Source organism: Nonomuraea sp. KM90 (genome assembly GCF_052246675.1).
Taxonomy (GTDB): domain Bacteria; phylum Actinomycetota; class Actinomycetes; order Streptosporangiales; family Streptosporangiaceae; genus Nonomuraea.
The window spans coordinates 1-112,374 of the sequence record NZ_JBQQCB010000020.1 but is presented as its reverse complement, the minus strand read 5'-3'; the positions used below and the strand labels follow the sequence as shown (position 1 = coordinate 112,374).

Genomic DNA, 112,374 nt, shown 5'->3' with positions numbered 1-112,374 from the left:
GTCACCGCCCCCACCACCGCTTCCGCGTCCGCCCCCTCGGGACGGCCGCCGAACGCGGCGAGCTGGGCGGCGAGTTCGCGGCCGCGGGCCTGTTCGAAGATCACCAAAGCGCCGAGGGAGAGGACCTGAGCAGTGAGTGTCACATATACGGCAGAGGCGGCTCTGTTAGGCGATGCCTGGGTGTAGCGCACGTTGTTCTCCCCCCGGGCCATGCGCTGAGGTTCTGATTCACTTGTATCCCGGGAGCCCCGCTGTTAATCAGCTCACCACGCCGGATTCCCACGCCCAAGCTGCGATTCCAACCCGATTACGGACACCGAGCTTGGCGAAGATGCTGCCGAGATGTGTCTTCACGGTGGAAAGCGACACGAACAGCTCCGCGGCCACCTCCTGGTTCGTCCGCCCCCTGGCCACCAGCCGTACGACGTCCAGCTCGCGATCGGTCAGCGGCTCGTTCACCGGGAGCATCGTCCGGCGGGGCTGGGCCAGGTGTTGCAGCAGCCGCACGGTCACCGACGGCGACACCAGCGCGTCACCCGCCGCGGCCGCCCGGACCGCCTCGATCAGCAGCGTGGGCCCGCTGTCCTTGAGCAGGAAGCCGGTGGCGCCGGAGCGCAGGGCTCCGTAGACGTACTCGTCCAGGTCGAACGTGGTGACGATGACCACCCGCAGCGGGTTCTCCACGCCGGGGCCCGCCAGCGCGCGGGTCACCTCCAGCCCGTCGAGCTTGGGCATCCTGATGTCGAGCAGGCACACGTCCGGCCGCAGCCGCCTGGCCTCCGCCACGGCCTCCGCCCCGTCCGCGACCGCGGCCACGACCTCCATGTCCGGTTGGGCATCCAAAATCATCTGGAAGCCGGTGCGTACCAGTTGCTGGTCGTCAGCGATGAGAACCCGAATAGTCACACCCCAACTCTAAGGATCAGCCGTTCGGCCGAGGCGGTTATGGACGCACGGCCGATCCTCCCGCCACCCCGCTCCCGGCAGGCTGGACGCCATGAACGACGTGCTTGTTGGACGGGCCCTGGCCAAGCGGTTCGGGCAGACGGTCGCCCTCGGCGGCGTGGACATCGCGATACGGGCCGGTGAAGCCGTGGCGATCATGGGGCCGAGCGGTTCCGGCAAGTCGACCCTGCTCCACTGCCTGGCCGGGATCATGAAGCCAGACGGGGGCGAGGTGCACCTGCTCGGGCAGCGCATCGACGCCATGGGCGAGCGGCAGCGCAGCGCGCTTCGGCGCACCCGCTTCGGCTTCGTCTTCCAGTTCGGCCAGCTCCTGCCGGAGCTGCCCGCGGAGGAGAACGTGGCGCTCCCGCTCATGCTGGGCGGGGTGCCGAGGGCCCAGGCGGTACGCCAGGCGCGCGAGTGGTTCGCGCCCCTCGGCCTGCACTCCATGGAGACCAGGCGGCCGGGCGAGCTGTCCGGCGGCCAGGCGCAGCGGGTGGCCATCGCCAGGGCGCTGGTGAGCAAGCCGGCCGTGGTCTTCGCCGACGAGCCCACGGGCGCGCTCGACCAGCAGACCGGGCAGGAGACGATGCGGCTGCTGGTGGAGGCGACCAAGCACAACGGCGCCTGCCTGATCGTCGTCACCCACGACCCGAACGTGGCCGCCTGGTGCGACCGCATGGTCGAGGTCCGCGACGGCCGGATCCTGGCGGGCGCGAGCGGGGTGCGCGCGTGAACCTCGACCTCACCTGGCGCCTGCTCAAGGGCGGCGGCCGCAGGGGGATGCTCGGCACCTGGCTCACGCTGGGGGCCGTCGCGGTGGCCACGGCGCTGCTGCTGTTCGCGGTGGCCGCGAACTCCGCCTTCCAGGCCAGGGCCGAGCGCGGCGCCTGGCGCAACCCGGTCCCGGTCTCCTCCGGCGCGGTCGCCGTCGAGGCGTCCCGCTACGACTTCGTCCGCGACCAGGCGATCACCGTCATCGACCTGGCCGCGCTCGGCAAGGCCCCCGCCCCGCCGCCCGGCCTGCCCCGCTTCCCGGCGCCGGGCGAGGTGTGGCTGTCGCCGGCCCTGGCCGAGCTGGCCAGGGAGCTGCCCGCGGCCGAGCTCGCCGACCGCTATCCCGATCCCGAGGGCGTGCTCGGCGACGAGGCGCTCGTCCACCCCGGCGAGCTGGTCGCGGTCGTCGGTCACGAGCCCGGCGCCCCGGCGATGACCGCCGCCCGCAGCGACGACTGGATCGTCGCCAAGCCGCCCGCCAAGGTCGCGAGCCTGGCCGGGAAGCCGAGTGAGGACGCCGAGGCGTACCGGATGCTCTCGCTCATCGCCAGCGTGCTCATGGTGGTGCCGCTGCTGGTCTTCGGGGGCGCGGCGGCCCGGCTCACGGTGGCCCGGCGCGACCAGCGGCTGGCCGCGCTGCGGCTGGTCGGGGCGACGCCCGGCCAGGTCGTGACCATGACCGTGACCGAGGCGGTGATCGTCGCGCTGGCCGGCGCGCTCACGGGTGCCGTCGCCTTCGCCCTGGCCGTGCCGCTGCTGGCCGGGATCAGGATGCAGGGCGGGCCGTGGTTCGTCTCGGACCTGTTCCCGGACCCGCTGATCCTGGCCGCCGTGCTGGTCGCGGTGCCGCTGCTGGTGGGGCTGTCGGCGGTGGCCGGGCTGCGGCGGGTCGTGGTGAGCCCGCTCGGCGTGGCCAAGCGGGAGACGCCGCCCGCCATGCGGTTCGTACGGGTGCTCGCCCTGCTGGCGGTGCTGGCCGCGTTCCCGCTGCTGACCAGGGGCACCAGCGTGGCGATCGTCGCGGTGGCGCTCGCTCTCGCGTTCCTGTGCGTCAACCTGGCCGGCCCGTGGGTGGTCGGCATGATCGGCCGGATCACGGCCGGCAGCGCGCGCGGCCCCGCCCGGCTGCTCGCCGGCCGCCGGCTCGTGGACGACCCCCGCTCGGCCTGGCGGACGGTGAGCGGTGTGGCGCTGACCGGCTTCGTGGCGGGCTTCCTGGGCCTGCTCAGCCCGGCGGCGTTCGACGACCAGGCGGCCGGGCCGCCCCAGCTCCGCGTCACCGCGCCCGCCGGGCAGGCGGCGGAGCTGACCGGCCGGGCCCGCGAGCGGCTGCGCGAGGCGGGGGTGACGGCCACCGTGCGGCCCGTCAAGAACGTCGTCGTCGCGTCCCTGGGCAGCGCCGCCGACGCGGCCACGCTGGACCGGGCCCGCACCGCGCTCTCCGGGCTCGTCCCCGGCCGCACGCCCACCACGGAGACCGACGACCAGCGCTTCGGCACCCAGATCCTCGCCGACGTCCGCGTGGGCACCATCGTGGTGCTGTCGGTGTCGTTCCTGGTGGCCATCGCCAGCTCGGGGATCACCGCCATGTCGTCGGTGCTGGACCGGCGGCAGGCGTACGGGCTGCTGCGGCTGGCCGGCACGCCGCTGGAGGTGCTCGACCGGGCCCGCCGGGCCGAGACGCTCATCCCGCTGACGGTGATGGGCGGCGGGGCGATCCTGGTCGGGGCGTTCTGCGCGATGCCGTTCATGATCGGCGGCATCAACGTGATCGGCGTGACGACCCTGGTGGGCTGCGTCGTCGTGGGCTTCGCCGGCGTGATCGGAGCGGGCGCGCTGAGCCGCCCGCTCCTGCGCTCGGTCACCGCCGACCCGGCCCCGCGCCCGGACTAGCCACCCGGTACGAGCCGGGCGCCCGGCCCGCGCCCGGCGTCGCCTCTGCGATCAGCCGTCGAGCACGAGGTCGCGGACGAGCTTCAGCGTCGGCTCGTCCCGCGGCCCCATGACCAGCAGGCTCGTGACCGGGCTGCGGTGCCACAGGTCGAGGCGCTCCTTGATCCGGCCGGGCGGGCCGACGAGCGAGATGCCGTCGGCCAGCTCGTCCGGGATCGCCCGGAACGCCTCGTCCTTGCGCCCCGCCAGGTAGAGCGACTGGATGTGCTCGGCGGCCTCGGCATAGCCCATCCGGCCGATGATGTCGGCGTGGAAGTTGCGCTGCTTGGCGCCCATGCCGCCGATGTACAGCGTGAGCATCATCTTCACGCCGTCCAGCGCGGCCCGGACGTTGTCGGAGATCATCACCATCACCATGGCGGCCACGTCGAAGCCTGGAGCGGCCCCCGACAGCGCCTCGCCGTACATCTCCTCGATCTTCTCGGGGAAGGCGAACAGCGGCAGCCACCCCTGCCCGATCTCCGCCGCGAGGGCGACGTTCTTGGGGCCCTCCGCCCCGAGGTAGACGGGGATGTCCGGCCTGAGCGGATGGGTGATGAGCTTGAGCGGTTTGCCCAGCCCGCCGGCCAGGGGCAGCGGGTAGTGCGGGCCGTCGCTGGTCACCGGCTCCTCGCGGCGCCACACCTTGCGCATGATCTCGACGTACTCGCGCGTCCTGGCCAGCGGGCGGGCGAACGGCTGGCCGTACCAGCCCTCCACGACCTGCGGCCCGGAGGCGCCCACGCCGAGCAGCAGCCGGCCGCCGGTGAGGTGGTCGAGCGTCATGGCGGTCATCGCCGTCGTGACCGGGGGCCGGGCCGAGATCTGGGCGATCGAGGTGCCCAGCTTGATGCGGGTCGTACGCGCGCCGTACCAGGCGAGCGGCGTGAAGACGTCGCTGCCGTACGCCTCGGCGGTCCACACCGAGTCGTAGCCGAGCCGTTCGGCCGCCAGCACCGACTCCGTCGCGTCGTCGGCGTTGCGCTGCCAGTAGCCGAGGTTCAGGCCGAGCTTCATAGGACACCTCCGGAATTAAGTTCTATTACGGTCGAGCTCGATCCTGGTGTCAATGGGATCTTCCGGGGAAGTCAGACTCTGTGCTCAAAGTGCTCTGTCGACTCGCCTGCCTGCTGCTTCTCCTGCCGGCGGCCGAGCCCACGATCGCCGAGGGCGACTCACGGCCGAACATCGTCCTCGTGCTGGCCGACGATCTCGAGAGCGGCACCCTGCCGAATTTCCCGAACATCACCCAGCACCTCGTCGGCCAGGGCACCTCGTTCGACCGCTTCTTCGTGACGAACTCCTGGTGCTGCCCGTCGAGGGCGTCGATCCTGCGCTCCCAGCACGTGCACAGCCACGGCGTGCTCACCAACACCCCGCCCGAGGGCGGCTTCGACCGCTTCCACACCCAGGATCTGGAACGTTCCACGATCGGCACCTGGATGCAGCAGGCCGGCTACCGGACGGCGCTGATGGGCAAATACCTCAACCACTATCCGGGAGCCTCGGCCCAGGAGTCGTTCGTGCCGCCCGGCTGGAACGAGTGGAACGTGCCGGTCCGCGCGCTCTACCAGGAGTACGGCTACCGCCTCAACGAGAACGGCAGCCTGTACGACTACGGCTGGTCCGAGCAGGACTACCTGTCCGACGTGCTGGCCCGCAAGGCCCACGACTTCATCACCGGATCGCAGGAGCCGTTCTTCCTCTACCTGGCCCCGACCGGCCCGCACAACCCGGCCAACCCCGCCCTCCGGCACCTCGACGCCTTCCCGACGGCCACGGCGCCGCGCACGCCCTCGTTCAACCAGGAGGACGTCAGCGACGAGCCGCTCTGGCTGCGCACCAGGCCCAGGATCCCGGAGCCGGCCATCGCCGGGATCGACGAGCGCTACCGCACCCGGCTGCGATCCATGCTCGGCGTGGACGACCTCGTCGGCTCGGTGGTCCGGGCCCTGCAGGAGTCGGGCAAGCTCGACAACACCTACATCTTCTTCACCTCCGACAACGGCTTCCACCTCGGGACCCACCGCCTCAAGCAGGGCAAGACCACCCCGTTCGAGGAGGCCATCAAGGTCCCGCTCGTCGTCCGCGGCCCCGGCGTCAAGGTCGGCGCGGCGGTCACGCAGATGGGCGCCACGATCGACCTGGCACCGACGTTCGCGGAGCTGGGCGGGGCCACGGCGGCTCCGTTCGCGGAGGGCCGCTCGCTGGTGCCGCTGCTGAAGGGGACCCCGCCGGGGGACTGGCGAAAACAGGTGCTGATCGAGTTCAGCCGGCCGGCCGACCCGTCGTCGGCGGCTCAGACGCCCGTGCCCGCCTATCAGGCGTTGCGGACCGATCAGTACACGTATGTGCGCTACGAGACGGGGGAGCGGCAGCTCTACGATCTGCACGCTGATCCGTACCAGCTGCGGAACCTGGCCGAGTACGCCGATCCGGCGCTGGTGGGGCGGTTGGACCAGCGGTTGACGGGGATGGCGGGGTGTTCGGGGGCCACGTGCCGGGAGGCGGACCGGCGGGAGTGAGCCGCTGACGGATCAGCGGAACAGCGACGGGTACGCGTGCGCCAGGTGCTCCGAGACGGCCTGGGCGGCCTCGTCGGCAGCGCCCCGCTCGATGGCCTCCAGGATGCGTACGTGGTCCGCGCGCAGGACCGACGTGTCCCCCAGCCGTTGCACCGCTTCGACCGAGTACCTCCGCATCGAGTCGCGGAGCGAGCGCATGATGGCGGCGATGAGCCGGTTGCCCGACGCGTCCGCGATCGCGCAGTGGAAGGCCGTGTCGTGCTCCACGAACTCCTCGGCCGTCTTCGCCCCGTCCATCCCGTCCAGGGCGGCGGCCAGCGCGGAGGTGTCGGCCCCGGTGGCGGCCGCCTGCGCGGCGGCCCACTGCTCGATCATGTGCCGGGCGTCGATGACCTCGCGCATCTCCAGGCTGGCCAGGCCGAGGTGCAGCCGGAGCAGGTCGGTCAGGGCGGAGTCCGGGCGCGAGGTGAGCACGGCTCCGGCGTCCGGACCCCGGCCCACCTGCGAGGAGACCACGCCCAGCGTCTCCAGCACGCGCATCGCCTCGCGCACCGACGAGCGGCTGACGCCGAGCTGCTCGGCGAGCTGCCGTTCGGCGGGCAGCCGGTCGCCGACGGTGAGGCCGTCCTCGGTGATGCGCCGCTCGATCTGGGCAAGAACGTCCTCGAACGTCCGCGTTCGCTTGACGGGGCGCCAGCCGGTGCCGTCCAACGAAGCCTCCTGGTGCCGGGATGGATGGTGGCCGGAAGTGGTGTGGTTCGGTATGGTCTGACCATACTGTGGTCGGACCATACCTTGGAAGGAGAGTCGTGCGAGTCGCCCTGTTCATCACGTGTGTGAACGACACGCTCTTCCCCGGCACCGGCAAGGCCGTCGTGTCGCTCCTGCGCAGGCTCGGCTGCGACGTGGACTTCCCCGCCGCCCAGACGTGCTGCGGGCAGATGCACGTCAACACCGGTTACCGGGAGGAGGGCGTGCGGCTGGCCCGGCACTTCACCGAGGTGTTCGCCGGATACGACGCGGTCGTCGCGCCGTCGGGCTCGTGCGCGGCCATGGTGCGCGAGCAGTACCCGAAGCTGGCCAGGCCGGGCAGCAGGGGAGCGGTGGCGATCGCGGAGGTCGTCCCGAAGGTGTATGAGCTGTCCGAGTTCCTGATCGACGTCCTGAAGACCGATGACGTCGGCGCATATTTCCCGCACCGGGTGACATATCACCCGACGTGCCACTCGCTCCGCGGCCTCCACCTGGGCGACCGGCCCACCAGGCTGCTGCGGAACGTACGTGGCCTGGAGCTGGTGCCGCTGCCGGGATCCGAGGAGTGCTGCGGCTTCGGCGGCACCTTCGCGGTCAAGAACCCGGCCGTCTCCGCCGCGATGGGCGCCGACAAGACCCGCAACGTCCTGGGCACGGGCGCCGAGGTGCTCTGCGCGGCGGACAACTCCTGCCTGATGCACATCGGCGGCACCCTGAGCCGCCAGCAGACCGGCGTCAGGACCATGCACCTGGCCGAGATCCTCGCGTCCACGGAGGAGGCCCAATGAGCTCGACGTTCCTCGGCATGCCGGGAAGTTTCCCGGAGAACGCCAAAGAGGCCGTACAGAACTCCCAGCTCCGCTTCAACCTCCGCAAGGCCACCCACACCATCCGCGGCAAGCGGGCGAGCGTCGTCGGCGAGCTGCCCGACTGGCAGGAGCTCCGCGCGGCCGGCAAGGCGATCAAGGACCACACCCTCCGCAACCTCGACCGCTACCTGCTCCAGCTCGAGGCGGCGGTGACCCGGGCGGGCGGCACCGTGCACTGGGCCAGGGACGCCGCCGAGGCCAACCGCATCGTGACGGACCTGGTCAAGGCCACCGGCGAGACCGAGGTGGTCAAGGTCAAGTCGATGGCCACCCAGGAGATCGAGCTCAACCAGGCGCTGGCCGCGGCGGGCATCACCGCGTACGAGACGGACCTGGCCGAGCTGATCGTCCAGCTCGGCGACGACTTCCCGAGCCACATCCTGGTCCCGGCCATCCATCGCAACAGGTCGGAGATCCGGGAGATCTTCCTCGACAAGATGCCCGGCGTGTCGCCCGACCTCACCGACGACCCGCCGGCCCTGGCCGAGGCGGCCCGCCTCCACCTGCGGGAACGCTTCCTCAGGAGCAAGGTCGCGATCTCCGGCGCCAACTTCATGGTGGCCGAGACCGGCACGCTGGTGGTGCTGGAGTCGGAGGGCAACGGCCGCATGTGCCTGACCCTCCCGGAGACCCTGATCAGCGTCGTCGGGATCGAGAAACTGCTGCCGTCCTGGCGGGATCTGGAGGTGTTCCTCCAGCTCCTTCCGCGAAGCTCCACGGGCGAGCGGATGAATCCGTACACGAGCATGTGGACGGGCGCGGTCGAGGGCCAGGAGTTCCACCTCGTGCTGCTCGACAACGGCCGCACCGACGTGCTCGCCGACGAGGTGGGCCGCCAGGCGCTGCGCTGCATCCGCTGCTCGGCCTGCCTGAACGTGTGCCCCGTGTACGAGCGCGCGGGCGGCCACGCGTACGGCTCGGTCTATCCCGGCCCGATCGGCGCGATCCTCACCCCGCAGCTCAGGGGCATGTCCTCCGAACTGGACGCCTCGCTGCCGTTCGCCTCCAGCCTCTGCGGCGCCTGCTACGAGGCCTGCCCGGTGGCCATCGACATCCCCGAGGTCCTGGTGGACCTGCGGGCCAAGGCCCCGCACGCGGCGGCCGAGCGGGCCGGCATGAAGGTCGCCGGCTGGATATTCAACGACCACCGCCGGCTGGCCAAGGCGCAGCGCGCGGCCGGCCGGCTGCGCAAGCTCGTCCCCAAGCGCATGCCCGGCCCGCTGTCGGCGTGGACCGACACCAGGGACATTCCTGAAATTCCGGAAGAATCCTTCAGAGACTGGTGGGAGCGGAATGAGCGCGCGTGAGGAGATCCTCGCCCGGATCGGCAAGGCCGTCGCCGGCGTGGAAGACGTGGAGATCCCCCGGCACTACCGCACCGAGCGGCCGGGCGAGGCCCTGGTCGAGCTGTTCGCCGAGCGGGTGGACGACTACCGGGCGATCGTGCACGTCATCCCGGCGGCAGAGGTGCCGGGCAAGATCGACGAATGCCTCGGCGAGCGCCGCATGATCGTCCCCGACGGCTTCGACCGGGCCGGCGGGTGGAGCGACGTCAGGACGGCCGACGGCGTGGTCACGAACTGCGCCGTGGCCATCGCGGAGACCGGCACCATCGTCCTCGACCACGGCCCCGGCCAGGGCACGAGGGCGCAGACGCTGGTCCCCGACTACCACCTGTGCGTGGTGCGGGCCGACCAGATCGTGGCCGGCGTCCCGGAGGCCGTCGCCCGGCTCGACCCGGCCCGCCCGCTCACCTGGATCAGCGGCCCGTCGGCCACCAGCGACATCGAGCTGAACCGGGTCGAGGGCGTGCACGGCCCCCGGACCCTCGAAGTGATCATCAGTACCTGAGCACGGCCGCCACGTCCGGCACCGCGTCGGTGAACCACAGCTCGGCGTCCGTCATCGCGGCCGCCCTGGCCAGCGCGGAGTCCGAGCGCTCCTGGATCGGCTCCTCCACCCCCCAGCGGTGCAGCTCACCCTGGTCGGTGGCCAACTGCGTGCCGCCCTCGCCGATCCAGACCGGCTTCGGCAGCTCGCCGGGCACGAGCACCGCGTGCACCCGGCCCTCGCGCAGGGCCTGCGAGACCCGGGCCATCCCGGTCGGGCCCGACGACTCCTGGTGCCGTTCGAGCAGCTCGGCGCGCCGGCGGTCGAGCCAGTCGTCGAGGGCCCGCTCCACGTCCACCTCGAACTGGCCGTGGTCCTCGCGGCTGCCGTGCTCGACCATCGTCACCCGGTCGGCGGCCTTGGTGCCGAGGTGGTGCAGCAGGTACGAGCGCGACTTCGGCTCGCCCGCCACCAGGACCAGCTCCGCCCCGATGCGGCGTACCTGCTCGTCGATCTCGTGGGCCACGGCGACCGCGTTCTTCTCCCACGCCTCGTCCACGGCCCGCTCGTACCGCTTCTGCGACCAGCCGCCCTGCGCGGTCTTCTGCAGCGGCCACGAGGCGGCCTCGACGGTGGCCTTGCGCGGCGACCCGCCTCCGAACACGGTGACCTCGGCCCCCGCGTGGTCCACGATGACCCGGATGTGCGGCACGTTCTCGCCGCGCTGCATCAGCATGGGGGTGACGTGCGGCAGCGAGGTCCAGACGGCCAGCTCGGACGGCGCCCGCGCGAGCGACTCGGCCAGCACCACGTCACCGTGCGTGGCGAACAGCGCCCGCCCGGCCGCGGCCCGCAGGGCCTCCTCCTGGAGGGCGTCCAGGGTCGCCTTGTCGGCGTGGTGGTCGAGCTGGTCGCGTACGCCGCGCCAGTGGCTCTCCCGCTCGGGCCCGGTGAGCGCGCCCAGGTAGACGGACGCGTACGGGCCGCGCCGCTCGTACAGGGGCCGGATGAAGTCGAGCCGCACCGGTCACCACCTCCGCTTTTCCACGCCGATGCCGAGTGCCTTGGCGATGTCGGCCATGTTCACGAAACTGCGGTCGGGGAGGGCCTCGACCATGTCGATCACCGGGTCCGGGGCACCGTGGCGGTGGGCGCGTTCCAGCAGCTGGCGCTTGTCCGCCGGCCAGTGGGTGTCGCTCAGCCACTTGGCCAGGTCGCTGCGGACGTCGACGTCGCGCTGCGTCATGCCTTCGGGGACGCCGGGGGCGTGACCGGGCGGGTACGACTGCCGCGGCTCCTCACCGGCCGCCGGCATGGCCTCGGGCTCCTTCCACTCCTCGGCGTGCGTCGAGCCGCCACCGCGCATCATGCCCTCGGTCTCGTGCTTCTGCTCGTCGTCCAGGCGGGGCCCGTGCTTGTCGCTCCCACGTTCCATAGTTCCCTCACTCCTCTCAGTGCGCCCCTACCCCCGCTTTCGTGGGCAAACATCGCGGGTGTGTAGCCTGCCGAGCGTGTTCGATCCTGACGTGAGCATCGCCACGGCACGGCTTACGCTGCGGCCATTCGGCCTCAAGGACGCGCGCAGAGTCAGCTCCATCGTGGGGTCCGGCGTCCAGTTCCTGCCGCCGGGCGCCCCGGCCAGGCGCTCGGGCGTGCACCGGTGGCTCATGCACGACGTGCACGAGCTGCGTCGCTCCGGTCAGGGGGTCCACCTGGCCATGGCCGACGCCGACGGGCTCATCGTGGGCGCCATCAGCCTGTTCAAGACGTCGTGGACCGCCGGCACCGCCGAGGTCGGCTACGGCGTGCATCCCCTCTACCGGGGCCGCGGGTTCGCCACCGAGGCGGTACGCGGGCTGACCCACTGGGCATTCAAGACGGTGGGGCTGCGCAGGATCGACCTGACGGCCAACCTGGACAACCTCGCCTCGCTCCGCGTGGCCTGCAAAGCGGGCTTCACCTGGGAAGGCGTGCTCCGGGACGCGGTCCTGGACGGCGACGGCACGCACGACCTCGTCATCTTCGGCCTGCTGCGCCACGACAGCGGCACGCGCACCGCCGCCCTGCCCAGGACGGAGCTGCCACCGAGCGGCTGCTCCTCCGGCCGCAGGGGCCCCAGGACGTCCGGCACCTGACGGACACCGCCGCGGACCCGCTGTCGCAGGCGTACACGGGCGTGCCCCGTGACTACACCGAGGAGCACGCGCGGGCGTACATCGCCCACGCGGAGCGCCTGCGGATGAGGGGTCTGGGCGCCGTCTGGACGGCCGAGGAGCTCGGCACCGGCCGCTACGTGGCGAACGTGGACCTGCAGCACCTCGACTGGGACAACCGGACCGCCGAGGTCGGCTACATGGCCGCCCCCTGGGCCCGGGGCCGGGGGTTCACCGGCGAGGCCGTGCGGGCGCTCGCGCGCTGGCTGTTCGAGCAGCACGGATTCAGCCGGCTCCAGCTGCGCGCCGTCGTGGCCAACACCGCGTCGCAGCGGGTGGCGGAGAAGGCCGGGTTCGTCCGCGAGGGCGTCGCCCGCGCCTCGCTCGGCGGCGCGGACATGGTCATCTACAGCCTCATCCCGTCCGACCTGGCCTGAGGGCACACCGGACTGACCCCCGCACCCTTTGTGAATCTCCTCCGCAGCCGTCACCCTTGAGGTGAGGACGGTGAGGCGCATGATCACGGTTGTCGGCTGGGACGGGTCCGAGCTCTCGGCCAGGGCGGTGGACAAGCTGCACGAGGCCAGGCTCGTCGTGGGGCCGGACGCCATTCTCGGGCAGCTCAGGCTCACCGCGGCGACCGCGGCCGACGGGTCGCTGCTGGAGACCCTCGACGACCACCTCGAACATGGCGAGGGGCCCGCGGTCGTGGTCGCGGAGGGCGATCCCGGATTCTTCGGCGTCGTACGCACGTTGCGGGCACACGGCCTCAAGCCGGACGTCCTGCCCGCCATCTCCCTCGTCAGCCGCGCCTTCGCCTGCGCCGGCCTCAACTGGGAGGACGCCCTGGTCGTCGCCCCGTCCGGCCCCGGCCAGCTCAACCGGGCCGTGAACGCCTGCCGCGCCCATCCCAAGGTGGCGCTGCTCGTCGCTCCCGGCGTCGGCCCCGGCGAGATCGCCAGGGAGCTGGCGCCCACCACGCCGCGCGCGCTGATCGTGTGCGAGGACCTCGGCGGCCCCGACGAGCGGGTCACGCACAGCCGCATGGGCGAGGCCACCACCAGGCCGTGGAAGGACCCCGACGTGGTCCTCGTCATCGACCCGCTGCACCAGGCCAAGGAGCCGAGCTGGGTGGCCGGCGCCGGGCCGGGGCCCGCCGAGTGGGCGCTGCCGTTCGAGGGCGGGCTCCCGCCGGAGGTCAGGGCGTACGTGCTGGCCAAGCTGGGGCCCCGGCTCGGCGACCTGGTCTGGGACGTCGGCGCGGGCGTCGGCCAGATCGCCGTCGAGTGCGCTCGCCACGGAGCGGCCGTCATGGCCGTCGAGCGGGACGAGCAGCGGTGCGCCCAACTGCGCTCCAACGTGCTCGAACACGGCGTGAAAGTGGCTCTGACCAGGGGACAGGCGCCCCCGGCGCTCGAGCCGCTGCCCGACCCCGACGCCGTCTACGTGGGCGGCGGCGGCCTCGACGTGGTGGTGGCCTGCGCCGCCCGGCGCCCGCGCGTGCTCGTGTGCGCGCTGAGCAAGGTCGAGCAGGTCACCGCCGTGCTGGACCGGTTGCGCGAGCAGGGCTACCGTGGCGAGGGCACTCAGATCCTGGCCTCGAAGCTGACCCTCAACCCCGACGGTTCCCACCGCCTGACCGCCTCTGACCCCGTTTTCGTGGTGCATGCGACACCTGCGCACACAGCGTGACCTGTTCCCTACCGGTGCGCATCGGTTATCCTCGCGTGACTTTGTCTAGCGCACCGGAGAATCCCTCACAATGAAGCCGCCGCTCCTGCTGATCGGGCAGGGCTCACAGGACGACGCCTACGCCGCGGAGTTCGGCAGGTTCGTACACCGCCTGCGCTGTCGACTCGACCAGACCGGAGCGGACGTGTCGGGGGGCTATCTGGAGCGGGCCACGCCCCGGCTGAGCGATTCCGTCGCCTCCCTGGTCGCCAGGGGTCACCACCGGCTCGTGGCGCTGCCGCTGAGCCTCAGCCGGGTGGGCGAGGAGTTCCCCGCCGCGATGGCGCTGGAGCAGCAGCGGCACCCCACGCTGATGTACGACTACGGCCGCCCCCTCGGCCCCGACCCCCGCGTGCTGGCGCTGCTGGCCGAGCGGCTCAACGAGGCCGCCGCCGAGATCTCCAAGCCGCGCGCGCTGGAGCTGGTGGGGGCCAGGCCCCGGCTGCGCGCCGTGGACGCGATCCCGTCCGACGACCTCCTCACGCACGTCGAGCCGGGGGAGACCGCGGTCGTCCTGGTCGGCGAGGGCTCCACGGACGCGACCGCGAACGCCGAGATCCACCGCGTCTCCCGGCTGTTCTGGGAGACGCACGCCTACGACTTCATGACCGTCGAGACCGCGTTCGTGTCGGTCACCCCGCCCGGGGTGCCCGGCGGGCTCGAGCGCTGCCGCCGCCTGGGGGCCAAGCGGGTGATCGTGGTGCCGTACCTGCTGTTCGCGGGCGGCATGCTCGAGCGCGTGTGGGCCCAGGCGCTGGCGTACGGGGCGGGACACCCCGACCTCGACATCCGCTGCGCCGAGGTGATCGGCGACTGCGAGATCCTGGCCGACGTCGTGATCGACCGATACGAGGAAGCGCTCCAACTCGTTCCCTAAGTGGAGGTTCGTAGTGCTCGCTGAGACACTCGCCGCGATCCGCCCGGCAGACGCGCCGGCGCTCGCCGAGGCCCGCGCCCATCAGGACCGCCTCACCAAGCCCCGCGGTTCGCTCGGCGCGCTCGAGGAGATCGCGATACGCCTCGCCGGGGCGGCCGGCACCAGCCCGCCTCCCATGCCGGCGCCGGCTGCCCTGGCCATCTTCGCCGCCGATCACGGTGTGCACGCCCGCGGTGTCAGCCCGTGGCCGCAGGAGGTCACGGTCCAGATGGTCGCCAACTTTCTCGCGGGCGGTGCGGTGGCCAACGCCTTCGCCGCTCAGGCCGGCGCGTCGGTGACCGTGGTGGACGTCGGCGTCGCCGCCGACCTGCCCGACGCGCCCGCCCTGGTCAAGCACAAGATCGCGTACGGCACCGCCGACCTGTCCAAGGGCCCGGCCATGACCGTCGACCAGGCCGTCAGGGCCCTGGAGGCCGGCATCGTCGTGGCCAGGGACCTGGTGGCCAAGGGCGCGCGCTGCCTGATCACCGGCGACATGGGCATCGCCAACACCACCGCCTCCGCCGCGCTGATCTCCGTCTTCACCGGCAAGGACCCGGCCGAGGTGACCGGCAGGGGCACGGGGATCGACGACGAGACGTACGAGCTCAAGGTCGGCATCGTCCGCGAGGCCCTGCGCGCGAACGCGCTGTCGGACGCCTCGACGTCGCCCAGCGAGGCGCTGCGGGCCCTGGCCGCCGTCGGCGGGTTCGAGCACGCGGCCCTGGCGGGCTTCATCCTGGCCGGCGCCGCGGCGCGGGTGCCCGTGATCCTGGACGGCGTCATCGCCGGCGCCGCCGCCCTCGTGGCCGCCGCGCTCGATCCGGCCGTCACCGACCACTGCGTGGCGGGCCACCGCTCCGCCGAGCCCGGCCACGCCGCCGCGCTCGCCCACCTCGGGCTGCGCCCGCTGGTGGACCTGGAGCTGCGGCTCGGCGAGGGGACGGGCGGGCTGCTGGCGCACCCGATGGTGTGCGCGGCCGTACGCGTGATGCACGACGTGGCCACGTTCGATTCGGCGGGAGTGACCGAAAAGCCCGTGTGATGATGGAGACACTGGAGGTGCTCAGTGTCTCGATATGGACCGATGTACGGCCCTGACATCACGTTTCTCGGCGTCGACCGATGCGACGTCAACGACCCGGCGAGCTACGAGGGCGCCGACGTGGTGATCATCGGCGCCCCGTTCGACGGCGGCACCTCGAACCGGCCGGGCGCCAGGTTCGGCCCGATGGCGCTGCGGCAGGCCTGCTACCTGCCGCACGACGGCTCCCGGCCCAGCCTGGCGCTGCGCGTGGACGCCCTGCGGGACCTGCGGGTGCTGGACGCCGGTGACGTGGAGTGCTATTCGGGCGACGTCGAGGGGGCGCTGGCGGCGATCGAGGAGGCGGTGCACCGGGTGGCCGCCTCGGGGGCGATCCCGCTGGTCCTCGGGGGCGACCACACGGTGGCGCTGCCGGACGCGCGGGGCACGGCCAGGGCGTACGCGGCGGGGCGTACGTCGATGATCCACTTCGACGCGCACGCCGACACCGGGGACATCGCCTTCGGCCACCTGTACGGCCACGGCCAGCCCATGCGGCGGCTCATCGAGTCCGGGGCCATCCGCGGCGACAGGTTCCTGCAGATCGGGCTGCGCGGCTACTGGCCGGAGCCCGAGACGCTCGGCTGGATGGCTTCGCAGAAGATGCGTTCATATGAGATGACCGAAATTGTGGCTCGCGGGCTTGACGAATGCCTGACGGAGTCGTTCCGGATCGCGCTCGACGAGTGCGACCAGATCTTCCTGTCGGTGGACATCGACGTCTGCGATCCCGGCCACGCGCCCGGCACCGGCACGCCCGAGCCGGGCGGGCTCACGGCCAGGCAGCTCCTCGATGCGGTTCGCCGGATCTGCTATGAAATGCCGGTGGCCGGAATGGAGGTGGTCGAGGTGGCGCCGCCGTACGATCACGCCGACATCACGGCCTACCTCGGGAACCGGGTTATCCTTGAAGCCTTGTCAGCGATGGCCAGACGCCGTAAGGACGATGAGGGCGGGCCTCGCTGGGATCCCCGGCAACCTCTTCTCGACGGTCGTTAACCCGTGCGCAGCAAATGACACATGCGGAGCCGGTAGGTTTAGCTGCTAAACACAACCTTCGCGAACGGGAGATTCCCCCCATGGGTCCCTACCTCCTCGGCCTGCGGCTTTCCGGCCGCCGGGTCCTCGTCGTGGGTGGCGGCCGTGTCGCCCAGCGGCGCGTTCCCGCGCTGCTAGAGGCCGGTGCGGAGGTCACCGTCGTGTCGCCGTCCGTCACGCCGGCCCTCGACGACCTGATCGCCGCGGGCAGGGTCACGTGGCACGCCCGGCCCTACGAGGTCGGCGACTGCGACGGGGCCTGGCTCGTGCAGGCGTGCACCGATGAGAGATCCGTCAACACGGCGGTCGCCGCCGAGGCGGAGGCCAAGCGCGTGTGGTGCGTGCGGGCCGACGACAAGGACGCCTCCGCCGCCTGGACACCCGCCACGGGGCGGGTCGACGAGATCAGCGTGGCCGTCACCGCGGGCGGCGACCCGCGCAGGGCCGCCGGCATCCGTGACGCGATCGTCGAGGCGCTGCGCGACGGCACGGTCGACGCCCGGCGCAACCGCACCAAGCCGGTCGGCGTGGCGCTCGTCGGCGGTGGCCCCGGCGATCCCGGCCTGATCACCGTGCGCGGGCGGCAACTCCTCGCCCAGGCCGACGTGGTGGTCGCCGACCGCCTCGCGCCCCGGGCGCTGCTCGACGAGCTGGCCCCCGACGTCGAGCTGATCGACGCCGCCAAGGTGCCCTACGGCCGGTCGCTGTCCCAGGAGACGATCAACGAGCTGCTCGTGGACCGCGCCAGGCAGGGCAAGTTCGTGGTCCGGCTCAAGGGCGGCGACTCGTTCGTGTTCGGGCGCGGCGGCGAGGAGATGATCGCCTGTGCCCAGGCTGGCATCCCGGTGCTGATCGTCCCCGGCATCACCAGCGCCGTCGCGGTGCCCGCCGCCGCCGGGGTGCCGGTGACGCATCGCGGGGTGAGCCAGGAATTTCACGTCATCTCCGTGCACGTGGCACCCGACGACCCCAAGTCCACCGTCGACTGGCCCGGCCTGGCGCGTTCCCAGGGCACGCTGGTGCTGATGATGGCCGTCGAGCGGCTGGCGAAGGTCGCCGAGGCCCTGCTTCGCGACGGACGTTCGCCGGAGACTCCCGTAATGGTGGTACAGGACGGTACCCTTCCGACCCAGCGGGCGGTAATCGCTTCGCTTTCCACCGTGGCCGACCGCGTGTCCGCGGCTGGGATACGGCCGCCGGCGATCGTCATCGTCGGCGACGTCGTGAGGGTCGGCCAGGAGGTCGAGATGGTTCGAGCGGAGCGCTTGCCGTGAACACGGCCATGGATGACGGGCGGCACGAGTCACCCGGGGAGCAGACGTTGAGCTTCCGCCCGGTGACGGATGATGACCTCGACGAGGTCCGGGACGACGACGCCCTGGACGGCGAGGGGACGGCGCGCGACAAACGCGCCGACCCCGGCACGCCCGACGGGCCCGACCACCCGGCCCCCCACGACCCCCGCCCCGACCAGGCCGCCCGCGACGCACCGGCCGAATCGCCCGGCCGCGACCCGCGCGCCGGGTCAGCCGGGCGCGATGCCCCGGGCGGTCCGGCCGGTCGCGATGCCCGGGACGGATCGGCCGGGCGTGATGCCCGGGACGCTTCGGCCGGGCGTGATGCCCGGGACGCTTCGGCCGGGCGTGATGCCCGGGACGCTTCGGCCGGGCGGGATGCCCGGGCCGAGGCTGCCGACCGTGAGGCCGATGAGGGCTCTGCCGGTCAGTGGTTCCGTGGCGAGCCCGCCGTCCGCGGGGCTCGTGAGGAGCCCCCTGCTCGACGGCCCTCGCTCTTCGAAAAGCCTGCCGCGCTGCGGCGGCCCCCGGCGGCCGACGGCCCCTCGGGGCACCGGCCACCGCCGGGCTTCGACCACCAGCCGGCCCCTGAGGGGCGGCCTGGCGCTCAGGGAAGGCCCGGAACTCAGGGACGGCCGGACGCTCAGGGACGGCCTGGCGCTGAGGGGCAGCCGGACGCTCAGGGAAGGCCCGGAGCTCAGGGACGGCCGGATGCCCAGGGACGGTCGGAGGCTGAGAGGCGGCCGCGTTCTGGGGTGTGGCCCGGTCCTGAAGGACGGCCAGGCGATGACGGGCGGCCAGGCGCTGGGGAGCGGCCGGGTGCTGGGGCGTGGCCGAGTTTCGAGGAGCCGGAGCCGTCATCCCCATCCTCGGAGCGCCCCTCGCTCTTTGTGCGGCCCGCCGCGCTCGGCGGTCCCGGCGCCCGTACGACCCTACCCGCCTCGGACGATGCGCCCCCGGCCCCGGACACCGCGAGGTCCTGGGACAGGCACGAGCCCCGCGACGAGCAGCCACCGGCCACGGACGTGCCATCCGCCGAGGCCCAGCCGCCTGTGACCGACGAGGAGCCGCCTGCTGCCGTCGAGCCCGCATCCGACGCCGACCCGTATACGCCGGTCTCCGAGGCAGACTCCCAGGTCGAGCCGGCTTCGTCAGACGTCGCCGAGGCCACCGTGGGAGCGGAAGTCGCGGCGGAAACGGAAGGCGCGGAGCCGGACGAGCGTGCGGACAGTGCTCATCCCGCTGACGGCGCAGACCTTGCGGGCCGCGCCGAACCGGCGGACAGCGACGAGCCCGCCGAGGGCACCGACCCCGCACTAGCCGCAGACCATCGCCTTCCGGACGCCGAGGACACTGCGGACACCGAGGATGACGGTGAACCGGCGGACGATGCCGGCGAGGGCGAGGGCGAAAGTGAGGGCGACACCGGCGCTTCCGCCGGCACCACCACCTCAGACGACCCCAAGACCACCCCGGGCAAGGGCGAGGTGCTGGAGGAGTTGCCCGCCGAGGCCGCCGAGGCGCTGATGTCGGCGCTCGACGCCCTCCGCGAGAGCATCGCCGACCTGCGCTTCGGCCTGGACCTGCCCGGCTCCGAAGAGGCCAAGCAGGCACAGGCCGAACTGCTGGCCCAGCTGGAGGACTACGTCCTGCCCCGGGTGCGGACCAGCGCCGCCCCCGCCCTCATCGTGATCGCGGGCTCAACGGGTGCCGGCAAGTCCACCCTGGTCAACAGCCTGGCGGAGAAGAACGTCTCCCGCACCGGCGTACGCCGTCCGACCACCGGCACCCCGGTCCTGGCCTGCCACCCCGAGGACCGGAAATGGTTCGCCGAGGGCGAGCTGCTCCGCGGCCTCGAGCGGCTGGACAAGCCCGAACCGGAGGCCGGGATGCGCAGCCTGGTCATCGTCGCGACCGAGAAGCTGCCCCAGGGCGTGGCGCTGCTCGACACCCCCGACATCGACTCGGTGGTCGAGGAGCACCACGACGTCGCCCACCGCATGCTCGACGCCGCCGACCTGTGGGTCTTCGTGACCACGGCGGCCCGCTACGCCGACGCCCCCGCCTGGAACCTGCTGCGCCTGGCCAAGGAGCGCGGCGCCCGCCTGGCGATCGTCCTGTCACGGGTGCAGGAGAAGTCCGCGGACGTGGTGCTCAAGCACTTCGTACGCATGCTCACCGAATACGGGCTGGGCGACATCGACAGGTTCGTCATCCACGAGTCGAAGGTGGCCGACGGCAGGCTGCCCGACAACGAGGTGACCGACCTGCGGCTCTGGCTGGCCGAGCTGTCGGTGGACGAGGAGCGGCGGGCCCAGGCCGTACGCGAGACGCTCAACGGCGTGCTCAACAGCTTCCGCACCCGCGTACCCGCGCTGGCCAAGCACCTGGAGGCGCAGGTCGCGTTCAGGGCGGAGCTGCGCAGCGACGTCGAGGCGGCCTTCCGGGGCGCCCTCGTCGAGATCGACAAGACCTCGAAGAACGGCTCGCTGCTGCGTGGTGAGGTGCTCGCCCGCTGGCAGGACTTCGCGGGTTCCGGCGACCTCATGCGCTCGCTGCAGGTGCGCAAGCGCAGCCGGGCGGCCAAGCAGGCGCCGGAGCGCGTGCTGGCGTTCAAGGCGGCGATCCGCACCGGGCTCGAATCGGTGATCGTCGCCGCCGCCAACCGTGCCTCGGAGGAAGTGGTCGCGCGCTGGCGGCACCGTTCGGAGCTGGGGGCCAAGCTCGGGGAGAACCTCGACAGGCCGTCCGACAATCTCGTACGCCACACCGGCCGTACCATCGCGTCCTGGCAGGAGCATCTCAGCGAGCTCGTACGCACGGAGGGCGTGGCCAAGCGGTCGGTGTCGAAGCTGGTCTCGTTCGATCCGGACTCGCTCGCCCTGATCTTCATGGTCGCCATGTTCAGCGGTGGCAACGGCGAAGGCGTGCCGCACCGGCTGGTCAACGCCCTGCTCGGTGCGGAGTCGCTGCGCGGCATCGGCGCCAAGGCGCTCAGTGATCTGCGGGCCAGGATCGGCGTGCTGTTCGACGAGGAGGCCATGCGTTACGTGCAAGCGCTCGACTCCGCGGGCATTCCCGACGACTCCGTCGCGACCCGGCTCTATCAGGCAACGTACAACCTCGAGGTCGCTCGATGACCACCATGACCACCAGACCGGGGCTCGCTCCGCGATTGGCCGCGCTCACCAAGGTGGTGGAGCTGGGCCCGGGGCGGCTGGACAAGAAGCTGCTCAACGAGGCCAACGGACTGCTGCTGCGGGCCGGGGACCGGCTGAAGCTGTCGTCGGAACACACCGTCGTCGCCCTCGCGGGCGGGACAGGCAGCGGCAAGTCGTCGCTGTTCAACGCGATCTCCGGGCTGGAGCTGTCGCCCACCGGCGTACGCAGGCCGACCACCGCCCGCACCCACGCCTGCGTGTGGGGGCTGGAGGGCGCCGGGCCGCTGCTCGACTGGCTGCAGATCCAGTGGCGGCACCGCTTCTCGCGGGCCAGCGCGCTCGACAAGGGCGACAGCCAGCTCCACGGGCTGATCCTGCTCGACCTGCCCGACCACGACTCGATCAGGGCGCTCACCGACACCGAGGCCGACCGGCTCATCGGGCTGGCCGACCTGGTGGTGTGGGTGCTGGACCCGCAGAAGTACGCCGACGCCTCCACGCACCGGCGCTACGTGACGGAGCTGGCCGGGCATGACGCGGTGACCGTGTTCGCGCTCAACCAGGCGGACCGGCTGACCACCGAGGAGCTGGCCGAGCTGGTCATCGACCTCAACGACCTGCTGCGCAGGGAAGGCGTCGAGCACCCCAGCGTCGTACCGACCTCGGCCGTCACCGGGCGGGGCGTCGAGAGCCTCAAGAGCGTCATCGCGACCGCGGTCGCCCGGCGGCGCGCCGCGATCCAGAAGCTCGAAGCGGACCTGCACCGGCTGGAGCAGAAGCTCAGCCAGGCCATGCCGATGGGGGAGGCGCTGTCCGCGCCGTCCACGGTCGACGAGGCCCGCCGGATGGGGCTGACGGACGCGTTGTGCGACGCGGTGGGCGTGCCGGCCGTGGGCGAGGCCATGGAGAACGTCTACGCGGAGCGGTCGAGCCGCTGGGTCGGGTGGCCGTACCCGAGGTGGATCGGGAAGTTCCGTACCGACCCGCTGAAGAGCCTGCGGCTGGAGGACGTCGGGGAGGAGATCCGCGGCATCGCGACCACCTCGGTGAGCGCCCAGTCGGCCGAGGTGGCCAACGCGGTGCAGGCCCTGGCCGACGGGCTGTCCATGGGGATGCACCCGGTGTGGCGTACGGCCGTGCACCAGGCGGCCCGATCCCGCTCCGGCCAGCTCCCGCAGGCCCTGACGGAGGACCTCGCGGAGGTGGCCCCGCAGCTCGACCGGGTGCCGGGCTGGTGGCGGGCGCTCAAGGTGTGGCAGTACTTCCTGGTGGTGGCGTTCGTGGCCGGCCTCGCCTGGCTGGTGGTCGGCCTGCTCATGCCCGGGCAGCTGCCGCCCTCGCTGGAGTTGCTGGGCGAGAGCGCGACGCTGCCGTGGGTGGGACTGATGATGGCCTCCGTGCTCGGGCTCGGGGCGTTGTCCGGCATCGCGTCCCGGAACTTCGTGGAGCTCGGGGCGTCGCGGGAGCGGGAGCGGCTCGAGCGGGAGATGAGACGCCGGGTCGCGGCGGTGTCGGCCACCATGGTGGTGGAGCCGGTGGAACGCGAGCTGGGCCGCCACCACTCCTTCTACACGGCCATGCGGGACCTGTCGGTGTGACGTCGACGCGAGCGGGCCCACGCCGACAGGCCCGCTCCGTCCGGACGAACCACGCGCGCTCGCCACGTCCGACCCCCCGGTTTCAAACGCGCATTGCGCAGGCCGCCGTCGCTGACGAGGTCGGAGCCGTCGAAGTTGAGTGCCTTTCCGGTGGCCAGGAACGCGACAAGTGCGGCTGTTTCAGCCGGTTCGGTGATGCGGGATGTCCGGTGGACATCCCGATCGTGGCGGGCAGGGTGTCGAGCAGCTCTTCGCCTGAGATGCCGGCCCGGATCGCGATGAGTCCACCGGTGCTGCCGGGACCGGTCCACACTGCGGTACGTACCGGGCCTGGCGAGATGGTGTTGCCCCTGACACCGCGGGGCCCTTCGTCCACAGCCGCCGGCCGTCGCCACATCCCTGTCCACAGAACCGCGTTCGGCCGTCCCCGGCCATGCCCTCCCGCGGCACCGTGTTCCCAGATCGCGGGCAGCCGGCCCGCCGCATGGGAGGCATGGGATGAACGACATCTACATCACGCTTACCGGCAACGTCGCGGCAGAGCCGAGGCAGTACAGCTTCGACGAGGGCACCAAGGTCACCTCGCTGAAGGTGCTCACCTCGCACCGTTACTTCGACAAGAAGACGGGTCAATGGGCGGACGGGGAGAAGGTCTGCTTCACGGTCCGCTGCTGGCGGGCCCTAGGAGAAAACGTCGCAGCCTCCGTACGGGCGGGCCATCCCGTGGTGGTGTCGGGCAAGCTGCGCATCCGCGAGTTCGGCGCCGAGGGTGACCGCCGCTTCATGCCCGAGATCGAGGCCAGCGCGGTGGGACACGACCTCCGCTGGGGCACCGGCGTCTTCAGCAAGCCGGAGCGGACCGGTGGCGGCTCGATGAGCAAGGAGATGCGTGACCGGCTGGACGAGGAAACCCGCGACTGGGCCATGGGCACCCGCCCCCACCGCCGCCCAGGCGACGGCCGCGATGCGGTGCGGCACCTGGGGTTGAACGAGGGCACCGTACGCATGCTGGGCTCGGAGGATGACGGCACCATGCCTGCCGCCACTGTCTCGGAGGAGAGCACCGTACGCGTGCTGGGTGCGGATGACGACACAGTCCGCGTCCTGGGCGTGGACGACGACGGAAAGGGCCGCGATACGGGATCCGAGGAGTCGGATGCCGAAGGAGACCTCCCGGCGACGATGAAGGATCGAGCGGCGGCCTAGCGACGGTCGCGCCGTAGGGGCGCCGAACCGCCACATCGGCGCCCTCGCACCCCCCGGGGGGGAGTGGACAGCGCGCCCTGCGATGGGTGACCAGCACCGATAACGCCGTCACGCATTTTCGGTCCGACGGGCCGCGCCCAGGGGTGTGGCCTGGGGGTGCAGTCCGACGGGTGCGGTCCGCGGGCGCGTTCCCACGGGACGGTCCCACGGGGTGTGGGCCGGCGGGTGCGGCTCAGGGGTGCGATCCGACAGGCGCGGTCCCACGCTCGGCCAGATGTCTCGGCAACCCGACGACGCTCATCTGCGGCGTTCGCCATGAGCTGGCTCAGGACGCCCGGCTGGGACGCGCGTCTGTCAGAGGCGGAGTCGAAACCGGCCTGCGCCCCTGGCGAGTCGATGATCGGGCAGGCGATGGGCGACATGGGTGCTGAGTTGCTGTGCCGTGCCCTGTCCGCGGCCGCCGTGTATGGCCGCTGTGTACGCGCGCCGCGTACGGCCGCCGTGTACGGCCGCTATGCGGGGCCGCTATGCACGTGCGCTGTGCACCTGCACTGTGCAGGGGATTCCTTATGGCTGGTGGTCCCAGAGCCGGGTCGCAGTGGGGAGAGAGCGCGAGGAACAGTGCGAATGGAGGGGGGAGGGGGCACCGGCCGGGTCCCGTATTGACACCCCCGAAGGACGGCCGATGGTGTGTTGCCCGCGTCAGATGGCTAGAGCATCTGTCATGTCCAGGTCACGCCCCGCACCATGGCTGCTCCTTTCCAGCACGGCTCTGCATCACGACCCCGCTCGTGGAGTGAACAGGTGTGGTCTCTGCCAACGTATCGGTTCCCATCGCACAACGCACACTCCGCAATTATTGTGTTACACATCGTTAGTCAGGGAGGAGACGAGATGGCGGTGACCAGTCACGCCTCGATCAAGTCTCGCGACGTTGTGTCAACGCTGGCCGATCGCTGGCCCTTGCTCGGGCAACGTCGTCCGCTTGTGCTCTACTTGTGCGCGATAGTCGCTCTTGATCTCGTCGCGATCGTGATGTTCGCGGCGTCCACCACCTTCCAGTGGCGGGACGCGCTCACGTTCGGCGCCCTCATGGGGTGTGGCGCGGTGTGCATCGAGGCCACCAGGCGTCTCGGCATGCCCGCCGGGGTGTCGCGAGACCTGTTGTCGGCCTGGTGGTTGCCGGTGGCGCTGCTCTTGCCCCCGGTCTATGCCCTTTTCGCGCCCATTGTGCTGCAGATCCTGCTGCAGATCCGGGTGCGGGCGACGGTGCTGTACCGGCGGGTGTTCAGCTCGGCCGCCATCGGCCTGGCCGGATGTACGGCCTCCGTCGTGTTCCACCGGTTCGTGGACGACCCGGCGGTGCTGTCGCGGGGGAGCGGGCCACCGATTCTCTTCGCGGTGGCGGCCGCGGTGCTCTTCTCCCTGCTCAACATCGCCCTCATCGCCGTCGCCGCCCACCTGGAAGATCCCGACAGCACCTGGCGGGAGGTTCTGTGGGACAGGGAGAAGGTGCTGCTGGACATCGTCGAGCTCTGCCTGGGCGTGTCGGTCTCCATCGGCTGCGGGCTGAACCTCGGCCTGCTCGTTCTCGCGCTACCACCCGTCGTGCTGCTGCAGCGCAGTCTCCTTCATGCGCAGTTGCAGGCCGCCGCCCGTACCGACGCCAAGACCGGCCTGCTCAACGCCGCCGCCTGGCAGCGGGAGGCCGACACCGAGATCGTCCGAGCCCGCCGCACCGGTGACACGCTGGCACTTCTGATCATCGATATCGACCATTTCAAGCGCGTCAATGACGCTCATGGCCACCTGGTCGGTGATCAGGTTCTGGTCGGGGTGGCATCCATGCTGCGCAGTCAGTTGCGCGACTATGACGTTGTGGGGCGGTTCGGGGGTGAGGAGTTCGTCGTCCTCCTACCGGGCGCCGACGACGACGAGGCCCGCCGCGTGGCCGAACGCCTGCGCGTCCGCATCGGGCACATGGCCGTGCCCGTTGACGACACGTTGATCAAAGTGACGATCTCGGTGGGGGTGGCGCTGATGAGCGTCCACGGTGACGATCTGATCGACTTGCTGACGGCCGCCGACCTGGCGCTCTATCGGGCCAAGGAGTTGGGTCGAGACCGTGTCTGCATCCCCGCCGTCCAACCCCCACCCCGTACCCTCCCCGACGATCCCGCCCCTTGATTTCCTCAGCCCTTTGATTCCCCGCCTCTTGCTGTCCTCGCCCTCTGTCCCCTGCCTCCGTCCCCGGCCACCGTCCCTCGCCCACTGACCCTCGCCCACCGTCCCTCGCCCACTGAGCCTGGTCACCGTCCCTGGTCACCGTCCCTCGCCCTCTGACGGTCGCCACCGTCCCTGGCCCACGTGGTCACGTCCGTCGCCCACGTCCGTCGCCACCGTCCGTCGCCCACGCTCGGCGTTCACACACGGCATCCGTGCGTACCTGGGCTGGTGGTTCGGGGCTTGAGGTTGCGGCCCCATGGGGGGCGCGTACCGCGTGCAGGTGGGGGGCCGGGTCTGTGCGGTGGTGGTTTTCGCTGGGTTTGTGGCTTTGGGGTGGGCTTTCTGCCCCCTGCGCGCAAAAGGGCCCCGGGGCTACTCGGGACGAGCGGCGGAAGCCTGGGTTGGGAGCCCCTAAGCTAGGGGGCATGCCGGAGTACATCTATACGCTGCAGCGCGTGCGCAAGGCGCACGGCGACAAGGTTGTCCTTGACGACGTCACGCTGTCGTTCCTGCCCGGAGCCAAGATCGGTGTTCTGGGGCCGAACGGCACCGGGAAGTCGACGCTGCTCCGGATGATGGCCGGCCTGGAGCAGGCGTCCAACGGTGAGGCCAAGCTCATGCCGGGCTTCACGGTCGGCATGCTCCAGCAGGAGCCGCCGCTCAACGAGGAGAAGACGGTCCTCGGTAACGTGCAGGAGGGTGTCGCCGAGACGATGGCGATGCTCCAGCGCTACAACGACATCGCCGAGCAGATGGCCACCGACTACAGCGACGAGTTGCTGGAGGAGATGGGCAAGCTGCAGGACCAGCTCGAGCACCGCAACGCCTGGGACCTCGACAGCCAGCTCGAGCAGGCCATGGACGCGCTGCGTTGCCCGCCGCCCGACGCCGAGGTGACCAAGCTGTCCGGTGGTGAGCGCCGCCGGGTCGCGCTGTGCAAGCTGCTGCTCGAGGCGCCCGACCTGCTGCTGCTGGACGAGCCCACCAACCACCTCGACGCCGAGAGCGTGCAGTGGCTGGAGCAGCACCTGGAGAAGTACGCCGGCACGGTCCTGGCCGTCACCCACGACCGCTACTTCCTCGACAACGTCGCCGGCTGGATCCTGGAGCTCGACCGGGGCCGTGCGTACGCCTACGAGGGCAACTACTCCACCTACCTGGAGGCCAAGACCCAGCGGCTCAAGGTCGAGGGGCAGAAGGACGTCAAGCGGAAGAAGCGCCTCGAGGACGAGCTGGAGTGGGTCCGGTCCAACCCCAAGGCCCGCCAGACCAAGAGCAAGGCCCGACTCCAGCGCTACGAGGAGATGGCGGCCGAGGCCGACAAGTTCCGCAAGCTGGACTTCGAGGAGATCCAGATCCCGCCGGGCCCGCGTCTGGGCACCACGGTGATCAAGTCCGACAAGCTGACCAAGGGGTTCGGCGACCGGCTGCTGATGGAGGGGCTGACGTTCGACCTGCCGCGTAACGGCATCGTCGGCATCATCGGCCCCAACGGCGTCGGCAAGACCACGCTGTTCCGCATGATCATCGGTAGTGAGACGCCCGACACCGGTTCGATCGTCGTCGGTGACACGGTCAAGATCTCCTACGCCGACCAGAGCCGGGGCGGCATCGACCCCAACAGGAACGTCTGGGAGGTCGTCTCCGACGGGCTCGACCACATCAAGGTCGGCAACGTGGAGATGCCGTCCCGGGCGTACATCGCGGCGTTCGGGTTCAAGGGCCCCGACCAGCAGAAGAAGGCCGGGGTGTTGTCGGGTGGCGAGCGCAACCGGCTCAACCTGGCGCTCACCCTGAAGCAGGGCGGCAACGTGCTGCTGCTGGACGAGCCCACCAACGACCTCGACACCGAGACGCTGTCGTCGCTGGAGAACGCGCTGCTCGACTTCCCGGGCTGCGCGGTGATCACCTCCCACGACCGGTGGTTCCTCGACCGCATCGCGACCCACATCCTGGCTTGGGAGGAAGGGTCGAACTGGTTCTGGTTCGAGGGCAACTTCGCGGACTATGAGAAGAACAAGATCGAGCGGTTGGGAGCCGACGCGGCCCGTCCGCATCGGGTGACCTACAGGAAGTTGCACCGCGACTGATCGGGTGGCCCACTGGAAGGTGCGCCGCGACTGATCGGGTGAGCTTAGAGCTCCGGGTCCCACCATCCGCGGCGAGCTGCCAGCACGCCCGCCTGGAACCGGCTGGTCGCGGACAACCGGGCCATCAGCGCCTGGATCCGGCGCTGCACGGTCCGGTAGCCGATGCCGAGCTGCCGGGCGATCGCCTCGTCCGACAGCCCGTGCGCGAGCAGGGAGACGATCCGCCGCTCGACCTCACTGAGCGGTGGATCGCCGGCCCGCTCCTCGCCGCCCCGCTCCTCCCCGGCCACCGCCTCGAACGGCTGCGCCTGCGCCCACAGCAGCTCGAACAGCGTGGACAGGGCGTCCAGCAGCGAGGACGGATGCACCAGGATGCACGAGTCGAGCACCCGGGGCGTGGCGCGGAGCGGGATGAGCCCGAGGTCGTCGTCGGAGAGGATCATCTTCATCGGCACGTTGGGGAAGATCCGCACCTCCTCCCCGGCGGCCACGCCGCGCTCGATCTTCTCCGCCTGCCCGTCCACCCGTAACATCCCGCGCTCGTGGATGAAGCGCCGCCGGACGCCCCGGTCGGTGACGTTCGCGGTGGAGGAGATCTCGCCGCCCTCGCTGGCCTGCGCGTACGGCGGGGCGTCGATGCCCCGGATGACGTCCTTGGCCCGTCGCAGGAGCTGCTGGCCGCACCGGGCCACGGCGTCGGGCCCGGAGATCACCTCGATCAGCTCGGCGGCGTCGCGGCCGGACCGGGCCCTCCGGTGCCGCTCGCCGAGGTGCTGGGCCAGCGCGCGGACGCGTTCGATGTCGCGCTCGCGGGCCAGCAGCAGCACCTCGATGGCGGGCTCGGGCGGCAGGGCGGCGTACCGTGCCGGCTGGCCGGGCACGCGGCTGATCAGCCCGCGGTCCTCCAGCCGGTGCAGCACCTTGCCGAGGACGCCCGGCTCGACGGTGGTCAGCCCGGCCAGCTCGTTCTCCGTGAGCGGTCCACCTTCGACCAACGCCAGGTACGCCTCCTCACCCCAGTGGTCGACCCCCAGCACCTCGAGCACGATGACTCCTCCCCGCCCGGCCCCGGGGAGATGTTAGAGGAGTCGCATGACCCGCCTGTCAAGGCACCCGGGCCAGCGCGGCCAGCGACTCCACGAAGAAGTAGATCACCCGGAAGAACGCCAGCACGTTCCCCCGTTCGAGGCGCAGCCCCCGGTACATCACCACCCGCCCCGGGTCGGCCCCTTCCCGGAGCTCCCGCCAGGTGGCCTCGGAGGCGGCCAGCACGTAGTCGGCGGCGCCCGGGTCGGTGGTGATCCGCGCGTCCACGCACTTGCCCCCCTCCCAGGCCAGCACCAGGTACGCGCCCATCTCCCGCACGCCCAGCGCCCACGTGGCGGTGTAGCCCTCCCGGGCCCGGTCGATCCACTGCCAGTACGACGGCAGCTTGCCGTCCTGCTCGGGACCGGCGTCCACGGCGACGCGCACGGCCTCGGCCCATTCGTCGGTGAAGAAGCCCATGTGTCAGCCCCCGGCGAGCTCTGGTTCGATACGGGAGACCTTCTCCTGGATGTCCGGCGGAATCGCGATGCCCACGTCGGTCAGCTTCATGTGGAGTTGCCGGATCATGAGCCGCCTGACCTCCTCCGGCGTCCAGCCCAGCGACTCCAGCGCGAGCCTGCGGCTGGTGGCGCCGTTGATGGCCAGGATCGTCCGCAACGTCTCGTGGATCTGCAGCAGCAGCCGCGGGTCCTCCTGCACGGAGTCGCGCAGGAACCGCATCCCGAACTGCACGTGCCGGGCCTCGTCGCGGCAGGTGGCGGTGAACCCGGTGTAGTAGCCGGGCAGGAACCCGCGCTCCCGGCAGTAGGTCAGCGTGATCTTCATGACGGACAGCGCCAGCACGCCCTCGATCCACAGGAAGTACGTGGTGCCGTAACGCACCCGGGCGGCCGGGTCCTCGGGATCCTTGCGCAGCTCGTCGGCCTGGTACGCGAGCAGCCCGAACGGCCCCACGAACGTCTCCGACACGTGCTCGAACGACGCGTCCAGCACCTCCTGCACGGAGTCGCCCGGCATGCCGACCACCTCGCGGTAGAAGCGGTCGAAGAACACCGTGTGCCGGGCCTCGTCCTCGATCTGGCTGGACATGTAGATCTTGGACTCCTCGGAGCCGCCCAGCATGAACACCGGCAGCTCCACCTCCACCTGCCGCTCCCCGTGGTGGAAGCCGGCGGAGATCCCGACGAAGGCGTCGCGCTCCTCCTGCGTCATGCGCTCGCGCCAGTCCACCACGTCCTGGGAGAAGTCGAGCTCGTAGACGTCCCAGCGCTGGCGCAGGTAACGCTTGTAGAGCTCGGTGTAGCCGGGCAGCCGCTTGAGGTCGCGGTGCACGTACGCCAGCACGTCGTCGATGTCGAGGTCGCGCAGCCCGCGGAGGTCGGCGCCGGCGACGTCGGACGGCTCGGTCATCCTTCGGCCTCCCCGAGTGCGACCGCGGCGCGCGTGCGGGCGGGGCGCCGCCACGGCCCATTGAACAACATGATCGCCGGGATGAACAGGACGAGACAGCCCAGGGCGACGAACAGCCACGTCTGCCAGTTCGTGGCCTCGACCACGTGCGGGATGACCAGCAGGCCGATCACGGCGATGCCCTTGCTGAGGAACCCGAACAGCCCCCACGCGGTGCCCTGCAGGCGCGGGTCGGCGTCCTCGGCGTCCTCGGAGTAGTTGGCCATCCAGGGGGCGTACGCGACGCCGAGCGAGCCGCCGAGCAGCGCGCCGACGACCATCAGCGTGCCGGTCGACACGCCCTCCTGGCCGAGCGAGACGGCCAGGTAGGCGGTGACGAGGACGGCCGCGACGGTGCCGCCGAGGGAGAACGGCTTGCGCAGCTGCGTACGGTCGGACAGCCGCCCGGTCACGATCAGCGTGATCAGGTTGAGGCTCCAGAAGGCCGCCATGATGGTGGAGGCCTCGGCGCTGCTGATGCCCAGCGCCCCGACCAGCATCGTCTGCCCGAACAGCGACAGCGTGATGTAGAGCACCAGCCACAGCGAGATCCCGACGACGTGCGCCCAGATGTTGCGCCGCCGGAACAGGGAGCGCATGGTCGCCGGCCGGGTGAGGTCCACGACCTCGGTGGCGGCCCGCTCGGTGTGCTGGATCCGGGCGCGCAGCTCGGGGGACAGGTCCGCGATGTTGAACGCGATGACCGCCGAGATGACCAGCGAGAAGCAGCCCATGATGACGAACTGCGAGCGCCACGAGTCGTTGAAGATCGGCAGGGTCCACCCGGCGACGGCGGCGGCCAGGAAGTTCGCGCCGACGGGGCCCCAGGTCCAGAAGCCGAACGCCTGGGCCCGCCCGAGGCGCGGGGAGAAGTCACGGATCAGCGGCGCGGTGCTGGCCATGGCCACGCCGTCCACGAACGCCAGCACGATCCTGGCGATCAGCAGGTCGCGCGGGCTCTGCACGAGCGTCATGGCGAAGCAGCACACCGCCGTCAGCGCCATGAGGGGGATGAGCAGCCGGACCCGGCCGAGCCGGTCGGTGAGCCGCCCGCCCAGGATGGAGGCGATCGCGCCGGCCACCGCCGCCGTGCCCGACACCGCGCCGTACGTGGCCAGCGTCATGTCGAGGTCTTTGAGCAGCAGGGGCACGACGGGCGCGATCTGCCCTTCGTAGGAGCCGATGAGGATGGCCAGCACGGCCATCGTGAGGATCTTCATGCGGCGGGCGCCGGTCGGGTACTCGTCGAGCTCACGGACGTAGGACAGCCTCATGGCCAGCCTTTCTGATCGGGCCGAACCCCCCGTGTTGTTCTAGAAGCTAGCTCTAGAATTCCTTTCTGCGATGCTGCTCCTCACATTCGGCTCCGTCAAGAGTGAGCGCGCCGCCAGCGGCTAGAATGAAATTCTAGGATTGTCGAAAGTGAGGAGCCCCCCGCGTGGACCTGGAACTGGACGGCCTCGAGGTGCACTTCGACCACACGGCCGTGGCCGCGCCCCGGATCAGGGATCTGCTGCCGATCTACCGCGACCTGCTCGGAGGCCGGCATCTGGGCGGTGGCGGTGACAACCGGATGGCCGGATACCGGACGCTGCAGCTCACGTACGCCAACGGCGGCAAGGTCGAGCTCATGGAGCCGCTGGCCGGGTCGGCGTTCTTCGACAGCTTCTTCGAGCTCACCCGCGGCCGGGGCGGCGTCCACCACCTGAACTTCCACGTCAGCGACCTGACGGCGGCCGTGGCCAGGCTGACCGGGCGCGGCTACCGCCTGCACGGGCTCAATCAGGCGGATCCGCGCTGGCGGGAGGTGTTCCTGCACCCGAAGGAGGCGCACGGCGTGCTGATCCAGCTCGCCCAGCCGGGCCCGCGCCATCCGGACGACGCGCGCCCGACCCTGGAGGAGGTGCTGGCCGGGCAGGGCAGGAACGGCAACCGCATCCCGAGCCCTTGAGTCCTGACAGAACCTAGATCTAGAGTGTAATTCTAGAACTAGATTGGGGAGGCCGATGAAGCCGGCACCTAAGCCCACGCCCGACACCCAGCCGTTCTGGGACGGCACGGCCGCGGGCGAGCTCAGGATCCAGCGCTGCCAGACGTGCGCGCGGCACTATTTCTATCCCCGGCCGAGCTGTCCCCGCTGCGGCGGAGACCAGGTCGAGTGGGTCCGCGCCAGTGGCCGCGCGACCCTGTACTCCTACGTCATCAACCACCGTCCGGCCCCCGGGTTCGAGGACGAGGGCCCGTATGCGATCGCCGTCGTGGAGCTGGAGGAGGGCGTGCGCATGATGACGAACATCGTGGGCGTGGCGAACACCCCGGAGAACCTGCCGCTGGACATGGAGCTGCGGGTGGTGTTCGAGCGGCGCGGGGACGTCTGCGTGCCGCTGTTCGAGCCGGCCGGAGGCGCCCGATGACCGTCGTGATCGCCGGCGCCGCCGAGACCGACGAGGTGGGCCGTCTGCCCGGCCACTCCACGATGCAGCTGCACCTGGAGGCCGCCAGGAACGCGCTCGCCGACGCGGGCATGACCATCCACGACATCGACGGCGTCGCCACGGTGGGGACGCCCGGCCCGATCCAGATCGCCCACGCTCTCGGGATCACGCCCGCCTGGCTGGACGGCACGGGCGTGGGCGGGTCGTCGTTCCTCTTCCACGTGCGGCACGCGGCCGCCGCCATCAGGGCCGGGCTGTGCCGTACCGTGCTGATCACCCACGGCGAGTCGGGCCGCTCGCGCGTCGGGGCCGGGCGCTTCGGCATGGGGATGGACTCGCTGCTGGGGCAGTTCGAGCTGCCGTACGGCGTGGTGGGGCCGCCCACGTCGTTCACGATCACGGCGCTGCGCTACATGAAGGAGACCGGCCTCACGCACGAGCAGCTCGCCGAGGTCGCCGTCGCGCAGCGGCGCTGGGCCCACCTCAACCCGCGGGCGATGTACCAGGACCTCATCACCGTCGAGGACGTGCTCGCCTCGCGCCTGGTCGCCTACCCGTTCCACCTGCTGGAGTGCTGCCTGGTGACCGACGGCGGCGGCGCCCTGATCGTCACCTCGGAGGAGCGGGCCCGCCGCGCCCCGGTCTACCTGCTGGGCTCGGGGGAGGCGGCGGAGTCGCCGATCATCTCGCAGATGGAGGACTTCACCACCTCGAAGGGCTTCCGGCTGTCGGGCGAGGCGGCCTTCGCCGAGGCCAAGATCACGCACGAGGACGTGGACCACCTCATGGTGTACGACGCCTTCGCCCACGTGCCGATCTACGGCCTGGAGGACCTGGGCTTCGTCGGCCGGGGCGAGGCCGGGGCGTTCATCGCCGAGGGCCACACCTCACCCGGCGGCCGCCTGCCCCTGAACACGAACGGCGGCGGCCTGTCGTACACGCACACCGGCATGTACGGCATGTTCGCCATCCAGGAGTCGGTACGCCAGCTCCGCGGCGAGGCGGCGGCCCAGGTGCCCGGGGTGGAGGTGAGCGTCGTCCTGGGCAACGGCGGCATGTTCGCCTCCGCCGCCACTCTGGTGCTGTCGAACCGTCTCCCCTGACCGCGGTGGCACGGGATGGCACGTGATGGAACGCCTTTCCTGGAAAGGGCACACCTGACGCAGGAGGAGGGATTCGCGATGCCGAAATTCATGGACGTGCACAGCGGATTCATCGGGGCCACGGAGGAGCAGCTGCGCGCGGCGCACGAACGTGACCTGGCGATCGAGGGGGCCGAGGGGGTGCACTTCGAGCGCGCCTGGCTCGACCCGGACTCGGGGAAGGTGTTCTGCCTGTCGTCGGGGCCGTCGAAGGAGGCGGTGCTGCGCGTGCACGAGAAGGCGGGGCACCCGACGACCGAGATCTACGAGCTGCCGGTGGAGGTGGAGTAGTCCCCGGAAGGTGAAATGGGCGGCCCCCGGGGTCGCCCATTTCCCGCTCAACGCCAGGTGACCAGCGCGTCCAGCGCCTCCACCCGGGAACCGGTGACGAGCAGCGGGTTGACCTCCAGCGACTCCAGGCCGTCACCCAGCGACCCGGCGAACGCGGCGATGCCCGCGACCACCCCGGCCACGGCGTCCAGGTCCGCCGGCTCGGCGCCCCTGGCCCCGCTCAGCAGGGCCGAGCCCCGTAGCTCCGACAACGCCGTACGCACCTCGGCGGCGTCCACCGGCAACACCCGCAGCGCCGTGTCGCGCAGCACCTCCACCCAGACCCCGCCGAGCCCGACGGCCAGCGTGAGCCCCCAGGCGGGATCGCGTACCACGCCGACCAGCAGCTCCACGCCGCCGGTGCGCTGCGGCTGGACGAGCACGCCGTCGAGCGACGGCAGCGCCGCGGCCAGCTCCCGGTACGCCCGCCGCACCTCCGCGGCCCCGCCCAGGCCGAGCCGGACCCCGCCGATGTCGCTCTTGTGCCCGAGCCCCTCGGCCGCCACCTTGAGCACCACCGGATAACCGAACCGCTCGGCCGCCGCCACCGCCTCCGCCTCGTCCCGCGCCAGCTCGGAGGGCACCACCGGCAGCCCCGCCGAGGCCAGCAGCGCGGCGGCGCGATGCTCGGCCCACACGCCGTGCGCCCCTGGCGGCCGGGCGGGCTCGACGGCCCGGGGCGGGGCCGGGGGCCGGGACAGCGCCCTGGCCCGCGTCTCCGACCACCGCACCGCCGCGCCGATGGCGTGCATCCCGTGCTCGATCCCGCCCGCCACGTACGGGTACCCGGTCTCCCGCTGCACCCGCCGCCCGAACTCCGTCACGTCGGTCAGCACGTTGCTCACCACCACGACCGGCACCGGCGAGGCGGCGATGCGTTGCGCGCTGGCCGCGTACATGGCCAGGACCGGTGCCGGGTCGGGCGGTGGCACCCTGGGCGGCTCCGACAGCAGCATGATCAGGTCGATGCCCGGGTCGGCGGTGACCGCCTCCAGCGCGCGGCCGAGGAGGGTGCGGTCGATGAGGACGTACCCGGTGACGTCGAGCGGGTTCTGCACGGTGCCGAAGGACGGGACGATCTCCGCCAGCCGGGCCACCGTCTCCGGCGCGAACGGCGGCAGCTCCAGCCCCTCGTCCTCGGCCCGGTCCGCGATGATCTCCGAGGCCCCGCCGGACGGGGTGACGACCCCGACCCGCCGCCCCGGCAGCGGCCCCGTCGAGGCGAGCAGCCCCGCCGTGATGATGAGGTCCTCCAGCGAGCGCACCCTGATCACCCCGAGCCCGCGCAGCGCCGCGTCGATGACGTCGTCGTCGCCCACCAGGGCCCCGGTGTGCGCCTGCGCGGTGTGCGAGGCCAGCTTGCTGCGGCCGATCTTGAGCGCCACGATCGGCTTGCCCGCCTCCAGCGTGCGCCGCGCCACGCGGGAGAACTCGGCCGGGTTCCTGATCGTCTCCAGGAAGAGCGCGATGACCTTGGTGGCCGGATCGTCCACCAGATAGTCGATCACGTCGGTGACCGCGACGACCGACTCGTTGCCCATGGAGGTGAGCAGGCTGACGCCCACGTTGCGGGCCTGCGCGAAGGCCAGCACCGAGCTGGCCAGCGCGCCGCTCTGCAGCACCACGCCGACCTCGCCGCGCAGCAGCGGCGGGGGGATGGGCAGCCCGTACGGGGTGATGCCGGCGGCGGCGTTGATGTACCCGTTGCCGTTCGGCCCGAGGATCGTCAGCCCATTTTCCACGGCGAAAGCCGAAATTTCCGACTCCAGCCGCGCCCCCTCCTCCCCGGCCTCCCCGAACCCGGCCGTGAGGATCACGTAGCACCGGATCCCCAGCTTGGCCCCTTCCCGCAGCACGCCCAGCACGGCCGCGGTCGGCACCATCACGTACGCCAGGTCCACCGGCTCCGGGATCTCCGTCAGGCTCCGGAACGCGGGCGAGCCGTGCACGACGCCACCCCGGGGGTTCACCAGGTGAACGGGCCCGGGGAAGCCGTGGGCACGCAGGTTGGCCAGCGTGCTGATCGACCACCCCGACTTGTCCGTGGCCCCCACCAGGGCGATCGAACGCGGATTGAACAGTTCCCCGACCGACATGTCCGTCACTCCCCGATGAGGCCGAGCCGCGCGTGCCCCTTGATCAGGTTGCGGGCGATCGTCCGCCGCTGGATCTCGTCGGTCCCCTCGAAGATGCGCAGCAACCGCAGCTCGCGGTACCACCGCTCGATCGGCAGCTCCTTGGTGTAGCCCATACCCCCGTGGATCTGCAGCACCCGGTCGACCACCTGGTTCGCCATGACGGCGCCGTTGAGCTTGGCGATGGAGGAGGCGTGCCGGGCATCCATGCCCTGCGAGACCCGCCAGGCCGCGTACAGCGTCAGCCACTTGGCGGCCTCGATCTCCACCTGCGAGTCGGCGATCATCCACTGGATGGCCTGGTACTCCGAGATCGTCTGTCCCATCGACTTGCGGATCTTGGCGTAGTCGACGGCCATGCCCAGCATGCGCTCGGCGGACCCGATGGCGCGGGCCGGGATCATGTAGCGCCCCTGCCCGATCCACTGCATGGCCAGCTCGAAGCCCTTGCCCAGCTCGCCGAGGATGTTCTCCTCCGGCACCCGTACGTCCTGGAACACCAGCGACGCGGGGCCCCACTCGCCCATGGTCGGGATCGGCTCGGACTTCCAGCCCATGTCCCGGTCGACCAGGAAGCAGGTGACGCCGTACGGCTCGGCCACGGCGAACACCATGACGAAGTCGGCCTCGTTCCCGCCCGTGATGAACGTCTTCTCGCCGTTGACCACCCACTCGGCGCCGTCGCGGGTGGCCCGGGTGCGGATGTTGCGGGCGTCGGAGCCGGCGCCCGGCTCGGTGATGGCGAAGCAGGAGCGCCGCTCGCCCTCGATGGTCGGGATCAGGTAGCGCCGCTTCTGCTCCTCGGTGCCGGCGTAGAGGATGTTGTCGGCGCTGCCGCCGAAGGAGAAGGGCACGAAGGTGCGGCCGATCTCCATGGCGATGATCGCGGACATGATCGGGCCGAGCGCGGCGCCGCCGTACTCCTCGGGGGTGTTGATCCCCCAGAAGCCGGACTTCCTGGCCTTGGCCCGCAGGTCCCGCAGCACGTCGGGGGCCAGGCCGGGGCGGCCCTCGCGCTCGTTGCGCAGGACCTCGGGCTCCAGCGGCATGACCTCCTTCTCGATGAAGGACCGGACGGTGTCGCGGATCTGCCGTTCCTCGGGGGTGAGCGAGAAGTCCACAGCCGCCTCCTGAAAATTTCTAGAATCGTTCTCTAGGAAGAGATTCCAACTGTTACGGTCATGTGTCAAGAATCAGATTCTAGAATTCGAGCGGCTAGGATTGCCGGTATGGCACGCAAGTCCTCGTGGGAGTGGAGTCGCACGGCCCAGACGCGCAAGAGCATGTTGCAGGCGGCTCGCGAGGTCTTCAGCGAGCACGGCTTCGCCGACTCCAACGTGGCCGAGGTGGTCGCCCGCGCCGGCTCCAGCGTCGGCAGCCTCTACCACCACTTCGGCGGCAAGACCGAGCTGTTCCTCGCCCTCTACGAGGACCACCAGGCCGCGCACGAGCAGGCGTCGGCCGCCAGCGTGGCCAAGGCCAGGAAAGAGGGCGTGGACGATCCGGTGGAGCTGCTGATCGCGGGCGCGCGGGCCTACCTCGCCGGGGCATGGGAGCGGCGCGACCTGGTCAGGCTGTTCATCGACGGCGACGGGCCGCCCGGGTTCGAGCTGATCCGGCGCACCCGGGGGCGCGAGTGGGTGCGCCAGAACGCGGTGCTGCTCGGCGCCGGGGGCGACCCGCTCGACCGCTTCACCGTGGCCGTGCTGACCAGCATCATCGGCGAGGCCGCCCGCGAGGTCGCCACCTCCGACAGCGAGGAGGAGGCCCAGGAGGTCATCGAGGCGGCGATGACGCTGATCCACCGCCTCGACCCCCTTCGGGTCCTCGACGAGGGCTGATCAGGCGATCGTGGCCCGGCCCCGGTCGATCACCACGGTCCCGTCGTCCTTGGCGGTACGGAACAGCACGTCCGCGCCGTCCACCCAGATCGACACCGTGAGCGACTCCCCGGGCAGCACCGGGCTGGAGAACCGCCCCGACATCGCCCTGAACCGCCCCGGATCCGACTTCGCCACCGCGTGCAGCAGTGCCCGGCCCGTCACCCCGTACGTGCACAGCCCGTGCAGGATCGGCCGGCTGAACCCGGCCCTGGCGGCGAACTCGGGGTCGCTGTGCAGCGGGTTGTAGTCGCCGGACAGCCGGTAGATCAGCGCCTGCTCCGGATGCGTGGAGTAGGTCACCTTGTGGTCGGGCGCCCGGTCGGGCAGGGCCCACTCGTCCCGCGGCCCCCGGTCGCCGCCGAACCCGCCCTCGCCCCTGATGAACACCGAGCTCCGCGAGGCGATCACCAGCTCGCCCGTGCTCAGGTCCACGGCCCTGGCCTCGGAGGTCACCAGCGCCCCCGAGCCCTTGTCGTAGATCCCGGTCACCTTCGAGGTGGTCCGCACGCCGCCCGCGGCCGGCAGCTCCCGGTGCAGCTCGAAGCCCTGCTCGGCGTGGACCAGCAGGGCCGGGTCGAAGTCGCCCAGCCGCCGCCCCGGCGCCTGGGCCGCCAGCACGGCGAACGTCGGCAGCACCCGCTGCCCCTTCTCCGTGGTGAACTCCAGCTCGCCGGTGCCCGCTCCGACGCCGAGCGCGTACAGCATGGTGTCCTTCGAGGTCCACGTGCGCTCGTGCGCCGGGCTCTCGACACCCACCAGGGTGTGGTCGAGCGGCATGTCAGTCCTCCCGTCCGGGGATGCGGCCGTTGGTCAGAGCGTTGGGTGCGGCCTTCTCGACCAGGGCGGGGATGACCGAGCCCAGCTCGGCCGGGTCCCACCGGCCGCCCTTGTCCACGCCGGGGCCGGCGTGCCAGCCCTCGGCCACGCTGATCACGCCGGCGCGCACGTTGAACACCCGCCCGGTGATCCCCTTGGCCTCGGCACTGGCCAGCCAGACGACCAGCGGCGCGATGTCGTCGGGGTCGGCGCCGGTGGCGCCCGCCGGTATGAGGTTCTCGGTCATGCGGGTGAGGGCGGCGGGGGCGATGGCGTTCACGGTCACGCCGTAGCGCTCCAGCTCCCTGGCCGCGATGACGGTAAGGCCCGCGATGCCCGCCTTCGCGGCGCCGTAGTTGCCTTGCCCCGGGTTACCGTAGATGCCGGAGGACGAGGTCGTGTTGATGATCCGGGCATCCACCTGTTCGCCCGCCTTCGCCTTGGACCGCCAGTACGCGGCGGCGTGGCGCAGCGGCGCGAACGTGCCGCGCAGGTGAACCCTGATCACGGAGTCCCACTCGTCGGCGGTCATGTTGACGAGCATCCGGTCGCGCAGGATGCCCGCGTTGTTGACCAGCACGTCCAGATCGCCGAAGGTGTCGATGGCGGCCCGGATCAGCCGCTCGGCGCCGTCGAAGTCGGAGACGTCCTCGCCGTTGACGATCGCCTGGCCGCCCATGGCCTCGATCTCCGCCACCACCTCGGCCGCGGCCCCGGACGAGCCGGTGCCGTCCACCTCCGCGCCCAGGTCGTTGACCACCACCTTCGCCCCCTGGCGGGCGAACTCCAGCGCGTGACCCCGTCCGATGCCCCTGGCCGCACCCGTGACGATCACCACGCGGCCCTCGACTATTCCACTCATCCGACACCTCGATCCTTGACCGGCTGACGATGTGAACTGGATTCTAGTATTAAAATCTAGAAAGGACAGGCCCATTGGCCGCGACCACGACCACTCCCATCGGGTACGCCTGGCGAACGCTGTCGGTCGTGAGCCTGGCCAGCGTGCTGACCGGGCTCGGCGGCAGCGCGATCAACGTCGCGCTGCCGGAGATCGCCAGGCACACCGGCGCCGACGCGACGGCCGCGGGCTGGATCCTCCTGGGCTTCCAGTTGACCACGACCGTCCTCATGGTGGTATTCGGGCGGCTGGCGGATCTGTTCGGCCGGCGCAGGATGTATCTCTTAGGACTGTCCACCTACACGGTGGCCGCCCTCCTCGCGGGCCTGGCGCCGAACGCGTGGGTGATCGTGGCCATGCGCGTGCTGCAGGCCGCGGGGGCCGCCATGCTGCTCACCAACAGCGCCGCCCTGGTCAGCGATGCCTTCCCGCGCGAGCGGCTGGGGGAGGGGATGGGCGTGTACGTGGCGTCGTTCTCGATCGCCGGGCTGATCGGGCCGACGCTGGGCGGGGTGCTGGCCGAGAACCTGGGCTGGCGCTGGGTGTTCTGGTTCAACGTGCCGATCGGCGTGATCTGCCTGGTCTGGGGGGCGATCGTGCTGCGCAGGCCGGCCCAGGACCGAGCCGAGAGCGGGCTCGACGCGCCGGGGAACGTGCTCGTCCTGGTCACGCTGGGCGGGCTGCTGCTGGCGCTGTCGGAGTTCACCAGGCTGGGCTGGACGCACCCCGTGGTGCTGGGCGGGCTGGCGGCCTTCGCCGTCGGGCTGCCGCTGTTCGTGCTCAGGGAGCAGCGGGCCGCGTATCCGGTGGTGGACATGGGCCTGTTCCGGGAGCGGGCCTTCGCCTTCGGGACGCTGGCCTCGTTCCTCAACGCCGTGGCCCGCATGGGCATGGTCTTCCTGGTCGCGCTCTACTTCCAGGCCGTGCGCGGGGACGATCCCGTACAGGCCGGGCTGAAGGTGCTGCCGCTGGCCATCGCCGCCATGATCGCCTCGGTGACCTCGGGCTTCCTGCAGCGGCTGACCAGCGCGCGCACGCTGGCCGTGGCCGGGGCCGCGACCACCACCTGCGGACTGGTGGTCATGCTCGCCGTGATGTCGTCGGACATGCCGTACCCGGCCGTGGCCGCCGGGCTGGTGCTCATCGGGCTCGGCTCGGGCGTGTTCCTGCCCTCCAACACCACCGCTATCCTGGACGGCCTGCCCTCCAACCGGCTCGGCATCGTCAACGCCATGCGCCTCATGGTGCAGAACACCGGCAACGTCGTCGGCACCGGCCTGGTCCTGTCGATCATCACCGCACCGCTGCCCGCCGAGCTGCACCAGAGCGTCTTCGCCGGCACGCTGGCACAGCTCTCGGGCGGCGCGGTGGAGCAGCTCGTGACCGGCTACCGCTGGGCGCTCGGCTCCATGGCCGCGATCTCGGTCCTGACCGTGCTCGCCTGCCTGGCCCGGCGCAAGGCCACCTAGCGCGGGCGGGTACGGTGGCGGACGTGGTTGAACGCACCCCGGCCGAACGGCACATCTATCCGCGCACGGTGAGATTCGGCGACGTCGACTCTCAAGGGCACGTGAACAACGTGCGCTTCCTCGACTACCTCGAGGACGCTCGCTTCGGCATGTTCCACATCGATCCGTACAACGCGGGCGACGAGCCGTTCAAGGGCCTGGTGGTGACCCGCCACGAGATCGACTACCGCCGCCCGCTCGGCTTCCGCGCCCACCCCGTACGCGTCGAGACCTGGGTGACGGAGATCAGGTCGGTCCGGTTCACGCTGCGCTACGAGATCCGCGACGACGAGGCGGTTTACGTGACCGCCATGTCCGTCCTGGCCGCCTACGACGTCGATCGGGCGGCCCCCCGCCGGCTCACCGAGACCGAACTGGCCTACCTCAAGCGCTACGCGGAATGAAACGCTGGCTGATGCTGGCGCTGGGCGTCAACGCCCACGCCGGTGTCACCTTAGGCCTGTTCGGCCTGCCGCTGGTCATGCCGGAAATTGAGCGACATTTCGGTGTTTCCTTGGTCGTGGCCGGGATCATGGCGAACGCCCCGGCCCTGGGGGTCATGGTCGCTCTCGTCGCCTGGGGCGCGCTGGCCGACCGGCACGGCGAGCGCCTGATCCTGGGTGTGGGCGTGGGGCTGGCGGCCGTCCTGTTCGCCTCGGTGGCGTTCGTGGAGCGGGCCTGGGCGGTGGTCGTGTTGCTCGCCCTGGCCGGCGCGGCGGGCTCGGCCGCGATGGTCGGCGGCGGCCGGATCGTGCTGCGCTGGTTCGAGCCGCCCGAGCGCGGCGTCGCCATGGGCGTGCGGCAGGTCTCCTTCACCCTCGGCATGGCCGTCGGCGCCTTCGCGCTGCCGCCGGTCGCGCTGGCGTACGGCCTGCCCGGCGTGCTGATCGTCTGCGCCTGCGTGAGCCTGCTGGCCGCCGTGCTGGCCGGGCTCTTCCTGGCCGAGCCGCCGCGCGCGCTCTCCGGGTCCGCCGCGGCGGCGACCGGCTCGCCGTACCGGCAGCCCGCGTTGTGGCGGGTGCACGCCACCAGCGCGCTGCACGTCGTGCCGCAGGTCGTGGTCAGCACGTACGGCGTGAACTGCCTGGTCAGGACCTACGGCTGGGACGGTGTCGGCGCCGGGCAGCTCTTCGGGGTGGCGGCGATCGGCGGGGCCGCCGTGCGCGTCGCGGTCGGGCGCTGGTCCGACCGGACGGGCCTGCGCATGCGGCCCCTGCTGCTGCTCACCCTCGGCAGCGTGGCGGTGCTCGCGCTGCTGATCACCGGCACGCTCACCCGCACCTGGCTCGGGCCCGCCATGCTCGCGCTGGCCGCGGTGACGACCGTGGCCGGCAACGGGCTCGCCTACCTCGCGGCGGGCGAGCTCGCCGGTCCCTCCTGGGCGGGTCGCGTGCTCGGCACCCACAACACCGTCCAGAACGTCGTCTCCCTGGCCGTCACGCCGCTGGCCGGAGTGCTGATCACCAGCACCGGGTTCTGGGCGGCCTTCGCGGCGGGGCTGGCGTGCGCGCTGATCTCGCTGCCCGTCATCCCCTTCCGCGGTGAGAGCGCCGCCGGGCTATGACGCGCGCCGCAGCCACACCGCCGTGTCGGGCGGCAGCAGCCCCCTCTTGAGCGGCCCGCTCGACAGGATCACCTCGTCGTGCTCGGGCAGGTGTACCGGGCCCATGCCGCAGTTGATCGCGCAGATCAGCGGCCCGCGGTAGAAGAAAAGCGCTCCCTCGGGAGAGTCCATCCACTCCAGCGTGTAAGGAATGGATCGGGCCAGGTCACGGCGGCAGGCCAGGGCCCGGCGGTAGAACTCCAGCGTCGAGTCGGCGACCCCCTCCTGCTTCTCGACGCTCAGCTCCGCGAACGTGTCCGGCTGCGGCAGCCACGGCTCCGCCCCGCCCGCCGAGAACCCGTGGGAGGGCGGGTCCACCGTCCACGGGATCGGCACCCGGCACCCGTCACGCCCCGGCAGCTTGCCCTTCGACTGGAAGAAGACCGGGTCCTGCCGGGCCTCGTCCGGCAGGTCGGTCACCTCGGGCAGCCCCAGCTCCTCGCCCTGGTAGAGGTAGGCCGAGCCGGGCAGGGCCAGCATGGTCAGCACCGCCGCCCTGGCCCGCGCCAGGCCCGTGCCGGGGTCGGCCGTGCCGTAGCGGGTGCGGTGGCGTACGACGTCGTGGTTGGACAGCACCCACGTGGCGAACGGCACCGTGGACAGCGTGTCGTCGATCACCTGCTTGAACGCCGTCGGCGACCACGGCGCCTGCAGCCAGGCGAAGTTGAAGCTCTGGTGCAGCTCGTCGGGCCGCACGTAACGGGCGAGGTCCTCGGGACTGTCGGTCCACACCTCGCCCACGGCCATCCGCTCGCCCGGATAGCTGTCCAGCAGCCGCCGCCAGTCGCGGTAGACGCCGTGCACCTCCGGCTGCCCCCACACCGGCGAGACCGCCTTGAACGACTGGTCGCCCACGTCGGGCAGTCCCTCCGCCTTGTACAGGCCCATCGCCACGTCGATGCGGAACCCGTCGACGCCCCGGTCCAGCCAGAACCGCAGCACGTCCAGGAACTCCGCGTGCACCTCGGGGTTGCGCCAGTTGAAGTCGGGCTGTCCCGGTGCGAACAGGTGCAGGTAGTACTGCCCGTCCGCCACCTGCGTCCAGGCCGGGCCGCTGAAGGTGGACTGCCAGTTGTTGGTCGTGTCGCGGAAGATGTACCGGTCGCGGTGCTCGCCCCGCAGCGCCGCCTGGAACCAGGGGTGCTCGGACGAGCTGTGGTTGGGCACGACGTCCACGATCACCCGCAGCTCGTGCCGGTGCGCGTCGGCGACCAGCGCCTCGAAGTCCGCGAGGGTGCCGAACAGCGGGTCCACGCCGCGATAGTCGGCCACGTCGTAGCCGCCGTCGGTCATGGGGGAGGGGTAGAACGGGGTCAGCCAGATCGCGTCGACGCCCAGCTGCTGGAGGTAGGGGAGGCGCTCGCGCACTCCGGTCAGGTCGCCGACGCCGTCTCCGGAGGCGTCGGCGAAGCTGCGAACGTAGATCTCGTAGACGACTGCATCACGCCACCAGGGGATATCCATGTGGCGTGTCATGCCCCGTTACGCGGGAGAGTTCACCAGGCTGTGGGCGGCGTAGACCAGATAGTCCCAAAGCTTGGTCGCCTGGTCCTCCGGCAGATCGAGGGAGTCGACCGCGTCACGCATGTGGCGCAGCCAGGCGTCCCGCTCGGGCTCGCCGATCACGAACGGCATGTGCCGCATGCGCAGCCTCGGGTGGCCGCGCTGCTGGCTGTAGTCGTTGGGGCCGCCCCAGTATTGGATCAGGAAGCCCCGCAGCCGCTTCTCGGCGCCCGTCAGATCGGGCTCCGGGTAGAGCGGCCGTAGGAGCGGGTCTTCCGCGACCCCCTCGTAGAAGCGATGCACGAGGCGCCGGAAAGTCTCCTCGCCCCCGACGGCGTCGTAGAAGGAGGTCTCTGTCACGGTCCTAGCCTATGCGGTGGCGACCATGGGGATGCCCGCGGTGTCGAGCGCCGACTTGACCCTGAGCCTGAGCTCCCTGGACACCTCGGCCTGCGCGGCGGGCAGCGTCTTGGCGGAGATGCGGAACACCAGCGAGCTGTCGGACAGCTGCTCGACGCCGAAGACCTGCGGCGGCTCCACGATCTTGCTCTCGCGCAGCTCGGGGTCGGCCCAGATCTCCTCCGCCACGTGCTCCAGCAGCACGCGCACGCCGACCACGTCGGCGTCGTAGGCCACCGGGACGTCCATGTACGACCGCGACCAGCCCTGCGACTCGTTGCCCACCCGGGTGATCGTGCCGTTGCGGACGTACCAGACGCGGCCGTCCACGTCGCGCAGCCGGGTGACGCGCAGGGTGACCGCCTCCACCGTGCCGACCGCGGCGCCCGCGTCGATCACGTCGCCCACGCCGTACTGGTCCTCCAGCAGCATGAACATGCCGGCGATGAAGTCCTTGACCAGTTCCTGAGCGCCGAAGCCGATGGCCACGCCCAGGATGCCCACGCTCGTCAGCAGGGGCGCGATGGGGACCGTCAGCCGGTCGAGCACGGTCAGCACCGCGGTGCCCAGGATGACGATCGAGGCGATGTGCTTGAGCACCGACCCCATCGTCTCCGCGCGCTGCTTGCGCCGCTCGTGCAGGAGCGCGTCGATCCCGTCCGTCGCGGCGTTCTTGCGGAAGCGACTGGTGATCGAAGCTCCCGTCGCCGCCCGGTTGACCACTCTCGTGATGACCCGGTGCGCGATGTTGCGGAGCACGAACGCGAGCACGAGTATCAGGACGACGACGACCACCATGGCCGCCAGCGGTGCCCAGCCTGCGTTGTCGAACATCCCCGCAAGACTAGAGCAAACCGGGTCGTCCTGGCAGGTCACGGCCACTTGTGAGGTCATTTTGTCGATATCGGGCAAAATCGACGGAGACGCGGGTGGTGGCGATGGCGTCACCAGCAGTAACACTATGGTGGATCCCCCTCCGGAAGCGGTTCGGCCGGCTCTTTGGACCGATTCGATCCAAAAATACCGCCGACTGAACCGCCCGCCGTCACATCACGCCGGGGAAGACGGGGTCGCCGGCTCTCTGGGCCGCGGAGGGAGAGAGACGGCGCTCCGATGACGGACGGCTCGGTCCGGGACACGCACCCGGAAGCATGTCCCGTGCCGGTTCCGGGAGGGATCCCCCGAACACCCGCCCGGCGCACCGGGCGGGCGGCTTCGCGCGTACGGCGCGCGGCGCCGTACGTCTTGGGTGTTGTGGCGGGCCGGAACCGGCGGAGTGACCAGGGCTCCCGCATTCGGGAAACCCTCCGCACCGGTCACTCCGCCGGCTCCCAGGAGCCGCCGCGGGGTGCGGTGAGCCGTGGTGGCTGCGCTCCACCCGGTTCACCGCGTCGTCACTCCCCCACGGCGGCGAGCACGCGGGCGACCTTCGTCGCCGCACCGGCCGGGTCGTCGGCCGTGTGCATCCGTTCGCCCCAGGACCAGCAGTACCACCAGTCCGGCATGTCGGAGACGGCTGCCGGCCGACAGGTGACGTTCTCGGACAGGCTTGTCGCGTTCGGGTTGATGACCCGGACGAACCTGCGCCCGCTCTGGGTCTGGACCACACGTGCGAGCAGCCCGCGAGCGCCGAGTTCGGCCACGAGGCGCTCCAGGTGCTCGAAGTTGTCGTCCCCCACCGTTCGTCCCTCCCTTGGGAATCGTTGCTGGTGGGCCAAAGATGTCCCATGTCAAGGGTCGGCGCAACGAGCCGTTCTGCTCACGGGGAGTCGCTTCTCACCTCATGGGTTGTAAGAAACAGTCCCGGGGAGGACGATCCTTAACCGTAGGCTTGCTACACGCGTTTCCAATCCCGCCGTCATTGCTTCATAGTCTTGGGGTAGGCGCACAGCAACTTGAGGGCTACGCTGAGTCACCAGTTGCGGACCGGTCGAGACATGCGTGAGAGGGGCCGGGATGTCCGGCAGACAGCACAGGGAGACGGAGATCGCCCGGCGGATCAGGGCCAGGGGCCTGGCCGCCGGGCGCACGTCGGCTCAGATAGCTGATGAGATCCATGAGGCGTGCACGGGCCTGTTCAGCACGACCCGCATCAAGGCGCATCGCCTGTCGTACGGGATCGCGCTGGCCGACGTCATCGAGCAGGTGCGCGCCCTGTTCGAGCGCGACGCGAAACCGATGCCCGGCATCGGTGAGACGCTGCTGTCCGCCTACGAGAGCGGGCTCAAGCGTCCTGGCCCCGAATACCTGCACTATCTGTGCACGGTCTACCGCGTCGAGCCGGTCGCGCTCGGCTACGACGCGCCGTGCATCTGCGGCCACGGTCACCGGATGCCCGGCCTGCTGGCCCCCGACGTCAAGGAGCGGGCGCAGCTGCCCACCGAGCGGGAGCTGCAGATCGAGCCCATGGAGACCGAGCCCGACGCGGAGGAGGACGAGAACATCCTCCGGAGGACGCTATTAAATCTCCTCAACACCGACAGCAACGCAACTGGGCAGATCGACGGGCCGGTGCTCGGAGCGTGCGAGGGCATCAGGCGCCGGATGGACGAGACGCTGGTCTCGGCCACCGTGTCGGCCGCGATGCTCGACCAGTGGGAGGAGGCCACCGTCAGTTTCGGCCGCCAGTACACGACGACGGCCCCGCTGCGGCTGCTGTGCGACGTGCTGCTGGAGCTGAGCGCCGTACGCACGGCGATGTCCCGCCGCCAGCCCATCGACCTGCAGGAACGCCTGTGCAGGATGGCCGCCCAGCTGTCCGGCCTGAGCGGCATGATCCTGATCAACCTGGGCGACCACCGGCTGGCGCGGTCGTTCTTCCGCACCGGCCGCACGGCCGCCGACGAGACCGGCGACCGCGCGCTGCGCGCGTGGATCTGCGCCCGCGAGTCGCTCGTCCCCCTCTACTTCGGCGACGCGCGCGAGGCGCTCAACCTGGCCAAGAAGAGCCGCGACCTGGCCGGCTCCACCCCGTGCCCGGCGCAGGCGATGGCACCGGTCGTCGAGGCCAGGGCGCTGGCCATGATGTCCGGTGTGGACAGCAAGAAGGAGGTCGTCGACCAGGCCAAGCGCGCTCTGGCGCGGGCCAGGAACGCCTTCTCCCACATGAAGACCGAGGAGCAGGAGGACGTGGCCTTCGGCTACACCGAGAAGCAGCTCTACTTCTACCAGGGCGACGTGCTCACCAAGCTCGGCCAGACGATCGAGGCGGAGGTGGTGCTCGACCAGGCGCTGGACAAGTACGAAGACCACATCCTCGACCAGACGCTGATCAGGCTCGACCAGGCGCAGTGCAAGCTGCTCGACGGCGACGTCGGCGAGGCGGTGGCCATCGGCACGAAGGCCCTGAGCCTGGTGGGCGACGAATATCTGACCGACCTCATCGTGCGGCCCGCGCTGGCGCTCGAACAGGCCATCATCTCGCGGGACGCGCAGGCTCCAGGACTGCCGGGCTATCAGGCCGCGCTGCGGCGGCCCAAGCAGCCCACGTGAAAGGGAGGGTGGATGAAGCTGAAGATCAGACGCTATCGCTGGTCCGACCTCGACACCATCCTCGCACTCCACCGGATCGCCCTCGCGAAAGTGGGCCTGGTCCCCGGTGACGGCGTCTACTACGACGACGACTTCCCGCGGATCCAGGAGATCTATCTGGCCTGCGGCGGCGACTTCCTGGTGGGCGAGGTGGGTTCGCGGGTCGTGGCCATGGGCGGGCTGAAACCCGTCGACACCGACACGGCCGAGATGTGCCGGTTGCGGGTCCACCCCGAATACCAGCGGCGCGGGTTCGGCTCGGCCATGCTCGTGGCATTGGAGCGGCGCGCGGTCGAGCTCGGCTTCCACTGCGTCAGGGGTGACACCACCCTCAACCAGGAGGCCGCGTTGTCGTTGTACGAGCGCCAGGGATGGCGTGAGCTCTCCAGGGAGCGAGTAGGCGACCTGACCGTCGTCTACATAGAGAAACGCCTGATCCCGCCTGCGGTCCTGGAACTCTAGACCGCACTCACCCAAGCGGCCCCACACCCCCTCCTGGGGCCCGCCACCCGCAGCCACCCCCCGGACCCTTCGGCGTGACCGCACCGCCGACACTCTCCGTGACGCTCGCCGATCGCCGAATTCCCCCGAGCGATATGTGCGACCGGTCCCTTATCGGCTTCCACGGATAAGGATGTACGAACCCGCGGGTGAGGCTCTTACCACCTAGGTGTAGACAAGCATCACCGGCTGCGCCCTGTACATCTACGGCTGCGAATAGTAGTGCCATGCTTTTCTCATGACAGGCATGCCCGCTCCCCGCCCCCTTCTGGGAGCCGTGCTTCTGTTGTTCGTCAGCGCCGCTTGGGGGTCGGCGTTCCCGCTGATGAAAGATCTCATTCTCCGGTTACCGGTTGAGGACCTGCTCGCCGAGCGCTATCTCCTTGCCGCGCTCACGCTGCTCCTCATCAAGCCGGGCTGCCTTCGGGGGCTGTCGCGGGGCACGTGGATCAACGGGGCCGTACTCGGGGTGATGTTCGGGATCGGGCAGGCGGCCCAGGCCGTCGCGCTCGACAGCCTGCCGTCGGCGGTGTCGGGGTTCGCCGTCGGGTGCAGCGTGATGATCACGCCCATCCTGTCGCTGGCGCTGTTCCGGCAGCGGGTGCCGCGGCGGATCTGGGCCGGGGTCGTGCTCGCGCTGGCCGGCATGACCGTGTTCACGTTGCTGCGTGGTGTGGAGGACCACGAGATCTCGGTGCTCGCGCTCGGCGTCACGCTCACCGCCGCCGCCCTCTACTCCGGCCACACGCTGCTCCTGGCACACCTGTCCAAGCGTCCCTCCGGCTTTCCCGCGTACGCGCTGACCGTGATCCAGCTCTCCACCATCGGCATCCTCACGGGAGGGGTCGCGGTGCGGGACGGGGTGTCGCTGCCGGCGAGCGTGCCGGACTGGCTGATCCTGGCGCATCTCTCCGTGGTGTCGTGCGCGCTGGGGTTCCTGGCCCGCTCCTACGGCCAGGCGCACGTGCCGGCCGTGCCGAGCCAGATCCTCATGTCCTCGCAACCGCTCTGGGTCGCCGCGATCGCGGTGATCTGGTTCCACGAGCAGATGGGCTGGAGCCTGGTCGTGGGCGGCGCGCTGATGGCCGGGGCGATGCTGCTCGCCCTGCCGGCCGGGGGCGCCGCTCAGGGAAAGGTACGCGGCCGCCGTGACCTGCTGGCCATCGCGACCCGGGCGCTGGCCGACCAGCGGGTCAAGCGGGCTGATCCGCTGCGGCTCCAAGGCGGCGCTCCGCCGTTCATCGACCGGAACGCCTGCGTGGACGCCGAGTCGTGCCCGTGGCAGACCCGCTCGCTCAAGGGGGGTGCGGAGCCCAGCCTGGAGCGGCTGATCGAGCGGGCCACCATCATCGTGCGCGCGAAGAACCTGCCCGGGCCCGGGTGCTGCCAGTCGGTCACCCTGCTCGGCCGGTGCCTGTGCGACTTGATGGAGGAAACCGGGCAGGCGCATACCACACGATTGCACCGTTGGTTTCGGTCCTAATAGGTTAGATATACCATTCAAAAGGCAAGTGCTTTTTATCCATTAGCCTCCCACTTATTCACGATAAACCTTGATATTCGGTGGGGTGACCCAATAATGGGTAATTAGCCCCGAGTGGAGAGGTATGTCATGAAGCGCATCGTAGTCCGCAAGCCTGGAACCGCGAGGCTGGCTGGGACCTCCAGCGTCATTCACAAGGGGTGACTGAGGAGAGGTCCCACCTCAGGGTCCAGGGCGAACCACCCGCCCGAACGGGGGCCGCGCGGCTGCTGGCGCCGTTGATCGACGCACATCGCCGGCCGCGTGGCCCCTACACCGTCGCCGCCGCTCTGCTGCGGAACCTGGTGCCGCCGGCGCTGGAGCGGTCGGCGGAGCTGGTGGCGGCCCACGACATCGAGATCCTGGCGGCGGCGCCCGAGCTGGCCGGGCTCGTACCGGCCGGGCGGGTCACGATCGAGGCCGGGCTGTCCGACGAGGAGCGCATCCTGGTCCCCGCGCCCCGCCGGACGTTACGGCTGGCCAACGGGCTCGCGGAGTTCGTCCGCGACGCCGTGCCCCCTGGGCGGGCGATCGCCGTGTGCAACGGCGACGCGGCCGACCCGACGGACACCGAGCTGCTCGACGTCATGATGCGGCGGATCCCGCCCGCCACGCTGGCGATCACGGTGTACTCCGGCGGCCCCGAGCCCGCACCCGACGCCCGGGACGCGGACGAGTTGTGGGCGGTCGTCGATCGGTGCATGCGGGAGGGCTTCCTGCACGCCGTGGCGGAGCTGGGGGAGCGGGGTATGGCGCGTACCGAGCCGGGTTCCGCCCGCTGGTGGCGCTTCGCCCAGCGCACCGCCACCGCGCTCGGCGGGCTCGGGCGCACGGCCGAGGCCCGCGAGGTCTGGGACCGGGTACGCCAGGGCAGCCAGGACCCGGCCATGCACGCCGCGGCCGCGTACGGCACCGCCATGCTCGACGCCCGCCATCCCGACCCCGCCCGCCGCGACCTGACCAGGGCCCGAGCCTGGATCAACGAGGCGATCGCCATCTCCACCCTCCTGCCCGACCCGGCCGAACGGGCGTTCAAGCTCGGCTTCGACCGCAACGGACTGGCGCTGATCGAGCTGCGGCACGGCCGGCTCGGGGCGGCGCTGTCGCTGGTGGAGTCGGCCATCGAGCTGGCCGGTGAGCTGGGGGAGCGGCACCCGGTGCACCGGATGGTGCTGCTGGCCAACCGGGCCCAGCTCCTGGCGGCGCTAGGGCACACCAAGGAGGCGCTGGAGGACTACGGGGCGGCGATCGGGATCGATCCGGCATTTCCCGACTACTACCTGGAACGTGGCAATCTCCTGTTCCGGCTCGGGCGGCACGAGGAGGCGCTGGCCGACTTCGAGCGCGCCATGCGGGCCGGGCCGCCGCTGCCGGAGGCCCACTACAACCGGGCGGAGCTGTGCACGGTGCGGGGCGACGTCGATGCCGCCCTCGACGACCTGGGGCGGGTCATCGAGCTGGACCCCGGCTACCTGGACGCCTACATCAACCGCGCCGGGCTGCTGGCCGCCTCGGACCGGGACGCCGAGGCCAGGGCCGACGTGGAGGCCGGGCTGGCCCTGGCGCCCGGCAACCCGCACCTGCTCACGGTGCTGGGCCAGCTCGAGACGTCGGCGGGCCGGTACGACGCGGCGGAGGCGGCCCTGAACCTGGCCGTGGACCGGGCGCCCGCGCTCGCGTCGGCCTGGGGGAACCGGGGGGTGCTGCGCTACGCCATGGGCGACCTGGAGGGTTCGGTCGCCGACCTCACCCGCGCCATCGACCTCCAGCCCCAGCCCGACCTGTACGCCAACCGCGCCGTAGCCCTCCGCGCCCTGGGCCGCCACCCCGAAGCCGACGCCGACGACCACCACGCCACCCACCTCCCCTGACCCCCAACCGCCCCTCGCCCCGCCCTGTGCCGTCCCAGCCCCGACCGCGCCGCTCACCGCCCCACCCCCGTCGGCCCCGCCCCGCGTCGGCCCCGCCCCGCGTCGGTTCCGCCCCGCGTCGGCCCCCGCTGTCCCGTGCCGGGCCGGGCCGCTCCGCCTTGGGGGCCTGGCCCGCGTCGGGCTGGTGGTTGTCCCGGTCGGGGCGGCGTGGGGGCGGGGGCGGTGGGAGCATTGGGGGCATGAGGGGGCGAATGGGGCGCGCGGCCGTGGTGTGTGCGGCCTTGGGGGTGTGGTGGTGGGCCACCGTGCGGCTGGCCTGGTCGGGTGTCGGGTGTCAGGAGTGGGGTTGCCTGGTGCCGGCCGTCGGCGTGGTCGTGGTGATCAGCCTGGCCCTGCTCGCCGGGATCGCGTTCGCCCTGGAGCGGGTCGGCGTCCGGCCGGGGCGGCGGGTGGCGCTGGTGGCGGCCGGGATGCTGGTGGTGTTCAGGGCGGCCGGTGAGTCGCTGCCCTCCTCGACGTCGTCACTCGCGCACGCGGCCGTGGCGGGCGCGGCGTTCGCGGTGGCGGGGGCGCTGGGGGCGTTCGTGACGGAGGCCGGGGTGGCGCGACGGTGGCGGGTGGCGGCGTGGCTCGGGGTCGCCGCCCTGGTGCCGGTCGCATTTGTCGCCTCCTTGACGAGGTACGGCCTCTGACCCCGTCCCGCGGTCAGGTCGCGGATCCCGTACGGGGCCGCAGCAGGGTCTTGCCGGTGACCGTGCGCGCCTCGATGGCCGCGTGCGCCTCGGCCGCCGACTCCAGCGGGTAGGTGGCCCCGATCACCGGCCGCAGGCGCCCGCGAGCGGCCAGCTCCAGGGCCTGCCTGGACAGCTCACGCAGGTCCGTCGAAGGCCAGCCCACCGCCGTCACGCGGGCATCGGGGGTGGTCATGGGCCCGCCCGCCATCCCGTACACGCTCAACCGCCCCCCGTCCTTCAGCAACCCCTGGGCCGCCGCGCCGATCTCGCCGCCCACCCCGTCGAAGACCACGTCCAGACCGCCCGTGGCCGCCCGCACGACGTCGGTCCAGCCCGGGTCGGTGTAGTCCACGGTCAGCTCGGCGCCGAGGCCCGCGGCCAGGTCGCGCTTGGCCACGCTGCTCGCCGCCCCGATCACGCGCGCCCCCGCGTCCCGGGCGAGCTGCACGAGGAGGCTGCCCACGCCGCCCCCGGCCGCCTCCACCAGCACCCACTCTCCCGCCCGGGGCGCGGCGGCCGCGGAAAGCCCCACCGCCGTACGCCCGTCGGCGAGCAGGGCCACCGCGACCTCGGCCGACAACCCCTCGGGGATCGGGATGAGGTCGCCGGCCCCGGCCACGGCCAGCTCCGCGTACCCGCCGTGGCCGCCCAGCGTGCTGACCACCCGCGTGCCCTCGAGCGCGGGGTCCACGCCGTCGCCGACGGCGGAGACCGTACCGGCGACGCCGTTGCCCAGGATCGCGGGCAGCGATGCGCGCCGCGGCCCCCGATCGGCCCGTATCTGCGTCTCCACGAACGTGATGCCGGCCACCTCCACCTCCACGAGCACCTGCCCGGCCCCGGGAACGGGATCCGGCACCTCCTCCGCGACCAGAGCCTCGGGCCCTCCGTACCGCCTCAGCACCACCGCACGCATGCCACACCTCACTTCAATCGGAGCGATCTGCTCCGGAAGTGTATCGGAGCGATGCGCTCCGGAATATCCTGGACGGCATGAGCACACGCGGCAGGCAGGCCGAGGCGGCACGCAACGATCTGCGCCTGCTGCGGGCGGCGCACGAGGTGTTCACCACGCAGGGGTTCGACGCGCCCGTGTCGGCCATCGCCAAGCAGGCCGGCGTGGGCATGGGGAGCCTCTACCGGCGCTACCGCACCAAGGAGGAGCTGCTCCAGCGCCTGTGCCTGATCGCGATGGAGCGGGCCGTGGAGGCCGCCGAGGCCGGGCTGGCGCAGGACGATCCGTGGGAGGGCCTGGCGCTCTACGTACGCACCTGCGTGGCCAACAGGTCGGGCGCGCTGGCGCCGGTCGCGGGCACGATCGAGGTCACCGGCGAGATGTGGCGCACCGCGAGGAGGGGCGACGAGGTCGCCGAGCGGCTCGTGGCCAGGGCGCACGAGGCGGGCGTGCTCAGGAGCGACGTGACCGTGCTGGACATCTCGCTGCTCATGGAGCAGTTCAGCCGCCCGGCCCCCGGGCCGCCCGGCGAGGAGCACGAGCACGTCAAGCAGCGTCTGCTCGCCATCGCCCTCGACGGCCTGCGCGCCCCGGGCGCGACCGAGCTGCCGGGCGAACCGCCGAGCCCGGAGTGGTACGAAGGGCGCTGGGGGAGTGCTCCGTAGGGTCTACGGTTGGACGCGTGGGCTTCAATGAGCTGCTCGACAACCTTGATCACAGTGCCAGCGCCCAGGCGGCGGGCATCAGGCGCGGCTATGGCGGGCCGCCCGCCCGTACGGTGAGTGTCAGATCCGGCCTGACCCGGCTGCGCTGCGCCTCCCTGCTGAAGCCCCTGTACGCGTGGGTGAGCGCGCCCCGCATCCCCGACGCCGAGCGGTGGCGCCGCCACGCCGAGCCGGCCGTGGTCGTCTCCTCCAACACCGACACGCTCAACCTGTGGCTCGCCGTCGGCCCCCGCGTCATCCTCGACGACCTCCGCGAGCGCACCGGCGTGGCCTGGGCGCCGCCGAACGGCGACCCCTCCCGCTTCGGCTCCGTCGAGGTCTCGGCCGACGAGGTGGCCGCCGCCTACGCGGTGCTCGCCCAGGCGGCGGTCACGGGCGATCCGGTGGCCGAGACCGTGCTCGGGTGGATGGGGCAGGTGGAGGACTCGCAGGCGTTCGGCGCCCGCCGGGCCCTGCGCTCGCCGAAGGCGAGGATCAAGTGCGGCTGGTACGGCGCGCCCGACGAGACCTGCCTGCGCACGCATGCCGTGGCCGTCCTGCCGCACGGCGGCACCAAGGTCGGCGTGGTCGTCGCGATGACCGCGGTGCCCTACACCGGCGGCCACGAGCGCGAGGTCTACCGCGACCGGGTGAACAAGGGGCTGCCGGTGGAGGCCGAGCACGAGAAGGTGGCGGGCGCGCTGCTGCGCGGGCTGATGACGACGACGCTGGCGGAGCTGGGGCGCCCATGAGGCTCACGGTCCTGGGCGGGTGCGGCGCCTGGCCGGCGGCCGGGCAGGCGTGCAGCGGTTACCTCGTCGAGGAGGAGGGCTTCCGGGTCTTCATCGACCCCGGCTACGCCACCCTGCCCCGGCTCCTGGAGCTCATGGGAGCCGCCGACGTGGACGCGGTCCTGGTCACCCACGGTCACCCCGACCACTGCGCCGACCTCAACCCGCTCCTGCGGGCCCGCGTGCTGGCCGACGAGCCCGCGCCGCCGCTGCCCGTCCACGCGCCGCCGGGCGCGCTCGAAGCGGTCCTGGCCCTGGACAAGCCGCGCATGCTGGCCGCCGGCCTGGCCCACCACGACCTGGTGCCCGGCAGGCCGGTCGAGCTCGGCCCCTTCCGGCTGGACACCTTCGACCTGCCGCACCACGTGCCGAACGCCGGGCTGCGGCTGACCGGCGCGGGCGGCCGGGTGATCGCCTACACCGGCGACACCGGGCCCTCCGGCGAGCTCCTCGCCCTGGCGAAGGGCGCGGACCTGCTGGTGGCCGAGGCGACCTACCCCGAACACGTCCCCGACGAGGACGCCCCCTACCTCTCCAGCGCCCGCGACGCCGGCCGCACGTCGGCGTCGGCCGGGGCCGGGCGGCTGCTGCTCACGCACCTGTGGCCCGACACCCCGCCCGAGCCCGCGCTCGCGGCGGCGGCCGCGTCCTACGGGGGCGAGCTGTCGGTCGCGGCCGCCGGCGTCACCGTGGATCTTCCGTGAGCCGCGCGACGACCTTCGCCAGCTCCGGGGGCTGGACGCCCTCAGGCAGCTCCTCGGCCCAGACATAGCCACGGAAGGCGGCCCGTTCCTCCGCCGTCAGCTCCCCGGGGTGCGCCTCCGGGCGGGCCTCGGCGAACCTGGCCAGGTAGAAGGGCTCCCGCTTCACGTAGCGGACCCCGAGCCAGCGGAAGTCGCGTTCGACCTCGACGAAGCGGTCCACCACGGCCGAGCCGGGCAGGCCGGTCTCCTCGGTCAGCTCCCGCCTGGCGGCCTCCAGCGGGGTCTCGCCGGGATCGATCCCGCCGCCCGGGGGCTCCCAGACGTCCGTGCGGGCGATCGCGTCGTACCAGTGCATCAGCAGCACCCGGCCGTCGCGGTCCAGGCAGACCACGCGCGCGGCTGGACGGTCGCTGCTCTCCTCGACGGCGTTCATCGAGGAGAACGCTACTCCCGGAGGGCGTCGGGGTAAGGGGTCAGGTACGTCTGGTCCCGTACGTACGCGGCGGACTCCCCGCGCGCGTGATGGCGCATCAGCCGCACGGGCACGTCCAGCGGCACCAGGCCCGCCCGGTAGGAGTCGATGACCTCCACCAGGTCGGCCCGCCGCGCTGGGTCCAGCGCGAGCATGCCCAGGCAGTGCTGCAGCACGTTGACGTTCCGGCCCGTGGTGGTCCTGGCGGTCATCGTGCGCCCGAACACCTCGGCGTAGTCGGCGGCCACCTCCTCGCGCGGCCGCGCGCCGGCGCCGGCCACCACGCGGCCCGCCTCCCGGTAGAGCGCGGGGTCGTGGGCGAGCAGCTGCATCTTGTGGCGGGCGTGGAAGGCGACGAGGTCGCGTGGCCGCCAGTCGCCGTCGAGGAACGTACGCAGCCTGGCGTGCGCGAACACCCGCTCCACGAAGTCCGCGCGCAGCCGGGGGTCGCGCAGCCGGCCCTCGTCCTCCACGGGCAGCAGCGGGTGCCGCTCCATGACGATCCCGGCGAACAGGCCCCGGTTGCGCTGGTCGACGCCGTCGTTCCCGTGGCGGGGGACGCCGTGGATGCCGCAGGTGGGGGTCTTGGCCTTGAACACGTACCCGTCGATGTCGAGCTGGGCGGCGCGCCTGTCGGCCACCGCCGTCATGCGGCCGGTGAGGTCGACGCGCGACATCCGCGTCACCAGGCGGGGACCCTGCGCGGTGCTCACCTGCCACAGGGCCTCGCGCGGGGTGCCCAGGCCCGCCTCGACCTCGGGGCAGACGGGGAGCCAGTCGACGTACGGGGCCAGGGTCTCGGTGAGGAAGCGGTCGAGGTTGTGGCGGCCGTCGTGCCGGACGGGCCGGCCGAGCAGGCAGGAGGAGATGGCCAACCGGGGGCGCTCGGCTGGGGTGCCGGTCCTGCCGGGAGTGGCGATCACATCTCACATTGCAACGCGCCCACGGTGAGGTGGGCAACCAAGGCCAGGAAGATCACTCCAAAACGAGCGCCGCTACGCCTCGGGGGGAACGGCTTCCGCCTCGCCGAGGACCAGCGCCAGCAGCCCGGGGAACCGACCGTCGAACTCCTCGCGCCGTAGCCGGTTGAGTCGGCGAGTCCCCTCGTCACGCTGCTCCAGCAGGCCTACATTGCGCAGGACGGCGAAGTGGTGACTCAGCGTGGACTTGGCCACCGGCAGGTGGTTGAACGTGCCGCAGGCGCGCGCCCAGTCGGGGACGCCGGCCAGCTCGCGCACGATGCGGCGGCGGATCGGGTCGCCGACCGCGTCGAGGGCGGCCTGGAGCGAGACCTCGAGCGGCGAGGTGTGGCTGAGGTTGCGTGTCCTGTTCGACGGCGATCGAACATTAGGATAGTGTTCCATCTCGATCGAACATTCTACTCGGAGGGAGCGGCCGTGGACCTCGGGCGCGTCGGAGTGTGGCATCCCATGATCGGACAGGCTCCCGCCGAGGAGGGGCGGCGGGCGGCGGCCAGGATCGAGGCGCTGGGCTACGGCTCCATCTGGGTCAACGAGGGCTGGGCGAGCAAGGAGCCGTTCGCGAGCGCCGCCGTCCTGCTGGCGGCCACCGAGCGCGTCGTCTTCGGCACCGGCATCGCCAGCCTGTGGGCCAGGGACGCCATGGCCATGGCGGGTGCCGGGGTCACGCTGGCCGACGCCTTCCCGGGGCGCTTCCTGCTGGGCATCGGCGTCAGCCACAGCCCCCTGGTCAACACCCGGGGCCACGACTACGCCAAGCCGCTGACCGCCATGCGCACCTACCTCGACGCCATGGACCAGGCCGAGCAGATCCTCCCCAAGGCCGACTGCCCCCGGCTCCTGGCCGCGCTGCGGCCCAAGATGCTGGAGCTGTCGCGAGACAAGGCCGACGGCGCCCACAGCTACTTCGTGCCGCCGGAGCACACCGCCCGGGCCCGCGAGATCCTCGGCCGCGACCGGCTCCTCATCCCGGAGCAGGCGGTCGTGCTGGAGTCCGACCCGGCCCGCGCCCGCGCGATCGCCCGCACCCACATGTCCGTCTACCTGACCTTGCCCAACTACCTCAACAACCTGCGCACGCTCGGCTTCACCGACGACGACTTCGCCGACGGCGGCAGCGACCGGCTGACGGACGCCATCGTGGCCTGGGGCAGCGTCGACACCGTCGCCCAGCGCGTCCGCGACCACCTCGACGCCGGCGCCGACCACGTCGTCATCCAGCCCCTCTCCCCGGATGCCCCCGACCTCGCCGACGCCGTCGCCCAGCTCACCGACCTCGCTCCGGCCGTCGGCCTGCGGCCCGGCCCAGGGGGCGCTTGACCTGGAGCGCGCTCTAATTCGTAACGTGGAGTCATGACCACGCCACAACACAAGATCGGATCGGGCTTCGGCGCCCGGAGCACCGCGGACGACGTGCTTCACGGGATCGATCTGTCCGGGAAGCTGGCGATCGTCACCGGCGGCTACTCGGGCATCGGCCTGGAGGCCACGCGTGCGCTCACCCGTGCCGGGGCCCACGTCGTGGTCCCCGCCCGCCGCGTCGAGACCGCCGGTGCGGCGGTGCGGGGCATCGACGGGGTCGAGGTGGACGAGCTCGACCTCGGTGACCTCGACAGCGTACGCGGGTTCGCCGACCGCTTCCTCGCCACCGGACGCAGCGCCGAGATCGTCATCAACAGCGCGGGCATCATGGCCTGCCCGGAGACGCGGGTGGGGCCCGGCTGGGAGGCGCAGTTCGCCACCAACCACCTCGGGCACTACGCGCTGGTCAACCTCCTCTGGCCGGCCATCGCGCGGGGCCAGGGCCGGGTGGTGGCCGTCTCGTCCGGCGCGCACCGCCGCTCCGGCATCCGCTGGGACGACGTGCAGTTCGAGCGCGGCTACGACAAGTGGCTCGCCTACGGGCAGTCGAAGACCGCGAACGTGCTGTTCGCCGTACACCTCGACGCCCTGGCCCGCGACCTCGGAGTGCGCGCGTTCTCCCTGCACCCCGGTGGCATCCTCACGCCGCTGCAGCGCCACCTCCCCAAGGAGGAGATGGTCGCGGCCGGCTGGATCGACGAGGAGGGCAACCCCCTGGAGACGAGCTTCAAGACGCCCGAGCAGGGGGCGGCCACCATGGTGTGGGCGGCCACGTCACCGCAGTTGGACGGGATGGGCGGGGTCTACTGCGACGACTGCGACATCGCCGAGCTCTCCACCGACCCCGACTCGCTCGGCGGCGTCCGCGCCCACGCGATCGACCCACACCAGGCCGCCCGCCTCTGGGCCCTGTCAGCCGACCTCACCGGCATCAACGCCTTCCCCACCACCCACTGACCAAAGGGCCCCACGGCCCCACCGTCTCACGGCATGACGACTTCGCGGCGTGACGGCCTCGCGGTGCGGCGGTCTCGGGGTACGGCGGGCTCGGGGTGCGGCCGTCTCACGGTGCGGCGGCTGCGCCGCGTTCTGGCGCGACCGCTGGACCGCTGGACCGTTTCCACGGCTTGACGGCCTCATCGCTGCTTCATCGCTTCATCGCGCCGTCGGCGATGGCGTCAGCCGCCTCGCCGATGGCCACGCCGACGATCTCCAGGCGCCGCACCAGCTCCCGCTCCTTCATCGCCTCCGCCGTGAGCTCACCGGAGAAGATCCGCGAGATCTCGTACTGGTACATCCGCCGGATGGCCCCGCCCGCCTTCTTCGCCTCAAGGGCGTCCTGGGACACCACGGAAGAGCTGGAGGCGAGGTTGCGGACGGCGCTCTCCAGGGCGTCGATGCCGACGATGACCTGGTCGAGCAGCGGGGTGAAGCGGATCTGGTCGGGCACCCGGTAGAGGTGGGACTCGCGGACGAAGTCCCGCAGGGAGTCCAGGACGTCGTCGATCGACCTGGAGAGCCGGAAGAGGTCCTCCCGGTCGATGGGCGTGACCAGGGCCGTCTTGAGCTCGTCGATGAGGCGGGCGCGTTCCTCGTCCCCGAGGTGCTCGATCGAGCGCATCTGCTCGTGCGCCCCCGTCCTGCCGACCTCGCCGCCGATCATGGCCATGGCCAGCCACGCGCCTTCCTTGGTGGCCTCCAGCTGCCCGAGCAGGGCCTCCGAGAGCGCGCTGTCCATACGACCGGTCATGAGATCCCGGATCCGCCGCAGCCGCTTCACGACCCGACCACCCCTTTCATGACACCCTCACGCTCGCGAACCCCTTCACCAGCAGCGCGAGCCCCCACCCCAGCAGCCCGCTCACGGGAAGCGTCAGCAACCAGGCCGCGACGATCTTGCCGGCGGCGTACCAGCGAACCCGCCCGCCCCCCTGCGCCACCCCGGCCCCGATGAGCCCGCCGGCGATGGCCTGGGTCATGCTCACCGGCATGCCCGCCACCGCGCACGCCATCACGGCCGTGCCCGCGGCCAGCTCCGCCGTGACCCCGTGCGCGGGCCGGGAAACGATGATCTCGCGGCTCAGCGTACGGCCCGCCTTGGGCAGCCCGTACAGGGTGCCCACCCCGAACAGCACGGCCACCAGCACCGTGTACGCCACGGGCGCCCCGGAGAAGCCGACCGCGATCATGAACACGGCCAGCATCTTCTGCGCGTCGTTGGCCGCGTACGCGAGGGTCTGGAGCAGGAACCCCGCCCAGTGCCAGCGCCGCAACGCCCGGGAGGTGGTCGTGGCCGCCAGCACCCGGATGAGCACCCACGCCGCCAGCCCCCCGGCGAACGGCGCCGCCAGCCCGAACGCCAGCACCAGCGCCACCGACCCCGGCGAGACCGCCAGTCCCCAGCCCAGCCCCGCACCGGTGAGGCCGCCCACGATGGCCAGGGTGAGGCTGGTCGGGCGGCCCTTCGCGCTGAGCACCGCCACCACGGCGAGCGACGCGACGACCGCGATCGTCATCGCGATCTGGCCGCCCGGCTCGTCGAACGACGCCAGCCGGGTCACGAACGTCAACGCCACCTGATGCGTGACCAGCGGTACGGCCGCCACCAGCACGACGAGCGTGACGATCCCGATCGCCGGGCGGATGGTGGGCAGCTTGAGCCCGGTCGCGAGGAGGGCGCCCCCGTCGTTGACCCCGGACACCACGGCGAACAGGCAGGCGAGCACGATCAGTACGACGGCGTCCAAGGACACGCGCTCCCTCCCGCCCCGCCCGGCTGTGGCTGGACCTGCTGGACTCACCTACAAGAGACGGCCGTCACCCCGTGCCGCCACCCCCCCGACACCCATCCGTTTCACGCGCAATGCCGGATTACTACCCAAGATCGGTTGAATGATGGACACGATCCCGGGTGCGGCAGTGGAAGACCCGTCGCGGCGGGTACCCTCGACCATGGCCGCAGACCGGTACTCTGCCCAGATCAGCCATCCGGCGCCACGCAGCCCACGTCCGCGAGAGTGAAGGCATGACCAGCCCCGCCGAATACATCCTGACGCTGTCCTGTCCCGACCGGCCCGGTGTGGTGGCCGCCGTCTCCGGCCTGCTCGCCGGGCACGGGTGCAACATCATCGAGAGCCAGCAGTTCGGCGACAGGGTGGAGCAGCGCTTCTTCATGCGCGTGCAGTTCTCGGGGCCGCTGGGCGAGGACGAGCTCAACACCGCCTTCGCCGCGCTCGCGCCCGACTTCGGCATGGAGTTCAAGCTGAGCGACGTGGCCAGGAAGCCGCGAGTGCTGATCATGGTGAGCAAGTTCGACCACTGCCTGAACGACCTGCTCTACCGCGTACGCTCCAAGGCGCTGGACATCGAGATCGTCGCGGTCGTCTCCAACCACCCCGACCTGCGGCCGCTCACCCAGTCGAACGGGATCGACTACCACCACCTGCCGGTCACGCCGGAGACCAAGGCGAAGCAGGAGGCCGAGGTGCTGGCGCTGGTGGAGCACTACCAGGTGGACCTGGTGGTGCTGGCCCGTTACATGCAGGTGCTCTCGGAGGATCTCTGCGAGAAGCTGGCGGGCCGGGCCATCAACATCCACCACTCGTTCCTGCCGTCGTTCAAGGGCGCCAAGCCCTACCACCAGGCCCACAACCGCGGCGTCAAGCTCATCGGCGCGACGGCCCACTACGTCACCGCCGACCTGGACGAGGGGCCGATCATCGAGCAGGAGGTGGCCCGGGTCAACCACAGCCACTCCCCGGCGGACCTCGTGGCGATGGGGCGCGACGTGGAGTGCGTGGCGCTGGCCCGGGCGGTCAAGTGGCATGCCGAGCAGCGGGTGCTGCTCGACGGTCACAAGACGATCATCTTCCCGCGCTAGCTGTCCCCGGCGGGCCGCGGGCAGCTCCGCGTCAGGCGACGTTCCAGGCGGCCGGCAGCTCGCCCCCGCAGAAGGCGCACACGAAGTCCTCCTCCTTCACCAGGTTGATCTCCCGGCACCCGGGACACCGCCGGAACACCACCTCGTGCGTGAACCCGCCGGGATGTCCCACCCCGATCCGCTCCAGGGCCGCCTCCACCGCCGCCCAGGACGTGACGTCGGGGCAGTAGCCGGTCGACTGGTTGCTGACGGCCTCCACCGCCCAGCCCCCGTCGGCGGACCGCTCGAAGGCGATCTCGCCGGCGCTCAGCACCGGCCGGCCGCCGGCGCACGCCACGTGCTCGCTCCGGCGCGCCGCCAGCCGCAGCGTCCCGTCCAGGTCCACCACGAACGTGAACGGCTCCGCCGGCTCCTCCGGCGGCCGTCCCGCCAGCCATCCGGCCAGCTCCTCCGCCGACCGGATCACCTGCCCGGGCGGCCCTCCGGCGCCGGCCGGCGAGGCGGACCCCACGTACGGGTACCCGCCCGCCGATGAGCTCATGGCCGATAAGTCCCGAAATACCAAGGATTGCCCTCCGGGTCCGTGCAGCCGTACTCGCGGGATCCGTACGGCTGGTCCACCAGCTCCATGGTGATCGACGCCCCCGCCGCCCTGGCGTGGGCATGGTGGGCGTCGACGTCCTCGACCGCGACGTAGATGCCCGGCCCACCCGGCCTGCCCTGGCCGATCATGATGAGGTCGTCGCCGACGGCCAGCTCGGCGTGGTTGACCACGCCCTTGTCGTTCTTGGACGTTTCGTGCACCCGGAACCCGAACGCGCTGGTCAGGAAGTCGACCGCGGCCTGGCAGTCCTGGTATCGGGCGAGTGCGTACACGGTTCGTGTCATGAGGCCCACGATGCCGCGCCGGTGACGCCGGGTCTTGGACAAATCTGACCTGGCGTGGTGTCGCCCAGCGCCCGGAACTCACGGTTCATGTGGGCCTGGTCGTAGAAGCCGCATTCGGCCGCCACCTCGGCCAGGGCCGTCCCCGACCGCAGCAGGCGCAGGGCGCGCCCGAACCGGATGACCCGGGCCGCCGTCTTCGGCGGCAGCCCGATCTGGTCGTGGAAGCGGGCGACGAGATGGCGATGGCTCCAGCCCAGCGACTCGGCCAGCGACGACACGCCGAGCCTGCCGCCCGACTCCAGCAGCCGGGCCCAGGCCCACGGCAGCTCGGGACCCAGCGGCGGCCCCGCCGCGATGCGCTCGCACAGCAGCCGGTCGGCCAGCGCCAGCCGGTCCCGCCACGACGGGGTCGCGGCCAGCCGCTCCACGATCAGCTCGGACCACGGCCCGAGGAGATCTCCGACCGGCAGCACCTGGTTCGTCAGGTGCCGCATCGGCATCCCGTAGAGCCGCCTGGCCCCGAACGGCGTCAGGAAGACCTCCACGCCCTCCGTCGGCCCGGCCGTGCGGGTGACGGTGAAGCGGTCGCCGAGCCCCCCGCCGAACGCGGTCATCCGCCGCCCGCCCGCCTCCATCGGCGTGCCGAAGGCGAGGATGAGCACGGCTCCCGGCATCGCCGCCTCCGACCGGGTCACCGGCGCGGAGTAGTGCTCGCGGTAGGCGCACAGCCTGGTCACGTAGGGCCGCAGCGCAGCGCTGGGGGTGGCCTCGACCATGGCCAGCCCCAGCGTGCTCATGCCGTCGAGACTATAGGCCGGTGTGCCGCGCGAGGAACGTCAGCATGTCGGCCGACAGGTCCACCGACCGGCTGACCGAGCGCGCGCCGTGCCCGACCTCGGCCTCGTTGCGCAGCAGCACCGGCCGCTCGCCGGTGGAGGCGTGCTGCAGCGCCGCGCACATCTTCCACGCGTGCAGCGGGTGCACGCGCGTGTCGGACTGGAAGACGGTGAAGAGCGTCGCCGGGTACGGCACCGACTCCTGGACGTGGTGGTAGGGCGAGTAGCCCAGCAGCCAGCCGAACTGCTCGGGGTCGTCGGCCGAGCCGTATTCGACGTTCCAGGTGGCGCCGAGGCCGAACTTCTCGTACCTGATCATGTCGAGCAGCGGCGCGGAGCAGACCACGGCGGCGTACAGCTCGGGGCGCTGCGTCAGCGCGGCGCCCACCAGCAGGCCGCCGTTGGAGCCGCCGGAGATGCCGAGCTGGGCGGGCGTGGTCACGCCGGTGGCGATCAGGTGCTCGGCCGCCGCGTGGAAGTCGTCGAACACGTTCTGCTTGTTGGCCAGCATCCCAGCGCGGTGCCAGTCCTCGCCCTCCTCGCCGCCGCCGCGCAGGTTGGCGATGGCGTAGACGCCGCCCGCCTCCACCCAGGTCAGGATGGACGCCGAGTAGCCGGGGGTCATGGACAGGCCGAAGCCGCCGTAGCCGTACAGGATCGTGGGCCGCGGGCCCTGCGCCTCGCCGACCGGGGAGATGATCAGCATGCGGACGTCCGTGCCGTCCTTGGAGCGGTAGACCACCTGCTCGGTGCGCACCTCGGGCACCTCGACCGCGCCGGGGGAGGCCGCCCAGAGCGTGGTCTCGCCGGTCCTGGCGTCGTAGCGCTGGATGGTGGGCGGCGTGGTGTTGTCGGTGTAGCCGAACCACGCCTCGTGACCGCCCTCGGGGCGCTCCGCGATGCCGCCGATCGTGCCGAGCCCCGGGGTGGGCACCTCGCCGAGCCGCTCGCCGGTCTCCAGGTCGTGAATGGTGATCTCGCTGATCGCGTGGCGCGTCCAGCCCACCAGCATGACCGGGCGCTCCAGGTCGTCGAGGATGGCGAAGTCGGACAGCACCGCCTCCGGGTCCTCGGGGATCAGGTCGCGCCAGGTCTCGAACGACGGGTCGGCCGGGTCGGTGACGCACACCCGGGCACGGGGCGCGTCGCGGTCGGTGTGCACGTAGAGCCGGCCGTCGCGGCCGAACACCAGCCCCCGACTGCGCGTCCACGCCCTCCTGCACGACCCGCAGCTCGGGACGCTCGGCCGGGGACGTGGTCAGGTCGGCCACCCAGAGGTCGTTGCGCGGGGCGGTGCCCTCGTTGGCGGACACCTGCAGCCAGTGGCCGTCGCGTGAGACCGAGACGCCGTAGTAGTTGGTCATCTTCAGGCCCTCGCCGAAGATCATCACGTCGTCCTCGGTGGAGGTGCCGACGCGGTGCAGGTAGACGCGGCGGTGGAACTGGGTCTCGTTCTCCGGCACCTCGGTGCTCGGTAGCCGGCGTACGTAGTAGAACGCCTCCCCGCCCGGGAGCCACGCGATCGGGGAGTAGCGGCACCGGTCGATCGGCCCCTCGACCCGCGCGCCCGTGGCGACGTCGATGACGTAGAGGACCGACTCCTCGTCGCCGCCCACCGAGATCTGGTACGCCAGCAGGCGTCCCTCCTTGTCCGGCTGCACCGTGTCGAGCGTGGTCAGGCCGGACGGGTCGATCGCCATCGGGTCGATGAGGGCCCGCTCGGTGCCGTCGGGCTCGACCACGTAGTAGACGGCGTGCTCCTGGTCGGGAGTGCGACGCGAGAAGAAGTAGCGCTCACCGCGCCAGGCCGGGGCACCCACGGACCCGGACCTGAGCAGCTCCGCGATGCGGCTCTTGAACCGCTGCGGCCCGCGCTCGCTGCCGAACAACTCCGCCTGTGCGAGCAGCCATCCCTTGGTCTCGGGGCTGTCCGGGTCCTCGAGCCACCTGTAGGGGTCGGGCACGGGCGTTTCGTGCAGGATGTCGACGATGTCTTCGCGGCGTGCGGTCGGGTACGGCTCTCCTGTCATGCAGGAACCCTACTGCCAACGGGCATGCGTAAAGCGCTGGTAGAGCGGGCATAAAACGTACCGTGCGTCCCTCTGGTCATTCCGGCAGGAGGTTTTTGGGGTGGCGGGGACCACGGTGCAAACGCCAAACTTGGTGACAGGACGGTGCCGTGGTGACCATCCGCTGGGCCGTCCGGCGGAGGTCCACGTGACGGAAGCACTAGTGCCCCAGGAGGGGCCGACAGCTGGGACATGCCGCGGCATGTCCCCTTTGATACCCGCGCAGCAGGGAGAGGCCCGATGATGCGCCAAGTCCTGCTGCTCAACGCAACCTACGAGCCACTGACCACCCTCTCGCTGCACCGCGCCATCGTGCTCGTGCTGCGGGAGAAGGCCGACGTCGTGCACCGCGACGGAAGGGGCGCCGTGCTGCGCTCCGCGAGCCGCACGCTCGACGTCCCCTCGGTGATCAGGCTTCGCAGATATGTCCGCATCCCCTACCGGTCCCGCATCCCGCTGACCAGGGCGGCCCTCATGCGGCGCGACGACTACCGTTGCGCCTACTGCGGGCAGAAGGCCGAGACCATCGACCACGTCATCCCCCGGTCCAGGGGCGGCACGCACACCTGGGAAAACTGCGTCGCCTCGTGCACCACCTGCAACCACCGCAAGGCCGACAAATACCTGGAGGAGCTGGGGTGGACGCTTCGCGTCAGCCCTGCGGTGCCACGGGGCGCCCACTGGCGGCTCATCGGCGCCTCGCTCGTCGGTGACCCGCAATGGGCGCCCTACCTCGAGGCCGCGGCCTGAGAAAAGCGCATTGAGCAGGGGGCCGCTGCCTGACACCATGTGCAGGCATGTGGACCCTCACCTCAGATGTCGAGGAGTACGCCGCGGTCGCCGAGCCGTTCCTGCTCGGCGACCCGGTGCGCAACACCGTTCCGCTGACGATCCTGGCCAACCTGCGGGCGGGCATGCCCGTGAAGAGCCCCCTCTTCGGCTGGTGGACGGTGGATGGCGACGTTCGCGGGGCGGTGTTCCATACGCCGCCCCATCCCGCCGGGCTCTTCGCCGTTCCCGTCGAGGCGGTCGCGCCGCTGGTGGAGGCGCTGAAGGGCGAGCTGTCCATGTTCGTGGGGCCGGTCGAGGTGACGGCCGAGGCCACGCGGCTGCTGGGCGCGCCCGCGCGGGTGGTGTCGGAGCGGCTCTACCGCCTCGGCACGCTCACCGTCCCCGACGTCCCGGGCCTGGGCAGGCTCGCCGTTCCCGGTGACTTCCCGCTGCTGGTGAGCTGGTACCACGCGTTCGGTGACGAGGTCGGCATGGGGGAGGCCGACGACGTGGCCGAGCGGGTCGCGCAGCGGCTGGCCGGCCGCGAGCTGTTCGTGTGGGAGGAGGGCGGGGCGCCGGTGTCGCTCGCCGCCCTCTCGCCCGCGGCGGGCGGGGTCTGCCGCATCGGCCCGGTGTACACGCCGCCCTCGTGCCGGCGTCGCGGCTACGGCGCCGCCGTCACGGCCTTCGCCAGCCGGACCGGCCTGGCGGAGCGGTGCACGGAGGTGGTGCTCTTCACCGACCTGGGCAACCCGACCAGCAACGCCATCTACCAGGCGATCGGCTACGAGCCCGTGTCCGACTTCGCCCACGTCACCTACGCCCCGTAGGGACTTCCGCGCTCCGCTGCGGTTACCCTTGGCCCATGCCGCGTTACGACTTCCGCTGCCGCGCCTGCGGCTCCACGTTCGAGGTCTCCCGCCCCATGTCGGCCTCCGACGCCCCGGCGACCTGCCCCGACGGCCACGACGACACGGTCAAGCTGCTGTCCACGGTCTCCATGACGGGCAGCGCGGCCGCCCCCAAGGCGAGCGGCGGCGGCTGCTGCGGCGGCGGGTGCTGCTCGTCCTAGACATCGGCGGTGGCCCAGGGGGCCGGCGGCGTCGCCGGCCGGGTCAGCGCGCGCACCGTCAGCCGGGCCAGCCGCTCGACGGTGTCGACGCCGCTCTCCATGTCCGGGCTGCGCTCCGACAGCACGGCCATCAGCAGGTCGTGCCCGCGTACGCGGAGCCGGCCCACGCTGTTGACCGTCCACAGCCCGTCGTGGACCTCGGTGGGCAGCCAGCCGTTCTTGAGCGCCACCGCACCCTCCTGCGAGGCGGCCGCGCTGACCCCCCACGCCTGTGACGGCTCCACCGACGACATGAGGTCGAGGGCGTAGCGCCGGCTGCGGGCCGGCAGCGGCCCTCCGGGGTCGGTGAGCCGCTCCAGCACCTTGACCTGGTCGGACGGCCTGCTGCGGGTCCATCCCCAGTACAGGCCCGAGCCGGGCCGCGTGTGCCGCACGTCCAGCCGGTGCAGCGCCCGGTCCAGCCCGGCCCGGCCGCCGATCGTCAGGTAGAGCTCGTGCGCGCAGTCGTTGTCGCTGTAGCGGATCATCCGTGAGGCCAGCGCGCGCTCGTAGCCGCTGAGCCGCTCACCCCGCTTGCCGAGCAGGAACGCCAGCAGGATGTCCACCTTGGCCACGCTGGCCAGCAGGAACGGCGTGCGCTCGCGGAAGGCGTACCTGGCCCCGGTCGTGCGGTCGTAGACGGCCAGGGCGGCCCGCCCGGGACGGTCACGCAGGTAGCGTGCCAGTGCCCGGTCGAGCGCCCGTCGCTCGGCCGGGGGCAGCTCGCCTCCGTCGGCGGTCTCCGGCGTCAGCGACACGGGAGTGGGAAGGGGCACCGCGTCCGGCGGCGCCGTACAGCCGGTGCCCACGACCAGCAGGGCGACCAGCAGGGCGGCGAAGAGCGAGGACTCCCGTACGCGCATGTGCGGGAGCCTGCCAGCCGCCACCCCAAAGGCCGGGGCCCGTCAGGTCAACGGACGGTCAGTTTCACGCGGCCGTGATGGCGCGCCGCTTGCGGCGCTGGAACGGCAGGAACCGGTCGGCCAGGTGCGGCCGGGACGGCGTGAGCGTGGGCTCGACCGCGATGATCCGGTCGAACCGGAACGCCCTGATCGCCCGGCGCATCCTGCACACGCCGACCAGATACCAGTATTCGCGGTGCACCAGGCACGTCACCGGCTCGACGTCGCGCGCGGTGATCGTGCCGGAGGCGTCGCGGTAGTGCAGGCGGATGTTGAGACGGCTGGTGATGGCGTCGGCCATGAGCCTGGCCCGGGAGGCCACGTCGGTGGGCAGCGGCTCGGTGAGGGTCGCGAGCGTGGTGGCGATGACGTCGTCGTCGAGCTCCAGGTGCTCGAATGCGTGCTGCAGGCCGCGCCTTGCGGTGACGGCCTGGGGGCCCGCTCCGAGGTGAGCGAGGGAGAGGGCGAGTGCGGCGATCTCGGCGGTCGTCAGCGGGCGAGTATCGTGCTTCACGACTGTCGTCATACCCCAAGAATAGGGATGACCACCGACATTTTTCGAAAACCTGTGCGGCGGATATGGCTTCCGCCGCACAGGCATCAGGGTTGTCGCGAGAGCTGCGACAGGTCGCGCGAGGCGCCCGTCGAGGCGGACGTCGTCATCGCCGCGTACGCCTGCAGCGCCACGCTCACCGGCCGGTTGCGGTCACGCGGCCGGTATCCGCCCAGCTCGGCCAGCAGCCGCTCGCGCCGCGCGGCCAGCTCGGCCTCGGGCACCCGCAGCTCCATCGCCCGGTTGGGGATGTCGATGTCGATGATGTCGCCGTCCTCGACCAGCGCGATCGCGCCGCCCTCGGCCGCCTCCGGCGAGGCGTGCCCGATAGACAGCCCGGACGTGCCGCCGGAGAAGCGCCCGTCGGTGATGAGCGCGCAGACCTTGCCCAGGCCCTTGCCCTTCAGGAAGGACGTCGGGTAGAGCATCTCCTGCATGCCGGGCCCGCCCTTGGGGCCCTCGTAGCGGATGACGACCACGTCGCCGGCCTTGACCTTGCCGCCGAGGATGCCCTCGACCGCCTGCTCCTGCGACTCGAACACCACCGCGGGCCCGCTGAACGTCCAGATCGACTCGTCCACCCCGGCGGTCTTCACCACGGCGCCGTCGCGCGAGATGTTGCCGTAGAGGACGGCCAGGCCGCCGTCCACGGTGTAGGCGTGCTCCAGGTCGCGGATGCAGCCCGCCTCGCGGTCGACGTCGAGGGTGTCCCAGCGGTTGTCCTGGGAGTAGGGCTTGACCGTGCGCACGTTGCCGGGCGCCGCGTGCCACAGCTCCACGGCCTCGGGCTTCACCGACGGCGAGCGCACGTCCCAGCCGGCCAGCAGGTCGCCCAGCGTGCCGCCGTTGACGGTGGGCAGGTCGCGGTGGAGCAGCCCGGCCCGGTCGAGCTCGCCCAGGATGGCGGGGATGCCACCGGCGCGGTGGACGTCCTCGACGTGGTATTTGTTCGTGGCCGGGGCGACCTTGCACAGGCACGGCACCCGCAGCGAGATCTCGTTGATCTCCTTGAGCCCGAAGTCCACCTTCGCCTCGCGGGCGGCGGCCAGGATGTGCAGGATCGTGTTGGTGGAGCCGCCCATCGCCACGTCGAGCGTCATCGCGTTCTCGAACGCCTCGCGGGTGGCGATCGAGCGCGGCAGCACCGACTCGTCGCCGTCCTCGTAGTAGCGGCGGGTGATCTCCACGAGCTGGCGGCCGGCGTCCTCGAACAGCTGCTTGCGGGACCGGTGCGTGGCCAGGATCGTGCCGTTGCCGGGCAGCGCCAGGCCGATGGCCTCGGCCAGGCAGTTCATCGAGTTGGCGGTGAACATGCCCGAGCAGGAGCCGCAGGTCGGGCAGGCGCTCTCCTCCATCTCCAGCAGCTCGGCGTCGGAGACGGAGTCGTCGGCGGAGGCGATCATCGGGTCGATCAGGTCGAGCTTCTTGCCCGGCGTCTTGCCGGCCTCCATGGGGCCGCCGGAGACGAAGACCGTCGGGATGTTCAGCCGGAACGCGGCGAGCAGCATGCCCGGCGTGATCTTGTCACAGTTGGACACGCAGATCATCGCGTCGGCGCAGTGGGCCTCCACCATGTACTCGACGGCGTCGGCGATCAGCTCGCGCGACGGCAGTGAGTAGAGCATCCCGCCATGGCCCATCGCGATGCCGTCGTCGACCGCGATCGTGTTGAACTCGCGGGGGATGGCCCCCGCCTCCCGGATCGCGTCGGACACCACCTTGCCGACGTCCTGCAGGTGCACGTGGCCCGGCACGAACTGGGTGAAGCTGTTGGCCACCGCGATGATGGGCTTGCCGAAATCGCTCCCGGCTACGCCGGTCGCCCGGAGCAGGGCCCGGGCACCGGCCATATTCCTGCCGTGGGTGACTGTACGTGACCTGAGGGCGGGCATTGGGCATCTCCCATCGCTAGCGAGTCTTCACATGTTACGGCCACCGCCCGGTGACTGAGACGCCTGTCCACAGATCGGACGCTTGGTTACCGGATCGTGCCGGAATCGAAGCCGACGGCGCTCGAACTCGTGTTAGAGAGATCAGATGAGCCACGGGGCAGCCATGCTGGACGACTCCGCCCGGGTCGGCAACTTCATTCACACGATAGACCGCCTGTGCCGCAGACCGGCCAGGGGTGAGGGAGTCCAGGACTCGCCACACGTCGCCAGACGGCCCCTGCTGGCCTCCTGGCGCAGGGGGACGGACGACGGGCAGCACACCGGCCGGAGGGGGATCCCGCTCGTCCAGCTCAGCGAGGCGGGCGACTGGCCGGCGGTGCTGGCGCCCCGGAAGACGGCGCAGAAGACGGGGCAGAAGACGGCGCGGGAGCCGGGGAAGGACGGATCCGCCACCCACGTCATCTCGCCGGGGATCCCGCGCGCCAATCCGGACATCCAGCCGGGCGAGCCGGTGCCGAAGATGCTCTCCCGGATCGTGTCCGCGCTGCGCAGCAACCGGTTGCGCTTCCCGCGATACCGGCTGGTCGCGCTGCTCGTCGAGCAGCTCGAGGAGACGCACGGCCGGGAGGAGCACGCCCGCCGCGTCCTGCGCGAGGCGGACCGCACCTGGGGCTGGGGGGTGGACACGGCGGGCACGGGCGCGGAGCACGTCCCTTTCCCGGTCAACCTGCTGCTGCGGCTGTTACCGGGGTTCCTGCACGACCTGCGGCTCGGCGGGCGGGTCCCGGGGCTGGGCGGGCGCTTCCGCTGGCTGCGACGGGCGCTGTCGCGGGACGACCGTTCGGCGCCGGGCGTGCCGGCCCTGCTCGCGGACCTGGACCCGGCCGACGAGGACCGCGTCTCCCGGCTGCTGCTGAGGGCGTTCATGGACGATCTCGCCAGGCAGTACGAGCGCTCGCCCCTGCACGTCCGGGGCGCCGGTCACGTGTTCTACCCGCTCCTGCTGCTCAATGAGCACGGCGGCGCCCTGGTGGAGCTGATCGAGGAGCGGCGGGCGGACGTCGACAGGTTCGACCCGGTCGTGGTGGTCTCGTACACGCCCGACACGGTCCTGCTGGAGGACGACGAGGAGCCGCTGTGGATGCTCGTCCGCTGGCGCAGGGAGCTGGTCACCGCCGACGGCCCCGCGGCCTGGCGGCAGGTGCTGCGGACCCCGCTGGACATCTGCGCGCCGGCGCTGCCGGCCGACCTCGCCCGGTACGACGTCGCGGACCCCACCTGGGTGCCGCCCGCCCGCGTGGCGCCCTGGTGGTCGTCGTGGACCGCGATCGCGCTGTTCTGGATGGCCCTGGCGGGCGCTGTGGGCGCGTACGCGGGCCAGACCGCCGCCTGGCACCGCAACGCCTGCGCCACCGGCCTGTGGACGCCCTGGGCGGAGAGCGGCAGGCAGCTGGCCGGCACCGAGTGCGTCGGCGTGGCCGAGCCCGACTACCTGTTCGCGCCGGGCAACGCCGAGATGGAGCGGGTGCAGGCCGTCCTGCGGCAGGAGAACGAGCGGGCCGCCCGCCTGCACGAGGGCGGCGACCGGCCGTACGTGACGATCGTCTACCTGGCCGCGCTGACTTCCTCCGACCGTGACACGCTGGCGGCCGCCCGCGAGGGCCTGGCGGGCGTCGCGATCGCCCAGAAGCGGCAGAACGGCGCGGCGGGTCCCAGCGAGCCGCTCGTACGCATCCTGCTGGCCAACGCCGGGGGCCGGATGCAGCACGGCTCGCGCATCGCGCGGCTGCTGCTGCGCTACCGCGACGACGAGGCGCCCATCGTGGGCGTGGTGGGCCTGGACCAGAGCCGCCAGGAGACCGTCGCGGCCATCCAGGAGCTGGGCAAGGCCGGGTTACCGATGGTGGCCTCCACGCTGTCGGCCGACCGGCTGGTCAGCGACTCGCCGTTCTACTTCCAGGTGGCGCCGCAGAACTCCCGGCAGGCGTGGATGGCCGCGGCCTTCGCCGACTCGCTGGTCCGCGAGGGCGAGATCAAGCGGCGGGCCCGCGTCTACTACTCGCACGACGAGACCGACTACTACGCCGCCAACCTCAGGACCCGGGTCCTGGCCCGGCTGAAGGAGCGCGGGTTCGCGGCCGAGGGCCACCGCTTCACGCCGGTCGGGTCGGCCAAGCCGGGCGCGGCGGACAGGAGCGAGGACGCCTACGCGGGCGAGCCGAGGGACGCGGGCGTGTCGGCCTGCGGGTTCGACGGGCTGGTCTACTTCGCCGGGCGCGGCATCCCCGACTTCGCGGAGTTCGTGAAGGGGGTGGCCGACAAGTGCGCGGGCTCGCCGCCGACCATCCTCGGGGGCGACGACGTCACCAGGTACGTCGCCGACGTACGCGTCCGGTCGGCCGTCACCGGCATCGGCTACTACTACGAGTCGTTCGCCGCGGCCCCCAACAGGTGCGGCGAGCCGCAGCGGCACGACTTCTACACCGACCTGTTCGCCACCTTCCCCTTCGAGTGCGAGGAGCCGGGGCCCGGCCGGACGCTGGACGGGCACGCCGCCCTGTCGTACGACGCCACCGAGACGATGATCACCGCGATCCGGCGGCTCGGGAAGGAGCGCCACCGCGTCCCGGTGAACTCCTACACCGTCTGGCGCCAGCTCGGCACCCTGCACACCCCCGACCAGAGCGGCCACGCCATCGAGGGCGCCACCGGCGCGCTGGACTTCGGCGCGGCCTCGCCCCGGCAGTACCCGGTGGACAAGGCCGTGCTGATCCTGCACGCCAAGGGCGCCGAGCGCCCCACCCAGGTCGGGGCGTGCGGCAACATCACCCGGGCCACCCGGTCGGAGTTCTTCCCGTGGTGCGACTCGATCCCGGAGATCTACCGCTAGGCCGGCAGCCGTACGGCGGCGAGCTGGGTCGCCTGGCCCACCAGACGGCCCTTGTCGTCCCAGACGTGGGCCACCTCGTCCATCCGGTCGCCGCCGACGTCCGTGGCCGACAGCCGTACCCGGATCGGCCCGGGGGCGGGCAGCCGGCGGATGTACGCCGAGAGCTGGATCGTCGGCACCCACCCCGACAGCCCCAGGTCGAACGAGACCGGCGGCACCGGGTCGAGCGCCACCAGCAGGCTCAGCGGGTCCCAGTCGGAGCCGTCGGCCAGCCGCTGCCAGCTCGCGATCACGCCACGCCTGGAGGGGGCGCCGAAGGCGAAGGCCAGGTGCTCGGGGTCGATGCGTTCCTCGACCACGGCCATCAGGGGCACGTGCATGCCCGCGCCCGGCGGGTCGATGGGGGCCAGGAAGCAGTCCTGCTCGGGCGGCAGGCGTACCGGCTCGTGCCCCGACCACCAGGGGTCCGAGTCGTCCAGCAGGCCCAGCGTGATGTGCGCCTCGACGCGCGTGCGGCCCTCCTGCACGAGCGCGGCCCTCACCTGGGCCACGCTCCTGCCCACCCGCAGCGTCTCGACCCGCGCGACGGCCTCGCCCGGCTCGGGCGGCTGGATGAACGAGCCGCTGACCGCGGTCACGTGCGGGTGCCCGGCCCCGGCGGGGCTCTCGCAGGCGGCCCGGGCCAGCACGCCCAGCAGGTAGCCGCCGTGCAGCCGGGTCCCGACGCTCCACTGCGCGTCCAGCACGGCGCCGAACTCGCCCTCGCGAAGCGCTGTCAATGCTGTCGCTTCCTGAAAAGTCCCCATTGTCGGTAAATCTCCCCTCCGCAGAAGGTCAGATTGACATCGTCAACTTGACGGCGTCAACCTGAGATCCATGACCACCAGACGCGTACGCGCCAGGCGCGGAGAGGGCGCGCTGCTCCGCGAGGAGATCCTGCGCGCGGCCGAGGACCTGCTGGCCGAGTCCGGCAGCGAGGACGCGATCACGCTGCGCGCCGTCGCCTTGCGGGCCGGCGTCTCCACCCCCTCGGTCTACCTGCACTTCGCCGACAAGGAGGAGCTCGTCGAGGCGGTCTGCCTGCGGGTGTGGGACGAGCTGGGCCGGCTGTTCACCGACAACCTCGGCGGTGACCCGTTCCTCGCCCTGGGCAAGTGCGCCCGCGCCTACGCCCGCTTCGCCCTCGACCACCCGGTGCAGTACCGGGTGCTGATGATGCGCCCCTCAGCGGCCCCCGGGGTGCCGCCGGCCGCCGCGCAGGCCTTCGGGCACATGGTGAACGCCGTCTCGGCCTGTGTGGAGACGCGGGTGCTCGAAGGCGATCCCGAGGCGCTGGCGCTCGGCCTCTGGTCGGCCGTGCACGGCTGCGTCTCCCTGCTGATCGCCCAGCCGTCGTTCCCGTGGCCGCACGACCGGGAGGCGCTGATCGACCACATCGTGCGGCAGGCGGGGTTCGGGGCGGCGGTCTACTCGCGGCTGCCGCGCCGGCTCCCCCCGAGCACGGAACTGGCCGCCCACCTCGACGCCTTCGGCGCGAGACTGGCGGCCAGAGTGGACGGAGATCAGCCCTCGCCGTAGCGGGCGGGCAGCACCTGGGCGGCGATGTCGTGGATCCGGTCGATCTCGGCGGCGGTCAGCGCCCGCTCCCGCTTGGTGATCCACCGGCGGGCGCGGTCGCCCTGGTAGACGTCCACGCCGCGAATCGTCATGATCTTCCATGGCACCGGCGGGCCGTAGATGGCCAGCGAGGGCACGACGGAGATCTCGCGGCCGAACGACTCGCTGATCAGCTCGCTGGCCCGCGACGCCTCCCACTTGGCCTCGGTGAGGCGGGGCTTCATGTCGAAGGGGCCGTGGAAGAGCTTCTTGCCCATCTGCACGCGTACGGGCAGGCGCCGGTCCCACTTCTCCGAGTCGACCGCGTACACGCCGGTCGGGCCCACCACGAGGTGGTCGATCTGGGCCTCGCTGCCCGGGATCGCCCTGGCGTGCAGGGTGCGGTAGCCGCTGCGCTCAAGTTTGCGCAGTTGCGCCTCGGTGCGGCGCTCCGCCACGGACGTCCGCCGCCACGCGGGCACGGACGAGCTGGAGCGCGCACGGTAGACCGCCTCCAGGACGGCCGCGATCACGCCCGCGGACACGCCCACCCGCCAGTCGCGCACCAGGAAGCCCACCGCCAGACCGACGAGGACCGCCAGGATCAGGCGGTTGCGCAGGCGGCGGAAACGTGGCTGCTGGAGCAGGCTGCGCGCGGACGCGCGCTCGACGGGCGCGTACGTTGTGGTGGGCGCCGAAGGCTTCGCGGCGGCGGTCTCATCCTTTTCTGGCCGTTCGCTCACCCAGATGGGAGACGCGTTGTGACCGTCTTCACGCTGGTTGTCGGAGTCCACGTAATTCACCGTAGCCCGGGGTTCTGTTCGATTCCTAGTGTTGCCGTGTCCATAGTTTTATGGCCCAGCTCATCGTGTTCCACGCGTGTTTTCGGGGTATGTCTACTGTTCTTCTCTAGAGAAGCCTAGGGTGCCGAACGTGCGAGAACTTCACGAGCTTTCCGCGCTCGAGCAGGCTCAGGCCGTCCGCTCCCGGGAGATCTCACCGGTCGAGCTCACCCGGCACTACCTCGACCGGATCGAACGCATCGACCCGCAGGTCGGCGCCTACGTGACCGTGACCGGTGAAAAGGCACTCGACCAGGCGCGCCGCCTGGAGCGCGAGCTCCCGGACGGTCCCCTCGCCGGAGTGCCGATCCCGGTGAAAGATCTTAACCTGGTGAAGGACGTGCCGATCATGTTCGGCTCGGCCACCTATCGGGACTTCGTGGCTCCGGTGGACGACACGGTCGTGACCCGGCTGCGCGAGGCGGGCACGGTCATGCTCGGCAAGACCGCCACACCCGAGTTCGGGCTGCCCTGCTACACCGAGACCTCCGTCTCGCCGCCCACCCGCTCGCCGTGGGACCCGCGGACGTCGGCCGGCGGCTCCAGCGGGGGAGCGGCCGCCGCCGTGGCAGCCGGGCTCGCGCCCGCCGCCCAGGGCAGCGACGGCGCCGGCTCGATCCGCATCCCCGCCTCGGTCTGCGGCCTGTACGGCATCAAGCCCACGCGCGGCCGCATCAGCTGGGCCCCGATCATCCCCGACCTGGCGGGCCTGTCCACCAACGGCCCCATCGCCAGGACGGTGGCCGACGCCGCGGCCCTGCTCGACGTCATGGCCCACAACGCGCCGGGCGACCTCTACCTGGCGCCGCCGCACGACGGGACGTTCCTGGCCTGCGCGGGGCGCGACCCCGGAAGGCTGCGCATCGCCCGTTACGCCGCTCCGGTCGTGCCGGGCACGGAGCTCGACCCCGAGGTGCTGGCCGCGTACGAGGAGGCCGCCAAGACGCTCGACGACCTCGGTCACGAGGTCGTCGAGATCCCCCGCCCGTTCGGCGCGGAGCTCGTGCCCGAGTTCGTCACCATGTGGTTCTCCTTCGCCTGCATGCACCCGGTCGCCGACGAGCACCACGACCTGCTCAGGCCCCTCACGCGCTGGCTGCGCGAGCGCGGCTTCGCCACCCCCGCCCCCGACTTCCTCCAGGCCCAGGCCCGGCTCCAGCTCGCCACCCGGGGCGCCCTGGAGCTCACGAACGCCTACGACGCCGTGCTCACCCCGACCGTCACCCAGCCGCCCAGGCCGGTGGGCTGGTTCGAGGACGGCGACGACCCCGAGCAGACGTTCGAGCGGATGAAGCACTTCGCCGCCTTCCCGGCCATCTACAACATCAGCGGCCAGCCCGCCGTGAACCTCCCCCTGCACTGGAGCGAGGACGGCCTGCCCATCGGCGTCATGCTGGCCGGCCGGGTCGGCGGCGAGGGCACGCTGATCTCTCTGTCCGCACAGATCGAGGCGGACAGGGGCGGTTTCTGGGGCGACCGGCGCCCGCGGGTCTGGTAAGACACGCAGGACAGGTCTGGCCGGACCCGCTCACGAGGATTACGGTCTTGGTGTGAACAGCGCAGCGGAGATTCTGCTCTTTCTCATCGGGGTGTCCATGGGGCTGTTCGTGCTGATCAGCCTGATCGTCATGGTGCCGGGGCGCGGCGCGCAACGCCGGATCGAGTCAGGCCCCACGTGGCTGGGCGGCCCCCTCAGGAGCGAGCGCGGGGTGAGCACGTCCGGACTGGTGCTGGCCGACCGGGTGGCGCACTGGGCGGAGGTGCCCGAGCACGACTGGGTGGCGGCGGCCGAGACGGCGGAGCCCGGCCGGCGGGCCGGCGGCGCCTCCGCGGGATGGTGAGGTGACGATGCGAGGACTGACCGCCGCGCAGGCCGACGACCTCCGGCAGGCGCTGCACACCGCCGAGCGCCGCAGCGGGCTGCGGTTCGGCTTGTTCCTCGGGGAGCCGGTGGGCGGGCGGCGGCACTTCGCCGAGCGCCTGCACGCCGCCCTGGGCGAGGAGTCCGACGACGCCGTGGTGATCTTCGTGGACCCTGTGGGCCGGGGCCTGGAGATCGTGACCGGCGAGCGCGCCCGGCGGCGGCTGAGCGACAGCACGTGCCGGCTGACCGCGATGTCGATGGCCACCGCGTTCAGCGTGGGGGACCTCATCGGCGGCCTGCTGTACGGGATCGGCGCGCTCGGCGAGCAGGCCACCCCGGCCCGCCGTTAGGTCCGCTCCAGCAGGGTCACGACGTGCGCGCTGACCCCGGCCAGCAGCGTCGCCGGCTCGATGGTCGCGTCCGCGACGGCCGAGAACAGCGCGGGCAGCCCCGGCAGCGGGAACCCGTCGTCCTTCAGCGCCGCCGTGCCGATCGGGTTCTTGTCGAGCGCCGCCCGGCTGCGCTCCCAGGCGTCGAGCACCTCCTCCGGCGACGGCACCCCGAAGCCGTGACCCACCGGGGCCGCGTGGCGCAGGCGTACGAGCGGGGTCTCGGCGAAGGCCAGCGCCGTACGCGCCCGCGCCTGCAGGTCGGCCCGCGCCTCGGGACCGATCCAGTCCATGGCCGTGCACGGGTTGCGGCAGGTGGCCACGCACACGCCCACCGCGCCCGCGACCTGGCTGTGCTGCCGGTCGAAGTACGCCCGCCAGCCCTCGGCCGGCTCCAGTGACACCCGAAGCGTCCGGTTCGTGGCCGACTGCTCGGACTTGGTGTGGTCGCACTCCCGGTCGCCGATCACGCCGAACCTGCTCCCGGGCGCGCTCAGCCCCGCCGGCCACCTGGCGGGGTCGCCGGCGTGGCCGAGCTGCGGCTCGAAGGCCAGCAGCGGCAGGTATTCGCTGGCGATGTGCACCGCGGCGATCATCGGGCTCAGCTCGCGCCGGTGCCACCGTGCGGCGATCACCTCCAGCAGCAGCCCGTACGCGGGACGGAGCGACTCCAGCGCGCCACGCGGCTGCTCGCGCGGGGTCTGCGGCATGTGGCAGGCCCGGGCGCGGCGCCGTAGGTCGGCGGGCACCACCCGGGCCTCGGCCGCGAAGTCCTCGGCGTCGAGCGAGAGCAGCCGGTGCCCGAACTCGCACACCTCCGCGATCTCCACGTCGGGCGCGAGCGCCCCCAGATCGGCGAAGGCGTAGCGGCGGGCGAGGGCGATGAACAGGTCACGAGTCGAGTCCACGCGATGACTTTCTCACGATCAGCGGGCTATTACGGACATGAAACCCATGGGTGCTATCCCGGGCACGGGGCGTGGATGCACTGAATTTCACCGGGTGGCCTGCTGATCGTGGGCTCGGACGTCGGCTCCTCCGGGCCCGGCGTGGTCGGCTCCTGCGACGGCTCCGGCTCGGAGGTGGTCGGGGTGGCCGTCGGCGTCGTCGCGGTCGGGGTCGCGGTGGCCGACGCGGTGGGGCTCGGCACGCGCGTGGCCCGGGTGGCCCGCGGGGTGGGCACGCGCTTGGTGGGCGGCGCGGACTGCTTCCGCGTCGCCGACGGCGAGGTCGGGACGAGGTCGGTCGCGGTGCCGCTGACGCTGGGCGGGCTGACCTCGACGCCGGTCGTCGGCTCGGCGGGCCGCAGCCACACCGAGCCGGCCACGGCCGCGGACACGACCACCGCGGCGGCCATGGTCAGCACCGCCCGCATGGTGCGCCGGCGGTGCGGCGCGGGCAGCGCGCCTGGGGTGGTCAGCGCCCGGCGCGCGGCCTCGCCCATCTGCGGGGCCGTCTGCCAGCGCGCGTCGGGCGTCTTCTCCAGTGCCCGCGTCACCACCTGCCGCGGGCCGGGGGGCACGCCGTCGGGCAGGCGGGGCATGGGGGAGTTGAGGTGCTTGAAGATGATCTGCACGGGAGTGTCGCCCTGGAACGGCAGATGCCCGCTCAGGCACTCGTACGCCACCACGCCCAGGGCGTAGATGTCGACCGCGGGCGTCACGTCGCTGGCGGTGGCCATCTCCGGAGCGCAGTAGCCGGCCGAGCACAACATCGTCCCCGTGGCCGTCAGATGACCGGCCGAGACCGAGTGGGCGATGCCGAAGTCGGTGAGCACCACCTTGCCGTCGGGCCGGACCATGAGGTTGGCCGGCTTGACGTCGCGGTGCACGATGCCCTGCGCGTGCGCGGCGGCCAGCGCGTCGGCGACCTCCGCGACCAGCCGCATGGTGACCTCGGTGCCGAGCGGGCCGCGCCGCAGCACGCGGTCGAGCGACTCGCCCTGCACGTATTCCATGACCAGGAAGCTCACCTGGCGCCCGTCGACCTCGCAGATGCCGTAGTCGTAGACGTCGACGATGCCGGGATGGCGCAACGAGGCCATCGCCCTGGCCTCGTTCTGGAAGCGCTGGGCGAACGTCGGGTCCTCGGTGAGCGCGGGCATGAGCACCTTGACCGCCACCGTGCGCCCGAGGACCGTGTCGTCGGCACGCCACACCTCGCCCATGCCGCCGCCGCCGAGGCGGCCGCCGAGCACGTAGCGGTCGTTGAGGGTGGTCCCGGCGCCTAGCACGGTTCGAGGCTAACACCACGCGTCGGATGCCCGTGTCAAGTCGGCGCAGCCGGCGGACCCGCGGGTCCACCGGCTGCGCAGGTCAGGCGGGGGTCAGGCGGACGCGGCGTCCTTCTCCCGGTTGCGCAGGGCGCGGCTCACGCCGTCGGCGCCCTCCAGGATGAGCCGGCGCAGCGCCTGCGGCGGCTGCCCGGTCGCCAGGAAGTCGTGCGCCGCCTGCACCGTCGCCGGCTCGATGAGCAGCGAGGGGAAGCAGCCCACGGCGAACGTCGAGGCCTGGTCGAACGTCCACTCCTGGTAGATGCGCCCCACCTCGGCGAAGTACTTGTCCCGGTAGGGGGCCAGCAGCTCGGGGTGGTGCGGCTCCTGGAAGCCGCCGATCGTGGTGCGGGCGATGTGGTTGGCCAGCTTGCCGTCCACGATCCGCTCCCACGCCGCCGCCTTGGCCTCGGCCGTCGGGATCGCGGCCCGGCACTGCGCGGCCGAGCGCTCACCCGTCGCCGTAGGGTCGCGCTCCAGCTCGGCGTCGATGTCGGCCTCGGCCAGCACGCCGCCGGAGACCAGCGCGTGCACGAGCGTCCAGCGCAGGTCGGCGTCCACGGTCAGCCCCTCGGGCACCGCGGAGCCGTCGAGGATGCCCCGCAGCACGCCCAGGTCCGCCTCAGAGGTCGCCACCGGGGCGAACGCCTGCAGGAAGGCGAGCTGTTGGTCGGAGCCGGGCGCGGCCGAGCCGAGCAGCGAGCGCAGCTCGGTGGCCAGCAGCGCCAGGCCCTCGGCCCGCCAGGCCGGGTCGGCGTACTGCTGCACGGCCATCCGCGCCTGCCGCAGCACCGCCTGCAGGACCGTGATGTCGGCGACCGTGCCGGCGCCGGAGACGACCAGCCTGACGTAGTCGCGCGTGGACATCTCGCCGTCACGGGTCATGTCCCAGGCCGCCGACCAGCACAGGGCGCGCGGCAGCGACTCGGTGAAGGCGGCGATGCCGCCGTCGACCAGCGTCCGCATCGATCCCTCGTCGAGGCGGATCTTGGCGTAGGTCAGGTCGTCGTCGTTGAGCAGCACCAGGTCGGGCTGCTCCTCGCCGATGAGCTGGGCCACGTTCGTACGGGCGCCGACCACGTCCAGCTCGACCCGCTTGGTCCGGGTCAGCTTGCCGTCGGCCAGCGAGTAGAGGCCGATCGCGACCCGGTGCGAGCGCAGCGTCGGGTAGTCGGCCGGCGCCTCCTGCAGCACCTCGAACCTGGTGAAGCGGCCCCCGGACACCTCGAACTCCGGGCGCAGCGTGTTGACCCAGGAGGTCTCCAGCCACTCCTTCGACCAGGACGACAGGTCGCGGCCCGAGGTCCGCTCCAGGGCGTTGAGCAGGTCCTTCAGCTCGGTGTTGCCCCAGGCGTGCTCGGCGAAGTAGTCGCGCACGCCGGCCAGGAAGTTGTCCAGGCCGACGTAGGCCACGAGCTGCTTGAGCACCGAGGCGCCCTTGGCGTACGTGATGCCGTCGAAGTTGACCTCGACCGCCTGCATGTCGGGGATGTCGGCGGCGATGGGGTGGGTGGAGGGCAGCTGGTCCTGGCGGTAGGCCCAGGACTTCTCCACGTTCGCGAACGTGGTCCACGCGCCCTTGCCCCACCGCGTGGCCTCGGCCTGGGCCAGCACGGACATGTAGGTGGCGAACGACTCGTTCAGCCACAGGTCGTCCCACCAGCGCATGGTGACGAGGTCGCCGAACCACATGTGCGCCATCTCGTGCAGGATCGTCTCGGCGCGCCGCTCGACCACCGCGTCGGTGACCCGGGAGCGGAAGACGTAGTCCTCCAGGAACGTCACGCAGCCCGCGTTCTCCATCGCGCCGGCGTTGAACTCGGGCACGAAGAGCTGGTCGTACTTCCCGAACGGGTAGCGCACGCCGAACACCCGGTGGAAGAAGTCGAAGCCCTGCCGGGTGACCTCCAGGATGTTGTCGGCGTCGAGGTGCTCGGCCAGCGAGGCCCGGCAGTAGATGCCCAGCGGGATGCCGTCGTGCTCGGAGGTCACCTTGTGGTACGGCCCGGCCACCAGCGCGGTGATGTAGGTCGACATGACCGGCGTGGCCGGGAACTCCCACCGCCTGGCCGCCTGCACGGTGCCGTGCCGGCCGGGCTGCTCGGGCAGCTCCGTCACGGTGGAGGCGGCGGCGTTGGAGACGACCTCCCAGCCGGCCGGCGCCAGCACCGTCAGCTGGAACGTGGCCTTGAGGTCGGGCTGGTCGAAGCAGGCGTACATGCGGTGCGCGTCGGCCGTCTCGAACTGGCTGTGCAGGTAGACCCCCTGATCCACAGGGTCGACGAAGCGGTGCAGGCCCTCACCGGTGCGCATGTAGCTGCAGTCGGCGTCCACGATCAGCTCGTTGGACTCGGCGAGCGAGGGGAGCGGGAAGCGGCCCTTCTCGGCGTCGTAGGCCGACACGTCGAGGGCCTCGCCGTTGAGGGTGACCTTGCGGACGTTGGCCCCGTGCAGGTCGATGAAGGTGGAGGAGCCCGGACGGGTGCCGGCGAAGCGGACCGTCGTGACGCTCTCGAAGCGCTCGTCTCCCTCCGTAAGGTCGAGTGCGACCTCGTACGACTCGACCTTCAACAGCCGGGCGCGCTCACGAGCCTCGTCCCGGGTCAGGTTGCCTGCCAAGTTGCGCTCCTTTTCACCACTTCGTCGGGGTTGTCCGTATCCTGCCATGCCGGGAATAGGACCCGAACCACCTCAGGTTACGGGCAGACATGACAGAGAAGATTCCCGTGGACCTGTGGTTCGATCCTTCCTGCCCATTCGCATGGGTTACGTCACGGTGGCTGCTCGAAGTTGAGAAAGTTCGGCCCATCGAGCCCCGCTGGCGGCAGATGTCGCTCTACTTCCTCAACGAGGAGAAGGACGTCCCGGCCGACTATCTCGAGCGCGCCGCCCAGGCCATGGGCTCCGTCAGGGTGGTGGCCGCGGCCGCCGCCAAGCACGGCGACCAGGTCGTCGGGCCGCTCTACACCGGGCTCGGCACGCGCCTGCACGATCAGGGCCTCGGCAAGGAGCCGGAGCGCCTGCGCGAGGTCATCGAGGGCGCGCTCGAGGACGCCGGGCTCGACCGCGGCCTCGCCGAGGTCATGCACTCCGAGGAGTGGGACGGCATCATCCGCGCGTCGCACGACGAGGGCATCGGCCTGGTCGGCCAGGAGGTCGGCACCCCGATCATCCGCGTCGGCGACAACGCCTTCTTCGGTCCGGTGATCACCAAGATCCTCCGTGGCGACGACGCGGGCAAGCTGTGGGACGGCGTGCTGGCCGTCACCCAGTACGACGACTTCTTCGAGCTGAAGCGCACGCGCACCAAGCGCCCGCAGTTCGACTGATCCCACCCGGGAGAAGAAAAGCCGGGTCGCGGTGGAAAGGGCTTATCCCCGAATCAGGATGGCCTCGCGTTGTGGCCCGGGTCACTGTCAGGATGGGGCTATGCGTCAGCTGTACATCGGCGGCTCCTGGACCGCTTCGGCATCGGACGAGCCCATCGAGGTCGTGAACCCGGCCACCGAAGAGATCATCGACCGGGTGCCCGCGGGCTCGCCCGACGATGTCGAGGCGGCCGTGAGCGCTGCCAGAAAGGCCTTCCCCGACTGGTCACGAACAGCCGCCGCCGAGCGCGGCAAGCTGCTCGCCGACGCGGCCGAGCTGCTGAAACAGCGTTCCGACGAGGTGGCCAAGACCATCGCCACCGACATGGGGGCGCCGCTGGGCTTCGCGCTCAAGGTGCAGACGCTCATGCCCACGACCGTCCTGGCCTCCTACGCCCGGCTCGCCGAGAGCCACCCGCGCGAGTCCCGCGTGGGCAACTCGCTGGTGGTCAAGGAGCCGATCGGGGTGGTCGCGGCGATCACGCCGTGGAACTACCCGCTGCACCAGATCGTGTGCAAGGTCGCCCCCGCGCTGGCCGCCGGGTGCACCGTGGTGCTCAAGCCGAGCGAGGTGGCGCCGCTGGCCGCGTACGCGCTGGCGGAGATCTTCGACGAGGTGGGCCTGCCGCCGGGCGTGTTCAACCTGGTCAGCGGGCGGGGGCCGGTCGTCGGCGAGGCGCTGGCCGCCCACCCCGAGGTCGACATGGTCTCCTTCACCGGCTCCACCGCCGCGGGCCGCCGGGTCTCCGCGCTCGCCGCCGAGACGGTCAAGCGGGTCGCGCTCGAGCTGGGCGGCAAGTCCGCCAACCTCATCCTGCCCGACGCCGACCTGGCCCTGGCCGTCAAGGTCGGCGTGGCCAACTGCTTCGTCAACGCCGGGCAGACCTGCTCGGCGTGGAGCCGCATGATCGTCCAGCGCGACCAGTACGACGAGGCCGTCCACCTGGCCGTCGAGGCCACCCGCGGCTACCAGGTCGGCGACCCCTTCGACGAGTCCACCCGGATGGGCCCGCTGGTGTCGGCGACCCAGCGCGACCGCGTGATCCGCTACGTCAACCGGGGCCAGGAGGAGGGTGCGCGGCTGGTGGCCGGCGGCACCGACCGGCCGCACGAGCGCGGCTACTTCGTCGAGCCCACGGTGTTCGCGGGCGTGGAGCCGGGCATGACGATCGAGCAGGAGGAGATCTTCGGGCCGGTCCTGTCGCTGATCCCGTACACGACCGAGGACCAGGCCGTCGAGATCGCCAACGGCACCAAATACGGCCTGGCCGGCGCCGTGTGGGCGGGCACCGAGGACCACGCGGTCGCGGTCGCCCGCAGGCTGCGCACGGGCCAGGTGTCCGTCAACGGCGGCCGGTTCAACCCGATGGCCCCCTTCGGCGGTTACAAGCAGTCGGGCGTGGGCCGCGAGCTCGGCGAGCAGGGGCTCGAGGAATACCTCGAGGTCAAGTCACTGCAGCTCTAGCCTCATGGTCCTCGTGGGTCTCATGGCGTGGGGGAGGCACGGCGGGCGTCCCGGCCCGCCGTGCCGCACGGTCAGAGGAACAACCCGCCGGTGGCCAGCACGTTCTGCCCGGTCACCCAGCGCCCGTCGGGGCCCGCCAGCATCGCGACCACCGCGGCGATGTCGTCGGGCCTGCCCAGCCGCCCCAGCGCGGTGAATGTCGGCGTCATCTCCAGCGCCTCCGGCGGGTTGGCGCCCCGCAGCATGTCGGTGTCCGTGGCGCCGGACGAGACCACGTTCACCGTGATCCCGCGCCCGCCCAGCTCCCGCGCGGCCACCTTGGCGAACTGCTCCATGGCGCCCTTGCTGCCGCAGTAGAGCGCCAGGGCCGGCGCGGGCAGCCGTGTGTTGAGCGAGGAGACGTTGATGATCCGGCCGCCGTCGCGCATGACCCGCCCGGCCCACTGGATGGCCAGGAAGACGGCCCTGGTGTTCACCGCGAACACCCGCTCGTAGTCCTCGTCCGTGATGTCGGCGATGGGCTTCTGCGCCTCGGCGGTCGCCGCGTTGTTGACCAGGATGTCCACCCCGGGCAGCCGCGCCTCCGCCTCGGCGAACAGCCGCGCCAGGTCCTGCTTGTCGCCGAGGTCGGCTCGTACGGCGTGCGCGCCCGTCTCCTCGGCCACCTGCTCCGCCGCCTCGCCCGAGCTGGCGTAACAGAAGACGACTTCCGCGCCGTCGCCGGTCAGTCGCTCCACGATGGCCTTGCCGATGCCCCTGGAACCTCCGGTAACCAATGCTCCTTTTCCGGAAAGTACGCTCATCCCGCCAACCTATGGTGGCCCGCGTCCAGCGGGCCGGCACAGGCTGCGATTTCTGCGCCCTATGCCCTGAGCATGATCTTGCGAGCTTCGTTCCGCGGGAGGCGGTCGACGTACAGCTTGCCGTCGAGGTGCTCGGTCTCGTGCTGGAAGCAGCGGGCGAGAGAGCCGCGGGCCTTGACGCGTACCGGCCGCTGCAGCCGGTCCAGGCCCTCGACCGTGACGCCCGCGGCGCGCCCGACCGTCGCGTAGATCGGCTGGCGGGACTGGCGGTCGGGCACGGACAGGCAGCCCTCTTCGTCGAGCACCTCTTCTGGGTCGTCGACGGTGAGCAGCGGGTTGATCACGTGACCCTTGCGCCCGGCGATGTCATAGACGAACAGCCGCCGCGACACGCCGATCTGCGGGCCGGCCAGCCCCACGCCATTGACCGCGTACATGGCCTGGAACATCTCGTCGATCAGCCGGCGCAGCTCGCGGTCGAAGTCGGTCACCGGCTCGGCGGGCGTGCGCAGGACCGGATCGCCGATGACGCGGATCTCTCGCATGGCTCTCTGCTTTCGCTTTCGTAAGGACTGGACAACGGTGGAGGCCCTTACTCTAGTCAGCGAGCCCGATCGGCGGGGCTGTGGAAGACTGGGCGGGTGCGTGTCTACATCGGTGCCGACCATGCCGGCTATGAGCTCAAGAACCATCTCGTGTCCTGGCTGAAGGACCACGGGCACGAGGTGACCGACTGCGGTCCCTTCGTCTATGACGCCGAGGACGACTACCCGGCGTTCGTCCTGCGGGCGGCCGAGGGCGTCGCCGGCGACCCCGGCAGCCTGGGGGTGGTGATCGGAGGGTCCGGCAACGGCGAGCAGATCGCCGCCAACAAGGTGCGCGGCATCCGCGCGGCCCTGGCCTGGAGCGAGGAGACGGCCGGCCTCGCCCGCGAGCACAACAACGCCAACGTGGTCAGCGTCGGCGCCCGCATGCACTCCGTCGAGGACGCCACGAGGTTCGTGGAGGTCTTCCTGACCACGTCGTTCTCCGGCAGCGAGCGCCACAGCAGGCGGATCGCGCAGCTGGCCACGTACGAGACGATCGGCCAGCTGCCCTCGCTTCCCTAGCCCTTGCGCTTGGAGTCGCGCCTGGGCATCTCGTCACGCAGGGGCCGCCGGTCGGCGGCCTCCTGCTGCTCTTTCGACGGCTTCGACACATCGCGGGCACGCATGGCGACGACCGCCGTGATCTGCAGACTTTGCAGCGCCATGCCGTCGAGCCTACGCCAGAACGCCCCCGCCGTCAGAACGTCAGCCCCGCCCAGGGCTTCGGGCTCCACGACATGGCGGTGGCCAGCCTGCGCACGCTGCCGGGGTTGTGCTCGCGCAGCAGGCCCGCGTCGAGCTGCTCGCCGAGCAGGCCGTCACCCAGGTACGCCGACCCCAGCGCGGCCACCGGCAGCGTCACGTCCGGCTCCTCCTCCACCGGCTTGCACTCCGCCCCCGACAGGTCGGCGGTGAGCCGCCAGCGGCGGGCGTTCCACGGGCACACGTCGTCCTCGACCTCGACCACCAGGTCCACGGGAGCGGCGTAGGCCCGCGAGCTCAGCGCCCGGTCGACCTCGACCAGGCGTACCCAGAGCTCGTCCGCCCAGCTCGCGCGGAGCTGGCGCTGGTCGGCCAGCAGGGCGATCAGCGGGTCGTCCACCGGCCTGCCGCCCGCCTCGAGCTTGGTGACCAGGTCGCGGTCCAGCACGCTGCGCCAGAGCAGGGCGTAGGCCGCCGGGTCGGCCGCCTCCAGCTCGTACAGCTTCAGGGTGCCGTCGGGGACGCCGTTGTCGTCCCAGGAGGACTTGATGCGGAACAGGGCGTAGCCGCGCACGCCGCCGTCGTCCTCGGCCAGGATCGAGCGCAGCGTTCCGGCGCCGCGCTGGTCGAACTCCTCGTCGGCCAGCAGGCCGTCCCAGGTCTGGGACCTGCGCTCGTACCGGCCGGGGCGGCGGGTCACGACGGAGGCGAACAGCTTCTCCAGCTCGCCGCGCACGTCGGCGGGCTTGGCGACCCGGAGCCGGAGCGACGGGTCCTGGGGTGCCTCGCGGACGAACGCCGAGGCGTGCTTGTGGATCCGGAACGCCAGCTCGCCGGCGGCCCTGCCGTATCCGTACCGGCCGTAGATGAGCGCCTCGGAGGCGTAGAGGGCGGCCACGGACTCGCCGCGCTCGCGTATGTCGGTGAGCTGCCTGCGCATCAAGGAGGACAGCACGCCCCGGCGCCGGTGGGAGGGGAGCACGCTGACGGCGGTCACCCCGGCCACGGGCAGCTGCCCGCCGGGGATCGTCATCGTGAGGCTGAAGATGGAGGTGACTCCGGCGATCGTGTCGCCGTCGAAGGCGGCCAGCGTGCGGTCGAACTCGGTCTCCGCCTTGAATCGCCCGGCCTGCGTGGGATGCGGCGTCCAGCCGAACGCCTCTTCGAGCACTCCGGCGAAGGCCGGCCACTCAGACTCGTCAATCGGACGGATCGGATACGTCATCCGTCCACGGTAGGAGCGGGCAAAGGGGAAGGGCCACCCAATATACGTGCTTAATGATCAAGGCGTTGGTCAAGTGGGCTGCCCAAACACGGGTCAGACCGATACAGTCAGGCGCATCATGAGTTCCCGACCGGCGCCGCTCATCCCGCCACGGGTCCGTGCGGTCCTGGTGCGGGTGCCGTTTCTGGTGCCCATCGTCCGGTTCGTTCGGCGCGTGCTGCTGGCCCGGGACCGCAGTCTGCTCAGCACGCTGATCGTGCTGGCGCTCGTCATCGGGTTCCTCGCGGCCGAGGTCTCGACCGAGTGGTTCTCGCCCTCGCTGCTCATCCTGGTCACCCTCGTCGGCGGGCTCCAGCTCCGGCTGCGCAGCCTGGTCAAGTTGCTGGTGGGGGTCGGGGTCGCGCTCGGCTACGTCGCGGCCACGCTGGGCGCGAGCCGCGTCGGGCTGGGGCTGTCGGTGACGATCGTGTTCACCACCGTGCTCGCCGTGCTCATGGCCCGCACCAGGGGCAAGCTCGGCGTCCAGGGGCTGCGCGGCGACGCGATGCTGCTGGAGCTGCGCGACCGGCTCAGGAGCCAGGGCGAGCTGCCCGCGCTGCCGAAGGACTGGGGCGGCAAGGTGGTGCTCAAGCAGGCCGGCGGGTCCTCCTTCGGAGGAGACTTCATGGTCTCCATGCGCGACGGCAACTCCGTCGAGATCGCGCTGGTCGACGTGTCCGGCAAGGGCGTCGACGCGGGCACCAGGGCGCTGCTGCTGTCGGGCACGTTCGGCGGGCTGCTCGGCTCGGTCGACGACTTCCTGCCCGCGTGCAACGCCTACCTGCACCGGCAGCGCGGCGACGAGGGATTCGTCACGGCCGTGCACGTGCGTCTCGACCTGGCCACGGGCGACTACACGATCACCTCGGCCGGGCATCCGCCGGTGGTCAAGTTCGACGCTGGCACGGGCAACTGGCAGGTCGCCTCGGCCAAGGGCGTGGTGCTCGGCGTGGTTCCCGACCTGCACTGCGAGCCCGACAGCGGCACCCTGCGCAAGGGCGACGCGCTGCTGCTCTACACCGACGGGCTGATCGAGCAGCCGGGGCGCGACATCGACGCCGGCCTCGACCGGCTGCTCGGCGAGGCGGAGCGGCTGCTGCCCTCGGGGTTCCGCGACGGCGCCAGGGCGCTGGTGAACGCCATGTCCTCGGGACACAACGACGACTGCGCGCTGGTGCTCATCTGGCGGCCGTAGACCCGTGACGTTTCACATGGGCCGGTCGTGATGGCGGTCACTGGCAAGGGCCTCCGTCCGCCTGAGATCCTCTAGAGGTTCGGGCCCCGGCGGAGCGGCGCGGCTCCACCGGGGACCCGTCACAGCCAGCCGCTGTCGCTCGCGATGCGCACCGCGTCCAGCCGGTTCCGCGCTCCCGTCTTGCACATGATGCGCGACAGGTGGTTGCGTACGGTGCCGACCGACAGGAAGAGCTCGTCGGCGATCTCCGTCGAACGCGCCCCGCCCGCCGCGACCCGCAGCACGTCCAGCTCCCGCCGGGTCAGCGGGTTCGTCGCGCACTGCAGCGCCGCAACGGCCAACTCCGCCTCGATGGCCCGCTCTCCCGCCGCCACCTGGCGCACCCCCTCGGCCAGCCGCTCCGGCGGCACGCACAGGCTCATGAACCCGAGCGCCGGACCGGCCAGGGCCTCGCGCACCTGGGCGGGATTGGGGGAGGCCGACAGGATCAGCACCCCGCAGCGGGGCACGTGCTCGGCCAGCCGGTCGGCCACGGCAGGCCCCGGCAGGTCGAGGTCGACGACGGCCACGTCGGCCTCGGCGGTCCTCGCCGCGCGCACCACCTCCTCCGCGCGTTCGGCCTCGGCCACGACCCGCAGGTCGGGCTCGGCTCCGAGGGTGGCGAGCAGGCCACGGCGCACCAACGGCAGGTGCTCTGCGATCAGTATGCGGATCAAGACGTCCCCCTCCGTCGTCTCTTAGCGTGATCGGCCGATCGCGGGCTGTCAATGCTCTTCAAAAGCGGTAAGCCGTGCGGTGTGGCGAGTTCGACTACTCTGGGGCTGTCGGACCTTTCGTCTGTCCTCCGGTCCGCCCTGTCGTCTGCCTGGAGCGCGCCTAGATGAACTGGCTCTACGTCGTGGGGATCGTCCTCTTCCTGCTCGGGTTGATGGTCTCCATCGCGCTGCACGAGCTCGGCCACCTGCTCCCGGCCAAGCTGTTCGGCGTCAAGGTGACCCAGTACATGGTGGGCTTCGGCTCGACGGCGTGGTCACGACGCAAGGGCGAGACCGAATACGGCATCAAGTGGATCCCGTTCGGCGGCTACATCCGCATGATCGGCATGCTGCCGCCGCGTCCCGGCGACGAGCCCGGCAAGCTCAGGAGCACCGCGACGGGCCCGTGGCAGGGCCTGATCGAGTCCGCCCGCGACGCCGCCCAGGAAGAGGTGCGGCCGGGCGACGAGGAGAAGGTCTTCTACCGGAAGAAGTGGTGGCAGAAGGTCATCATCATGTCCGGCGGCCCGGCGATGAACTTCGTGCTCGCCTTCGTCTTCTTCAGCATCCTGCTGGTCGGCATCGGCCTGCCCACGCTGGCCCCGATCGTCTCGCCCGAGACCAACACGTGCGTGATCCCGATCTCGGAGCAGCGTACGGAGTGCAAGCCCACCGACAAGCCCACCCCCGCCGTCCAGGCGGGCATGAAGCCCGGCGACCACATCGTCGCCTTCAACGGCCAGAAGATCGGCTCCTGGGACGACGCCACCCGCCTGATCCGCTCCCACGGTCCCGGCGCGGTGCGGCTGGGCATCGTCCGCGACGGCAAGCCGATGACGGTCAACGTCACGCTCATCGCCCAGGACCGGCCCAACCTGGAGGACCCGCAGAAGATCGACAAGAACGTCGGCTTCCTCGGCGTGCTGCCCACCGAGGTCATGCAGCAGCAGACCATGGGCCAGGTCATCGGCTACATGGGCGAGCTGACGGCCAGGGTGGCCGGCTCGCTGCTCAACCTGCCGGAGAAGATGGTCGGCGTCTGGCACGCGGCCTTCTCCGGCGAGGAGCGCGACCCCGAGGGCCCCGTGGGCGTGGTCGGCGCGGGCCGCATGGGTGGCGAGATCCTGGCCTCCGACCAGCTGTCCACCGAGAAGAAGATCGCCATCTTCATCAACCTGCTGGCCGGCTTCAACCTCGCGATCGGCATGTTCAACCTCATCCCGCTGCTGCCGCTCGACGGCGGCCACATCGCCGGCGGGCTGTGGGAGGGCATCAAGCGGGCGTTCGCCAGGATCATGCGGCGGCCGGAGCCGGCTCACGTGGACATCGCCAAGGTGCTGCCGCTGACGTACGCGATCGCGATCGTGATGATGATCATGGCGGGCCTGCTCGTCTACGCCGACCTGGTCAACCCGCTCACGCTGACGAACTGAGGCCGCCGTGGACGCCCTGGAGCGGCTGCGGGGCCTGTGCCTGGCGCTGCCCGAGACGACCGAGCGGCTCTCGCACGGGGAGCCGACGTGGTTCGTCAGGGGCAAGAAGACGTTCGTGATGTTCGCCGATCACCATCATGACGATCGGCTGGCGTTCTGGTGCGCGGCCCCGCCCGGGGTGCAGGAGGAGATGGTGGCGGAGGACCCCGAGAGGTTCTTCCGGCCACCGTACGTGGGGCATCGGGGGTGGCTGGGGGTCTACCTGGACGTGCCGGACGTGGACTGGGCGGAGATCGCGGAGATCGTGACGGACGCCTACCGCCGGATCGCCCCCCAGTCCCTCGCCGCACGCCTGCCCTGACCCCGGGCCCGGCGCGGGTCGGCGCGGGTCGCCGCGGGTCAGTTCATCGAGATGTGCACGTGGTCGAAGTGGTTCTCGGTGACGCTGCCCCGGTCGGACATCGTGCTCCAGCCCGATCCGTGGTTGATCCGCTGCTTCCAGATCACGTACTTGACGCCCAGCTTGTCCTGGTTCTTGATCGCCCAGGCCGCGATCCGGTCGCCGAGTGCGTTGTTGACGGCGGTGGGCATCGAGCCGCCCGTGCTCATCATGAAGTCGCAGGCCCGGCCGAGCGGGTGCTCGCCGCTGGAGCCCGAGCGGAAGCAGCCCACCTCGAACGGCAGCGAGAAGTTCTTCTCCACCTGAGCCTTCATCAGCCGCGTACGCGAGGTGATGTTGTCCGTTCCCGTGGGCAGTTCGGGCGCCCAGGAGCCGTCGGACTTGCGGCCGGTGCCGAACGGCACCAGGTCCTCGAGCTTGTCCTTGATGTCGTCGATGACGTCCTCGGCCTCGTCGCGCTGCTCGGCCACCGTGGCCGTGTCCGACTCGATCCGGGCCGCCAGCGCCGCGGCCTCCTTGCTGGCCTGCTGCTTGTCGTCGCGGGCCGTGGCGACGCCCTGCACGACGGCCTGCTGCTCGGCGGTGAGCTGTTCGAGCAGGGCCGCGCTGCTGGCGTTCTGGGGCAGCATCAAGGTGGGCACGGACGGGTCGGCGTTCTGGTAGCGCAGGCGGGCGATCTCGGCGACCCGCTGCTCGGCCGTGGTCAGCGCCTGCTCGGCGGTGGCCAGCCTGGCCTCGGCCGTCTCGGCGGCCTGCTGGGCCTTGGCCAGCTCGACGCGCTTGAGGTTGTACCGCTCGATGAGCTTGTCGACCTTGGTGTTGAGCTGTTTGAGCTGGGCGCGGAGTTCGGCTTCCGTGGGTTTGGGGGCTCCCGACGCCGCGGTCGCCGGGAGGACGGCGATGGCGGCGGCGGCGATGAGACCGATGGCAAGAGTCGCGGGGGACGAAGCCGCCACGTAGGTGTTCCTCTCCCTCTGCCGGCCGGGTTAGCTGACGGGTTCGGGCAGGGGAGTTGATCCCTACCGCCGAAGCGGATTCACCCCAGGTGCGATGGGTCCCCGGCTCCCGGGCGACGCGCTCGGGATTAGGCGTGCCACGGCTGTTTCGGCCGGTGCATATGGGGATATTAGTGGTAGATCACGAGTCATGCGACCTTAAGTAGAAATCTATTAGTGATCTACTTGTGATCGAAGCATGCGTGCCGCCTCCTCCGGCAGCACGTCGTTGACGAAGGCGCCCATCGCGGACTCCGAGCCGGCCAGATACTTGAGCTTGTTCGCCGCCCGCCGGATGCTGAACAGCTCCAGGTGCAGATAGCCCAGCTCCCGGTCCTGGCGTACGGGTGCCTGGTGCCAGGCCGACACGTACGGCATCACCACCCCGAACAGCCCGTCCAGCGCCCGCAGGACCGAGGTGTAGAGGGGCGCGAACGCGGCCCGCTCCTCCTCCGTGAGCGCGGCCAGGTCGGGCACCTGCCGGTGCGGATAGAGGTGCACCTCGAACGGCCAGCGCGCGGCGGCGGGCACGAAGGCCGTCCACAGCTCGTTGGCGGCCACCACCCGCGTCCCCGCCTCCCGCTCGGCGGCCAGCACGTCGGCGAACAGGTTGCCCGGCCCCTTGTACCGGGCCGCCGCGCCGAGCTGCAGCCTGGTCCTGGGCGTGACGTACGGGTAGGCGTAGATCTGGCCGTGCGGGTGGGCGAGCGTGATGCCGATCTCCGCGCCCCGGTTCTCGAAGCAGAACACCTGCTCCACGCCCTCGATCGTGGACAGCTCGGCCGTGCGGTCGGCCCACGCCTCCATGACGAGCCCCACCTGGTCGTCGGAGAGCTTGGAGAAGGAGGACGAGTGGTCGGAGGTGAAGCACACCACTTCACACCGGCCCACACCCGGACGGACTTCGCTCAGGCCGCCCACTTCCTCGTAAGTCCCGAAATTTCCGGAGAAAGAGGGGAAGCGGTTCTCGAACACCACCACGTCGTAGTCGTAGGCGGGGATCTCCGACGACCGCGTGTCCGACGACGGGCACAACGGGCACTCGGCCGTGCCGCCGGTCGGCAGGAACGTCCGCGTCTGCCGGTGCCCGGCGATCGCGATCCACTCCTCGGTCAGCGGGTCGTAACGCAGCTCGGAGGCCACGGGGCGGGGCTCCAGCGGCCGCCGGTCGATCGCACTCCTGTCGGCGTCGTCACGCCGGTCGAAGTAGATGAGCTCCCGGCCGTCGGCCAGATGGGTGATGGTGCGCTTCAAAGCGAGCCCTCCGCGATGATGAGTTCTCCGGCCCGTTCGGCCAGCTCTGTTCGTGCGTCCTCGGGCAGCCCCGCGTCGCTGATGACCACGTCGGCCTCGGTCAGCTCGGCGATGGTGCTGATGCCGACCGTGTTCCACTTGGTGTGGTCGGCGGGGACCACCAGCCGGTGCGCGGCCGCGACCAGCTCCCTGTCGGTCTCGGACTCGAGCAGGTTGGGCGTGGTGAACCCGGCCCGCACGCTCATCCCGTGCACGCCGAGGAAGAGCGTGTCCACGTGCAGGCGGCGGATCGCCGCCACGGCGACCGGGCCCACCAGGGCGTCGGACGGCGTGCGCACCCCGCCGGTCAGCACGACGGTGCGGTCGGCGCGCGGGTTGCGGTGGAAGACCTCGGCGACCGGGATCGAGTTGGTGATCACGGTCAGCTCGGGCACGCCGATCAGGTGGTGGGCCAGCGCCCACGTGGTGGTCCCCGCCGACAGCGCCACGGCCGTGCCCGGTCGTACGAGCGTGGCCGCGTGCCGCGCGATGGCGTCCTTCTCCTGCTGCTGGCGGGCGGACTTGGCGGTGAAGCCGGGCTCCTCGGTCGAGCCGGGGCCGAGCGCGGTCGCGCCCCCGTGCACCTTCTCCAGCAGCCCGCGTTCGGCCAGCACCTCGAGGTCGCGGCGGATGGTCATGTCGGAGACGCCGAGCTCGCGTACGAGGTCGGCCACCCGGACGCCGCCATTGCTGCGCACGCGTTCGAGGATCGCCTGCTGCCGCTGCTGTGCGAGCACGCCCGCTCCTTCCAACAGATTCCACCAAATTATGACACGGAATTGTTGGGGAATGTTAGTTAGCGCGGAATGCTTGCGCTGGTCAGGGTGGGCAGGAGACGTTGGTCACTCCTGCCGTACCGATCAGCGGAGGCGAGTGCATGGCCAGGCGCGCACGCAAGGGCAAGGCACGCAAGAAGAAGAAGGCGAACCACGGCAAGCGTCCCACGGCGCGATGACCGGCGGGTGGCCGCCCTCCCCGGCGGCCACCCGCGGCTCGCTCATCCCGGCAGCTGGGTGAGGGCCTGGTCGATGCGCTCCTGCGGCAGCGTGTAGTCCTCGAGCTGCCCGGCCAGATGGCGGTCGTACGCGCCGAGGTCGAAGAAGCCGTGGCCGCACAGGGCGGTCAGGATGACCTTCTCCTCGCCGCTCTCCTTGCAGCGCAGCGCCTCGGCGATGGTCTCGGCCAGCGCGTGCGTGGGCTCGGGGGCCGGCACGATGCCCTCGGTCCTGGCGAAGCGGATGCCGGCCTCGAAGCACTCGCTCTGGGAGCGGGTGACCGCCTCGAACATGCCCAGCTCGTACATGTGCGACAGCAGCGGCGACATGCCGTGATAGCGCAGGCCGCCCGCGTGGATCGGGTCCGGTACGAACGTGTGCCCCAGCGTGTGCATCTTGAGCAGCGGCGTGAACCCGGCCGTGTCCCCGAAGTCGTAGGCGTACGCGCCGCGCGTGAACGACGGGCAGGCCGCCGGCTCGACCGCGCGGAACACCGTGCCGATCCGCCCGGCCAGCTTCTCCCGCAGGAACGGGAAGGCCAGGCCGGCGAAGTTCGAGCCGCCGCCGGTGCAGCCGATGACCAGGTCCGGCAGCTCGGGCAGCTGCTTCAGCGCCTCCTCGCCGATCACGGTCTGGTGCATGAGGACGTGGTTGAGCACCGAGCCGAGCGCGTAGCGGGCGTCGGGCGTCGCCGCCGCCACCTCGACGGCCTCGCTGATCGCGATGCCCAGGCTGCCCGGGGAGTCGGGGTCGTCGGCCAGCACCTTGCTGCCCGAGCCCGTCACGGGGGAGGGGCTGGCGTGGACGGTGGCGCCGTACACCTGCATGAGGGAGCGCCGGTACGGCTTCTGGTCGTAGGAGGCGCGGACCATCCAGACCTGGCACTCCACGTCGAACTGGGAACAGGCGAACGCCAGGGCCGAGCCCCACTGCCCGGCGCCGGTCTCGGTGGTCAGCAGTCGCACGCCCTCCCGGGCGTTGTAGTACGCCTGCGGCACGGCCGTGTTCGGCTTGTGGGAGCCGGCGGGCGAGCCGCCCTCGTACTTGTAGTAGATCCGGGCCGGCGTGCCGAGCGCCTTCTCCAGCCTGCGCGCCCGGATCAGCGGCGTCGGCCGCCAGAGCCGGTAGACGTCCAGCACCTCCTGCGGGATCGGGACGAACCGCTCGCCGCTCACCTCCTGCCCGATCAGTTCCATCGGGAAGAGCGGAGCCAGGTCGTCGGGGCCTATGGGCTGCCGCGTGCCCGGATGCAGCGGTGGAGGAGGCGGGGTGGGCAGATCGGGAACGATGTTGTACCAGTTGCTGGGGATCATCGCTTCAGTCTGCGCCGCCGGTGGGTCAGGTTCCAGACCCGCCACGGACCAGCACGGCCGGTCGCCGGGGATGGTCGGCCCGCACCACGACGTCGGCCGCCTCCTGGGGCCGCGCCTCCCGCTCGTAGCGCTCGTAGGCCGGCAACCGCCACCGCTCGTCCTCCGGGGTGCCGCGTTCGAGCGCCCCCGGCGACAGCCACAGGTGCACGCTCACCTCGAACGCCAGCCCCCGACCCAGCAGCAGCGTCCCGTCGACGACGACCACCCCGCCCGGCGGCAGCTCCGCGTACGGCACCCGGTACGCCCGATCGATCCCGCTGTCCCACAGCGCCGGCAGCACCCGCCCCGGCCCGCCCGGCTCCAGCGGGTCCAGCACCTCCCGGCGCAGCGCCTTGGCGTCGAGCCAGTCGTCGTAGAAGGCGTCGGGATCGGTCCTGCCGTATTCCAGCCGTAGCGAGGCGGGCCGCAGGAAGTCGCCCGCCGACACCCGCACCACCTGCCGCCCCCGCAGCCGGAGGGGTGCGACCAGCTCGTCGGCCAGCGCGTCCGGGCGTGTCGCGGGCGCCCCGTCCACGGCCACCCGCACCCACGATCCCGGCGGCCGGGCGGAGATCAGCTCGGCCAGCTCCTCGACGAGGGCCTCACGGGAGATCGGTCGCGCGCGCATCGAGCACAGCTTATGGGCGCGGGAAATGCCTTCGACAAGGCCGTCGCGGGCGGCCTAGATTGCCCGGCATGGCTCGGTGCGACTGCGGTGCGGACTCCGGCCCGCTCGGCGTGTGCGCGGACTACTACCACGCGATCCTGGCCGAGGAGCAGGGCGATCCCGGGATGTACCGGTGGCACGCGGTCGTGGTGTGCGCGTACGTGCTGCAACATCCTTCCGCCGGCCGCGGGAAGTCCCTGGACGGCCAGTTCCGCCTGCTGCAGCTCTACGCGCACCAGGGCCTCGACGCGCTGCTGCGCCTGCAGGCCCACCAGGTGGCGCGCAACAACCACAGGGCCCGGTCGGGCTACGACATGAGGCCGCTGGCGCCGTACGCACCGCTTCCGGCCGGCGGCCCACCCGCGCACTTCCGCGCCGCCTTCACCGGACTGCCGGTCAGCGACGGCAGCTTCGTCGCCGACGGCCACCCCCCGTACGGGCACCGCATCCATGCCGTCGCCGAGGCGACGCTGGAATCGTGGGCCGAACTCCTCGACCCCGGCGACCACCACGAAGGCCAGGCACCCCACCCGGGATGACCTGGCCTTTCGCTGCCTGGAGCGGACGACGGGAATCGAACCCGCGTAGCTAGTTTGGAAGACTAGGGCTCTACCATTGAGCTACGTCCGCGCGAACCGGTCGAACTCTGGTCTAGACTTCATCCGGTCGTCAGGGCGTAAGCGTACCGGAGACAGGGACCGCATGCGCACTCGACGAAACGGGGCGTGGCGCAGCTTGGCAGCGCGCTTGCTTTGGGAGCAAGAAGTCGCAGGTTCAAATCCTGTCGCCCCGACCAGCCAGAAGGCCCCATCCGAATCGGGTGGGGCCTTCTGAGTGCCCAAGCGGGTGCCTGACCATCGGCACGGGGGCGGAGGAGCACGAAGAGCCGTCCCAGCTGTCCCGGTGAGAAGCAGCCGGCTCTTGATGTCCTCGGTGGTGGACGGCAAGATCACGCCGTGACCGACTACAAGCAGGTGGCCGACGCCTTGGGGAACACCACCTGGATCACCTGGTGTACGGGCGCCACCCTGGACGATGTCCTCGCCCCCTACGGCGGAAGCCATCACCTGGTGACTGCCGCCACGTTCAGCGAAGCCAACGAGGACGCGCACTTCTATCTCGCAGGTCCGCCTCTCTCAGGCAGGCGTGTGCCTGGACGTCGGCTGGAGCGACTTCGGCCCGCCTTTTGTTACGTACAGGGAGAAGGGGCGCGTTGTGGTGAGCTTCGAGGGCACGGGGTGGGAGTACGACGCCACGCCCGACCAGGAGACGGTGGAGCGCTGGATGCGCACCACCCCCGGCGGGTTGGAGGGGTGGCAGGCCAACTACGGCACGGCGTCGCTGATGACGGCGGAGGCCATCATGGGCGCTCCTATGGACGAGCAGTGGCTGGCGCGAGAACACACCTGCATAACGCATAGAAGGGGCTGACTCGGAGCGGCCTCGTCCACGTTCGGTGAGCCTGGGAGAGCTGCTGAAACATGTTGCAGCGCCGTGCGAAGCACCGCCCGAAACGGCGGGCGAAGCTCCGAACAGCCCTGGCAGCAGTCACCCGCCCGCTTGACGATCGGGGCGAACGCAGGTTCAAGTCCTGTCGCCCGTTTCCGGCGTTCGTGCGCGAACGCCGACGCCGGCGACCCTCCCCGGGCGACGGCAAGGGTGCACCTAGGTGCACCCCGTACGGTACCCAGCCCGATGGTCCCTCCCGACCTGCCTCCTTAGCGTAGAGATCATCGACGACGAGGAGGTACGGATCGTGACCACGGCACCGCACCAGACCACCACCGGCCGCGTGGCCCACATCGCCCTGTGGGTCCTGCAGGTCGTCGTCGCCGGCGTCTTCGTGATGTCGGCCTTGGGGAAGTTCACCGGCGCGGAGCCGTCCGCGTCCACGTTCGAGGCGATCGGCCTGGGTGACTGGTTCCGTCACCTCATCGGGGTGCTGGAGGTGGCCGGGGCCGTGGCGCTGCTCGTGCCGCGGCTGGCCGGGGCGGCCGCGCTGGCGTTCGTCGGGCTGATGGCCTGCGCGGCGCTGACCGAGGTCTTCGTGTCCGGGGGCTGGGTGGTCCTGCCGCTGGTCCTGCTCGCGCTGAGTGCCGTGATCGCCTGGGGGCGCAGGGCGGGCGTGACGCGACTCTGGGCACGGGTCTCCGGGCGGTCGTAGCCCCGCGGGTCTCCGGGCGGCCCTGGAGCCGTACGGGCATGCTGGGGGCCGTGGATCTTTTCACGGACGACCCCATGGCCCGCCCGCTCACCTATCCGGGACGCATCCCGGCCGCCTCCGGCGTCCTGCTCGACGACGCGTACGTGCCCCTGCGGGCCGACGGGGACCCGGACGGCTGGCGGGCGGGGGAGGAGACGCTCGCCGCCCTGCTGGCAAGGGAGGGCGGCGAGGGGCTGGCGGCCCGCCACCGCGTCGTGGCCGTCGGCTCCAACGCCGCTCCCAGCCAGCTGCGCAGGAAGTTCCTCGACCACCGCGTACGCCCGTTCGTCCCCATGACGGTCGCCGAGGTACGCGGCGTCGCCCCCGGCGTCTCCGCCCACGTGAGCCGGTGGGGTTACGTACCGGCCGCGCCGATCGAGACCCCCGGCGAGACCTCCAGGCTGTTCGTGCTCTGGCTGGACGAGCACCAGCTCGCGGCGCTGGACCTCACCGAGCCCAACTACCGCCGGCGGCCCCTCGCCGACCCGATCACCCTGGAGTCCGGCACCCGCCTGCCACCCCCTTACGTGTACGAGGGCCGGCACGGCTGCCTCGCCACGGGAGACGGCCGGGCCCACCCCCGCCGCCTGACCTCCCAGAGGACGCTGATCCAGTCCCTCCTGGACGGATCCGCCGCCCTCCGCCACCTGTGCGGGAACACCCCCGAGGAGTTCGTGGACAACGTCAGGGACGACACCGTACGCGAGGCGGCCTACCGGCTCCTCCAGGCCGAATGCCGGGTCAGGCCCGGGCCGGGCAAGGGACCGGGCAAGGGGTCGGGCAAGGGGTCGGGAAACGGGTCGGGAAACGGGTCGGGGCCGGGGGACGCGGCCGGATAAGGTCGGGCCTCGTGACAGACACCCGAACTCCCCCTCCCCTCACCGGCGACGAGCCGACCGTCCTGAACAACTGGCTCGAATGGCACCGGGCGACCCTGGCCGTCAAGTGCGCGGACCTGTCGGACGAGCAGCTGCGCCTGCGCGCCGCCCCGCCCTCCACGCTCTCCCTGCTGGGCCTGGTCAGGCACCTGGCGCACGTCGAACGCAGCTGGTTCCGGCGCGTGCTCAACGGCGAGGACCTGCCCAAGCTCTGGGACAAGGACCGCGACAACGACGCCGACTTCAACGAGGTGGACACCGCCTCGGTCAAGGAGGCGTTCGCGACGTGGGAGGAGGAGATCGAGCACGCGCGCGCCATCTCGGCCGCCAAGCCGCTCGACGCCGTGGGCGATCGCAACGGGCAGGAATGCTCGCACCGCTGGATCCTCGTCCACATGATCGAGGAGTACGCCCGCCACAACGGTCACGCTGACCTGCTACGCGAGCGTATCGACGGCGTCACCGGCGAGTGACGGCACGCCCCGGGCCTCCGGCCCCTCCTGCCGGGGGCCGGGCTCAGCGGGATGGAGACGGTTCAGGCGTCGGCGCGGAACAGCGCCCATACGGCCTTGCCGCCGCGCGCCAGCGGGTCCCAGCCCCAGCACTGGCTGTAGGTTTCGACGATGTAAAGGCCACGCCCGTTCTCGGAGATGAAGTCGGGCTCCTTGGGACGCGGCACCTCGTCGCTGGGGTCGGCCACGGCGAGCAGCACGTGGGGGGCGACCCGCATCAGCAGCAGCTCTATCTCGCGGCGCCCGCGCGCGTACATCGCGTACCTGACCGCGTTCGTCACCAGCTCCGAGACCACCAGCGCGGCGTCGTCGCTCAGCTCGTGCAGGCCCCAGCCGCGCAGCGTCGAGCGGGTCACGTCCCTGGCCATCTTCACCGAGTCCGCCTGGAAGGGCAGCGGGCACGAGGTGGTGTACGGCTTGCCACCCATGAGCAGGCGGTCGAAACCCACCTCTCGGGTGATCTGGAGGCAATCGGCAGTGGCCAGAGGATCCTCCACCATGCCGCCGATACCTCCCCGTTCAGCCTTGGTTAGTGCATGTTTGGCCCAATATGCACTAAGCCATCATGGGTCACGATCGCCTGCAGCTGCAAGACCCAATGCACGTGCAAGTGCAATGTGCAGTAGCAAGCGGCGTTTTCGGGGCATAGATATCCGAATCGGACACGAGGTTGAGACCTTGTCATACCCGGCAATGTGGTGTCACTGTGTGTGCGGACCTTGATAGGAGGCAAAGTGACGCAGAACCAGCCGGGTTCCGGGCCGACGGCGCTGCGCATCCTCCTGGGCTCCCAACTGCGCAAGCTCAGGGAAGCGAAGAACGTCACTCGTGAGGAGGCCGGCCACCTCATCCGGGGGTCGGAATCCAAGATCAGCCGGATGGAACTCGGCCGAGTGGGGTTCAAAGAACGCGACGTGGCGGACCTGCTGACCCTGTACGGGGTCGTGGATCATCAGGCCCGCTCCGCCGTACTCGACCTGGTGGCCACCGCCAATGAGCCTGGCTGGTGGCACCGGTTCAACGACGTCCTGCCCACGTGGTTCCAGGCGTTCGTCGGCCTTGAAGAGGCCGCCGCCAGGATCAGGACCTACGAGGTCCAGTTCGTGCCGGGACTGTTGCAGACCAAGGAGTACGCAAGGGCTGTGGTGACCGCCGGTTCGGCGGGCATCGGGGCGGAGGAGATCGCCAGAAGGGTGGATCTCCGCCTGGAGCGCCAGCGGATGTTCGACAGGCCCGACGGGCCGGTCTTCTGGGCGGTGATCGACGAGGCCGCGCTACGGCGCCCCATCGGCGGCGCCGAGGTGATGAGGGCCCAGCTCGAGCACCTCATCGACCTGATGCGCCAGCCCAGCATCACGATCCAGATCATGCCGTTCAGCTTCGGCGGGCACAGTGCGGAGGGCGGGGCGTTCAGCATCCTGCGCTTCCCGGACACCGACCTGCCCGACGTGGTGTACGTGGAGCAACTCGCCAGCGCGCTCTACCTGGACAAGCGGGAAGATGTGGACCGATACACCGAGGTGATGGAGCGGCTCTGCGCCGTGAGCACCACCCCGGACGAGACGATCGAGTTGTTGAGGACGATCGCGGACGAGTTCTGACGGCGTCGGGCGTCGTGGTTGGGTATGCATCTGCCCTAGACTGGCCATCGGCGTTGGAACCCGCCGTGGCGGAGCATGCCCAACACCGCTCATGTGGGCGCGGCGCGTGAGCCGAACCGATGGACGCGCCCGCGATCACTCGTAGCTTGATCAAGGAGACCATTCCGTGAAGACCGCTGTCGAGGAGCTCAGCCCGACCCGGGTCAAGCTCACTGTCGAGGTGCCGTTCGACGAGCTGCGCCCGAGCATGGATGCGGCGTACAAGAAGGTCGCGCAGCAGGTGCGCGTCCCCGGGTTCCGGCCTGGCAAGGTTCCGGCCCGCATCATCGAGCAGCGCTTCGGCCGGGCGGTAGTGCTGGAGGAGACCCTCAACGACGCGGTGCCCAAGCTGTACGGCCAGGCCGTCGACGAGGTCGACGTGTTCCCGGTCAGCCAGCCGGACATCGAGGTCACGAAGATCGACGACGGTGAGCAGATCGAGTTCACCGCCGAGGTCGACATCCGGCCCAACTTCGACGTGCCCGACTACGCGGGCGTCGAGATCACGGTCGACTCCGCCGAGGTCTCCGACGAGGACGTGGACGCCCAGCTCGACGCGCTGCGCCAGCGCTTCGCCACGCTGACCGGCGTGGAGCGCGCCGCCGCCAACGGCGACTTCGTCGTCATGGACCTGCGCGCCGAGATCGACGGCAAGAACATCGAGGAGCAGCAGGCCAGCGAGGTCTCCTACGAGGTCGGCGCCGGCTCCGTGCTGCAGGGCCTCGACGACGCGCTCGAGGGCATGTCCGCGGGCGAGGAGAAGAGCTTCAAGACCGAGCTGGTCGGCGGTGAGAACGCCGGCGAGGAGGCCGACGTGATCATCAACGTCAAGTCGGTCAAGGAGAAGGTCCTGCCCGAGCTGGACGACGAGTTCGCCCAGCTCGCGAGCGAGTTCGACACGCTCGACGAGCTCAAGGCCAGCATCCGCGAGCAGTCCCGCCGCAACAAGCTGATCGACCAGGTCGTCCAGGCCCGCGAGAAGGCGCTCGACGCGCTGCTGGACCAGATCGACATCCCGCTGCCGGAGAGCGCGCTCAAGGCCGAGGTCGACGCCCGCAAGCACAACCTTGACCACCAGGTGGCCGAGAGCGGCCTCAGCCGCGACGCCTTCTTCCGCCTCTACCAGACGACGGAGGAGGAGCGTTTCGCCGAGTTCGAGACCAACTCCGCCAGGGCGATCAAGGTCGGGTTCGTGCTCGACAAGATCGTCAAGTCCGAGGAGCTGGGCGTCTCGGAGCAGGAGCTGACCAACTTCGTGGTGCGCCGCGCCATGGAGATGGGCGTGCAGCCGAACGAGCTGGCCAAGCACCTCGCCGACAACGACCAGCTCACGCTGGCCATGGTCGAGATCGTGCGCGACAAGGCCAAGTCGGTGCTCGGTGACGCCGCCAAGGTCGTCGACACCGAGGGCAACGAGGTCGACCTCAAGGCCATCTACACCGAGATCAACGGTGGCGAGGTCGTCGAGGAAGAGGCCGCCGCCTCCGACTCGGACGCCGACGCCGAGGGCAAGCCCGAGGCGTGACATCCGCCTGGGCGTCGAGGCCCCCGGACCGGAAACGGTCCGGGGGCCTCCGCTTTGGGGGCGCTGAGAGGGCCTGTGACGGCATCGCGGGCCGGTACGCGGCTCCGACGCCCCTGCGCGGCCTGCCCTACCCTGATCCGCCCTCTGAGCGCCCCGGGGAGGTGGGCGTCGCCCGCCGCCGGCCGGCCCTCGTGGGACGAAAGCCGCATTGGCCCGCAAAGGGAACAGGTGTGCGCACGGACGCACCTGCGCCGTCAGCGAACAGTCCGGGGGACCGGGCATGACCTGTAGGTGGCGCGCGTTAAGGTCACAAGCAAAGCCAATCGATTACGACGCATCGGAAGGTGACGCTGTGACCAGCCCGCCGACCTTCTATCAGCCTGAGTCGCGAGGCCGTGAGAACGGCTCGTCCTTCCGGCTTGAGGACCAGCTTTACCAGCGCCTGCTCCGCGAGCGCATCATTGTGCTCGGACAGGAGGTCAACGACGAGATCGCCAACCGCATCTGCGCCGAGCTCCTCCTGCTCGCGGCCGATGACCCCGAGCGGGACATCACGCTGTACATCAACTCGCCGGGGGGCTCGGTGAGTGCGGGCATGGCGATTTACGACATGATGGAATACGTGCCGAACGACGTATCCACGGTCGTGATGGGCATGGCCGCCTCCATGGGGCAGTTCCTGCTGACCGCGGGGGCGCGTGGCAAGCGTTACGGCCTGCCGCACGCCCGGGTGATGATGCACCAGCCGTCGGGCGGCATCGGTGGCACCGCCGCCGACATCGCCATCCAGGCCGAGCAGATGCTCTACGTGAAGAAGACGCTCGCCGAGCGGATCGCCTTCCACACGGGCCAGCCGCTGGACCAGATCGAGTCCGACTCCGACCGCGACCGCTGGTTCACGGCGGAGGAGGCCAAGGACTATGGCTTCATCGACCACGTCGTGCGCAGTGCGCGGCAGGTGCCCTCTGCGGGCCCGGTCTCTTAGGGGGAGCTGACATGAACATCCAAAGCCGTTACGTTCTCCCCTCCTTCGTCGAGCGCACGTCATACGGCGTGAAGGAGATGAACCCGTACAACAAGCTCTTCGAGGACCGCATCATCTTCCTCGGAGTGCAGATCGACGACGCGTCGGCCAACGACGTGATGGCCCAGCTGCTGACGCTGGAGTCGCTCGACCCCGACCGTGACATCAGCATCTACATCAACTCGCCCGGCGGTTCCTTCACCGCCATGACGGCGATCTACGACACGATGCAGTTCGTCCGGCCGGAGATCCAGACCGTCTGCCTCGGCCAGGCCGCCTCCGCGGCGGCCGTGCTGCTGTCCGGCGGCACCCCGGGCAAGCGCTTCGCGCTGCCCAACGCCCGGGTGCTGATCCACCAGCCGTCCACCGAGGGTGGCGGCCAGGGCAGCGACATCGAGATCCAGGCCCGCGAGATCCTGCGCATGCGCACGCTGCTCGAGGACATCGTGGCCAGGCACACGGGCAAGCCATCCGCCGAAGTCCGCAAGGACATCGAACGCGACAAAATTCTCAACGCGGACGAGGCAAAGGCGTATGGTCTGATCGATGACATTATCCCGTCCAGGAAGAAACGAGCTCAGGCCGTAGCTTCCTAGACGAGACGTGACGCACCGGAGCGCTGCCCTATAGGGCACGTTCCGGTGCGACTCGCCGCTAGGGGGCTCACTGAGGGCCCAGAAGACGGTAACGTCGAAACCTGAGCGGTTCGGCCTAGTCCGGAGGATGTCCGGAGACACTGCTCGCGGGAGCAAGCAGGGCGGTCCCACGCAAAGGAGTATCTGGGGTGGCACGCATCGGCGACGGGGGAGACCTGCTGAAGTGCTCTTTCTGCGGAAAGAGTCAGAAGCAAGTCAAGAAGCTCATTGCCGGTCCAGGCGTCTACATCTGCGATGAGTGCATCGATCTCTGCAACGAGATCATCGAGGAGGAGCTGTCCGAGTCCTCCGAGCTCAAGTGGGACAACCTGCCCAAGCCGAGGGAGATCTACGAGTTCCTCGACGCCTATGTCATCGGTCAGGACAAGGCGAAGAAGGCTCTCTCGGTGGCGGTGTACAACCACTACAAGCGGGTGCAGTCCGGTGACCGGGGCAGAGACGACGGCCTTGAGCTGGCCAAGAGCAACATCTTGTTGCTCGGGCCCACCGGCTCGGGCAAGACGCTGCTGGCGCAGACCCTGGCGAAGATGCTCAACGTACCCTTCGCCATCGCCGACGCCACCGCGCTGACCGAGGCGGGCTACGTCGGCGAGGATGTCGAGAACATCCTCCTCAAGCTCATCCAGGCCGCCGACTACGACGTCAAGAAGGCCGAGACCGGCATCATCTACATCGACGAGGTCGACAAGATCGCTCGCAAGAGCGAAAACCCGTCGATCACGCGCGACGTCTCCGGCGAGGGTGTGCAGCAGGCGCTGCTGAAGATCCTGGAGGGCACCACGGCCTCGGTGCCTCCGCAGGGCGGCCGCAAGCACCCGCACCAGGAGTTCATCCAGATCGACACGACCAACGTGCTGTTCATCTGCGGTGGCGCGTTCGCCGGTCTGGAAAAGATCATCGAGTCGCGCATCGGCAAGAAGGGCATCGGCTTCAACGCCATCATCCGGTCGAAGGAAGAGGTCGACACGGCCGACATCTTCGGCGACGTGATGCCGGAGGACCTGCTGAAGTTCGGCATGATCCCCGAGTTCGTCGGCCGCCTGCCGGTCATCACCTCGGTGCACAACCTCGACCGTGAGGCGCTCATCCAGATCCTCACCGAGCCGCGCAACGCGCTGGTCAAGCAATACCGCAAGTTGCTCGAGCTCGACGGGGTGGAGCTGGAGTTCACCGACGGCGCCCTCGAGGCCATCGCCGACCAGGCCATCCTGCGCGGCACCGGCGCCCGCGGGCTGCGCGCCATCCTGGAGGAGGTGCTCCAGTCCGTCATGTACGAGGTGCCCTCCAGGCAGGATGTCGCCCGGGTGGTCATCACCCGCGAGTCGGTGCTCGAGCACGCCATCCCGACGCTCGTGCCGCGCGACCAGCTCGCCGCCAAGCAGCAGCGCACGCCGCGCGAGAAGTCGGCCTGACACTCGCCTGCGGTTCCGCGAACGCCCCGTGGTTTCGAACCATGGGGCGTTTCGCTTGCCCGCCTCCCTAGAATTGGTCACTGTGACAACGCCAGAGCTGCCTACCCAGTACACACCGGCCGACGTCGAGACCCGTAGCTACGAGCGCTGGGTATCCGAAGGCTACTTCCGCGCCGACCCGGGCAGCTCGCGCGAGCCGTACAGCATCGTCCTGCCGCCGCCCAACGTGACGGGCGTGCTGCACATCGGGCACGCCCTCGACCACTCCATCCAGGACGCGCTGACCCGCCGCGCGCGCATGCGCGGCCTCGAGACGTTGTGGCTGCCCGGCATGGACCACGCCGGCATCGCCACCCAGAACGTCGTCGAGCGCGAGCTGGCCAAGCAGGGCAAGTCCCGCCACGACCTGGGGCGCGAGGCGTTCGTCGAGCGGGTCTGGGAGTGGAAGGAGGAGTCCGGCGGCCGGATCCTCGGCCAGATGCGCAAGCTCGGCGACGGTGTCGACTGGTCGCGCGAGCGGTTCACGATGGACCCGGGGCTGTCGCGGGCCGTGCAGACCATCTTCAAGAAGCTGTTCGACGACGGGCTGATCTACCGCGCCGAGCGGATCATCAACTGGTGCCCGCGCTGCCTGACCGCGCTGTCCGACATCGAGGTGGAGCACAGCGAGGACGAGGGCGAGCTCGTCTCGATCCGCTACTCCGACGAGATCGTGGTCGCCACCACGCGCGCCGAGACCATGCTCGGCGACACCGCCGTGGCCGTGCACCCCTCCGACGAGCGCTACGCCCACCTGATCGGCACGATGGTGGAGGTGCCGCTCACCGGCCGCATGATCCCCGTGGTCGCCGACGAGCACGTCGATCCGGCGTTCGGCACCGGCGCGGTCAAGGTGACCCCCGCCCATGACCCCAACGACTTCGAGATCGGCCGGCGCCATTCGCTGCCGTCGCTGACGGTGATGGACGAGCGCGGCGTGATCACCGCTCACGGGCCGTTCCAGGGGCTCGACCGCTTCGAGGCCCGGCCCGCCGTGGTCGCCGCGCTGCGCGCCGATGGCAGGATCGTCGCGGAGAAGCGGCCCTACGTGCACTCGGTCGGTCACTGCTCGCGCTGCAAGACCGTGGTCGAGCCCAGGCTGTCGCTGCAGTGGTTCGTCAACGTCGCGCCGCTGGCCAAGGCCGCGGGCGACGCCGTCCGCGACGGGCGCACCCGCATCCACCCGCCGGAGCTGGCCAAGCGCTACTTCGACTGGGTCGACGACATGCACGACTGGTGCATCTCCCGGCAGCTCTGGTGGGGTCACCGCATCCCGGTCTGGTACGGCCCCGCCGGTGAGGTCGTGTGCGTGGGCCCCGACGAGGAGCCGCCGGCCGGCTACACGCAGGACTCCGACGTCCTCGACACCTGGTTCTCGTCCGGCCTGTGGCCGTTCTCGACGATGGGCTGGCCCGACCAGACACCCGAGCTGGCGCGCTTCTACCCGACGTCCGTGCTGGTCACCGGCTACGACATCCTGTTCTTCTGGGTCGCCAGGATGATGATGTTCGGGCTCTACGCCATGGACGGAGAGCCGCCGTTCCGCGTCGTCGCCCTGCACGGCATGGTCCGCGACCAGTACGGCAAGAAGATGTCCAAGTCGTTCGGCAACGTGGTCGATCCCCTCGACTGGATCGACCGCTTCGGCGCCGACGCCACCCGCTTCACCCTGCTGCGCGGCGCCAACCCCGGCTCCGACGTCGCGGTGAGCGAGGAATGGGCGGCCGGCTCCCGCAACTTCTGCAACAAGATCTGGAACGCCACCAGGTTCGCCCTGATGAACGGCGCCGCCGTGGGCTCACTCGACGGCGCCGAGCTGACCGCGGCCGACCGGTGGATCCTGTCGCGCCTGCAGACCGTCGTCACGGCGGCCGACGCGGCTTTCGAGGAGTTCGAGTTCGCCAAGGCGTCCGACCTGCTCTACCACTTCGCGTGGGACGAGGTCTGCGACTGGTACCTGGAGCTGGCCAAGATCCAGCTCGGTGAGGGGCTGGAGCACACCCGGCTGGTGCTCGGCCACGTGCTCGACGCCATCCTGCGGCTGCTGCATCCGCTGGTGCCGTTCGTGACCGAGGAGCTGTGGCGGGCCGTCACCGGCGGCGAATCGCTCGTCGTGGCGCCGTGGCCGGTGGCCGAGGCGCGCTACGCGGACCGCGCGGCCGAGGCGGAGATCGAGGCACTGCAGGAGCTGGTGACGGAGGTCCGCCGGTTCCGGTCGGACCAGGGGCTCAAGCCGGGCCAGAAGGTGGCCGCGCGGCTCGGGCTGAGCGGCACGCCGCTGGCCGGCCAGGAGTCGGCGATCTGGGCGCTGCTGCGCCTGACGGACCCGTCGGAGTCGTTCAACGCCACGGCGCGGTTCGCGGTGGGGGCGGTGACGGTGGAGATCGACACCGCCGGCGCCATCGACGTCGCCGCGGAGCGCAAGCGCCTGGAGAAGGATCTCGCGGCCGCGCGCAAGGAGGCCGCCCAGGTGGCCGCCAAGCTGGGCAACGAGCAGTTCATGGCCAAGGCGCCGCAGGACGTGGTGGACAAGGTCAGGAGCCGGGCCGAGCAGGCGTCCGCCGACATCGAGCGGCTGGAGGCTCAGCTCGCCGGGCTGGGTGTTTGAACCGTACGTACGAGGGGAAGGTCCATTCGTTACCGAAGATGGACCTTCCACGGGCCTGAGGCTGCTACAGTTTTCAACGCGGGGCCAATCAGCCCTGACATCCCTGTGAACAAACCCCGACTTCCGGGTTGCGCCAGCCGCGCGGTTGGACAAGAGCCGAAAGTTAGAGTAAGTTAGCAGGGTTGCCTCCAAGCGAGGCGGGTCCGGAAGCTCCCGGATCGGGCGGTTTGACAAGGATCGTCCGGATCTGGTAGTCTAAAGGAAACGAAATGTGCGCCTCTCGCACTGGGGTCCGGAAGGGATCTCGGTGCGGATGTACGCGTCCGTTTCTTGAGAACTCAACAGTGTGTTAAAAGCCAGTGCATGATGCACAACCCCGTCATGGATTGATTGTGACGGATTCCTTTGGTTGATGTCCATCGTGGATGGATGTTGGCCAGG

At 71.0% G+C, this 112,374-nt stretch carries 109 protein-coding genes, 2 tRNA genes, 1 pseudogene and 1 riboswitch (1 of these 113 only partly in view); of the genes and pseudogenes, 64 read left to right on the top strand and 48 right to left on the bottom strand.

Going from position 1 to position 112,374, the window contains the following annotated elements:
• Window positions 1-104, bottom strand: partial view of a DUF4328 domain-containing protein gene (locus tag ACTWPW_RS22585; protein WP_375116117.1) — the 5' portion only. It extends 502 nt beyond the left edge of the window; 104 of the gene's 606 nt are visible here — the first part of the coding sequence; it begins with the start codon at window positions 102-104; the stop codon falls past the left edge of the window.
• 154 nt (window positions 105-258) lie between these two features.
• Window positions 259-906, bottom strand: a complete 648-nt coding sequence (locus ACTWPW_RS22580; protein WP_364136836.1) for a response regulator transcription factor — start codon at window positions 904-906, stop codon at window positions 259-261.
• Between the two features lie 91 nt (window positions 907-997).
• Here ACTWPW_RS22580 and ACTWPW_RS22575 point away from each other — a divergent pair, with 91 nt between their 5' ends.
• Window positions 998-1,681 carry an ABC transporter ATP-binding protein gene (locus ACTWPW_RS22575; RefSeq protein ID WP_364136838.1) on the top strand — a complete coding sequence of 228 codons (684 nt, stop codon included), beginning with the start codon at window positions 998-1,000 and terminating at the stop codon, window positions 1,679-1,681.
• Complete coding sequence (locus tag ACTWPW_RS22570) at window positions 1,678-3,615, top strand: FtsX-like permease family protein (protein WP_443169836.1); 1,938 nt, start codon at window positions 1,678-1,680, stop codon at window positions 3,613-3,615. The genes ACTWPW_RS22575 and ACTWPW_RS22570 overlap by 4 nt, the downstream gene beginning before the upstream one ends.
• Before the next feature lie 51 nt (window positions 3,616-3,666).
• On the opposite strand, the gene ACTWPW_RS22565 is transcribed toward ACTWPW_RS22570, so the two are convergent.
• Entirely contained in the window at window positions 3,667-4,671 is a 1,005-nt protein-coding gene (locus tag ACTWPW_RS22565; RefSeq protein ID WP_375116119.1) for an LLM class F420-dependent oxidoreductase, read from the bottom strand.
• An 89-nt stretch (window positions 4,672-4,760) separates the two neighbouring features.
• Here ACTWPW_RS22565 and ACTWPW_RS22560 point away from each other — a divergent pair, with 89 nt between their 5' ends.
• Window positions 4,761-6,179 carry a sulfatase family protein gene (locus ACTWPW_RS22560; protein ID WP_443169835.1) on the top strand — a complete coding sequence of 473 codons (1,419 nt, stop codon included), beginning with the start codon at window positions 4,761-4,763 and terminating at the stop codon, window positions 6,177-6,179.
• Between the two features lie 12 nt (window positions 6,180-6,191).
• On the opposite strand, the gene ACTWPW_RS22555 is transcribed toward ACTWPW_RS22560, so the two are convergent.
• The gene (locus tag ACTWPW_RS22555; protein WP_375116121.1) at window positions 6,192-6,890 is read right to left on the bottom strand and encodes a FadR/GntR family transcriptional regulator; all 699 of its coding nucleotides are present in this window, start codon (window positions 6,888-6,890) and stop codon (window positions 6,192-6,194) included.
• A 98-nt stretch (window positions 6,891-6,988) separates the two neighbouring features.
• On the opposite strand from ACTWPW_RS22555, the gene ACTWPW_RS22550 reads away from it, so the two are divergent.
• Genes ACTWPW_RS22550 through ACTWPW_RS22540 form a run of 3 tightly spaced genes read left to right on the top strand, consistent with a single transcriptional unit; the run spans window position 6,989 to window position 9,652 of the window.
• A complete protein-coding gene (locus ACTWPW_RS22550; protein ID WP_375116122.1) occupies window positions 6,989-7,720 on the top strand; it encodes a (Fe-S)-binding protein in 732 nt (243 codons plus the stop codon).
• On the top strand, window positions 7,717-9,108 hold the full coding sequence (locus tag ACTWPW_RS22545) for a lactate utilization protein B (protein ID WP_375116123.1): 1,392 nt from the start codon (window positions 7,717-7,719) through the stop codon (window positions 9,106-9,108). The genes ACTWPW_RS22550 and ACTWPW_RS22545 overlap by 4 nt, the downstream gene beginning before the upstream one ends.
• A complete protein-coding gene (locus ACTWPW_RS22540) occupies window positions 9,095-9,652 on the top strand; it encodes a LutC/YkgG family protein (RefSeq protein ID WP_375116124.1) in 558 nt (185 codons plus the stop codon). Before ACTWPW_RS22545 ends, ACTWPW_RS22540 begins: the two co-directional genes overlap by 14 nt.
• Here ACTWPW_RS22540 and ACTWPW_RS22535 read toward each other — a convergent pair.
• On the bottom strand, window positions 9,642-10,655 hold the full coding sequence (locus ACTWPW_RS22535; protein ID WP_375116125.1) for a baeRF2 domain-containing protein: 1,014 nt from the start codon (window positions 10,653-10,655) through the stop codon (window positions 9,642-9,644). The genes ACTWPW_RS22540 and ACTWPW_RS22535 overlap by 11 nt on opposite strands.
• A 3-nt stretch (window positions 10,656-10,658) precedes the next feature.
• Window positions 10,659-11,066 (bottom strand): DUF2795 domain-containing protein, encoded by a 408-nt coding sequence (locus ACTWPW_RS22530; RefSeq protein WP_364127164.1) that lies wholly within the window; start codon window positions 11,064-11,066, stop codon window positions 10,659-10,661.
• 76 nt (window positions 11,067-11,142) lie between these two features.
• Here ACTWPW_RS22530 and ACTWPW_RS22525 point away from each other — a divergent pair, with 76 nt between their 5' ends.
• The 12 genes from ACTWPW_RS22525 (at window position 11,143) to ettA (ending at window position 28,129) form a co-directional block, all read left to right on the top strand.
• Window positions 11,143-11,766, top strand: a complete 624-nt coding sequence (locus tag ACTWPW_RS22525; protein ID WP_443169834.1) for a GNAT family N-acetyltransferase — start codon at window positions 11,143-11,145, stop codon at window positions 11,764-11,766.
• The gene (locus tag ACTWPW_RS22520; RefSeq protein WP_443169849.1) at window positions 11,724-12,221 is read left to right on the top strand and encodes a GNAT family N-acetyltransferase; all 498 of its coding nucleotides are present in this window, start codon (window positions 11,724-11,726) and stop codon (window positions 12,219-12,221) included. The genes ACTWPW_RS22525 and ACTWPW_RS22520 overlap by 43 nt, the downstream gene beginning before the upstream one ends.
• Before the next feature lie 79 nt (window positions 12,222-12,300).
• On the top strand, window positions 12,301-13,476 hold the full coding sequence (gene cbiE / locus ACTWPW_RS22515) for a precorrin-6y C5,15-methyltransferase (decarboxylating) subunit CbiE (RefSeq protein ID WP_375116127.1): 1,176 nt from the start codon (window positions 12,301-12,303) through the stop codon (window positions 13,474-13,476).
• Between the two features lie 70 nt (window positions 13,477-13,546).
• Entirely contained in the window at window positions 13,547-14,392 is an 846-nt protein-coding gene (locus ACTWPW_RS22510; RefSeq protein WP_364127171.1) for a sirohydrochlorin chelatase, read from the top strand.
• Between the two features lie 13 nt (window positions 14,393-14,405).
• Window positions 14,406-15,476: a nicotinate-nucleotide--dimethylbenzimidazole phosphoribosyltransferase gene (gene cobT / locus ACTWPW_RS22505; protein ID WP_375116128.1), complete on the top strand. Its 1,071-nt coding sequence runs from the start codon at window positions 14,406-14,408 to the stop codon at window positions 15,474-15,476.
• A gap of 42 nt (window positions 15,477-15,518) precedes the next feature.
• A complete protein-coding gene (speB, locus tag ACTWPW_RS22500) occupies window positions 15,519-16,514 on the top strand; it encodes an agmatinase (protein WP_364127175.1) in 996 nt (331 codons plus the stop codon).
• A gap of 80 nt (window positions 16,515-16,594) precedes the next feature.
• Complete coding sequence (gene cobA / locus ACTWPW_RS22495) at window positions 16,595-17,827, top strand: uroporphyrinogen-III C-methyltransferase (protein ID WP_364127177.1); 1,233 nt, start codon at window positions 16,595-16,597, stop codon at window positions 17,825-17,827.
• Window positions 17,828-18,900: 1,073 nt separating this feature from the next.
• On the top strand, window positions 18,901-20,988 hold the full coding sequence (locus ACTWPW_RS22490) for a dynamin family protein (protein WP_443169833.1): 2,088 nt from the start codon (window positions 18,901-18,903) through the stop codon (window positions 20,986-20,988).
• Window positions 20,985-22,607 carry a GTP-binding protein gene (locus tag ACTWPW_RS22485; RefSeq protein WP_375116131.1) on the top strand — a complete coding sequence of 541 codons (1,623 nt, stop codon included), beginning with the start codon at window positions 20,985-20,987 and terminating at the stop codon, window positions 22,605-22,607. The genes ACTWPW_RS22490 and ACTWPW_RS22485 overlap by 4 nt, the downstream gene beginning before the upstream one ends.
• A gap of 498 nt (window positions 22,608-23,105) precedes the next feature.
• Entirely contained in the window at window positions 23,106-23,813 is a 708-nt protein-coding gene (locus ACTWPW_RS22480) for a single-stranded DNA-binding protein (protein ID WP_443169832.1), read from the top strand.
• A gap of 894 nt (window positions 23,814-24,707) precedes the next feature.
• On the top strand, window positions 24,708-26,000 hold the full coding sequence (locus ACTWPW_RS22475) for a GGDEF domain-containing protein (RefSeq protein ID WP_443169831.1): 1,293 nt from the start codon (window positions 24,708-24,710) through the stop codon (window positions 25,998-26,000).
• 464 nt (window positions 26,001-26,464) lie between these two features.
• The gene (ettA, locus tag ACTWPW_RS22470) at window positions 26,465-28,129 is read left to right on the top strand and encodes an energy-dependent translational throttle protein EttA (RefSeq protein ID WP_375116134.1); all 1,665 of its coding nucleotides are present in this window, start codon (window positions 26,465-26,467) and stop codon (window positions 28,127-28,129) included.
• A gap of 44 nt (window positions 28,130-28,173) precedes the next feature.
• Here ettA and ACTWPW_RS22465 read toward each other — a convergent pair whose 3' ends face one another.
• The 4 genes from ACTWPW_RS22465 to ACTWPW_RS22450 are packed head-to-tail and all read right to left on the bottom strand — an operon-like array spanning window position 28,174 to window position 31,899.
• Complete coding sequence (locus ACTWPW_RS22465; protein WP_375116135.1) at window positions 28,174-29,175, bottom strand: helix-turn-helix domain-containing protein; 1,002 nt, start codon at window positions 29,173-29,175, stop codon at window positions 28,174-28,176.
• Window positions 29,176-29,233: 58 nt separating this feature from the next.
• On the bottom strand, window positions 29,234-29,635 hold the full coding sequence (locus tag ACTWPW_RS22460; protein ID WP_443169830.1) for a hypothetical protein: 402 nt from the start codon (window positions 29,633-29,635) through the stop codon (window positions 29,234-29,236).
• Between the two features lie 3 nt (window positions 29,636-29,638).
• A complete protein-coding gene (locus ACTWPW_RS22455; RefSeq protein WP_375116137.1) occupies window positions 29,639-30,586 on the bottom strand; it encodes a ribonucleotide-diphosphate reductase subunit beta in 948 nt (315 codons plus the stop codon).
• Window positions 30,583-31,899 (bottom strand): MFS transporter, encoded by a 1,317-nt coding sequence (locus ACTWPW_RS22450; protein WP_443169829.1) that lies wholly within the window; start codon window positions 31,897-31,899, stop codon window positions 30,583-30,585. Before ACTWPW_RS22450 ends, ACTWPW_RS22455 begins: the two co-directional genes overlap by 4 nt.
• A 164-nt stretch (window positions 31,900-32,063) precedes the next feature.
• Here ACTWPW_RS22450 and ACTWPW_RS22445 point away from each other — a divergent pair, with 164 nt between their 5' ends.
• The 4 genes from ACTWPW_RS22445 (at window position 32,064) to ACTWPW_RS22430 (ending at window position 34,493) form a co-directional block, all read left to right on the top strand.
• Entirely contained in the window at window positions 32,064-32,576 is a 513-nt protein-coding gene (locus tag ACTWPW_RS22445; RefSeq protein ID WP_443169828.1) for a VOC family protein, read from the top strand.
• A gap of 55 nt (window positions 32,577-32,631) precedes the next feature.
• Entirely contained in the window at window positions 32,632-33,039 is a 408-nt protein-coding gene (locus ACTWPW_RS22440) for a Zn-ribbon domain-containing OB-fold protein (protein WP_443169827.1), read from the top strand.
• Window positions 33,036-34,163, top strand: coding sequence for a thiolase C-terminal domain-containing protein (locus ACTWPW_RS22435; RefSeq protein WP_443169826.1), 1,128 nt, complete (start codon window positions 33,036-33,038; stop codon window positions 34,161-34,163). Before ACTWPW_RS22440 ends, ACTWPW_RS22435 begins: the two co-directional genes overlap by 4 nt.
• A gap of 78 nt (window positions 34,164-34,241) precedes the next feature.
• Window positions 34,242-34,493, top strand: coding sequence for an SCO4226 family nickel-binding protein (locus ACTWPW_RS22430; RefSeq protein WP_364127209.1), 252 nt, complete (start codon window positions 34,242-34,244; stop codon window positions 34,491-34,493).
• A gap of 47 nt (window positions 34,494-34,540) precedes the next feature.
• Here the strand turns inward: ACTWPW_RS22430 and ACTWPW_RS22425 are convergent, their stop codons facing one another.
• Together ACTWPW_RS22425 and ACTWPW_RS22420 are read right to left on the bottom strand one after the other, a co-directional pair.
• Window positions 34,541-36,628, bottom strand: a complete 2,088-nt coding sequence (locus ACTWPW_RS22425; protein ID WP_443169825.1) for an acetate--CoA ligase family protein — start codon at window positions 36,626-36,628, stop codon at window positions 34,541-34,543.
• A gap of 5 nt (window positions 36,629-36,633) precedes the next feature.
• Entirely contained in the window at window positions 36,634-37,788 is a 1,155-nt protein-coding gene (locus ACTWPW_RS22420) for an acyl-CoA dehydrogenase family protein (RefSeq protein WP_443169824.1), read from the bottom strand.
• Between the two features lie 108 nt (window positions 37,789-37,896).
• Here ACTWPW_RS22420 and ACTWPW_RS22415 point away from each other — a divergent pair, with 108 nt between their 5' ends.
• A complete protein-coding gene (locus ACTWPW_RS22415) occupies window positions 37,897-38,508 on the top strand; it encodes a TetR/AcrR family transcriptional regulator (RefSeq protein ID WP_375116143.1) in 612 nt (203 codons plus the stop codon).
• On the opposite strand, the gene ACTWPW_RS22410 is transcribed toward ACTWPW_RS22415, so the two are convergent.
• Both ACTWPW_RS22410 and ACTWPW_RS22405 read right to left on the bottom strand, forming a co-directional pair.
• The gene (locus tag ACTWPW_RS22410) at window positions 38,509-39,327 is read right to left on the bottom strand and encodes a MaoC/PaaZ C-terminal domain-containing protein (protein WP_375116144.1); all 819 of its coding nucleotides are present in this window, start codon (window positions 39,325-39,327) and stop codon (window positions 38,509-38,511) included.
• Window position 39,328: 1 nt separating this feature from the next.
• The gene (locus ACTWPW_RS22405) at window positions 39,329-40,228 is read right to left on the bottom strand and encodes an SDR family oxidoreductase (protein WP_375116145.1); all 900 of its coding nucleotides are present in this window, start codon (window positions 40,226-40,228) and stop codon (window positions 39,329-39,331) included.
• A gap of 74 nt (window positions 40,229-40,302) precedes the next feature.
• On the opposite strand from ACTWPW_RS22405, the gene ACTWPW_RS22400 reads away from it, so the two are divergent.
• Genes ACTWPW_RS22400 through ACTWPW_RS22390 form a run of 3 tightly spaced genes read left to right on the top strand, consistent with a single transcriptional unit; the run spans window position 40,303 to window position 43,339 of the window.
• Window positions 40,303-41,736, top strand: a complete 1,434-nt coding sequence (locus tag ACTWPW_RS22400; protein ID WP_443169823.1) for an MFS transporter — start codon at window positions 40,303-40,305, stop codon at window positions 41,734-41,736.
• A gap of 14 nt (window positions 41,737-41,750) precedes the next feature.
• Entirely contained in the window at window positions 41,751-42,179 is a 429-nt protein-coding gene (locus ACTWPW_RS22395; protein ID WP_375116147.1) for an acyl-CoA thioesterase, read from the top strand.
• On the top strand, window positions 42,176-43,339 hold the full coding sequence (locus ACTWPW_RS22390; RefSeq protein ID WP_443169822.1) for an MFS transporter: 1,164 nt from the start codon (window positions 42,176-42,178) through the stop codon (window positions 43,337-43,339). Before ACTWPW_RS22395 ends, ACTWPW_RS22390 begins: the two co-directional genes overlap by 4 nt.
• On the opposite strand, the gene ACTWPW_RS22385 is transcribed toward ACTWPW_RS22390, so the two are convergent.
• From ACTWPW_RS22385 to ACTWPW_RS22370, 4 genes are all read right to left on the bottom strand, one after another.
• On the bottom strand, window positions 43,334-44,842 hold the full coding sequence (locus ACTWPW_RS22385) for a glycoside hydrolase family 13 protein (RefSeq protein WP_375116149.1): 1,509 nt from the start codon (window positions 44,840-44,842) through the stop codon (window positions 43,334-43,336). The two genes, ACTWPW_RS22390 and ACTWPW_RS22385, sit on opposite strands and share 6 nt — an antisense overlap.
• An 18-nt stretch (window positions 44,843-44,860) precedes the next feature.
• Complete coding sequence (locus ACTWPW_RS22380; protein WP_443169821.1) at window positions 44,861-45,241, bottom strand: globin; 381 nt, start codon at window positions 45,239-45,241, stop codon at window positions 44,861-44,863.
• Between the two features lie 9 nt (window positions 45,242-45,250).
• Window positions 45,251-46,114 carry a mechanosensitive ion channel family protein gene (locus ACTWPW_RS22375; protein ID WP_443169820.1) on the bottom strand — a complete coding sequence of 288 codons (864 nt, stop codon included), beginning with the start codon at window positions 46,112-46,114 and terminating at the stop codon, window positions 45,251-45,253.
• Between the two features lie 560 nt (window positions 46,115-46,674).
• Window positions 46,675-46,959, bottom strand: a complete 285-nt coding sequence (locus tag ACTWPW_RS22370) for a hypothetical protein (RefSeq protein WP_364127243.1) — start codon at window positions 46,957-46,959, stop codon at window positions 46,675-46,677.
• A gap of 277 nt (window positions 46,960-47,236) precedes the next feature.
• Here ACTWPW_RS22370 and ACTWPW_RS22365 point away from each other — a divergent pair, with 277 nt between their 5' ends.
• The 5 genes from ACTWPW_RS22365 (at window position 47,237) to ACTWPW_RS22345 (ending at window position 53,397) form a co-directional block, all read left to right on the top strand.
• Window positions 47,237-48,772, top strand: coding sequence for an XRE family transcriptional regulator (locus ACTWPW_RS22365; RefSeq protein WP_375116152.1), 1,536 nt, complete (start codon window positions 47,237-47,239; stop codon window positions 48,770-48,772).
• 12 nt (window positions 48,773-48,784) lie between these two features.
• Complete coding sequence (locus ACTWPW_RS22360) at window positions 48,785-49,273, top strand: GNAT family N-acetyltransferase (RefSeq protein WP_443169819.1); 489 nt, start codon at window positions 48,785-48,787, stop codon at window positions 49,271-49,273.
• Between the two features lie 316 nt (window positions 49,274-49,589).
• Window positions 49,590-50,795: a DMT family transporter gene (locus tag ACTWPW_RS22355; RefSeq protein WP_443169818.1), complete on the top strand. Its 1,206-nt coding sequence runs from the start codon at window positions 49,590-49,592 to the stop codon at window positions 50,793-50,795.
• Between the two features lie 200 nt (window positions 50,796-50,995).
• A complete protein-coding gene (locus ACTWPW_RS22350; RefSeq protein ID WP_443169817.1) occupies window positions 50,996-52,705 on the top strand; it encodes a tetratricopeptide repeat protein in 1,710 nt (569 codons plus the stop codon).
• 239 nt (window positions 52,706-52,944) lie between these two features.
• Window positions 52,945-53,397 carry a hypothetical protein gene (locus ACTWPW_RS22345; RefSeq protein ID WP_443169816.1) on the top strand — a complete coding sequence of 151 codons (453 nt, stop codon included), beginning with the start codon at window positions 52,945-52,947 and terminating at the stop codon, window positions 53,395-53,397.
• A gap of 13 nt (window positions 53,398-53,410) precedes the next feature.
• On the opposite strand, the gene ACTWPW_RS22340 is transcribed toward ACTWPW_RS22345, so the two are convergent.
• Window positions 53,411-54,355, bottom strand: coding sequence for a zinc-binding dehydrogenase (locus ACTWPW_RS22340; RefSeq protein WP_443169815.1), 945 nt, complete (start codon window positions 54,353-54,355; stop codon window positions 53,411-53,413).
• Window positions 54,356-54,432: 77 nt separating this feature from the next.
• On the opposite strand from ACTWPW_RS22340, the gene ACTWPW_RS22335 reads away from it, so the two are divergent.
• From ACTWPW_RS22335 to ACTWPW_RS22325, 3 genes are read left to right on the top strand one after another with little or no spacing between them, the layout of a single operon-like run.
• Window positions 54,433-55,059 carry a TetR/AcrR family transcriptional regulator gene (locus ACTWPW_RS22335; RefSeq protein ID WP_443169814.1) on the top strand — a complete coding sequence of 209 codons (627 nt, stop codon included), beginning with the start codon at window positions 54,433-54,435 and terminating at the stop codon, window positions 55,057-55,059.
• A gap of 17 nt (window positions 55,060-55,076) precedes the next feature.
• Complete coding sequence (locus tag ACTWPW_RS22330) at window positions 55,077-55,850, top strand: hypothetical protein (RefSeq protein WP_375116158.1); 774 nt, start codon at window positions 55,077-55,079, stop codon at window positions 55,848-55,850.
• The gene (locus ACTWPW_RS22325; RefSeq protein ID WP_443169813.1) at window positions 55,847-56,593 is read left to right on the top strand and encodes an MBL fold metallo-hydrolase; all 747 of its coding nucleotides are present in this window, start codon (window positions 55,847-55,849) and stop codon (window positions 56,591-56,593) included. Before ACTWPW_RS22330 ends, ACTWPW_RS22325 begins: the two co-directional genes overlap by 4 nt.
• Here ACTWPW_RS22325 and ACTWPW_RS22320 read toward each other — a convergent pair.
• From ACTWPW_RS22320 to ACTWPW_RS22310, 3 genes are all read right to left on the bottom strand, one after another.
• On the bottom strand, window positions 56,574-57,026 hold the full coding sequence (locus ACTWPW_RS22320) for an NUDIX domain-containing protein (protein WP_443169812.1): 453 nt from the start codon (window positions 57,024-57,026) through the stop codon (window positions 56,574-56,576). The genes ACTWPW_RS22325 and ACTWPW_RS22320 overlap by 20 nt on opposite strands.
• An 11-nt stretch (window positions 57,027-57,037) precedes the next feature.
• Window positions 57,038-57,988 carry a YbgA family protein gene (locus ACTWPW_RS22315; protein ID WP_375116161.1) on the bottom strand — a complete coding sequence of 317 codons (951 nt, stop codon included), beginning with the start codon at window positions 57,986-57,988 and terminating at the stop codon, window positions 57,038-57,040.
• Between the two features lie 72 nt (window positions 57,989-58,060).
• Window positions 58,061-58,429, bottom strand: coding sequence for an ArsR/SmtB family transcription factor (locus tag ACTWPW_RS22310; RefSeq protein ID WP_443169811.1), 369 nt, complete (start codon window positions 58,427-58,429; stop codon window positions 58,061-58,063).
• On the opposite strand from ACTWPW_RS22310, the gene ACTWPW_RS22305 reads away from it, so the two are divergent.
• Entirely contained in the window at window positions 58,421-59,365 is a 945-nt protein-coding gene (locus ACTWPW_RS22305; RefSeq protein WP_443169810.1) for an LLM class F420-dependent oxidoreductase, read from the top strand. The genes ACTWPW_RS22310 and ACTWPW_RS22305 overlap by 9 nt on opposite strands.
• A 33-nt stretch (window positions 59,366-59,398) precedes the next feature.
• Window positions 59,399-60,364: an SDR family NAD(P)-dependent oxidoreductase gene (locus ACTWPW_RS22300; RefSeq protein ID WP_375116164.1), complete on the top strand. Its 966-nt coding sequence runs from the start codon at window positions 59,399-59,401 to the stop codon at window positions 60,362-60,364.
• A 190-nt stretch (window positions 60,365-60,554) separates the two neighbouring features.
• Here ACTWPW_RS22300 and ACTWPW_RS22295 read toward each other — a convergent pair whose 3' ends face one another.
• Window positions 60,555-61,145, bottom strand: a complete 591-nt coding sequence (locus tag ACTWPW_RS22295; protein ID WP_443169809.1) for a DUF47 domain-containing protein — start codon at window positions 61,143-61,145, stop codon at window positions 60,555-60,557.
• Between the two features lie 58 nt (window positions 61,146-61,203).
• Window positions 61,204-62,160 carry an inorganic phosphate transporter gene (locus tag ACTWPW_RS22290; protein ID WP_375116165.1) on the bottom strand — a complete coding sequence of 319 codons (957 nt, stop codon included), beginning with the start codon at window positions 62,158-62,160 and terminating at the stop codon, window positions 61,204-61,206.
• A gap of 272 nt (window positions 62,161-62,432) precedes the next feature.
• Here ACTWPW_RS22290 and purU point away from each other — a divergent pair, with 272 nt between their 5' ends.
• Window positions 62,433-63,287: a formyltetrahydrofolate deformylase gene (gene purU, locus ACTWPW_RS22285; protein ID WP_443169808.1), complete on the top strand. Its 855-nt coding sequence runs from the start codon at window positions 62,433-62,435 to the stop codon at window positions 63,285-63,287.
• 31 nt (window positions 63,288-63,318) lie between these two features.
• On the opposite strand, the gene ACTWPW_RS22280 is transcribed toward purU, so the two are convergent.
• From ACTWPW_RS22280 to ACTWPW_RS22265, 4 genes and pseudogenes are all read right to left on the bottom strand, one after another.
• On the bottom strand, window positions 63,319-63,828 hold the full coding sequence (locus tag ACTWPW_RS22280; protein WP_375116167.1) for a hypothetical protein: 510 nt from the start codon (window positions 63,826-63,828) through the stop codon (window positions 63,319-63,321).
• Window positions 63,825-64,175, bottom strand: a complete 351-nt coding sequence (locus ACTWPW_RS22275) for a VOC family protein (protein WP_443169807.1) — start codon at window positions 64,173-64,175, stop codon at window positions 63,825-63,827. The genes ACTWPW_RS22280 and ACTWPW_RS22275 overlap by 4 nt, the downstream gene beginning before the upstream one ends.
• Window positions 64,172-64,972, bottom strand: a complete 801-nt coding sequence (locus tag ACTWPW_RS22270) for a helix-turn-helix domain-containing protein (RefSeq protein WP_443169806.1) — start codon at window positions 64,970-64,972, stop codon at window positions 64,172-64,174. The genes ACTWPW_RS22275 and ACTWPW_RS22270 overlap by 4 nt, the downstream gene beginning before the upstream one ends.
• A gap of 10 nt (window positions 64,973-64,982) precedes the next feature.
• A pseudogene (locus ACTWPW_RS22265) lies at window positions 64,983-67,041 on the bottom strand (prolyl oligopeptidase family serine peptidase).
• 282 nt (window positions 67,042-67,323) lie between these two features.
• Here ACTWPW_RS22265 and ACTWPW_RS22260 point away from each other — a divergent pair.
• Genes ACTWPW_RS22260 through ACTWPW_RS22250 form a run of 3 tightly spaced genes read left to right on the top strand, consistent with a single transcriptional unit; the run spans window position 67,324 to window position 68,923 of the window.
• Window positions 67,324-67,830 carry an HNH endonuclease gene (locus ACTWPW_RS22260; RefSeq protein WP_364127394.1) on the top strand — a complete coding sequence of 169 codons (507 nt, stop codon included), beginning with the start codon at window positions 67,324-67,326 and terminating at the stop codon, window positions 67,828-67,830.
• Between the two features lie 47 nt (window positions 67,831-67,877).
• Window positions 67,878-68,681: a GNAT family N-acetyltransferase gene (locus tag ACTWPW_RS22255; RefSeq protein ID WP_375116171.1), complete on the top strand. Its 804-nt coding sequence runs from the start codon at window positions 67,878-67,880 to the stop codon at window positions 68,679-68,681.
• Window positions 68,682-68,716: 35 nt separating this feature from the next.
• Window positions 68,717-68,923, top strand: coding sequence for an FmdB family zinc ribbon protein (locus ACTWPW_RS22250; protein WP_375116172.1), 207 nt, complete (start codon window positions 68,717-68,719; stop codon window positions 68,921-68,923).
• Here ACTWPW_RS22250 and ACTWPW_RS22245 read toward each other — a convergent pair.
• From ACTWPW_RS22245 to ilvD, 3 genes are all read right to left on the bottom strand, one after another.
• Window positions 68,920-69,825: a serine hydrolase gene (locus ACTWPW_RS22245; protein ID WP_443169805.1), complete on the bottom strand. Its 906-nt coding sequence runs from the start codon at window positions 69,823-69,825 to the stop codon at window positions 68,920-68,922. The genes ACTWPW_RS22250 and ACTWPW_RS22245 overlap by 4 nt on opposite strands.
• A 64-nt stretch (window positions 69,826-69,889) precedes the next feature.
• Entirely contained in the window at window positions 69,890-70,390 is a 501-nt protein-coding gene (locus ACTWPW_RS22240; protein ID WP_364127305.1) for a helix-turn-helix transcriptional regulator, read from the bottom strand.
• A 74-nt stretch (window positions 70,391-70,464) separates the two neighbouring features.
• Window positions 70,465-72,309 carry a dihydroxy-acid dehydratase gene (gene ilvD, locus ACTWPW_RS22235; protein ID WP_443169804.1) on the bottom strand — a complete coding sequence of 615 codons (1,845 nt, stop codon included), beginning with the start codon at window positions 72,307-72,309 and terminating at the stop codon, window positions 70,465-70,467.
• A gap of 145 nt (window positions 72,310-72,454) precedes the next feature.
• Here ilvD and ACTWPW_RS22230 point away from each other — a divergent pair, with 145 nt between their 5' ends.
• On the top strand, window positions 72,455-75,199 hold the full coding sequence (locus ACTWPW_RS22230; protein ID WP_443169803.1) for a hypothetical protein: 2,745 nt from the start codon (window positions 72,455-72,457) through the stop codon (window positions 75,197-75,199).
• On the opposite strand, the gene ACTWPW_RS22225 is transcribed toward ACTWPW_RS22230, so the two are convergent.
• A complete protein-coding gene (locus ACTWPW_RS22225; protein ID WP_443169802.1) occupies window positions 75,196-75,978 on the bottom strand; it encodes a thioesterase family protein in 783 nt (260 codons plus the stop codon). The genes ACTWPW_RS22230 and ACTWPW_RS22225 overlap by 4 nt on opposite strands.
• A gap of 97 nt (window positions 75,979-76,075) precedes the next feature.
• Between ACTWPW_RS22225 and ACTWPW_RS22220 the strand changes: the two genes are divergently transcribed.
• Window positions 76,076-76,777: a TetR/AcrR family transcriptional regulator gene (locus ACTWPW_RS22220; RefSeq protein ID WP_443169801.1), complete on the top strand. Its 702-nt coding sequence runs from the start codon at window positions 76,076-76,078 to the stop codon at window positions 76,775-76,777.
• Here the strand turns inward: ACTWPW_RS22220 and ACTWPW_RS22215 are convergent.
• Window positions 76,762-77,589 carry a nuclease-related domain-containing protein gene (locus ACTWPW_RS22215; RefSeq protein ID WP_375116178.1) on the bottom strand — a complete coding sequence of 276 codons (828 nt, stop codon included), beginning with the start codon at window positions 77,587-77,589 and terminating at the stop codon, window positions 76,762-76,764. The genes ACTWPW_RS22220 and ACTWPW_RS22215 overlap by 16 nt on opposite strands.
• 139 nt (window positions 77,590-77,728) lie before the next feature.
• On the opposite strand from ACTWPW_RS22215, the gene ACTWPW_RS22210 reads away from it, so the two are divergent.
• The 3 genes from ACTWPW_RS22210 to ACTWPW_RS22200 are packed head-to-tail and all read left to right on the top strand — an operon-like array spanning window position 77,729 to window position 79,851.
• On the top strand, window positions 77,729-79,135 hold the full coding sequence (locus ACTWPW_RS22210) for an amidase (RefSeq protein WP_375116179.1): 1,407 nt from the start codon (window positions 77,729-77,731) through the stop codon (window positions 79,133-79,135).
• A gap of 52 nt (window positions 79,136-79,187) precedes the next feature.
• Window positions 79,188-79,478 carry a hypothetical protein gene (locus ACTWPW_RS22205; protein WP_364127321.1) on the top strand — a complete coding sequence of 97 codons (291 nt, stop codon included), beginning with the start codon at window positions 79,188-79,190 and terminating at the stop codon, window positions 79,476-79,478.
• 7 nt (window positions 79,479-79,485) lie between these two features.
• The gene (locus tag ACTWPW_RS22200) at window positions 79,486-79,851 is read left to right on the top strand and encodes a DUF5130 family protein (protein ID WP_375116180.1); all 366 of its coding nucleotides are present in this window, start codon (window positions 79,486-79,488) and stop codon (window positions 79,849-79,851) included.
• Here the strand turns inward: ACTWPW_RS22200 and ACTWPW_RS22195 are convergent.
• From ACTWPW_RS22195 to pepN, 3 genes are all read right to left on the bottom strand, one after another.
• Window positions 79,848-80,798 (bottom strand): hypothetical protein, encoded by a 951-nt coding sequence (locus ACTWPW_RS22195; protein WP_364127325.1) that lies wholly within the window; start codon window positions 80,796-80,798, stop codon window positions 79,848-79,850. The two genes, ACTWPW_RS22200 and ACTWPW_RS22195, sit on opposite strands and share 4 nt — an antisense overlap.
• Before the next feature lie 53 nt (window positions 80,799-80,851).
• Window positions 80,852-82,123, bottom strand: a complete 1,272-nt coding sequence (locus ACTWPW_RS22190) for a protein kinase domain-containing protein (RefSeq protein ID WP_443169800.1) — start codon at window positions 82,121-82,123, stop codon at window positions 80,852-80,854.
• Window positions 82,124-82,216: 93 nt separating this feature from the next.
• A complete protein-coding gene (gene pepN / locus ACTWPW_RS22185; RefSeq protein ID WP_443169799.1) occupies window positions 82,217-84,781 on the bottom strand; it encodes an aminopeptidase N in 2,565 nt (854 codons plus the stop codon).
• Between the two features lie 89 nt (window positions 84,782-84,870).
• Here pepN and ACTWPW_RS22180 point away from each other — a divergent pair, with 89 nt between their 5' ends.
• Together ACTWPW_RS22180 and ACTWPW_RS22175 are read left to right on the top strand one after the other, a co-directional pair.
• Entirely contained in the window at window positions 84,871-85,491 is a 621-nt protein-coding gene (locus tag ACTWPW_RS22180; protein ID WP_443169798.1) for a mycothiol-dependent nitroreductase Rv2466c family protein, read from the top strand.
• A gap of 100 nt (window positions 85,492-85,591) precedes the next feature.
• Window positions 85,592-86,995 carry an aldehyde dehydrogenase family protein gene (locus ACTWPW_RS22175; protein ID WP_443169797.1) on the top strand — a complete coding sequence of 468 codons (1,404 nt, stop codon included), beginning with the start codon at window positions 85,592-85,594 and terminating at the stop codon, window positions 86,993-86,995.
• A gap of 71 nt (window positions 86,996-87,066) precedes the next feature.
• Here the strand turns inward: ACTWPW_RS22175 and ACTWPW_RS22170 are convergent, their stop codons facing one another.
• Both ACTWPW_RS22170 and def read right to left on the bottom strand, forming a co-directional pair.
• The gene (locus ACTWPW_RS22170; protein ID WP_443169796.1) at window positions 87,067-87,771 is read right to left on the bottom strand and encodes an SDR family oxidoreductase; all 705 of its coding nucleotides are present in this window, start codon (window positions 87,769-87,771) and stop codon (window positions 87,067-87,069) included.
• 86 nt (window positions 87,772-87,857) lie between these two features.
• Complete coding sequence (gene def, locus ACTWPW_RS22165; RefSeq protein ID WP_375116186.1) at window positions 87,858-88,343, bottom strand: peptide deformylase; 486 nt, start codon at window positions 88,341-88,343, stop codon at window positions 87,858-87,860.
• A gap of 96 nt (window positions 88,344-88,439) precedes the next feature.
• Here def and ACTWPW_RS22160 point away from each other — a divergent pair, with 96 nt between their 5' ends.
• A complete protein-coding gene (locus ACTWPW_RS22160; RefSeq protein ID WP_364127340.1) occupies window positions 88,440-88,907 on the top strand; it encodes a ribose-5-phosphate isomerase in 468 nt (155 codons plus the stop codon).
• Here the strand turns inward: ACTWPW_RS22160 and ACTWPW_RS22155 are convergent.
• Window positions 88,904-89,050, bottom strand: a complete 147-nt coding sequence (locus tag ACTWPW_RS22155) for a hypothetical protein (protein ID WP_357856309.1) — start codon at window positions 89,048-89,050, stop codon at window positions 88,904-88,906. The genes ACTWPW_RS22160 and ACTWPW_RS22155 overlap by 4 nt on opposite strands.
• 32 nt (window positions 89,051-89,082) lie before the next feature.
• Window positions 89,083-90,312, bottom strand: a complete 1,230-nt coding sequence (locus ACTWPW_RS22150; protein ID WP_375116187.1) for a GNAT family N-acetyltransferase — start codon at window positions 90,310-90,312, stop codon at window positions 89,083-89,085.
• A gap of 118 nt (window positions 90,313-90,430) precedes the next feature.
• On the opposite strand from ACTWPW_RS22150, the gene ACTWPW_RS22145 reads away from it, so the two are divergent.
• Complete coding sequence (locus ACTWPW_RS22145; protein ID WP_375116188.1) at window positions 90,431-91,546, top strand: PP2C family protein-serine/threonine phosphatase; 1,116 nt, start codon at window positions 90,431-90,433, stop codon at window positions 91,544-91,546.
• 119 nt (window positions 91,547-91,665) lie between these two features.
• Here the strand turns inward: ACTWPW_RS22145 and ACTWPW_RS22140 are convergent, their stop codons facing one another.
• Window positions 91,666-92,262 (bottom strand): LuxR C-terminal-related transcriptional regulator, encoded by a 597-nt coding sequence (locus ACTWPW_RS22140; protein ID WP_443169795.1) that lies wholly within the window; start codon window positions 92,260-92,262, stop codon window positions 91,666-91,668.
• Between the two features lie 164 nt (window positions 92,263-92,426).
• Between ACTWPW_RS22140 and ACTWPW_RS22135 the strand changes: the two genes are divergently transcribed.
• Window positions 92,427-93,734 carry a M50 family metallopeptidase gene (locus ACTWPW_RS22135; RefSeq protein ID WP_375116190.1) on the top strand — a complete coding sequence of 436 codons (1,308 nt, stop codon included), beginning with the start codon at window positions 92,427-92,429 and terminating at the stop codon, window positions 93,732-93,734.
• 7 nt (window positions 93,735-93,741) lie between these two features.
• Window positions 93,742-94,095 (top strand): MmcQ/YjbR family DNA-binding protein, encoded by a 354-nt coding sequence (locus ACTWPW_RS22130; RefSeq protein ID WP_375116191.1) that lies wholly within the window; start codon window positions 93,742-93,744, stop codon window positions 94,093-94,095.
• Between the two features lie 38 nt (window positions 94,096-94,133).
• Here the strand turns inward: ACTWPW_RS22130 and ACTWPW_RS22125 are convergent, their stop codons facing one another.
• From ACTWPW_RS22125 to ACTWPW_RS22115, 3 genes are all read right to left on the bottom strand, one after another.
• A complete protein-coding gene (locus tag ACTWPW_RS22125) occupies window positions 94,134-95,090 on the bottom strand; it encodes a coiled-coil domain-containing protein (RefSeq protein ID WP_443169794.1) in 957 nt (318 codons plus the stop codon).
• Window positions 95,091-95,095: 5 nt separating this feature from the next.
• Window positions 95,096-95,235, bottom strand: a riboswitch (cyclic di-AMP (ydaO/yuaA leader).
• 68 nt (window positions 95,236-95,303) lie between these two features.
• Window positions 95,304-96,383 carry a galactose-1-phosphate uridylyltransferase gene (gene galT / locus ACTWPW_RS22120; RefSeq protein WP_364127358.1) on the bottom strand — a complete coding sequence of 360 codons (1,080 nt, stop codon included), beginning with the start codon at window positions 96,381-96,383 and terminating at the stop codon, window positions 95,304-95,306.
• Window positions 96,380-97,159, bottom strand: coding sequence for a DeoR/GlpR family DNA-binding transcription regulator (locus ACTWPW_RS22115; protein ID WP_375116194.1), 780 nt, complete (start codon window positions 97,157-97,159; stop codon window positions 96,380-96,382). The genes galT and ACTWPW_RS22115 overlap by 4 nt, the downstream gene beginning before the upstream one ends.
• Window positions 97,160-97,299: 140 nt before the next feature.
• On the opposite strand from ACTWPW_RS22115, the gene ACTWPW_RS22110 reads away from it, so the two are divergent.
• Window positions 97,300-97,377, top strand: a complete 78-nt coding sequence (locus ACTWPW_RS22110; protein WP_371252575.1) for a 50S ribosomal protein bL37 — start codon at window positions 97,300-97,302, stop codon at window positions 97,375-97,377.
• A 42-nt stretch (window positions 97,378-97,419) separates the two neighbouring features.
• Here ACTWPW_RS22110 and ACTWPW_RS22105 read toward each other — a convergent pair whose 3' ends face one another.
• Both ACTWPW_RS22105 and ACTWPW_RS22100 read right to left on the bottom strand, forming a co-directional pair.
• Window positions 97,420-98,730, bottom strand: a complete 1,311-nt coding sequence (locus ACTWPW_RS22105) for a TrpB-like pyridoxal phosphate-dependent enzyme (protein ID WP_375116195.1) — start codon at window positions 98,728-98,730, stop codon at window positions 97,420-97,422.
• 25 nt (window positions 98,731-98,755) lie between these two features.
• Window positions 98,756-99,397 (bottom strand): uridine kinase, encoded by a 642-nt coding sequence (locus ACTWPW_RS22100; protein WP_375116196.1) that lies wholly within the window; start codon window positions 99,395-99,397, stop codon window positions 98,756-98,758.
• Window positions 99,398-99,465: 68 nt separating this feature from the next.
• Between ACTWPW_RS22100 and ACTWPW_RS22095 the strand changes: the two genes are divergently transcribed.
• Window positions 99,466-99,975 (top strand): DUF5946 family protein, encoded by a 510-nt coding sequence (locus ACTWPW_RS22095; RefSeq protein WP_443169793.1) that lies wholly within the window; start codon window positions 99,466-99,468, stop codon window positions 99,973-99,975.
• Window positions 99,976-99,992: 17 nt separating this feature from the next.
• Here ACTWPW_RS22095 and ACTWPW_RS22090 read toward each other — a convergent pair.
• Window positions 99,993-100,066: transfer RNA gene (locus tag ACTWPW_RS22090), tRNA-Gly, on the bottom strand.
• 89 nt (window positions 100,067-100,155) lie between these two features.
• Here ACTWPW_RS22090 and ACTWPW_RS22085 point away from each other — a divergent pair.
• From ACTWPW_RS22085 to ACTWPW_RS22065, 5 genes are all read left to right on the top strand, one after another.
• Window positions 100,156-100,232 (top strand) — tRNA-Pro (locus ACTWPW_RS22085).
• Between the two features lie 419 nt (window positions 100,233-100,651).
• The gene (locus ACTWPW_RS22080) at window positions 100,652-100,867 is read left to right on the top strand and encodes a hypothetical protein (RefSeq protein ID WP_443169792.1); all 216 of its coding nucleotides are present in this window, start codon (window positions 100,652-100,654) and stop codon (window positions 100,865-100,867) included.
• Between the two features lie 325 nt (window positions 100,868-101,192).
• Window positions 101,193-101,600, top strand: a complete 408-nt coding sequence (locus tag ACTWPW_RS22075) for a DoxX family protein (protein WP_375116199.1) — start codon at window positions 101,193-101,195, stop codon at window positions 101,598-101,600.
• Between the two features lie 50 nt (window positions 101,601-101,650).
• Entirely contained in the window at window positions 101,651-102,478 is an 828-nt protein-coding gene (locus ACTWPW_RS22070; protein WP_443169791.1) for a hypothetical protein, read from the top strand.
• 11 nt (window positions 102,479-102,489) lie between these two features.
• The gene (locus ACTWPW_RS22065) at window positions 102,490-102,990 is read left to right on the top strand and encodes a DinB family protein (RefSeq protein WP_375116202.1); all 501 of its coding nucleotides are present in this window, start codon (window positions 102,490-102,492) and stop codon (window positions 102,988-102,990) included.
• Window positions 102,991-103,052: 62 nt separating this feature from the next.
• On the opposite strand, the gene ACTWPW_RS22060 is transcribed toward ACTWPW_RS22065, so the two are convergent.
• Window positions 103,053-103,529: an ATP-binding protein gene (locus ACTWPW_RS22060; RefSeq protein ID WP_443169790.1), complete on the bottom strand. Its 477-nt coding sequence runs from the start codon at window positions 103,527-103,529 to the stop codon at window positions 103,053-103,055.
• A 234-nt stretch (window positions 103,530-103,763) separates the two neighbouring features.
• Here ACTWPW_RS22060 and ACTWPW_RS22055 point away from each other — a divergent pair, with 234 nt between their 5' ends.
• The 6 genes from ACTWPW_RS22055 (at window position 103,764) to ACTWPW_RS22030 (ending at window position 111,933) form a co-directional block, all read left to right on the top strand.
• Window positions 103,764-104,630, top strand: coding sequence for a helix-turn-helix domain-containing protein (locus ACTWPW_RS22055; protein WP_364127379.1), 867 nt, complete (start codon window positions 103,764-103,766; stop codon window positions 104,628-104,630).
• A gap of 166 nt (window positions 104,631-104,796) precedes the next feature.
• Entirely contained in the window at window positions 104,797-106,194 is a 1,398-nt protein-coding gene (gene tig, locus ACTWPW_RS22050) for a trigger factor (RefSeq protein ID WP_375116203.1), read from the top strand.
• A gap of 352 nt (window positions 106,195-106,546) precedes the next feature.
• Window positions 106,547-107,179, top strand: a complete 633-nt coding sequence (locus ACTWPW_RS22045; RefSeq protein WP_364127383.1) for a ClpP family protease — start codon at window positions 106,547-106,549, stop codon at window positions 107,177-107,179.
• Window positions 107,180-107,190: 11 nt separating this feature from the next.
• Complete coding sequence (locus ACTWPW_RS22040) at window positions 107,191-107,814, top strand: ATP-dependent Clp protease proteolytic subunit (RefSeq protein ID WP_357856360.1); 624 nt, start codon at window positions 107,191-107,193, stop codon at window positions 107,812-107,814.
• Window positions 107,815-108,002: 188 nt separating this feature from the next.
• On the top strand, window positions 108,003-109,286 hold the full coding sequence (gene clpX, locus ACTWPW_RS22035) for an ATP-dependent Clp protease ATP-binding subunit ClpX (RefSeq protein ID WP_185067261.1): 1,284 nt from the start codon (window positions 108,003-108,005) through the stop codon (window positions 109,284-109,286).
• A gap of 73 nt (window positions 109,287-109,359) precedes the next feature.
• Complete coding sequence (locus ACTWPW_RS22030; RefSeq protein ID WP_443169789.1) at window positions 109,360-111,933, top strand: valine--tRNA ligase; 2,574 nt, start codon at window positions 109,360-109,362, stop codon at window positions 111,931-111,933.
• Window positions 111,934-112,374: the final 441 nt, after the last annotated feature.

Bases quoted from the DNA above. Each gene is read 5' to 3' on its own strand.
- ACTWPW_RS22575 (WP_364136838.1), top strand. From the start codon at position 998: ATGAACGACGTGCTTGTTGGACGGGCCCTGGCCAAGCGGTTCGGGCAG.
- ACTWPW_RS22565 (WP_375116119.1), bottom strand. From the start codon at position 4,671: ATGAAGCTCGGCCTGAACCTCGGCTACTGGCAGCGCAACGCCGACGAC.
- ACTWPW_RS22545 (WP_375116123.1), top strand. From the start codon at position 7,717: ATGAGCTCGACGTTCCTCGGCATGCCGGGAAGTTTCCCGGAGAACGCC.
- ACTWPW_RS22540 (WP_375116124.1), top strand. From the start codon at position 9,095: ATGAGCGCGCGTGAGGAGATCCTCGCCCGGATCGGCAAGGCCGTCGCC.
- ACTWPW_RS22530 (WP_364127164.1), bottom strand. From the start codon at position 11,066: ATGGAACGTGGGAGCGACAAGCACGGGCCCCGCCTGGACGACGAGCAG.
- cbiE (WP_375116127.1), top strand. From the start codon at position 12,301: ATGATCACGGTTGTCGGCTGGGACGGGTCCGAGCTCTCGGCCAGGGCG.
- ACTWPW_RS22510 (WP_364127171.1), top strand. From the start codon at position 13,547: ATGAAGCCGCCGCTCCTGCTGATCGGGCAGGGCTCACAGGACGACGCC.
- speB (WP_364127175.1), top strand. From the start codon at position 15,519: ATGTACGGCCCTGACATCACGTTTCTCGGCGTCGACCGATGCGACGTC.
- cobA (WP_364127177.1), top strand. From the start codon at position 16,595: ATGGGTCCCTACCTCCTCGGCCTGCGGCTTTCCGGCCGCCGGGTCCTC.
- ACTWPW_RS22485 (WP_375116131.1), top strand. From the start codon at position 20,985: ATGACCACCATGACCACCAGACCGGGGCTCGCTCCGCGATTGGCCGCG.
- ACTWPW_RS22480 (WP_443169832.1), top strand. From the start codon at position 23,106: ATGAACGACATCTACATCACGCTTACCGGCAACGTCGCGGCAGAGCCG.
- ACTWPW_RS22475 (WP_443169831.1), top strand. From the start codon at position 24,708: ATGGCGGTGACCAGTCACGCCTCGATCAAGTCTCGCGACGTTGTGTCA.
- ettA (WP_375116134.1), top strand. From the start codon at position 26,465: ATGCCGGAGTACATCTATACGCTGCAGCGCGTGCGCAAGGCGCACGGC.
- ACTWPW_RS22460 (WP_443169830.1), bottom strand. From the start codon at position 29,635: ATGGGCTTCTTCACCGACGAATGGGCCGAGGCCGTGCGCGTCGCCGTG.
- ACTWPW_RS22455 (WP_375116137.1), bottom strand. From the start codon at position 30,586: ATGACCGAGCCGTCCGACGTCGCCGGCGCCGACCTCCGCGGGCTGCGC.
- ACTWPW_RS22450 (WP_443169829.1), bottom strand. From the start codon at position 31,899: ATGAGGCTGTCCTACGTCCGTGAGCTCGACGAGTACCCGACCGGCGCC.
- ACTWPW_RS22440 (WP_443169827.1), top strand. From the start codon at position 32,632: ATGAAGCCGGCACCTAAGCCCACGCCCGACACCCAGCCGTTCTGGGAC.
- ACTWPW_RS22435 (WP_443169826.1), top strand. From the start codon at position 33,036: ATGACCGTCGTGATCGCCGGCGCCGCCGAGACCGACGAGGTGGGCCGT.
- ACTWPW_RS22430 (WP_364127209.1), top strand. From the start codon at position 34,242: ATGCCGAAATTCATGGACGTGCACAGCGGATTCATCGGGGCCACGGAG.
- ACTWPW_RS22425 (WP_443169825.1), bottom strand. From the start codon at position 36,628: ATGTCGGTCGGGGAACTGTTCAATCCGCGTTCGATCGCCCTGGTGGGG.
- ACTWPW_RS22415 (WP_375116143.1), top strand. From the start codon at position 37,897: ATGGCACGCAAGTCCTCGTGGGAGTGGAGTCGCACGGCCCAGACGCGC.
- ACTWPW_RS22410 (WP_375116144.1), bottom strand. From the start codon at position 39,327: ATGCCGCTCGACCACACCCTGGTGGGTGTCGAGAGCCCGGCGCACGAG.
- ACTWPW_RS22405 (WP_375116145.1), bottom strand. From the start codon at position 40,228: ATGAGTGGAATAGTCGAGGGCCGCGTGGTGATCGTCACGGGTGCGGCC.
- ACTWPW_RS22390 (WP_443169822.1), top strand. From the start codon at position 42,176: ATGAAACGCTGGCTGATGCTGGCGCTGGGCGTCAACGCCCACGCCGGT.
- ACTWPW_RS22385 (WP_375116149.1), bottom strand. From the start codon at position 44,842: ATGGATATCCCCTGGTGGCGTGATGCAGTCGTCTACGAGATCTACGTT.
- ACTWPW_RS22375 (WP_443169820.1), bottom strand. From the start codon at position 46,114: ATGTTCGACAACGCAGGCTGGGCACCGCTGGCGGCCATGGTGGTCGTC.
- ACTWPW_RS22365 (WP_375116152.1), top strand. From the start codon at position 47,237: ATGTCCGGCAGACAGCACAGGGAGACGGAGATCGCCCGGCGGATCAGG.
- ACTWPW_RS22360 (WP_443169819.1), top strand. From the start codon at position 48,785: ATGAAGCTGAAGATCAGACGCTATCGCTGGTCCGACCTCGACACCATC.
- ACTWPW_RS22345 (WP_443169816.1), top strand. From the start codon at position 52,945: ATGAGGGGGCGAATGGGGCGCGCGGCCGTGGTGTGTGCGGCCTTGGGG.
- ACTWPW_RS22340 (WP_443169815.1), bottom strand. From the start codon at position 54,355: ATGCGTGCGGTGGTGCTGAGGCGGTACGGAGGGCCCGAGGCTCTGGTC.
- ACTWPW_RS22335 (WP_443169814.1), top strand. From the start codon at position 54,433: ATGAGCACACGCGGCAGGCAGGCCGAGGCGGCACGCAACGATCTGCGC.
- ACTWPW_RS22325 (WP_443169813.1), top strand. From the start codon at position 55,847: ATGAGGCTCACGGTCCTGGGCGGGTGCGGCGCCTGGCCGGCGGCCGGG.
- ACTWPW_RS22320 (WP_443169812.1), bottom strand. From the start codon at position 57,026: ATGAACGCCGTCGAGGAGAGCAGCGACCGTCCAGCCGCGCGCGTGGTC.
- ACTWPW_RS22310 (WP_443169811.1), bottom strand. From the start codon at position 58,429: ATGGAACACTATCCTAATGTTCGATCGCCGTCGAACAGGACACGCAAC.
- ACTWPW_RS22300 (WP_375116164.1), top strand. From the start codon at position 59,399: ATGACCACGCCACAACACAAGATCGGATCGGGCTTCGGCGCCCGGAGC.
- ACTWPW_RS22295 (WP_443169809.1), bottom strand. From the start codon at position 61,145: ATGGACAGCGCGCTCTCGGAGGCCCTGCTCGGGCAGCTGGAGGCCACC.
- purU (WP_443169808.1), top strand. From the start codon at position 62,433: ATGACCAGCCCCGCCGAATACATCCTGACGCTGTCCTGTCCCGACCGG.
- ACTWPW_RS22280 (WP_375116167.1), bottom strand. From the start codon at position 63,828: ATGAGCTCATCGGCGGGCGGGTACCCGTACGTGGGGTCCGCCTCGCCG.
- ACTWPW_RS22275 (WP_443169807.1), bottom strand. From the start codon at position 64,175: ATGACACGAACCGTGTACGCACTCGCCCGATACCAGGACTGCCAGGCC.
- ACTWPW_RS22270 (WP_443169806.1), bottom strand. From the start codon at position 64,972: ATGAGCACGCTGGGGCTGGCCATGGTCGAGGCCACCCCCAGCGCTGCG.
- ACTWPW_RS22260 (WP_364127394.1), top strand. From the start codon at position 67,324: ATGCGCCAAGTCCTGCTGCTCAACGCAACCTACGAGCCACTGACCACC.
- ACTWPW_RS22255 (WP_375116171.1), top strand. From the start codon at position 67,878: ATGTGGACCCTCACCTCAGATGTCGAGGAGTACGCCGCGGTCGCCGAG.
- ACTWPW_RS22250 (WP_375116172.1), top strand. From the start codon at position 68,717: ATGCCGCGTTACGACTTCCGCTGCCGCGCCTGCGGCTCCACGTTCGAG.
- ACTWPW_RS22245 (WP_443169805.1), bottom strand. From the start codon at position 69,825: ATGCGCGTACGGGAGTCCTCGCTCTTCGCCGCCCTGCTGGTCGCCCTG.
- ACTWPW_RS22240 (WP_364127305.1), bottom strand. From the start codon at position 70,390: ATGACGACAGTCGTGAAGCACGATACTCGCCCGCTGACGACCGCCGAG.
- ilvD (WP_443169804.1), bottom strand. From the start codon at position 72,309: ATGCCCGCCCTCAGGTCACGTACAGTCACCCACGGCAGGAATATGGCC.
- ACTWPW_RS22230 (WP_443169803.1), top strand. From the start codon at position 72,455: ATGAGCCACGGGGCAGCCATGCTGGACGACTCCGCCCGGGTCGGCAAC.
- ACTWPW_RS22220 (WP_443169801.1), top strand. From the start codon at position 76,076: ATGACCACCAGACGCGTACGCGCCAGGCGCGGAGAGGGCGCGCTGCTC.
- ACTWPW_RS22200 (WP_375116180.1), top strand. From the start codon at position 79,486: ATGCGAGGACTGACCGCCGCGCAGGCCGACGACCTCCGGCAGGCGCTG.
- ACTWPW_RS22180 (WP_443169798.1), top strand. From the start codon at position 84,871: ATGACAGAGAAGATTCCCGTGGACCTGTGGTTCGATCCTTCCTGCCCA.
- ACTWPW_RS22175 (WP_443169797.1), top strand. From the start codon at position 85,592: ATGCGTCAGCTGTACATCGGCGGCTCCTGGACCGCTTCGGCATCGGAC.
- def (WP_375116186.1), bottom strand. From the start codon at position 88,343: ATGCGAGAGATCCGCGTCATCGGCGATCCGGTCCTGCGCACGCCCGCC.
- ACTWPW_RS22155 (WP_357856309.1), bottom strand. From the start codon at position 89,050: ATGGCGCTGCAAAGTCTGCAGATCACGGCGGTCGTCGCCATGCGTGCC.
- ACTWPW_RS22150 (WP_375116187.1), bottom strand. From the start codon at position 90,312: ATGACGTATCCGATCCGTCCGATTGACGAGTCTGAGTGGCCGGCCTTC.
- ACTWPW_RS22145 (WP_375116188.1), top strand. From the start codon at position 90,431: ATGAGTTCCCGACCGGCGCCGCTCATCCCGCCACGGGTCCGTGCGGTC.
- ACTWPW_RS22135 (WP_375116190.1), top strand. From the start codon at position 92,427: ATGAACTGGCTCTACGTCGTGGGGATCGTCCTCTTCCTGCTCGGGTTG.
- ACTWPW_RS22110 (WP_371252575.1), top strand. From the start codon at position 97,300: ATGGCCAGGCGCGCACGCAAGGGCAAGGCACGCAAGAAGAAGAAGGCG.
- ACTWPW_RS22105 (WP_375116195.1), bottom strand. From the start codon at position 98,730: ATGATCCCCAGCAACTGGTACAACATCGTTCCCGATCTGCCCACCCCG.
- ACTWPW_RS22100 (WP_375116196.1), bottom strand. From the start codon at position 99,397: ATGCGCGCGCGACCGATCTCCCGTGAGGCCCTCGTCGAGGAGCTGGCC.
- ACTWPW_RS22095 (WP_443169793.1), top strand. From the start codon at position 99,466: ATGGCTCGGTGCGACTGCGGTGCGGACTCCGGCCCGCTCGGCGTGTGC.
- ACTWPW_RS22060 (WP_443169790.1), bottom strand. From the start codon at position 103,529: ATGGTGGAGGATCCTCTGGCCACTGCCGATTGCCTCCAGATCACCCGA.
- ACTWPW_RS22040 (WP_357856360.1), top strand. From the start codon at position 107,191: ATGAACATCCAAAGCCGTTACGTTCTCCCCTCCTTCGTCGAGCGCACG.